This is a genomic window from Brevundimonas sp. GW821-FHT10E09, assembly GCF_058809375.1.
Genome location: NZ_JBXASO010000010.1, coordinates 1 through 108,763 on the forward strand (window position 1 = coordinate 1; position 108,763 = coordinate 108,763).

At 68.0% G+C, this 108,763-nt stretch carries 114 protein-coding genes and 2 tRNA genes (1 of these 116 cut by a window edge); 74 read left to right on the top strand and 42 right to left on the bottom strand.

What is annotated here, in order from left to right:
- Positions 1 to 126: 126 nt before the first annotated feature.
- Positions 127 to 993: a pirin family protein gene (locus AC1RSI_RS10475; RefSeq protein WP_492322586.1), complete on the bottom strand. Its 867-nt coding sequence runs from the start codon at positions 991 to 993 to the stop codon at positions 127 to 129.
- Between the two features lie 285 nt (positions 994 to 1,278).
- On the opposite strand from AC1RSI_RS10475, the gene sdhC reads away from it, so the two are divergent.
- From sdhC to AC1RSI_RS10550, 15 genes are all read left to right on the top strand, one after another.
- The gene (sdhC, locus tag AC1RSI_RS10480) at positions 1,279 to 1,743 is read left to right on the top strand and encodes a succinate dehydrogenase, cytochrome b556 subunit (RefSeq protein WP_081836258.1); all 465 of its coding nucleotides are present in this window, start codon (positions 1,279 to 1,281) and stop codon (positions 1,741 to 1,743) included.
- A complete protein-coding gene (gene sdhD, locus AC1RSI_RS10485) occupies positions 1,740 to 2,159 on the top strand; it encodes a succinate dehydrogenase, hydrophobic membrane anchor protein (RefSeq protein WP_035310655.1) in 420 nt (139 codons plus the stop codon). The genes sdhC and sdhD overlap by 4 nt, the downstream gene beginning before the upstream one ends.
- Before the next feature lie 7 nt (positions 2,160 to 2,166).
- Positions 2,167 to 3,966: a succinate dehydrogenase flavoprotein subunit gene (gene sdhA / locus AC1RSI_RS10490; RefSeq protein ID WP_492322587.1), complete on the top strand. Its 1,800-nt coding sequence runs from the start codon at positions 2,167 to 2,169 to the stop codon at positions 3,964 to 3,966.
- A gap of 12 nt (positions 3,967 to 3,978) precedes the next feature.
- Positions 3,979 to 4,776 (top strand): succinate dehydrogenase iron-sulfur subunit, encoded by a 798-nt coding sequence (locus tag AC1RSI_RS10495; RefSeq protein WP_035310651.1) that lies wholly within the window; start codon positions 3,979 to 3,981, stop codon positions 4,774 to 4,776.
- A 244-nt stretch (positions 4,777 to 5,020) separates the two neighbouring features.
- Positions 5,021 to 6,046 (top strand): DNA cytosine methyltransferase, encoded by a 1,026-nt coding sequence (locus AC1RSI_RS10500; RefSeq protein WP_492322588.1) that lies wholly within the window; start codon positions 5,021 to 5,023, stop codon positions 6,044 to 6,046.
- Between the two features lie 71 nt (positions 6,047 to 6,117).
- Complete coding sequence (locus AC1RSI_RS10505) at positions 6,118 to 7,212, top strand: DUF262 domain-containing protein (RefSeq protein WP_492322589.1); 1,095 nt, start codon at positions 6,118 to 6,120, stop codon at positions 7,210 to 7,212.
- Entirely contained in the window at positions 7,209 to 7,925 is a 717-nt protein-coding gene (locus AC1RSI_RS10510; RefSeq protein WP_492322590.1) for an MAE_28990/MAE_18760 family HEPN-like nuclease, read from the top strand. The genes AC1RSI_RS10505 and AC1RSI_RS10510 overlap by 4 nt, the downstream gene beginning before the upstream one ends.
- A 348-nt stretch (positions 7,926 to 8,273) precedes the next feature.
- Positions 8,274 to 8,594, top strand: coding sequence for a 2Fe-2S iron-sulfur cluster-binding protein (locus AC1RSI_RS10515; RefSeq protein WP_008259676.1), 321 nt, complete (start codon positions 8,274 to 8,276; stop codon positions 8,592 to 8,594).
- Between the two features lie 275 nt (positions 8,595 to 8,869).
- Positions 8,870 to 9,775 carry a tetratricopeptide repeat protein gene (locus tag AC1RSI_RS10520; RefSeq protein ID WP_492322591.1) on the top strand — a complete coding sequence of 302 codons (906 nt, stop codon included), beginning with the start codon at positions 8,870 to 8,872 and terminating at the stop codon, positions 9,773 to 9,775.
- 53 nt (positions 9,776 to 9,828) lie between these two features.
- Positions 9,829 to 10,485 carry an LON peptidase substrate-binding domain-containing protein gene (locus AC1RSI_RS10525; protein WP_369733966.1) on the top strand — a complete coding sequence of 219 codons (657 nt, stop codon included), beginning with the start codon at positions 9,829 to 9,831 and terminating at the stop codon, positions 10,483 to 10,485.
- Between the two features lie 76 nt (positions 10,486 to 10,561).
- On the top strand, positions 10,562 to 10,756 hold the full coding sequence (locus AC1RSI_RS10530) for a Trm112 family protein (RefSeq protein ID WP_008261770.1): 195 nt from the start codon (positions 10,562 to 10,564) through the stop codon (positions 10,754 to 10,756).
- Positions 10,757 to 10,840: 84 nt separating this feature from the next.
- Positions 10,841 to 11,797, top strand: a complete 957-nt coding sequence (gshB, locus tag AC1RSI_RS10535) for a glutathione synthase (RefSeq protein ID WP_492322592.1) — start codon at positions 10,841 to 10,843, stop codon at positions 11,795 to 11,797.
- A 62-nt stretch (positions 11,798 to 11,859) separates the two neighbouring features.
- Positions 11,860 to 13,476 carry a YifB family Mg chelatase-like AAA ATPase gene (locus tag AC1RSI_RS10540; RefSeq protein ID WP_426025834.1) on the top strand — a complete coding sequence of 539 codons (1,617 nt, stop codon included), beginning with the start codon at positions 11,860 to 11,862 and terminating at the stop codon, positions 13,474 to 13,476.
- A 54-nt stretch (positions 13,477 to 13,530) separates the two neighbouring features.
- Positions 13,531 to 15,081: a response regulator gene (locus AC1RSI_RS10545; RefSeq protein ID WP_492322593.1), complete on the top strand. Its 1,551-nt coding sequence runs from the start codon at positions 13,531 to 13,533 to the stop codon at positions 15,079 to 15,081.
- A gap of 41 nt (positions 15,082 to 15,122) precedes the next feature.
- Positions 15,123 to 16,811, top strand: coding sequence for an AmpG family muropeptide MFS transporter (locus AC1RSI_RS10550; RefSeq protein WP_492322594.1), 1,689 nt, complete (start codon positions 15,123 to 15,125; stop codon positions 16,809 to 16,811).
- Between the two features lie 91 nt (positions 16,812 to 16,902).
- On the opposite strand, the gene AC1RSI_RS10555 is transcribed toward AC1RSI_RS10550, so the two are convergent.
- Positions 16,903 to 17,040, bottom strand: coding sequence for an entericidin A/B family lipoprotein (locus tag AC1RSI_RS10555; RefSeq protein WP_008261150.1), 138 nt, complete (start codon positions 17,038 to 17,040; stop codon positions 16,903 to 16,905).
- A 188-nt stretch (positions 17,041 to 17,228) separates the two neighbouring features.
- Here AC1RSI_RS10555 and AC1RSI_RS10560 point away from each other — a divergent pair, with 188 nt between their 5' ends.
- The 3 genes from AC1RSI_RS10560 (at position 17,229) to rplS (ending at position 20,458) form a co-directional block, all read left to right on the top strand.
- Entirely contained in the window at positions 17,229 to 19,076 is a 1,848-nt protein-coding gene (locus tag AC1RSI_RS10560) for a DUF885 domain-containing protein (RefSeq protein ID WP_492322595.1), read from the top strand.
- A gap of 217 nt (positions 19,077 to 19,293) precedes the next feature.
- On the top strand, positions 19,294 to 20,034 hold the full coding sequence (gene trmD / locus AC1RSI_RS10565) for a tRNA (guanosine(37)-N1)-methyltransferase TrmD (RefSeq protein WP_490334308.1): 741 nt from the start codon (positions 19,294 to 19,296) through the stop codon (positions 20,032 to 20,034).
- Position 20,035: 1 nt separating this feature from the next.
- The gene (gene rplS / locus AC1RSI_RS10570; RefSeq protein WP_008262119.1) at positions 20,036 to 20,458 is read left to right on the top strand and encodes a 50S ribosomal protein L19; all 423 of its coding nucleotides are present in this window, start codon (positions 20,036 to 20,038) and stop codon (positions 20,456 to 20,458) included.
- 97 nt (positions 20,459 to 20,555) lie between these two features.
- Here rplS and AC1RSI_RS10575 read toward each other — a convergent pair whose 3' ends face one another.
- The 6 genes from AC1RSI_RS10575 to AC1RSI_RS10600 all read right to left on the bottom strand — a co-directional run bounded on the left by AC1RSI_RS10575 (position 20,556) and on the right by AC1RSI_RS10600 (position 25,649).
- A complete protein-coding gene (locus AC1RSI_RS10575; RefSeq protein WP_008261194.1) occupies positions 20,556 to 21,041 on the bottom strand; it encodes a PA2169 family four-helix-bundle protein in 486 nt (161 codons plus the stop codon).
- Between the two features lie 73 nt (positions 21,042 to 21,114).
- Positions 21,115 to 21,912, bottom strand: coding sequence for a tryptophan 2,3-dioxygenase (locus AC1RSI_RS10580; RefSeq protein WP_035309276.1), 798 nt, complete (start codon positions 21,910 to 21,912; stop codon positions 21,115 to 21,117).
- A gap of 40 nt (positions 21,913 to 21,952) precedes the next feature.
- A complete protein-coding gene (locus AC1RSI_RS10585) occupies positions 21,953 to 22,483 on the bottom strand; it encodes a CHAP domain-containing protein (protein WP_008259345.1) in 531 nt (176 codons plus the stop codon).
- Positions 22,484 to 22,531: 48 nt separating this feature from the next.
- The gene (locus AC1RSI_RS10590; RefSeq protein WP_035309279.1) at positions 22,532 to 23,659 is read right to left on the bottom strand and encodes an acyltransferase family protein; all 1,128 of its coding nucleotides are present in this window, start codon (positions 23,657 to 23,659) and stop codon (positions 22,532 to 22,534) included.
- Positions 23,660 to 23,725: 66 nt separating this feature from the next.
- Positions 23,726 to 25,198, bottom strand: coding sequence for a carotenoid oxygenase family protein (locus tag AC1RSI_RS10595; RefSeq protein ID WP_008264272.1), 1,473 nt, complete (start codon positions 25,196 to 25,198; stop codon positions 23,726 to 23,728).
- A 25-nt stretch (positions 25,199 to 25,223) separates the two neighbouring features.
- Positions 25,224 to 25,649 carry a DUF2141 domain-containing protein gene (locus AC1RSI_RS10600; RefSeq protein WP_008259716.1) on the bottom strand — a complete coding sequence of 142 codons (426 nt, stop codon included), beginning with the start codon at positions 25,647 to 25,649 and terminating at the stop codon, positions 25,224 to 25,226.
- Positions 25,650 to 25,905: 256 nt separating this feature from the next.
- Between AC1RSI_RS10600 and AC1RSI_RS10605 the strand changes: the two genes are divergently transcribed.
- Positions 25,906 to 25,982, top strand: a tRNA-Ala gene (locus AC1RSI_RS10605).
- A gap of 14 nt (positions 25,983 to 25,996) precedes the next feature.
- On the opposite strand, the gene AC1RSI_RS10610 is transcribed toward AC1RSI_RS10605, so the two are convergent.
- Entirely contained in the window at positions 25,997 to 28,159 is a 2,163-nt protein-coding gene (locus AC1RSI_RS10610; protein WP_008258863.1) for a primosomal protein N', read from the bottom strand.
- A 30-nt stretch (positions 28,160 to 28,189) separates the two neighbouring features.
- Here AC1RSI_RS10610 and fsa point away from each other — a divergent pair, with 30 nt between their 5' ends.
- From fsa to AC1RSI_RS10625, 3 genes are read left to right on the top strand one after another with little or no spacing between them, the layout of a single operon-like run.
- Positions 28,190 to 28,843, top strand: a complete 654-nt coding sequence (gene fsa / locus AC1RSI_RS10615) for a fructose-6-phosphate aldolase (RefSeq protein ID WP_035309286.1) — start codon at positions 28,190 to 28,192, stop codon at positions 28,841 to 28,843.
- Between the two features lie 36 nt (positions 28,844 to 28,879).
- Positions 28,880 to 29,593 carry a DUF484 family protein gene (locus AC1RSI_RS10620; protein WP_008263507.1) on the top strand — a complete coding sequence of 238 codons (714 nt, stop codon included), beginning with the start codon at positions 28,880 to 28,882 and terminating at the stop codon, positions 29,591 to 29,593.
- Positions 29,575 to 30,504: a tyrosine recombinase XerC gene (locus AC1RSI_RS10625; RefSeq protein ID WP_035309281.1), complete on the top strand. Its 930-nt coding sequence runs from the start codon at positions 29,575 to 29,577 to the stop codon at positions 30,502 to 30,504. Before AC1RSI_RS10620 ends, AC1RSI_RS10625 begins: the two co-directional genes overlap by 19 nt.
- A gap of 25 nt (positions 30,505 to 30,529) precedes the next feature.
- Here the strand turns inward: AC1RSI_RS10625 and AC1RSI_RS10630 are convergent, their stop codons facing one another.
- Both AC1RSI_RS10630 and AC1RSI_RS10635 read right to left on the bottom strand, forming a co-directional pair.
- Positions 30,530 to 30,901: a hypothetical protein gene (locus tag AC1RSI_RS10630; protein WP_008263403.1), complete on the bottom strand. Its 372-nt coding sequence runs from the start codon at positions 30,899 to 30,901 to the stop codon at positions 30,530 to 30,532.
- Positions 30,902 to 30,951: 50 nt separating this feature from the next.
- Positions 30,952 to 31,743, bottom strand: coding sequence for an SDR family oxidoreductase (locus AC1RSI_RS10635; protein WP_008261776.1), 792 nt, complete (start codon positions 31,741 to 31,743; stop codon positions 30,952 to 30,954).
- A gap of 139 nt (positions 31,744 to 31,882) precedes the next feature.
- On the opposite strand from AC1RSI_RS10635, the gene AC1RSI_RS10640 reads away from it, so the two are divergent.
- Together AC1RSI_RS10640 and AC1RSI_RS10645 are read left to right on the top strand one after the other, a co-directional pair.
- Complete coding sequence (locus tag AC1RSI_RS10640; protein WP_035309283.1) at positions 31,883 to 32,260, top strand: hypothetical protein; 378 nt, start codon at positions 31,883 to 31,885, stop codon at positions 32,258 to 32,260.
- A 63-nt stretch (positions 32,261 to 32,323) separates the two neighbouring features.
- The gene (locus tag AC1RSI_RS10645; RefSeq protein ID WP_008259211.1) at positions 32,324 to 32,881 is read left to right on the top strand and encodes a lipocalin family protein; all 558 of its coding nucleotides are present in this window, start codon (positions 32,324 to 32,326) and stop codon (positions 32,879 to 32,881) included.
- 39 nt (positions 32,882 to 32,920) lie between these two features.
- On the opposite strand, the gene AC1RSI_RS10650 is transcribed toward AC1RSI_RS10645, so the two are convergent.
- Positions 32,921 to 32,996: transfer RNA gene (locus AC1RSI_RS10650), tRNA-Ala, on the bottom strand.
- 166 nt (positions 32,997 to 33,162) lie between these two features.
- On the opposite strand from AC1RSI_RS10650, the gene AC1RSI_RS10655 reads away from it, so the two are divergent.
- The 6 genes from AC1RSI_RS10655 (at position 33,163) to AC1RSI_RS10680 (ending at position 39,223) form a co-directional block, all read left to right on the top strand.
- Positions 33,163 to 33,468 carry a YggT family protein gene (locus tag AC1RSI_RS10655; protein WP_008262663.1) on the top strand — a complete coding sequence of 102 codons (306 nt, stop codon included), beginning with the start codon at positions 33,163 to 33,165 and terminating at the stop codon, positions 33,466 to 33,468.
- A 122-nt stretch (positions 33,469 to 33,590) separates the two neighbouring features.
- Positions 33,591 to 34,472 carry a 3-hydroxybutyryl-CoA dehydrogenase gene (locus tag AC1RSI_RS10660; protein WP_008262496.1) on the top strand — a complete coding sequence of 294 codons (882 nt, stop codon included), beginning with the start codon at positions 33,591 to 33,593 and terminating at the stop codon, positions 34,470 to 34,472.
- A complete protein-coding gene (locus AC1RSI_RS10665) occupies positions 34,469 to 35,026 on the top strand; it encodes a hypothetical protein (RefSeq protein ID WP_008259089.1) in 558 nt (185 codons plus the stop codon). Before AC1RSI_RS10660 ends, AC1RSI_RS10665 begins: the two co-directional genes overlap by 4 nt.
- A 38-nt stretch (positions 35,027 to 35,064) precedes the next feature.
- Positions 35,065 to 36,318, top strand: coding sequence for a DUF418 domain-containing protein (locus tag AC1RSI_RS10670; protein ID WP_008264205.1), 1,254 nt, complete (start codon positions 35,065 to 35,067; stop codon positions 36,316 to 36,318).
- A 41-nt stretch (positions 36,319 to 36,359) separates the two neighbouring features.
- Positions 36,360 to 38,243, top strand: a complete 1,884-nt coding sequence (cobT, locus tag AC1RSI_RS10675; protein WP_008259293.1) for a cobaltochelatase subunit CobT — start codon at positions 36,360 to 36,362, stop codon at positions 38,241 to 38,243.
- On the top strand, positions 38,240 to 39,223 hold the full coding sequence (locus AC1RSI_RS10680; protein WP_008262545.1) for an esterase-like activity of phytase family protein: 984 nt from the start codon (positions 38,240 to 38,242) through the stop codon (positions 39,221 to 39,223). Before cobT ends, AC1RSI_RS10680 begins: the two co-directional genes overlap by 4 nt.
- Positions 39,224 to 39,229: 6 nt before the next feature.
- Here the strand turns inward: AC1RSI_RS10680 and AC1RSI_RS10685 are convergent, their stop codons facing one another.
- From AC1RSI_RS10685 to otsB, 3 genes are read right to left on the bottom strand one after another with little or no spacing between them, the layout of a single operon-like run.
- Positions 39,230 to 40,642, bottom strand: coding sequence for an alpha,alpha-trehalose-phosphate synthase (UDP-forming) (locus tag AC1RSI_RS10685; protein WP_008264209.1), 1,413 nt, complete (start codon positions 40,640 to 40,642; stop codon positions 39,230 to 39,232).
- Between the two features lie 54 nt (positions 40,643 to 40,696).
- Complete coding sequence (locus tag AC1RSI_RS10690; RefSeq protein WP_008263767.1) at positions 40,697 to 42,481, bottom strand: glycoside hydrolase family 15 protein; 1,785 nt, start codon at positions 42,479 to 42,481, stop codon at positions 40,697 to 40,699.
- Between the two features lie 4 nt (positions 42,482 to 42,485).
- Entirely contained in the window at positions 42,486 to 43,214 is a 729-nt protein-coding gene (gene otsB, locus AC1RSI_RS10695) for a trehalose-phosphatase (protein ID WP_492322603.1), read from the bottom strand.
- A 198-nt stretch (positions 43,215 to 43,412) separates the two neighbouring features.
- On the opposite strand from otsB, the gene AC1RSI_RS10700 reads away from it, so the two are divergent.
- The 9 genes from AC1RSI_RS10700 to truA are packed head-to-tail and all read left to right on the top strand — an operon-like array spanning position 43,413 to position 50,518.
- Complete coding sequence (locus tag AC1RSI_RS10700) at positions 43,413 to 44,405, top strand: KpsF/GutQ family sugar-phosphate isomerase (protein ID WP_008263429.1); 993 nt, start codon at positions 43,413 to 43,415, stop codon at positions 44,403 to 44,405.
- A gap of 10 nt (positions 44,406 to 44,415) precedes the next feature.
- On the top strand, positions 44,416 to 45,699 hold the full coding sequence (locus AC1RSI_RS10705) for a glycosyltransferase family 4 protein (protein ID WP_008259324.1): 1,284 nt from the start codon (positions 44,416 to 44,418) through the stop codon (positions 45,697 to 45,699).
- Positions 45,700 to 45,729: 30 nt separating this feature from the next.
- Complete coding sequence (locus AC1RSI_RS10710; protein ID WP_008264281.1) at positions 45,730 to 46,902, top strand: polysaccharide biosynthesis/export family protein; 1,173 nt, start codon at positions 45,730 to 45,732, stop codon at positions 46,900 to 46,902.
- Position 46,903: 1 nt separating this feature from the next.
- Positions 46,904 to 47,524 carry a hypothetical protein gene (locus tag AC1RSI_RS10715; protein ID WP_008264269.1) on the top strand — a complete coding sequence of 207 codons (621 nt, stop codon included), beginning with the start codon at positions 46,904 to 46,906 and terminating at the stop codon, positions 47,522 to 47,524.
- 33 nt (positions 47,525 to 47,557) lie between these two features.
- The gene (locus AC1RSI_RS10720) at positions 47,558 to 47,959 is read left to right on the top strand and encodes an acyl-CoA thioesterase (RefSeq protein WP_008260913.1); all 402 of its coding nucleotides are present in this window, start codon (positions 47,558 to 47,560) and stop codon (positions 47,957 to 47,959) included.
- A 44-nt stretch (positions 47,960 to 48,003) separates the two neighbouring features.
- On the top strand, positions 48,004 to 48,582 hold the full coding sequence (def, locus tag AC1RSI_RS10725) for a peptide deformylase (protein ID WP_008262368.1): 579 nt from the start codon (positions 48,004 to 48,006) through the stop codon (positions 48,580 to 48,582).
- Complete coding sequence (locus tag AC1RSI_RS10730; RefSeq protein ID WP_008262062.1) at positions 48,582 to 48,824, top strand: hypothetical protein; 243 nt, start codon at positions 48,582 to 48,584, stop codon at positions 48,822 to 48,824. Before def ends, AC1RSI_RS10730 begins: the two co-directional genes overlap by 1 nt.
- Before the next feature lie 27 nt (positions 48,825 to 48,851).
- On the top strand, positions 48,852 to 49,775 hold the full coding sequence (fmt, locus tag AC1RSI_RS10735) for a methionyl-tRNA formyltransferase (protein ID WP_008264402.1): 924 nt from the start codon (positions 48,852 to 48,854) through the stop codon (positions 49,773 to 49,775).
- On the top strand, positions 49,775 to 50,518 hold the full coding sequence (truA, locus tag AC1RSI_RS10740) for a tRNA pseudouridine(38-40) synthase TruA (RefSeq protein ID WP_008259305.1): 744 nt from the start codon (positions 49,775 to 49,777) through the stop codon (positions 50,516 to 50,518). The genes fmt and truA overlap by 1 nt, the downstream gene beginning before the upstream one ends.
- A gap of 18 nt (positions 50,519 to 50,536) precedes the next feature.
- Here truA and AC1RSI_RS10745 read toward each other — a convergent pair whose 3' ends face one another.
- From AC1RSI_RS10745 to AC1RSI_RS10760, 4 genes are all read right to left on the bottom strand, one after another.
- Entirely contained in the window at positions 50,537 to 51,580 is a 1,044-nt protein-coding gene (locus AC1RSI_RS10745; protein ID WP_008262198.1) for an aspartate-semialdehyde dehydrogenase, read from the bottom strand.
- 340 nt (positions 51,581 to 51,920) lie between these two features.
- Positions 51,921 to 53,138, bottom strand: a complete 1,218-nt coding sequence (fabB, locus tag AC1RSI_RS10750; protein WP_008262961.1) for a beta-ketoacyl-ACP synthase I — start codon at positions 53,136 to 53,138, stop codon at positions 51,921 to 51,923.
- Positions 53,139 to 53,215: 77 nt separating this feature from the next.
- The gene (gene fabA, locus AC1RSI_RS10755; RefSeq protein WP_008263519.1) at positions 53,216 to 53,752 is read right to left on the bottom strand and encodes a 3-hydroxyacyl-[acyl-carrier-protein] dehydratase FabA; all 537 of its coding nucleotides are present in this window, start codon (positions 53,750 to 53,752) and stop codon (positions 53,216 to 53,218) included.
- Between the two features lie 77 nt (positions 53,753 to 53,829).
- On the bottom strand, positions 53,830 to 54,402 hold the full coding sequence (locus AC1RSI_RS10760; protein WP_008262295.1) for an SH3 domain-containing protein: 573 nt from the start codon (positions 54,400 to 54,402) through the stop codon (positions 53,830 to 53,832).
- A 66-nt stretch (positions 54,403 to 54,468) separates the two neighbouring features.
- On the opposite strand from AC1RSI_RS10760, the gene AC1RSI_RS10765 reads away from it, so the two are divergent.
- Complete coding sequence (locus AC1RSI_RS10765; protein WP_008262236.1) at positions 54,469 to 55,455, top strand: 2-hydroxyacid dehydrogenase; 987 nt, start codon at positions 54,469 to 54,471, stop codon at positions 55,453 to 55,455.
- On the opposite strand, the gene AC1RSI_RS10770 is transcribed toward AC1RSI_RS10765, so the two are convergent.
- Entirely contained in the window at positions 55,452 to 56,657 is a 1,206-nt protein-coding gene (locus tag AC1RSI_RS10770; protein WP_035308597.1) for a DUF6880 family protein, read from the bottom strand. The two genes, AC1RSI_RS10765 and AC1RSI_RS10770, sit on opposite strands and share 4 nt — an antisense overlap.
- Before the next feature lie 119 nt (positions 56,658 to 56,776).
- On the opposite strand from AC1RSI_RS10770, the gene AC1RSI_RS10775 reads away from it, so the two are divergent.
- Positions 56,777 to 57,028, top strand: coding sequence for a hypothetical protein (locus AC1RSI_RS10775; RefSeq protein WP_008262988.1), 252 nt, complete (start codon positions 56,777 to 56,779; stop codon positions 57,026 to 57,028).
- A gap of 3 nt (positions 57,029 to 57,031) precedes the next feature.
- On the opposite strand, the gene AC1RSI_RS10780 is transcribed toward AC1RSI_RS10775, so the two are convergent.
- The 3 genes from AC1RSI_RS10780 to AC1RSI_RS10790 form a co-directional block, all read right to left on the bottom strand.
- On the bottom strand, positions 57,032 to 57,769 hold the full coding sequence (locus AC1RSI_RS10780) for a HesA/MoeB/ThiF family protein (RefSeq protein ID WP_008259649.1): 738 nt from the start codon (positions 57,767 to 57,769) through the stop codon (positions 57,032 to 57,034).
- Between the two features lie 38 nt (positions 57,770 to 57,807).
- The gene (locus AC1RSI_RS10785; protein WP_008261602.1) at positions 57,808 to 58,218 is read right to left on the bottom strand and encodes a BLUF domain-containing protein; all 411 of its coding nucleotides are present in this window, start codon (positions 58,216 to 58,218) and stop codon (positions 57,808 to 57,810) included.
- Between the two features lie 82 nt (positions 58,219 to 58,300).
- On the bottom strand, positions 58,301 to 58,711 hold the full coding sequence (locus AC1RSI_RS10790) for a BLUF domain-containing protein (protein WP_155988159.1): 411 nt from the start codon (positions 58,709 to 58,711) through the stop codon (positions 58,301 to 58,303).
- A gap of 132 nt (positions 58,712 to 58,843) precedes the next feature.
- Here AC1RSI_RS10790 and hslV point away from each other — a divergent pair, with 132 nt between their 5' ends.
- Positions 58,844 to 59,398, top strand: a complete 555-nt coding sequence (gene hslV / locus AC1RSI_RS10795; protein WP_008259677.1) for an ATP-dependent protease subunit HslV — start codon at positions 58,844 to 58,846, stop codon at positions 59,396 to 59,398.
- 21 nt (positions 59,399 to 59,419) lie between these two features.
- Here hslV and AC1RSI_RS10800 read toward each other — a convergent pair whose 3' ends face one another.
- Positions 59,420 to 59,653 (bottom strand): hypothetical protein, encoded by a 234-nt coding sequence (locus tag AC1RSI_RS10800; RefSeq protein ID WP_035310016.1) that lies wholly within the window; start codon positions 59,651 to 59,653, stop codon positions 59,420 to 59,422.
- A 156-nt stretch (positions 59,654 to 59,809) separates the two neighbouring features.
- On the opposite strand from AC1RSI_RS10800, the gene hisS reads away from it, so the two are divergent.
- Positions 59,810 to 61,300, top strand: a complete 1,491-nt coding sequence (gene hisS, locus AC1RSI_RS10805) for a histidine--tRNA ligase (RefSeq protein WP_154725819.1) — start codon at positions 59,810 to 59,812, stop codon at positions 61,298 to 61,300.
- Between the two features lie 372 nt (positions 61,301 to 61,672).
- Here the strand turns inward: hisS and AC1RSI_RS10810 are convergent, their stop codons facing one another.
- Positions 61,673 to 63,793, bottom strand: a complete 2,121-nt coding sequence (locus AC1RSI_RS10810; protein ID WP_035310012.1) for a M13 family metallopeptidase — start codon at positions 63,791 to 63,793, stop codon at positions 61,673 to 61,675.
- Positions 63,794 to 63,948: 155 nt separating this feature from the next.
- Here AC1RSI_RS10810 and AC1RSI_RS10815 point away from each other — a divergent pair, with 155 nt between their 5' ends.
- On the top strand, positions 63,949 to 65,784 hold the full coding sequence (locus AC1RSI_RS10815; protein ID WP_035310010.1) for a cation:proton antiporter domain-containing protein: 1,836 nt from the start codon (positions 63,949 to 63,951) through the stop codon (positions 65,782 to 65,784).
- A 200-nt stretch (positions 65,785 to 65,984) separates the two neighbouring features.
- Entirely contained in the window at positions 65,985 to 66,626 is a 642-nt protein-coding gene (locus AC1RSI_RS10820; RefSeq protein ID WP_008261977.1) for a TetR/AcrR family transcriptional regulator, read from the top strand.
- A 71-nt stretch (positions 66,627 to 66,697) separates the two neighbouring features.
- Here the strand turns inward: AC1RSI_RS10820 and AC1RSI_RS10825 are convergent, their stop codons facing one another.
- From AC1RSI_RS10825 to AC1RSI_RS10835, 3 genes are read right to left on the bottom strand one after another with little or no spacing between them, the layout of a single operon-like run.
- Positions 66,698 to 67,297, bottom strand: a complete 600-nt coding sequence (locus tag AC1RSI_RS10825; RefSeq protein WP_008262312.1) for a Smr/MutS family protein — start codon at positions 67,295 to 67,297, stop codon at positions 66,698 to 66,700.
- The gene (locus AC1RSI_RS10830) at positions 67,294 to 67,533 is read right to left on the bottom strand and encodes a helix-turn-helix domain-containing protein (RefSeq protein ID WP_008258757.1); all 240 of its coding nucleotides are present in this window, start codon (positions 67,531 to 67,533) and stop codon (positions 67,294 to 67,296) included. Before AC1RSI_RS10830 ends, AC1RSI_RS10825 begins: the two co-directional genes overlap by 4 nt.
- 23 nt (positions 67,534 to 67,556) lie before the next feature.
- Entirely contained in the window at positions 67,557 to 68,213 is a 657-nt protein-coding gene (locus AC1RSI_RS10835; protein ID WP_052005146.1) for a DUF2975 domain-containing protein, read from the bottom strand.
- Between the two features lie 460 nt (positions 68,214 to 68,673).
- Between AC1RSI_RS10835 and rdgB the strand changes: the two genes are divergently transcribed.
- Positions 68,674 to 69,276, top strand: a complete 603-nt coding sequence (rdgB, locus tag AC1RSI_RS10840) for an RdgB/HAM1 family non-canonical purine NTP pyrophosphatase (RefSeq protein WP_035310481.1) — start codon at positions 68,674 to 68,676, stop codon at positions 69,274 to 69,276.
- The gene (gene hemW / locus AC1RSI_RS10845; RefSeq protein WP_154725818.1) at positions 69,269 to 70,429 is read left to right on the top strand and encodes a radical SAM family heme chaperone HemW; all 1,161 of its coding nucleotides are present in this window, start codon (positions 69,269 to 69,271) and stop codon (positions 70,427 to 70,429) included. Before rdgB ends, hemW begins: the two co-directional genes overlap by 8 nt.
- Positions 70,430 to 70,488: 59 nt before the next feature.
- Here hemW and secA read toward each other — a convergent pair whose 3' ends face one another.
- Positions 70,489 to 73,338, bottom strand: coding sequence for a preprotein translocase subunit SecA (gene secA / locus AC1RSI_RS10850; RefSeq protein ID WP_035310485.1), 2,850 nt, complete (start codon positions 73,336 to 73,338; stop codon positions 70,489 to 70,491).
- Positions 73,339 to 73,619: 281 nt separating this feature from the next.
- On the opposite strand from secA, the gene AC1RSI_RS10855 reads away from it, so the two are divergent.
- The 4 genes from AC1RSI_RS10855 to AC1RSI_RS10870 are packed head-to-tail and all read left to right on the top strand — an operon-like array spanning position 73,620 to position 76,562.
- Complete coding sequence (locus AC1RSI_RS10855; protein ID WP_492322604.1) at positions 73,620 to 74,552, top strand: peptidylprolyl isomerase; 933 nt, start codon at positions 73,620 to 73,622, stop codon at positions 74,550 to 74,552.
- A 1-nt stretch (position 74,553) separates the two neighbouring features.
- Entirely contained in the window at positions 74,554 to 75,948 is a 1,395-nt protein-coding gene (gene argJ / locus AC1RSI_RS10860) for a bifunctional glutamate N-acetyltransferase/amino-acid acetyltransferase ArgJ (protein ID WP_008260229.1), read from the top strand.
- Positions 75,945 to 76,358: a (deoxy)nucleoside triphosphate pyrophosphohydrolase gene (locus AC1RSI_RS10865; protein WP_008263280.1), complete on the top strand. Its 414-nt coding sequence runs from the start codon at positions 75,945 to 75,947 to the stop codon at positions 76,356 to 76,358. The genes argJ and AC1RSI_RS10865 overlap by 4 nt, the downstream gene beginning before the upstream one ends.
- A 24-nt stretch (positions 76,359 to 76,382) precedes the next feature.
- Complete coding sequence (locus AC1RSI_RS10870; RefSeq protein ID WP_008263592.1) at positions 76,383 to 76,562, top strand: Flp family type IVb pilin; 180 nt, start codon at positions 76,383 to 76,385, stop codon at positions 76,560 to 76,562.
- Positions 76,563 to 76,582: 20 nt separating this feature from the next.
- Here AC1RSI_RS10870 and AC1RSI_RS10875 read toward each other — a convergent pair whose 3' ends face one another.
- Positions 76,583 to 77,497 (bottom strand): methyltransferase domain-containing protein, encoded by a 915-nt coding sequence (locus AC1RSI_RS10875; protein WP_052004987.1) that lies wholly within the window; start codon positions 77,495 to 77,497, stop codon positions 76,583 to 76,585.
- Between AC1RSI_RS10875 and AC1RSI_RS10880 the strand changes: the two genes are divergently transcribed.
- The 5 genes from AC1RSI_RS10880 (at position 77,496) to AC1RSI_RS10900 (ending at position 80,382) form a co-directional block, all read left to right on the top strand.
- Complete coding sequence (locus AC1RSI_RS10880) at positions 77,496 to 78,290, top strand: ComFC family protein (RefSeq protein ID WP_154726345.1); 795 nt, start codon at positions 77,496 to 77,498, stop codon at positions 78,288 to 78,290. The genes AC1RSI_RS10875 and AC1RSI_RS10880 overlap by 2 nt on opposite strands.
- 62 nt (positions 78,291 to 78,352) lie before the next feature.
- Positions 78,353 to 78,610: a glutaredoxin 3 gene (gene grxC, locus AC1RSI_RS10885; RefSeq protein ID WP_008262738.1), complete on the top strand. Its 258-nt coding sequence runs from the start codon at positions 78,353 to 78,355 to the stop codon at positions 78,608 to 78,610.
- Positions 78,611 to 78,614: 4 nt separating this feature from the next.
- Positions 78,615 to 79,454: a carbon-nitrogen hydrolase family protein gene (locus AC1RSI_RS10890; RefSeq protein ID WP_492322596.1), complete on the top strand. Its 840-nt coding sequence runs from the start codon at positions 78,615 to 78,617 to the stop codon at positions 79,452 to 79,454.
- Positions 79,451 to 79,885 carry a DUF1178 family protein gene (locus AC1RSI_RS10895; RefSeq protein ID WP_154726347.1) on the top strand — a complete coding sequence of 145 codons (435 nt, stop codon included), beginning with the start codon at positions 79,451 to 79,453 and terminating at the stop codon, positions 79,883 to 79,885. Before AC1RSI_RS10890 ends, AC1RSI_RS10895 begins: the two co-directional genes overlap by 4 nt.
- Positions 79,885 to 80,382 (top strand): GNAT family N-acetyltransferase, encoded by a 498-nt coding sequence (locus AC1RSI_RS10900; protein ID WP_035308030.1) that lies wholly within the window; start codon positions 79,885 to 79,887, stop codon positions 80,380 to 80,382. The genes AC1RSI_RS10895 and AC1RSI_RS10900 overlap by 1 nt, the downstream gene beginning before the upstream one ends.
- Here AC1RSI_RS10900 and AC1RSI_RS10905 read toward each other — a convergent pair.
- Complete coding sequence (locus AC1RSI_RS10905) at positions 80,379 to 80,684, bottom strand: hypothetical protein (protein WP_154726348.1); 306 nt, start codon at positions 80,682 to 80,684, stop codon at positions 80,379 to 80,381. The genes AC1RSI_RS10900 and AC1RSI_RS10905 overlap by 4 nt on opposite strands.
- Positions 80,685 to 80,909: 225 nt before the next feature.
- Between AC1RSI_RS10905 and typA the strand changes: the two genes are divergently transcribed.
- The 6 genes from typA to AC1RSI_RS10935 all read left to right on the top strand — a co-directional run bounded on the left by typA (position 80,910) and on the right by AC1RSI_RS10935 (position 89,562).
- The gene (gene typA, locus AC1RSI_RS10910; protein ID WP_008260875.1) at positions 80,910 to 82,742 is read left to right on the top strand and encodes a translational GTPase TypA; all 1,833 of its coding nucleotides are present in this window, start codon (positions 80,910 to 80,912) and stop codon (positions 82,740 to 82,742) included.
- 46 nt (positions 82,743 to 82,788) lie between these two features.
- Entirely contained in the window at positions 82,789 to 85,491 is a 2,703-nt protein-coding gene (gene glnD, locus AC1RSI_RS10915) for a [protein-PII] uridylyltransferase (RefSeq protein WP_008258990.1), read from the top strand.
- A gap of 36 nt (positions 85,492 to 85,527) precedes the next feature.
- Positions 85,528 to 87,123 (top strand): murein biosynthesis integral membrane protein MurJ, encoded by a 1,596-nt coding sequence (murJ, locus tag AC1RSI_RS10920; RefSeq protein ID WP_035308038.1) that lies wholly within the window; start codon positions 85,528 to 85,530, stop codon positions 87,121 to 87,123.
- A gap of 136 nt (positions 87,124 to 87,259) precedes the next feature.
- Positions 87,260 to 88,300 carry a tryptophan--tRNA ligase gene (trpS, locus tag AC1RSI_RS10925; RefSeq protein WP_035308040.1) on the top strand — a complete coding sequence of 347 codons (1,041 nt, stop codon included), beginning with the start codon at positions 87,260 to 87,262 and terminating at the stop codon, positions 88,298 to 88,300.
- A gap of 75 nt (positions 88,301 to 88,375) precedes the next feature.
- The gene (locus tag AC1RSI_RS10930) at positions 88,376 to 89,083 is read left to right on the top strand and encodes a GNAT family N-acetyltransferase (RefSeq protein ID WP_035308042.1); all 708 of its coding nucleotides are present in this window, start codon (positions 88,376 to 88,378) and stop codon (positions 89,081 to 89,083) included.
- Positions 89,084 to 89,097: 14 nt separating this feature from the next.
- On the top strand, positions 89,098 to 89,562 hold the full coding sequence (locus AC1RSI_RS10935) for an OsmC family protein (protein WP_035308044.1): 465 nt from the start codon (positions 89,098 to 89,100) through the stop codon (positions 89,560 to 89,562).
- On the opposite strand, the gene AC1RSI_RS10940 is transcribed toward AC1RSI_RS10935, so the two are convergent.
- The 3 genes from AC1RSI_RS10940 to AC1RSI_RS10950 are packed head-to-tail and all read right to left on the bottom strand — an operon-like array spanning position 89,559 to position 91,769.
- Positions 89,559 to 90,470, bottom strand: coding sequence for an NAD(P)/FAD-dependent oxidoreductase (locus AC1RSI_RS10940; protein WP_008261558.1), 912 nt, complete (start codon positions 90,468 to 90,470; stop codon positions 89,559 to 89,561). The genes AC1RSI_RS10935 and AC1RSI_RS10940 overlap by 4 nt on opposite strands.
- Before the next feature lie 4 nt (positions 90,471 to 90,474).
- Positions 90,475 to 90,963 carry an Rrf2 family transcriptional regulator gene (locus AC1RSI_RS10945; RefSeq protein ID WP_008264260.1) on the bottom strand — a complete coding sequence of 163 codons (489 nt, stop codon included), beginning with the start codon at positions 90,961 to 90,963 and terminating at the stop codon, positions 90,475 to 90,477.
- A 56-nt stretch (positions 90,964 to 91,019) separates the two neighbouring features.
- Positions 91,020 to 91,769 (bottom strand): dienelactone hydrolase family protein, encoded by a 750-nt coding sequence (locus AC1RSI_RS10950; protein ID WP_008262482.1) that lies wholly within the window; start codon positions 91,767 to 91,769, stop codon positions 91,020 to 91,022.
- Between the two features lie 108 nt (positions 91,770 to 91,877).
- Here AC1RSI_RS10950 and AC1RSI_RS10955 point away from each other — a divergent pair, with 108 nt between their 5' ends.
- Entirely contained in the window at positions 91,878 to 92,531 is a 654-nt protein-coding gene (locus tag AC1RSI_RS10955) for a PadR family transcriptional regulator (RefSeq protein WP_154726349.1), read from the top strand.
- Positions 92,528 to 93,337 carry a siderophore-interacting protein gene (locus AC1RSI_RS10960; RefSeq protein WP_291754104.1) on the top strand — a complete coding sequence of 270 codons (810 nt, stop codon included), beginning with the start codon at positions 92,528 to 92,530 and terminating at the stop codon, positions 93,335 to 93,337. Before AC1RSI_RS10955 ends, AC1RSI_RS10960 begins: the two co-directional genes overlap by 4 nt.
- Here the strand turns inward: AC1RSI_RS10960 and AC1RSI_RS10965 are convergent.
- Positions 93,324 to 93,953 carry an alpha-ketoglutarate-dependent dioxygenase AlkB gene (locus tag AC1RSI_RS10965; protein ID WP_154726351.1) on the bottom strand — a complete coding sequence of 210 codons (630 nt, stop codon included), beginning with the start codon at positions 93,951 to 93,953 and terminating at the stop codon, positions 93,324 to 93,326. The two genes, AC1RSI_RS10960 and AC1RSI_RS10965, sit on opposite strands and share 14 nt — an antisense overlap.
- A 221-nt stretch (positions 93,954 to 94,174) precedes the next feature.
- On the opposite strand from AC1RSI_RS10965, the gene dnaK reads away from it, so the two are divergent.
- The 3 genes from dnaK (at position 94,175) to dapB (ending at position 98,198) form a co-directional block, all read left to right on the top strand.
- Positions 94,175 to 96,076: a molecular chaperone DnaK gene (gene dnaK, locus AC1RSI_RS10970; RefSeq protein WP_035308051.1), complete on the top strand. Its 1,902-nt coding sequence runs from the start codon at positions 94,175 to 94,177 to the stop codon at positions 96,074 to 96,076.
- Positions 96,077 to 96,249: 173 nt separating this feature from the next.
- Positions 96,250 to 97,452: a molecular chaperone DnaJ gene (gene dnaJ / locus AC1RSI_RS10975; protein ID WP_154726352.1), complete on the top strand. Its 1,203-nt coding sequence runs from the start codon at positions 96,250 to 96,252 to the stop codon at positions 97,450 to 97,452.
- Positions 97,449 to 98,198, top strand: a complete 750-nt coding sequence (gene dapB, locus AC1RSI_RS10980; RefSeq protein WP_008261299.1) for a 4-hydroxy-tetrahydrodipicolinate reductase — start codon at positions 97,449 to 97,451, stop codon at positions 98,196 to 98,198. The genes dnaJ and dapB overlap by 4 nt, the downstream gene beginning before the upstream one ends.
- 158 nt (positions 98,199 to 98,356) lie before the next feature.
- Here dapB and AC1RSI_RS10985 read toward each other — a convergent pair whose 3' ends face one another.
- Positions 98,357 to 98,725 (bottom strand): hypothetical protein, encoded by a 369-nt coding sequence (locus AC1RSI_RS10985; RefSeq protein ID WP_154726353.1) that lies wholly within the window; start codon positions 98,723 to 98,725, stop codon positions 98,357 to 98,359.
- Between the two features lie 152 nt (positions 98,726 to 98,877).
- On the opposite strand from AC1RSI_RS10985, the gene AC1RSI_RS10990 reads away from it, so the two are divergent.
- Positions 98,878 to 99,813: a DMT family transporter gene (locus tag AC1RSI_RS10990; protein ID WP_008263122.1), complete on the top strand. Its 936-nt coding sequence runs from the start codon at positions 98,878 to 98,880 to the stop codon at positions 99,811 to 99,813.
- Positions 99,814 to 99,823: 10 nt separating this feature from the next.
- Here AC1RSI_RS10990 and dut read toward each other — a convergent pair whose 3' ends face one another.
- On the bottom strand, positions 99,824 to 100,282 hold the full coding sequence (dut, locus tag AC1RSI_RS10995) for a dUTP diphosphatase (protein ID WP_291754112.1): 459 nt from the start codon (positions 100,280 to 100,282) through the stop codon (positions 99,824 to 99,826).
- Positions 100,279 to 101,508, bottom strand: coding sequence for a bifunctional phosphopantothenoylcysteine decarboxylase/phosphopantothenate--cysteine ligase CoaBC (coaBC, locus tag AC1RSI_RS11000; RefSeq protein WP_035308059.1), 1,230 nt, complete (start codon positions 101,506 to 101,508; stop codon positions 100,279 to 100,281). The genes dut and coaBC overlap by 4 nt, the downstream gene beginning before the upstream one ends.
- Before the next feature lie 115 nt (positions 101,509 to 101,623).
- On the opposite strand from coaBC, the gene AC1RSI_RS11005 reads away from it, so the two are divergent.
- Positions 101,624 to 102,163 (top strand): S-type pyocin family protein, encoded by a 540-nt coding sequence (locus AC1RSI_RS11005; protein ID WP_492322598.1) that lies wholly within the window; start codon positions 101,624 to 101,626, stop codon positions 102,161 to 102,163.
- Between the two features lie 41 nt (positions 102,164 to 102,204).
- Positions 102,205 to 103,068: an HAD family hydrolase gene (locus AC1RSI_RS11010; protein ID WP_035310513.1), complete on the top strand. Its 864-nt coding sequence runs from the start codon at positions 102,205 to 102,207 to the stop codon at positions 103,066 to 103,068.
- A 6-nt stretch (positions 103,069 to 103,074) separates the two neighbouring features.
- On the opposite strand, the gene AC1RSI_RS11015 is transcribed toward AC1RSI_RS11010, so the two are convergent.
- Entirely contained in the window at positions 103,075 to 103,422 is a 348-nt protein-coding gene (locus AC1RSI_RS11015) for a PilZ domain-containing protein (protein ID WP_052005148.1), read from the bottom strand.
- Positions 103,423 to 103,553: 131 nt separating this feature from the next.
- Positions 103,554 to 104,081, bottom strand: coding sequence for a prolyl-tRNA synthetase associated domain-containing protein (locus AC1RSI_RS11020; RefSeq protein ID WP_052005147.1), 528 nt, complete (start codon positions 104,079 to 104,081; stop codon positions 103,554 to 103,556).
- Between the two features lie 38 nt (positions 104,082 to 104,119).
- Between AC1RSI_RS11020 and AC1RSI_RS11025 the strand changes: the two genes are divergently transcribed.
- Positions 104,120 to 104,887 (top strand): DUF6065 family protein, encoded by a 768-nt coding sequence (locus AC1RSI_RS11025; protein ID WP_008263111.1) that lies wholly within the window; start codon positions 104,120 to 104,122, stop codon positions 104,885 to 104,887.
- Positions 104,888 to 104,904: 17 nt separating this feature from the next.
- On the opposite strand, the gene AC1RSI_RS11030 is transcribed toward AC1RSI_RS11025, so the two are convergent.
- The gene (locus AC1RSI_RS11030; RefSeq protein ID WP_008259905.1) at positions 104,905 to 105,306 is read right to left on the bottom strand and encodes a Tat pathway signal sequence domain protein; all 402 of its coding nucleotides are present in this window, start codon (positions 105,304 to 105,306) and stop codon (positions 104,905 to 104,907) included.
- A gap of 146 nt (positions 105,307 to 105,452) precedes the next feature.
- On the opposite strand from AC1RSI_RS11030, the gene ahcY reads away from it, so the two are divergent.
- From ahcY to AC1RSI_RS11045, 3 genes are all read left to right on the top strand, one after another.
- Positions 105,453 to 106,844: an adenosylhomocysteinase gene (gene ahcY / locus AC1RSI_RS11035; RefSeq protein ID WP_035310511.1), complete on the top strand. Its 1,392-nt coding sequence runs from the start codon at positions 105,453 to 105,455 to the stop codon at positions 106,842 to 106,844.
- 33 nt (positions 106,845 to 106,877) lie between these two features.
- The gene (locus AC1RSI_RS11040; RefSeq protein WP_492322599.1) at positions 106,878 to 108,086 is read left to right on the top strand and encodes a BaiN/RdsA family NAD(P)/FAD-dependent oxidoreductase; all 1,209 of its coding nucleotides are present in this window, start codon (positions 106,878 to 106,880) and stop codon (positions 108,084 to 108,086) included.
- Positions 108,087 to 108,320: 234 nt separating this feature from the next.
- Positions 108,321 to 108,683: a TFIIB-type zinc ribbon-containing protein gene (locus tag AC1RSI_RS11045; protein WP_040349855.1), complete on the top strand. Its 363-nt coding sequence runs from the start codon at positions 108,321 to 108,323 to the stop codon at positions 108,681 to 108,683.
- Positions 108,684 to 108,686: 3 nt separating this feature from the next.
- Here AC1RSI_RS11045 and AC1RSI_RS11050 read toward each other — a convergent pair whose 3' ends face one another.
- Positions 108,687 to 108,763: the 3' end of a hypothetical protein gene (locus AC1RSI_RS11050; RefSeq protein WP_008261656.1), read on the bottom strand. Its footprint extends 1,642 nt past the window's final position; only the last 77 of its 1,719 coding nucleotides appear in the window; the start codon falls outside the window, past its right edge — the gene reads right to left on this strand; its stop codon occupies positions 108,687 to 108,689.

Genomic DNA, 108,763 nt, shown 5'->3' on the forward strand with positions numbered 1-108,763 from the left:
CCTCCTTCGAGTGCTGTTCAACACCTCACTCTGGCACATAGATGCCGTCGGGGGGCGTCCACCCCATCACCCCGAACGGCCCTTCGCAATGTCTGCGTTCTGCGGGCGACGAGGCCAATGGCCGCCTCATACCTTCGGCGGCGGGCCGAACTTGCCGGATTGGTAGTCCTCGATCGCCTGGATGATTTCCTCGCGGGTGGTCATGACGAAGGGGCCGTGGCTGAAGACCGGCTCGTTGATCGGTTCGGCGTGGCCCAGCAGGACGATGGCGTCGCTCTGGGCCGTGATCTCGACCGTGTCGCCCTCGCCCAGGGCGGCGAGGTTCCATTCGGGCACGGGGGTTCCGGCGACGGAGACCTGGCCCTTGATCGCATAGAAGAAGACATTGCGGCCGGCGGCGACCGGGGCCTGGAACCGGGCGCCGGCAGGCAGGCGGACGACGGCCAGATGGATGTCGATCAGCGACTGGATCGGCGCCTTGACCCCCAGCCATTCGCCGGACACCGGCTCGACCGTGACGCCGCCCTCGGTGGTGAAGGTCGGGATGTCGGCGGCCTGAAGCCCCACATAGTCGGGCTTGGTCATCTTCAGCCGGGAAGGCAGGTTCACCCACAGCTGCAGGATCTCCATCGGCCCGCCGTTCCGCTTGAAGTCGGCCGGCGACAGTTCGGCGTGGATCAGGCCCGAGCCGGCGGTCATCCACTGGATCCCGCCCGCCTTGATGATGCTCTCGCCCCCGCCGGAGTCGTTATGGGCCAGTTCGCCGTCCAGGATGAAGGTGACGGTCTCGAACCCCCGGTGTGGGTGCGGGCCGAACGGCAGGCCGGCGTTGCCCGGCGCATAGGTCTGGGGCCCGTGGTGGTTCAGGAACAGGAAGGGATCGACCTGGTCCAGGCCCGGACCGGGCACCGGGCGGCGCGTAGTCAGGTCGCCGATGTCGTCGCGATGGGCGGGATGCAGGCGAAGGACGGGGCGGGGCGTGATCTCGGTCATTCGTCACATATAGGGTGGCGGATTGGACATGGCGAGATCGGAGACGGGCTTGAAGCGCCGCCAGATCGGAAAAATCCAATTCCCGGCCGCCCGCGTAAATCCTCTATCCGAGACAGAGCGTGGATCGATCATGTGCAAATCCGACGGCCACGACACGGAACAGGCCACAGGCGGCAAGAATTCGCGATGTTGGTCACGGTCCGTTGACACCGTCGTTCTAGAGACACAAAAGCCTTCGCAACCGCACACGGCGATTGAATTCATTCGCTTTTGAGAACCATTCGCATGACCCAGCCCAGCCCGACCTCGGGTGGCGCCTCTAGCGACCGGACCGGTCGTTTCGTCACCCAGCCCAACGGTCACGTCACACCGCTTTCGCCCCACATCGGCATCTGGCGCTGGCACGTCACCATGGCGGCCTCCATCCTGTTCCGGGCCACCATCATCGCCGCCACGGTCGGCGCGCTGATCGTCGTCGCCTGGCTGGGGGCCCTGGCCTTCGGACCGGACGCCTATGCGGCCGCCCTGGCCCTGGCCGGGTCCCCGCTGGGCCTGTTCGTCGGCTTCGGCCTGACGGTCGTGCTGTTCTCCTTCATCCTGAACGGGACGCGTCACACGATCAACGACACCGGCAATGGCCTGACCATCAAGTCGTCCACGATCTTGTCGCGCATCGCGGTCTGGGCGCCGGTTCCGCTGGCGATCCTGTTCTGGGTCGTCCTGTTCGCCGTCGGGAGGGTTTCGCTGTGAGCGGTCAAGTCAAAGGGAACGGGGCCAGGTTCAAGAACAACGTCAAGATTTCCGAGCGCCACGGCGCCGGCGAATGGCTGGCCGAGCGGGTGTTGCTGGTCGTCGTGCTGCCGCTGGGCCTGTGGGTCGCCTCGACCGCCTTCACCCTGACGGGCGCCGGCTATGACGCCGTGCAGGACTGGTTCGCCAACCGGCTGAACGCCGGCCTGCTGGCGCTGACGGCCGTGGTCTTCTTCGGCTACGTCAGCGTGGCCTGGAAGGTGATCCTTGAGGACTATGTGCCCCAGCCGGGAACGCGCAAGGCGCTCGTGGCGCTGCTGAACCTGGTCTTCCTCGTGCTGGCGGCCGCCAGCGTCTTCTTCATCGTGCGGATGGCGCTGGGTTCGGCGCCCCTGCCCGCTGGTTTCGGAGCCTGATTAGCTGATGGCCGCTTACGAACTGATCGATCACGAATACGACGTCGTCGTCGTCGGCGCCGGGGGCTCCGGCCTTCGCGCCGCCCTCGGCGCCGCCCAGCAGGGACTGAAGGTCGCCTGCGTCACCAAGGTCTTCCCGACCCGCAGCCACACGGTCGCGGCCCAGGGCGGCATCTCCGCCTCGCTGGGCAATATGGGCGAGGACAGCTGGCAGTGGCACATGTACGACACCGTCAAGGGGTCGGACTGGCTGGGCGACCAGGACTCGATCGAATATCTGGTCCGTAACGCGCCCAAGGCCGTGTACGAGCTGGAACACTGGGGCGTGCCCTTCAGCCGCACCGACGAAGGCAAGATCTATCAGCGCGCCTTCGGCGGCATGACCCGCAACTTCGGCGAAGGCCCGGTGCAGCGCACCTGCGCCGCCGCCGACCGCACCGGTCACGCCATCCTCCACACCCTGTACGGCCAGTCGGTGCGTCGGGAAGTGAAGTTCTTCGTCGAATATTTCGCGCTCGACCTGATCATGCAGGCCCAGTCTGATGGAACTCAGGCCTGCACCGGGGTGACGGCGCTTCAGCTCGACAACGGCCAGCTTCACCAGTTCCGCGCCAAGATGGTGGTTCTGGCCACCGGCGGCTACGGCCGCGCCTATTTCAGCGCCACCAGCGCCCACACCTGCACCGGCGACGGCAACGCCATGGTGCTGCGCGCCGGCCTGCCGCTGCAGGACATGGAGTTCGTCCAGTTCCACCCGACCGGCATCTATGGCGCCGGCTGCCTGATCACCGAGGGCGCGCGCGGCGAGGGCGGATACCTGACCAACTCGGAAGGCGAGCGCTTCATGGAGCGCTATGCCCCGACCGTGAAGGACCTGGCCCCGCGCGACATGGTCAGCCGCTCCATGACCATCGAAATCCGCGAAGGCCGCGGCGTGGGCCCGAACAAGGACCACATCTTCCTGCACCTGGATCACCTGGATCCCAAGATCCTGCACCAGCGCCTGCCGGGCATTTCCGAAAGCGCCAAGATCTTCGCCGGCGTCGACGTGACCAAGGCGCCGATCCCGGTCCTGCCGACCGTCCACTATAATATGGGCGGCATACCGACCAACTATCACGGCGAAGTCCTGACGCTGCGCGACGGCAACCCCGACAGCGTGGTGCCCGGCCTGATGGCCGTGGGCGAGGCGGCCTGCGTCTCGGTTCACGGCGCCAACCGCCTGGGCTCCAACTCCCTGACCGACCTGGTGGTGTTCGGCCGCGCCGTCGGCCTGCGCTGCGGCGAGGTAGTGGACAAGGCCTCGGCCGTGCCGTCCGCCTCCAAGACCCAGACCGACGCCCACCTGGCCCGCCTGGACCGCTTCCGCTTCGCCGACGGCTCGACCCCGACCGCCGAGCTGCGCCTGTCGATGCAGAAGGCCATGCAGGCCGACGCGGCGGTGTTCCGCACCGGCGAGACCCTGCAACAGGGCACCGACAAGCTGCGGGCCATCGACGCCGCCGGCGCCGACATCAAGACCACGGATCGCGGCCTGATCTGGAACACCGATCTGATGGAGACGCTGGAGTACGACAACCTGATCGCCCAGGCCGTCGTCACCATCGAGAGCGGCCTGAACCGCACGGAATCGCGCGGCGCCCACGCCCGCGAGGACTATCCCGACCGGGACGACGCCAACTGGATGAAACACACCCTGGCCTGGAAGCGTCCGGGCGAGCAGGTCCAGATCGACTACCGTCCCGTGCACAATTACACGATGTCCGACGACATCGCGTACATCGAGCCCAAGGCTCGGGTTTACTGAGGTCGAACGCAGATGGTTCAACTCTCCCTCCCCCGCGGCTCCAAGCCGACCAAGGGCAAGGTCCACAAGGCCGCGCCCGGCTCCAAGGACGTCCGTACCTACAAGGTCTATCGCTACGACCCCGAGGTCGATGCGGACCCGCGCTGGGACGTCTATGAGGTTCCGACCGGCGACCACGGCCCCATGCTGCTGGACGCCCTGATCCACATCAAGAACACCATCGACCCGACCCTGTCGTTCCGGCGCTCGTGCCGCGAGGGCATCTGCGGGTCCTGCTCGATGAACATCGACGGGCGCAACACCCTGGCCTGCACCAAGGGCTGGGACGAGTGCGAGTCGCACAACATCACCATCGCCCCCCTGCCGCACCAGCCGGTGGTCAAGGACCTGGTGACGGACCTGAGCCTGTTCTACGCCCAGTACGACTCGATCCAGCCCTATCTCCAGTCGGACGAGCCCGACCCCGAGAAGGAACGGCTCCAGACCCCGGCCGAGCGCGAGAAGCTGGACGGCCTGTACGAGTGCATCCTGTGCGCCTGCTGCTCGACCTCCTGCCCCAGCTACTGGTGGAACCAGGAAGAATACCTCGGCCCGGCGGCCCTGCTGCAGTCCTATCGCTGGATCTCCGACAGCCGCGACGACGCCACGCAGAAGCGTCTGGACGACCTGGAAGACCCGTTCAAACTGTACCGCTGCCACACCATCATGAACTGCGCCCAGGTCTGCCCCAAGGGCCTGAACCCGGCCAAGGCCATCGCCGAAACCAAGAAGCTGATGGTTTCGCCCAGCCGGAAGAGACAGGCGGCGTGAGTTCGAACGCCGCCTGGACGGGAACGTCCGGGCGGCATTATTGCGATCCCCTTGGGAGCGAGTGGTTTGCCGGTTGCGGGGCTAACCTGCCTACGTCCGAATCTGTCGAGTCTCTCTGGCAACAGATCGAGGTCAATGCGCTCGCGACGCGGTGATCCAAGTCAACAGAACAACGGGACGTGCTAGTTTAACCATTATGTCACAGCAGCCTAACCCAGCAGCCGATCGCGTCCCTGTCGTTAAGGTGGTCGATCTGTTCTGTGGCGCGGGCGGGCTGGCCTATGGGCTCAAAGCGGCTGGCCTAGAAATCGCAGCGGGCGTGGACCTCGATCCGACTTGCCGCCATCCCTTTGAATCGAACACGGCTGGTCATTTCGAGAAAGCCAGCGTGTCCGACCTAAAGTGTGAGACTGTCGCGCGGTGGTTCGAAGGGGCTGACGTGCGTGTGTTGGCAGGATGTGCGCCATGCCAACCCTTTTCTACCTATTCGCAGAAGCGCAAGACCCCGGACGCCCGTTGGTCCCTTCTGAGGTCGTTCCTTGCACTTGCGGTCGATCTCAGGCCCGAGATCGTGACCATGGAGAACGTGCGAGGGCTCGCAGCCAAGCCGATCTGGGCAGAGTTTGTTTTGGGCCTGAAGGCGGCGGGCTACCACGTCGTCTGGGACGAAGTGAGTTGCGAAGACTTCGGCGTTCCGCAAACACGTCGTCGTCTGGTGCTTATCGCATCTATTCTCGGCCCGATCGAAATGCCCAAGAGGGCCGTGGGAGCAGTTCCGGTCACGGTGCGCCAAGCCATCTCGGCACTTCCCAAGCTTAAAGCCGGCCAAACGGATCCAGATGACCCGTTGCACACAGCTAGCAAACTGAGCGACGTGAACATGCGTCGTATGAAGGCGTCTAAGCCTGGAGGCACATGGCGCGACTGGCCCGAGGCCCTCCGCGCCGCGTGTCATCTGAAGAAATCTGGCGAAACCTATCCGTCCGTTTATGGACGAATGGAATGGGATGCAGCCGCCCCCACGATGACCACCCAATGTTTCGGGTTCGGCAACGGGCGGTTTGGTCATCCCGAGCAGGACAGGGCCATCAGTCTCCGGGAAGCAGCTATTATCCAGTCTTTCCCCGCAGGATATTCCTTCGTTGAGCCGAAGGGGCGATTGACCTTCGCCAAGGTTGGAATGTTGATCGGCAACGCCGTCCCCCCCAAGCTAGGACAGGCCATCGGCGAAGTTATCAAGTCGCACGTCTCAAGCGCTCAAACGTGCTGAAGGCCTGACTTCCCATTTCCTGCAACTCCAGCTAGTTCAGGATCGCGCAGGGCTAGGGGGCGGGGAATTGGATGGCGAAGAAAAAGGAACGGGATCCAGCTGAGATTGCCTCCGCAGAGGCCGCCATCTCAGCCGTGTCGCGACAAGTTAAGTTCACAGTTTCTGAGTATCCGATCTCGATCTACGTTTCTCGGTTCGAGGATGATGTGACCGGCCGGTTCTTCGTGCCAGAATACCAGCGCAACCTTGCTTGGAATGCGGGGCAGCAATCATCTTTTATCGAATCGCTGCTGGTTGGTCTGCCTATCCCCTTTCTATTTTTCTATCAGACACCTGATGGCCGAATGGAAATTGTGGACGGGTCCCAAAGAATGCGCGCCATGCGTGCATTTTTGAAGGAAGGGCTGCGCCTTTCGGATCTCGTGCTGCTTCCAGAATTGAACGGCTTTGCCTTTGAAGATCTCCCTCAGGATCGTCAAAACAAGCTTGAGGACGTCACGGTCAGGACCATAGTTCTGGATACGAGCACCGACCCATCTACGCGCGCGGAGATGTTCGCCCGCATCAACAAGTCCGGCACGACTGCTAACGAAGCGGAAATCCGACGAGGTTCCCTGCCGGGGCCTGTCACCGATCTTATCCGCGAGCTCGCAGAGAGCTCTCAGTTAGCTGAAGCCACCCCGATGACACAAAAGGTCGTGGACCAGCGCGAACGCGAGGAGCTGGTCACTCGATTCTTCGCCTATCTTGAAGGTTGGGAAACGCCCGAAGGACGTTTCCCTGGATATAGGGACCGCCCGAAGAAGTACCTCTACGACTTCCTGAGAGGCGCGAACGAAGCTGCTGGCGAAGACCCCTCCCTTCTTGAGCGGATGCGGAGCGAATTTTTCCGTATGCTGCAATTTGTCCAGGCGAATTTCCCTGACGGGTTCCGAAAGAACGCTAGCCACAACAGTGTCCCGCGAGTGAGGTTCGAAGCCATCGCGATCGGAACGGCGCTAGCGCTGAGAGAAAACGACAACTTGGCGCTGACCGCGGACCAGATTGCTAGTCGAATGAAGGCTCAATCGTTCGATCAGGTCGTAGTTTCAGGAAGTGCTAACGTCAGGAGTAAGCTGGAGGGGCGCATTGAGATCGTGCGCTCGCTTCTGCTGGCCGCAGGATGACTACGCTCATTACATCATTGGCGGTGAGGAGAGAGGAATTCGATAACCACTATGGGCTGGCGAGGGCGCTGGAGGATCGAATGATGCTCGAGGCCGATTCGTCATTAGGTGGCGTAAGCCTGTCCGCTCGCCATATCAACACCGTCAAGTCCGGTCTCGTCATTCATCTCTACAACATTGAAGAGGCGCTGATGACGGAATCGCTGCAGATGCTGGGAAACGCACTCGGCGAAGCGGAACCGCGCCAATGGACTGAACACTCGTTGCGGGAATGGTTGCGTGAGGCCGTAGTGAGTCGGATTTCCGAAGGAGGCGAGGATGGGCGCCTCGACACAGTCGTCGCATCCTCAACCCAGCTTCTGACAATTGCGGCGCTTGGTCCGCAAAAATTGAAAAAGCCTTCGGGAACTTGGGATGACAAGGCTATCGCGACCTTTATGAGACGCGTCAGCATGGACATCGACATGCCCGGCGAGATGTGGCGACGCCTCACCCCGCAACCGCACTATGCCGACGCGACGCCACTTCAGTTCTTGGCGGGACGGCGCAACGCAATTGCTCACGGACGGCGATCTTTTGAAGAAGGAGCGAATGACCTTCAGTTGAGCGATATCCGGGTTCTTGCTGACATCGTATTGGACTACCTCGACTACGTTGCGCGGGCTTTCCATGCACACATCGACACTAGAGCCCACCTCGTCGCGGCGGCCTGATTGAGCCGAGCGTGATCTTAGATTTCCCCACAAAATCGGGCGATCTGGCCAGTTAAATCAGGCTACGCGCCATCCCGTCGCAGGGCGTCCAGATCTAGGTCCAATGGTGCGCTGCCTTCTAAGGCCAGCAGGCAGCGGCACCAGTTTGAATGGGCCGGGGTTTTCAGCCCGTGGTGCTGGGTTTCCGTCACGCCTTGGCCGGTCGCGTCCGGGGACGCCGCCGAAGGGCGCGCGGGCGGGGCGGCGGGGATCTTGCGCCTGTCGGTCATGGGGGGGAGAATGCCACGGAGCGGCTGCGCCGTCGATCAGCGCCCTTGCACCATCCCCCCGGCTTGATATGAGCGGCGCATGGCCAGCATCACCTATATCGAGCATGACGGAACCGAGCACGTCGTTGACGTGAAACCGGGGCTTTCCGTCATGGAGGGCGCGATCCGGAACAATGTGCCGGGGATCGATGCGGATTGCGGCGGGGCCTGCGCCTGCGCCACCTGCCATGTCTATGTCGACGAGGCCTGGCGCGAGGCGACGGGCAAACCCTCGGCCATGGAGGAGTCGATGCTGGACTTCGCCGAAGAGGTCGAGCCCAACAGCCGGCTGTCGTGCCAGATCCGCGTGTCCGACGCCCTGGACGGCCTGGTCGTGCGCCTGCCGGAAAACCAGCACTAGGACCGCCCGGCCGGCGCGGGCGATGACGGCTTTGGCCGCTTGAACCGTGCGCCCGGCGCCCCATCTGGATGCAGCGGCGCGGCGAGGCCGGGCGTGAGGCGGGGGATTTCAGACGATTCAGACGATTCAGACTGTGTTTTTCCGCAGGCCGAGTCTGAATTCCGCGCGGCGGGGCGCCGCCCCGGGTCACAGCGGGTCAATTCGCCGCTTGATGCCGGCGCATCCCGTCGCCATCTGAGCCGTTACGATCCTTCGACCCAGCACGGACCCCCGACATGACCTTCGCTGACCCCACCCTGGACCCCAATCTCTCGGGCGACCTGATCAAGGAGGGCACGGACGCCTCCTTCATGACCGACGTCATCGAGGCGTCGAAGCATCAGCCGGTCATCGTCGATTTCTGGGCCACCTGGTGCGGGCCGTGCCGGACCCTGGGTCCGGCGCTGGAGAAGGGCGTGCGCGCCGCCAAGGGGGCGGTGAAGATGGTCAAGATCGATGTGGACGCCAACCCGGCCTATGCAGGCCAGCTGCGGGTGCAGTCGATCCCCACCGTCTACGCCTTCGTCAACGGCCAGCCGGTGGACGGCTTCCAGGGCGCGATCCCCGACAGCCAGATCAAGGCCTTCATCGACAAGCTGACCGGCGGCGCCGGCGGCTCGACCGAGACGGCGCAACTGCTGGAGCTGGGCGAGGAGTCGCTGGGCCTGAACGACTTCGGCGGCGCGGCCCAGGCCTTCGCCCACGTCCTGTCGATCGAGCCCGAAAACGAGAAGGCCATCGCCGGCATGGCGCGGGTCTATCTGGCGAGCGGCGATGCCGAACAGGCCGCCCAGACCATCGCCATGGCCCCCCAGGACTCCAAGGAGCCGGCGGTCCAGAGCGTGCGCGCGCAACTGGCCCTGGCGGCCAAGGCGCCGACCGGGGCTTCCGCCGAGCTTGAGGCCAAGGTCGCGGCCGACCCCGACGACCACCAGGCCCGGTTCGACCTGGCCGAGGCCCAAAGCGCGGCCGGCGACTTCAAGGGCGCAGTCGATAATCTGCTGCACATCATCCAGGCCGATCGCGAGTGGAACGACCAGGCGGCCCGCAAGCAGTTGCTGGTCATCTTCGACGCGGCCGGCGTCAGTTCCGACGTCGCCAAGGACGGGCGTCGCCGCCTGTCCTCCATTCTTTTCTCGTAGGCGCCAAAACACCGGCCTCAAAAGCCCAAAGGGCGACAGGCCAAGGAGACATGATGCCTCAAGGCTATGTTCGAGCCCTCGATCTGCCGCAGGTGATCCCGGTGTTCCCGCTGGAGGGGGCCATACTGTTGCCGCGCGGCCAGCTGCCGCTGAACATCTTCGAGCCGCGTTATCTCAACATGGTGGACGACGCCATGGCCGGGGACCGGATCATCGGCCTGGTCCAGCCCAAGGGCGGGACTCCGGCCCTGCCTGGCCTGTCGCCGGTCGGTTGCGCCGGGCGGATCACCGGTTTTGCGGAAACCTCGGACGGTCGGTATCTGATCACCCTGACCGGGGTGTCGCGGTTCCGCATCGCCGCCGAACTGCCGTCCAAGGCGCCCTATCGCCAGGTGCGCGCGGCCTTCGACGCCTATGAGGACGATCTGGCGCCCCCGCCGGAAGAGCCGGACTTCGACCGCCACGCCTTCCTCGACGCCCTGCGCGCCTACATGACCCACCGGCTGCTGGACATCGACTGGGACACCGCCGAGAGCGCGCCGATGGAGGCCTTGATCAACAGCCTGTCGATGGCCCTGCCGTTCGAACCGGCCGAGAAACAGGCCCTTCTGGAGGCCATGGGCCTGCTGCCCCGCGCCGAGGCCCTGACCGCCCTGCTCCGCATCGACGCCGCCGACGCCGGTGACGACGCGGCGCCGTCCATGCAATGACGGGCTCAAGTAGCGCGAAGCGCGGTAGCCCCCTAAAGAACCCTCAAGTAGCGCAAAGCGCGACAGGCCCAGAACAATGAGTGACGCCTTCAACACGCCCGTCTCCGTCGATCCCCGCCTGCTCGAGGTGCTGGTCTGCCCGGTCACGCGCGGCAAGCTGACCTACGACCGCGACGCGGGCGAGCTGATCTCCGTCGGCGCCAAACTGGCCTATCCGATCCGCGAAGGCGTGCCGATCATGCTGGCCGAGGAAGCCCGTCAGTTGGACTGAGCCCCAGCAGGCGACGACCCTTCACTGGCCCTGAGCGCGGCGCGCCAAACGGGCCTCAAGCAGCGCGAAGCGATAGGCCCAAGCATGACACTCAAAGTCGCCATCCAGATGGACCCGATCGAGGCCGTCGACATCGCCGGGGACACCAGCTTCCTGATGGCCGAGACGGCCCAGGCGCGCGGGCACCAGCTGTGGGTCTATGATTTCCGCACCCTGGCGCTGGAGGAGGGCCGCCTCTACTGCCGCGCCCGGCCGATCACCGTGCGACGCGAGGTCGGCAACCACGTCGACTTCGGCGACTGGGTGAAGCTGGACCTGGCCGAGGACGTGGACGTCATCCTGATGCGGCAGGATCCGCCGTTCGACATGGCCTATGTCACCGCCACCTATCTGCTGGAGACGGTCCATCCGAAGACCTTGGTCGTCAACGACCCGGCCCAGGTGCGTTCGGCGCCCGAGAAACTGCTGGTCACCGCCTTCCCCGGACTTCAGCCGCCGACCCTGATCTCGGCCGATCCCGTCGCTCTGGACGCCTTCCACAAAAAGCACGGCGAGGTGGTGCTGAAGCCGCTGCACGGCAACGGGGGCTCGGGCGTGGTCAAGCTGCGCGCCGACGACCCCAATCTGGACGCCCTGATCGAGATCCACGCCGTGGGCAGCCGCGATCCGCTGGTGATCCAGAAATTCATCCCCGCCGTGTCCAAGGGCGACAAGCGCATCCTGCTGATCGACGGCGAGCCGGTGGGCGCGATCAACCGCGTGCCGGCGGCCGGCGCCGTCCGCTCCAACCTGCACGTCGGCGGCACGGCCATGCCGGTCGAGCTGACGCCGCGCGACCTGGAGATCTGCGCCGCCATCGGCCCGACCCTGAGAGAGCGCGGCCTGATCTTCGTCGGCATCGACGTGATCGGCGACTATCTCACCGAGATCAACGTCACCTCCCCCACCGGCGCCCAGCAGCTGAAGACCTTCACCGGCGTCGACGCCACCGCCCTGATGTGGGACGTGATCGAGAAGAAGTGCGCCGCACAGGTTGTGTGATCGCCACTTGAATTAGATTTCAGTTCATGGTTCGTTCCTTCTCCGGATGGGGGGAGGACGTCATGGTCGCGCGGGTTGTCACGGTCGCCTTCGACGGGGTCGAGGCCCGGCGCGTGGATGTCGAGGTCCAGCTGGTCGGCCAGGATCAGCAGACGGTGTTCAACATCGTCGGCCTGCCGGACAAGGCGGTGGCCGAAAGCCGCGAACGGGTGCGGGGCGCCTTTGCGGGCATCGGCCTGGCGCTTCCGGCCAAGCGGATCATCGCCAATCTGGCCCCGGCCGACCTGCCCAAGGAGGGCAGTCATTTCGACCTGCCGCTGGCCCTGGCCCTGATGGCGGCCATGGGGGTGATCGCGCCGGACGCCCTGGACGGCTGGGCGGCCATCGGCGAACTGGGGCTGGACGGCCAGATCGCGCGGGTCGGCGGCGCCCTGCCGGCCGCCGTCGCCGCCGACGCCATGGGCCTGGGCCTGATCTGCCCAGAGGCGACGGGGCCCGAGGCGGCCTGGGCCGGCGGGGCCCGCATCCTGGCGCCGCGATCCCTGATCGCCCTGGTCAATCACTTCAAGGGAACCCAGGTCCTGCGCGCGCCGGAGCCCGGCCCGCTGGCGACCGGCGGCGTCGCGCCCGACCTGCGCGAGGTCAAGGGCCAGGAGGGGGCCAAGCGGGCGCTGGAGATCGCCGCGGCGGGAGGGCACAATCTGCTGTTCGTCGGCCCGCCGGGATCGGGCAAGTCGATGATGGCGCAACGCCTGCCGGGCCTGTTGCCGCCCCTGACCTCGCAGGAACTGCTGGAGACCTCGATGGTCTGGTCGGTCGCCGGCCTGATCGAGCGCGGCGCCCTGACCCGGGATCGGCCCTTCAGAAGCCCGCACCATTCAGCCTCGATGGCGGCCCTGACGGGCGGAGGTCTGCGCGCCAAGCCGGGCGAGGCTTCGTTGGCGCACAACGGAATCCTGTTCCTCGACGAACTGCCGGAATACAGCGCCCAGGCCCTGGATTCCCTGCGCGCACCGCTGGAGACGGGCGAGATCGTGGTGGCCCGCGCCAACGCCCATATCCGCTATCCGGCTCGGTTCCAGCTGGTGGCGGCGATGAACCCCTGTCGGTGCGGCATGGGCGGGGCCGGGCGCGGCGCCTGCGGCAAGGCTCCCCGCTGCCAGCGCGACTACCAGAACCGCATCTCCGGCCCCATGTTCGACCGCATCGACCTGACGGTGGAGACCCCGCCCGTCACCGCCGCCGACATGACCCTGCCCCCGCCGGCCGAGGGGACGGCCGAGGCCAGGGCCCGCGTCGCCGCCGCCCGCGCCATGCAGGAGGACCGGGTGCGCGACGCGGGGCTGGATCCGGCCCAGGGGCTGAACGCCCGCGCCTCGGGCGACACTCTGGATCGGTTCGCCACGCCTGACGAGGCGGGCCGGATGCTGCTGATGCGGGCGGGCGAGGCCGGGGGGCTGACCGCACGGGGCTGGACCCGCACCCTGCGCCTGGCCCGCACCATCGCCGACCTGGACGGCTGCACCGGCGTGCTGCGGCGCCACATCGCCGAGGCCCTGATCTATCGCCGCACCACCGTGGGGGCCGAGGCCGACTTCGACCGACGCCAGGCCCAGCGGGGCGAGGGGTCCGAGATCCGGGAAGCGACGGCGGAACAGGCGCCCTTCCTCTATTCGTGAGAGGGACAATCCTTAACCCGCCGCCCCTATATTGCGCGGCCTACGGAGACGGTGATGGCGCGACGGGCGGCGACGAAACGGATCGAGACGCAGGCGACGCAGGCCGTGGATCCGGCCCAGCAGTTCCTGCGGCTGATGAGCCACGAGATGCGCACGCCGCTGAACGGCGTGCTGGGCATGATCAACCTCCTGCAACGCACCCGGCTGGACGGCGCCCAGCGCGCCTATGCCGAGAATGCGCGCCAGTCGGCTGAACATCTGCTGGGCCTGGTCAATGACCTGCTGGACTACGCCCGGCTGGAGGCGGGGTCGCTGGAGTTCGACCTGGCGCCGGTCGATCTGGAAGGCCTGGTGCGCGGCGTCGCCGAACTGCTGAGCCCGCGCGCCCACGACAAGGGGCTGGAGATCGTCTGGTCGGTCGCCGCCGACGCCCCCGACATCCTGGCCGACGAGGGCCGGCTGCGACAGGTGCTGTTCAATCTGGCCGGCAATGCGGTCAAGTTCACCGAGACCGGCGGCGTGCGTCTGTCGGTCGAACGCGTCACCCCGGATCCCACCGACATGGACGACGGGCGCGTCCGCCTGGCCTTCATCATCGACGACACCGGCCCCGGCGTGCCGGCCGAAGCCCGCGCCCGCATCTTCGAGGAGTTCGGCCACGCCGATTCCTCCGACGCCGTGCGCCATGACGGCGCGGGCCTGGGCCTGGCGGTGGTGCGCAAACTGGCGACGGCGATGGGGGGGACGGCTCGGGTCGAGGATCGACCGCACGGCGCCGACGCGGATGCTCGCGGCGGAGCCCGTTTCCGCTTCGAGGCCGGTTTCCTGCCCGTCGCCGGCCCGCGCGACACCCCGCTGCACGGCCAGACGGTCTGCATCGACTCGCCCGATTCCTTCGTCCGCGCCGCCGCCGCCGATCAGATCAAGGCGTCCGGAGGCAGGGTCGCCGCCAAGGCGCCGGTGACCCTGGTCGACCATGCGGGCGCCCCCGCCGGCGACCTGGCGCCTCTTCCGCCCGCAGGGCGGGGCGTCGTGCTGCTGAAACCGTCCGAACGGGACCTGATCCCCCGCTATCGGGCCGCCGGCTTCCACGGCTATCTGATCAAGCCCCTGCGCCGGGCCTCCCTGGCCGAACGGGTTCTGGCCGCCGTGGGTGCGGACCCCGCCGCCCCGACCGCCGTCGCCGCGCCCGAAGACGACCGCGTGGTCCCCGCCCGGTTCGCCGGCGTCCGCGTGCTGCTGGCCGAGGACAATCCGGTCGGCGCCCTTCTGGCCCGCACCCTGCTGCGGCGCGAAGGCTGCACCGTCGAGACCGCCGCCACGGGCCATGAGGCCGTCGCCGCCCTGGCGCGCGCCCGCTATGACCTGGTCTTCATGGACATGCGGATGCCGGGCATGGACGGTCCCGCGGCCGCCCGCGCCATCCGCGCTGCGGGCGACGCCACCCCCATACTGGCCCTGACCGCCAACGCCTTCGCCGAGGACCGGCGCCTGTGCCTGGAGGCCGGAATGAACGACCATCTCGTCAAGCCGCTGGACGCCGAGGCCTTGCGCGCCGCCCTGGCCTGCTGGACGAAACGCGACATCCGCGCCAAGGTCGGCTGAGTTACAGGCGCCCGCGATTCCGGCCGCCGCCGGAGCCGTGCATGACCGATCAAGCCACCCCCGCCGAAGAAGTCGCAGCCCTGCGGCCTCAGCCCAAGGGATTTGGCGTCATCAAGGCCGCCTTCCGCGAACGTCGGACCTTGGCCATGCTTTTGCTTGGGTTTTCGGCCGGTCTTCCGTTCGCCATGCTGTTCGGCACCCTGAACGCCTGGCTTTCGGAGGTCGATGTCTCGGTCGCGACCATCGGCATCCTCTCCTGGGTGGGTCTTTTCGGCGCCTTCAAGTTCCTTTGGTCTCCTGCGGTGGGGCTTCGGCTGCCGCTGGTCGCACGAATGGGCCGGCGCCGGTCCTGGCTGGTCGTTTGTCAGTCGGTCCTCGCCCTGGTCTTCATCGTCATCGCCGCATCGCATCCGACAGGCGGCGCGATCGGTGTCCTGGCCATGGCTGCAGCCGTCGGCGCCTTCGCCTCCGCCACCCAGGACATCGTCATAGATACCTGGCGGATCGAGGCGGCCGATGACGGCCTGCCTGTCGATCTTCTGTCATCGGTCTATCAACTGGGATTCCGCACGGCGGCCCTGGTCGGCGGAGCCGGCGCCCTGGTCCTGGCCGATACGGCCGGCTGGCCGGCGACATTTGTGGCGGCGGCTGTCCTGATGGGGCTTGGCCTGGCCGGAAGCTTGATCGCGCCGGAACCGGCCGTCGTGGCCGATCAGGCCGTGGCGCGCGAGCGGGTCGGCTCGCCTCGGCTTCGCCGGGCCGCCCTGCTGGTCACCCTGGCGGCCTGGGCCTGGGCGGCCTTCATGTTGATCCGTTTCATGATCACCGCCCTGACGACCGTGCCCGCGCCGAGCGCGGGTCAGTTCATCCAGTCCTGGGGACCCGGCATTGTGGCGGCGGCGGTTCTGCTTCCGGCCGCTCTCGCCGGCGCCTTGGTCTGGCGCGGCCGGTCAGCGGTCTCGACGGGTCAGGAGTCGATGGGTGTCGGGGATCGATTCTATGATGCGATCCTCGCGCCCCTCGTCGAATTGATGGGTCGGCTCGGCTGGGGCGCCTTGATCGTCCTGGGCCTGGTGCTCAGCTATCGGATCACCGACGGCGTCTGGGGGCCGTTCGCCTATCCCTTCTATCTTGGTACGGAGGGCGGCGGCCTGGGGCGGACGATGACGGAAGTTGCTTTGGCGTCCAAGACTTTCGGCGTCGTCATGACCATCCTGGGCATCGGCCTGGGAGGTTGGGCTCTGGTCGTCGTCGGCCGCATGCCCTGTCTTCTGATCGGCGCAGTCCTCAGCGCCGCCACCAACCTACTGATGATGGACCTTGCGATGGGCGCGCCCGTCATCGACCCCTTCATGAGGGCGACGGGCCTCTACGGCCTGTTCGGCGCATTCGGAGTCGGAGAACCGTTGGCGCGTCTGATGGCCGCAATCGCCGGCGAGAATATCGCGGGCGGCTTCGCGGGCGCGGCTTTCGTCGCCTATCTGTCCGCCCTGTCCAACAGATTGTTCGGCGCGGTGCAGTTCGCCGTCTTTGCGTCCTTGGCCCTGCTTATCGGAACACTGGGGCGCGCGCCGTTGGGAGAACTGGTTGACCGCGAAGGCTTCGCGCCCATGTTCCAGTTCGCAGCCCTTATCGGGCTGGTCGCCGTCGCCTTCTGCCTACTGGAATGGGTTCGCCTTACGTTCGAACGCCGCAAATTGGAGCGTGCGACCGTCGGCGCCGCCGACTAGTCCGCTTCTGGTCGGATTACGAGACGGACGACGCCCAAGAAAAGGCCCGCCGGACGCCGGCGGGCCTTCTTCGTTCCAGCGTTGGCCGGTCCTAGTGCTTGGCGTTTTCGGCGCCCTGGCTGACCGCCGAACCGGCTGCGGAGACATCGCGGCCGACGCCCGAGATGGTGTTGCAGGCCGACACGGCCAGGGCGGCGGCGACGATGGAGAGGGCGATGATCTTGCGCATGGTGAAAACCCGGATGTTATGGTCAAGCTGTCCCCCAACGCCGCGCCTGGGCATAGGTTGCATCAAGCGGCGCCATATCGCGATTTCGACCGATCCCTGTTGGATCGTCGTGACGCTGCCGTGCTGACACGCTTGCGTCGGACGGGCGACGCCCCGAAGGTGGACGCCTGTTCTTCGAGGGGTTGTCCATGCGTCGTCTTCTGATCTCGTCCGTCGCCGGCCTGGCGCTGCTGTCCGGCGTTCCGGCCCTGGCCCAGACGCCAAACGTAGCGCCGACCGCCGCGCCGTCGCCCCAGGCCCAGAGCGAGGACGCGCGGCTGAACACCTTCTTCGAAGAGGCTTTCCAGGCCCGCATCGCCCTTAGCCCGCAACAGATGACCTCGCTGGGCATCAAGACCGACTATGACAGGCTGGACGACGTCTCGGACGCCGCCGCAGACCGCGCCCTGGCCCTGTCCGAAAGCCAGCTGGCCCGGTTGAAGACCGAGTTCGATCCCGAGAAACTGGGGCCTCAGGCGCGGCTGTCGTGGCGGATGTTCGAGTATGGCGTCCAGCAGGCGCGACTGTCGAACCAGTGGCGCGACTGGGGCTTTCAGTTCGCCGCCAACGGCAATCCGACCACCAGTCTGCCCGTCTTCCTGATCAACAATCACCGCGTCTCCAGCGTCGCCGACGCCGAGGCCTATGTCGCCCGGCTGCGCGCCGCCCAGGTCCGGATGGGCCAGGTCGCCGACGAACTGCGCCAACGCGCGGCGGCCGGCGTGGTGTCGCCCCGCTTCGTCTTTGCACCCTCCATCGCCAATACCCGCAACGTCATTTCCGGCGCCCCGTTCGACGATGGGCCGGACAATCCGGTCTGGGCCGACTTCAACAAGAAGGTCGCGGCGCTGGAGGCCGACCAGGCGACCAAGGACCGGTTGCTGTCCGAGGGACGCGCCGCCCTGACCGGCCCCTACAAGGCCGGGTTCGACACCGTGCTGGCGGCCCTGGCCGAGGTTCAGCCTCTGGCCGACAGCGACGCCGGCGTATGGCGCCTGCCGCAGGGCGAGGCCTATTACAACGCCCGGCTCCAGCTCTCGACGACGACCGACCTGACCGCCGACCAGATCCATCAGATCGGCCTGGACGAGGTGGCCCGCATCCAGGCCGAGATGGAAGTCATCAAGGCCCAGGTCGGCTTCACCGGCACGCTGCAGGACTTCTTCGTCTTCCTGAAGACCGATCCGCGCTTCCAGTATCCGAACACGCCGGAAGGCAAGGAACAGTATCTGACAGACGCGCGCGGCTTCATCGCCCAGGTGATGGCGGCGGCCCCTCAGTGGTTCTCGACCCTGCCCAAGGCGGCGCTGGAGGTGCGGGCGGTCGAACCGTTCCGCGAGGCGACGGCCTCTATCGCCTTCTATAATTCGCCGGCGCCGGACGGGTCGCGGCCGGGCATCTATTACGTCAACCTGTCGGACATGACCCAGGTGCTGAAGCCCCAGATCGAGGGCATCAGCTATCATGAGGGCGCGCCCGGCCACCATTTCCAGATCGCCTATGCGCAAGAGATCGAGGGCCTGCCCCGCTTCCGCCGCTTCGGCGGCTACGGCGCCTACGCGGAAGGGTGGGGGCTGTACGCCGAACAGCTGGGCAAGGACATGGGCTTCTATCAGGACCCCTATTCCGATTTCGGCCGGCTCTCGACCGAGCTGTGGCGGGCGGTGCGGCTGGTGACGGACACGGGCCTGCACGCCAAGCGCTGGAGCCGGGAACAGGCGATGGACTATTTCCGCCAGAACTCCCTGCTGTCGGAACGCGACATCGAAAAGGAAGTCGAGCGCTACATCACCAACCCCGGCCAGGCGACCAGCTACAAGATCGGCGAGTTGAAGATCGAGGAACTGCGCGACCGGGCCAAGGCGGCGCTGGGTGATCGGTTCGACATCAAGGACTTCCACGCCGTGGTCCTGGGCTCCGGCTCGGTGCCGTTGGACGTGCTGGAAGACCAGGTCGATGGCTGGATCGCGGCGGGCGGCGGGGCGCCGACGACCTAGACACGCCTTTCTCCCTCCCCCTCGGGGGAGGGGGGTCGTGGAGCGACCGGGTGGGAGCGGCCCGGCAGGGACGCACTTGAATGATGTCGGAAAAATTGCCGAGGACGGCGCTTTGCCGCCCCCACCCGACCTCGCTTCGCTCGGTCACCCTCCCCGGAGCGGGGAGGGAAAGGTCTGGAGTCGGATTTTTCCGACTTTATGTGTATGAGCCGCCGCCATGCCCTTTACCGCAACCGTTCTGACCATGTTTCCCGAGGCCTTTCCCGGCCCGCTCGGCGTGTCGCTGATCGGCACGGCCTGGCGCGAGAAAGGCTTGTGGAGCCTGGATACGGTTGACATTCGCGCCTTTTCCACAGATACGCGCGGCTTCCTGGACGACACCCCTGCGGGTGGCGGCCCGGGAGCCGTGCTTAAGGCGGACGTGGTGGCTCGGGCGGTCGATAGCCTGCCGGGACCGAAACGGCCGCTTTTGTACATGAGCGCCCGGGGTCGGCCCCTGACCCAGGCGCGCGTCAAGGAATGGGTCTCGCCTGAAAAGGGTGGGGCCGACGGAATCGTCGTGCTGTGCGGCCGTTTCGAGGGGGTGGATCAGCGGGTGCTGGACGCACGCGGGTTCGAGGAGGTCTCGGTCGGAGACGCGGTGCTCGCCGGCGGCGAGGCGGCGGCCATGGTCGTGATCGAGGCGTGCGTAAGACTGATCCCCGGCGTACTCGGCGCGGCAGACAGCCTGTCGTCCGAAAGCTTCGAGGATGGGCTTCTGGAACACCCGCAGTACACGCGACCGCGGACGTTCGAGGGGCTTGAGATACCCGAGGTGCTGCTGTCGGGCGACCACAAGAAGGTCGCCAAATGGCGCGAGGCGCAGCGGGAAGAGACCACGCGGGAGCGACGACCAGACCTCTGGGAAGCGCATCTCGCCAAATCACAGGCAAAGAGCGCAAAGCTCGAGGAGAAATGACATGAACATCGTTCAACAGCTGGACGCCGAAGAAAAAGCCCGCGTCCTGGGCGAACGCACCATCCCGGTCTTCCAGCCCGGCGACACCCTGCGCGTCAACGTGAAGATCAAGGAAGGCGAGCGCGAGCGCGTCCAGGCCTTCGAAGGCGTCTGCATCGCCCGTGACGGCGGCGGCATCAGCGAGACCTTCACCGTCCGCAAGATCTCGTTCGGCGAAGGCGTCGAGCGCAAATTCCCCATTCTGTCGCCGAACATCGAGTCGATCGAAGTGAAGCGCCGCGGCGTCGTGCGTCGCGCCAAGCTCTATTATCTGCGTGATCGTCGCGGCAAGTCGGCCCGGATCGCCGAACGCCAGACCGTCCGTCCCGCCAAGGGCGTCGTGGTTCCGGAAACCGGTTCGGCCGCCAAGGGCGACGAAGCCTGATTTGACATTGTCGCGCGCGGCTTGAGCGCGGATCGTGCTGAAATGACGAAGGCCCCGGCGACAGCGCCGGGGCCTTTTTCATGCGCGATGACTGACCCTACTGCGGGTACAGGGGATTGGACGCGTCCCTCTGGCCTTCCAGGCTGCGATTCAGGTCGTGAACCTCGTCATGATCGGCCTTCACCAAGGCGTAGGCCCGACGGATGGTCTCGCGGGTCGTGGCCGAAATGCTGGCGTCTTCCAGCGCCCTTTCGAACTTGGCGGCGATGAAGCCTTCGCCGCTGTCGATGGAGCCGACGACCGTGTCGTCGTTGCGCAGCAGGGCGTGTTTGACGTCGAGAAAGGCGCGGTGGGCCTTGGCCAGGATCGAGCCCTTGGATTCCGGGTCGCCGCCCAGGCCCCGCACGGCCTCGGACAGGTCGTCCGCTACCTGCTGGCGTTCGATGCTGCGGCGCTCGAACAGGCTGGTGTAATCGGGATCGCGGGATTCCACGGCGGCTTCGCCATAGCCGTCGGCGCTGTCCAGGGTCGTCTCGATCAGGCTGTTCAGAACCTTGATGTCGTGGGCGTTGGGATTGGTCATGTCTTGCGTTCCTCCGCGATTGCGGTCGAACGGCGGAATGGCTGGGCGAGGCCTTGGTTGCCGCCCCGCGACATCAAAGTTTGGTGCGCAGGGACCACAGTTCCGGGAAGCAGCGCTTGGTCAGGGTCGAGGCCAGATAGGCCGCACCCTCGGTGCCGCCGGTGCCGCGCCGCCGGCCGATGATCCGCTCGACCGTGACGACGTGCTTGTGCCGCCAGGTCAGCAGGGCGTCGTCCAGATCGACCAGCTTCTCGGCCAGCTGATACAGGGCCCACCAGCGCTCGGTGTCGCGATAGACCTCCAGCCAGGCCGCCTCCACCGCTTCGGACGGCTCATAAGGCTGGGTCACGTCGCGGTTCAGCACCTCGGCCGGGATAGGCAGCCCCGCCTGGGCCATCTGGGCCAGGGCGTCGTCGTACAGGCTGGGGGCCGCGATGGCGGCTTCCAGCGCGGCCAGGGCCTCTGGCCGGTCCGCGTGGAACTTCAGGAAGCTGGCGTCCTTCAGGCCCAGCATGGCCTCGAACCGGCGGAACTGGTCGCTCTGAAAGCCCGAGGAGGAGCCCAGCGAACCCCGGAACCGCAGATAGTCCGACGGGGTCATGGTCGAAAGAATGTCCCAGCTGTGGGTCATCACCGCCTGGATGCGCGAAACCCGGGCCAGGCTCTTGTAGGCCGGGACCAGGTCGCCGGCGCGAACCAGCTGCTGGGCCAGGGCTGTCTCGTGCAGGATCTGCTTCAGCCACAGCTCCTTGGTCTGGTGGATGACGACGAACAGCATTTCGTCATGCTGATCCGACAGCGGATGCTGGGCCGAGAGCAGGTCGTCCAACGCCAGATAGCCGGCGTAGGTGATGTCGCTGGATTGGGTCATGCGCCGCTATCGCCCGCGGGGGGCGGATGCGCAAGCCGGCCTAGTGCTGGCCCTGGCTCGAAGCGTTCGACGCGATCTGACGACCGGCGTCGAAGGCGTCACGGGCGCCTTTGTAGATGAAGCCGTAGGTCGGATAGACGGTCGTGCCCAGGCCGTTGATCGGATTGTACCAGACCTTGACCTGAGACCAGTCGTTGGACGGCGAGACGTCCACGACGGTGACGTTTTCCTCGACCTTGCCGCGGCTGCCGCCCCAGTTGGCGTGGGTCACGCGCACGACCCGGTCGGTCAGGATGTCGGAGACGACGGCGACATGGCCCCGGCTCATCCGGCCTTCGGGACGGAAGACCAGGACCGAACCCGTTTCGGGCGCGTCGCCGGTGCGGAACTTCTCGGTGGCCTGACGCCACCAGGTCCAGGCGTCGCCGAAGATGTTGATGCCCGAGAACATGCGGGCGAAGGTCACGCACTGCCAGTACGGCTCATCGGCCTTTGCGGAAACGGGGGTGACGCCCAGCGCAAAAAAACCGAGGGTCGCCGCAACCGCGGCGGCTTTGAGCCGTTTCATCATGCTGAGGTCTCGTCCCGACTGCCGATGGTCTTTTTAGACCATAGGAAATTAGGATTGAAAAACCCTTTTCGGCGTATCGCCGTCCTGCGGTTTGTCGCTTGACGCTGTTTTGCGTCCTTGCGCCATCCCTCTCAAAGCCTTGCGAGCCGGGTGTTCCACGAGGTGGTAGGACAGGGCCGCCACGACCGGCAGAAGCGCCAGAATCGCCAACCACACGAAAAGTTGAAGCTGCTTGTCCGGGGCGTCGGTCAGCTTGGCCGCGAGGTTAACGGCCAGAAGTTTCCAAGGCACGCAGACCATATAGACCGAATAGCTGATCTCCCCCAGATAGACCGCCGGCCTGGACGCCAGCCATCCGGCCCGCTCGTTCGGCAGTGAGGCCAAGGACAGGATCAGGGCGCCGGCCAGCAGAACGGTGATCCCGTCCCATAGGCCGAGCGCCGCGCTCAACACCATCAGACCGAACGACACGGCCGAGGCGGTCCAGGGCGCCTTCAGCGGCGCCTTGCGATAAACCAGGTACAGGGCGCAGCCCAGGGCGAAACAGGGCACGATCCGCAAGGCGCCCCAGCGGATGGTCGCCTCGGTCAACGAAAAGCCCGCGACGCGCTCGAACCCGTAATACAGCACCGTCAAGAAGGCGGCCGTACCGACCACGGCCGCTACCGGCTTCTCACGCGCACGCCAGAAGACGAAGGCGAACAGGGGGAAACAGAGATAGGCGAACCATTCCGCCGAGATCGACCAGGACGGATGGTTCCAACCGGCGACGGGGGCCAGGCCCCAGGCGTGGACCATCAGCAGATTGGCCGGAAGCGAGACCCACGACAGCACATTGCCGTCCACGCTCATCCCGGCGACCAGGGCGACGGCGGCCAGCAACCCCACCCCGACCAGGGTCGCCACATGCAGGGGATAGACCCGCGCCACCCGCGCCCACAGGAAGCCGCGATACGAAAACCGCTTCTCGCCGGCCGACTGAAGATAGACGTGGCTGAGGATGAAGCCGGACAGGACGAAGAACAGTTCGACCCCCAGATAGCCCTTGTCGACAAGGCCGGACGACCCGGCGCCGGCCAGGTTTTCCCAGTAGGTATAGACGGCCACCCAGATCGCCGCGCCGAAACGCAGGGCGGTGATGGGGCGCAGGTCGGCGGGCGTCTGGACGGGGGTCATGGTCTCACCTTGGCACGTCGGGCTTTGCGAACCGTGAAGGCCCGCAAGCGCCGTGCCTTGGCCACCCTATCCCACCCAGGTTCCGTGGAAGCCTGCGGGGAGGGCCGTGTCCGCCTGCCAGGTCGCCACCGGCCCGTCCTCGACATGGGCCGCGTCGAAGACGTGCAGTTCGGTGCGCCCGGCCTTCAGATTGACCGACGGTCCGACCAGCCAGGCGTCGGTCTCGGCCGTGGCGCCGGGCTTGGGCACGAAGACCGTCTCCTCAACGATCTGATGGAGGCCGAAGGTGAAGCCGTGCGACCGGCCGCTGTCCCAGTCCTGAACCGCCAGGCCCGTGGGCAGGGGGCGCCCGGGCGTCTCGCCGCTGGTGTGGACGGTCAGGCTGCGTTTCAGCCCCAGACGACGGGGGTCGGCCTTTGGAAACTCGCCGACGGCGTCGGTCGTCAGCATGTCAGCCTTGCCGTCGGGGCGCAGGGTGACCAGGGCCAGTTTCGCTGGGTCGCCCGGCACGACGCCATGGCCTTCGACCAGCACCCGCGCGCCGGCGACGGCGAAGCGCGGATCGCCGCTGGCGGCGACGTCGAAACGGATCGTACCGTCGCGTTCGGCCCAGGCGTCGCCCAGATGGAAATGGAAGAAGCCCGGCAGCTCATAGAGGCGTGACTGCGTGAGGTCGTCCTTGTCCAGCACCATGACCTGTGTCCCGGTCTCCGGACGCCACACCAGGCCATTGATGACGGGCATGGCCTGGCGTTCCTGGATCCAGGGCTGAAGCACCAGGATCAGGTGCCGGTCGGTGGCGGTGAAGTCGTGCATATAGCTGGCGCGCGGCAGGCGGACGATCTCGGCCCGGTTCAGTCCGCCGTCGGCGTTCAGCCGCCAGATCACGGCTTGGGCGCCGGCCGTGCCCACGTTCCAGATCGAGCCGTCGGGCGCGCGCCGAGGGTGGGCCTGGAACGGCATGCCTTTCAGATCGTCCCGCAGGGTGACGAAGCCCTGGGTCGACAGGTCGGACGCATCCATCGCCAGGGGCGAACCGCCTTCCCACAAGGCCCAGATCTGGTTTCCCACCGCCAGGACGGCCGTGTTGGCGGCGCTGGCGTCGTCGTTCGAGTTGACCCGCGCGCGTGGGTCGCCGCCGGTCCCGAAGCCCGGGGTCACGACGGCGTCCAGTTCGGTCTCGACCCGGCGCTTGGGCGTATCGGCGAACCGGGCCTCCAGCGTGGCCTGGCCGTCATGGATGCGGAAGGCCCGCATCAGGCCGTCGCCGTCGAACCAGTGGGTGACGGACCCGCCCGGCCGTCGGAACCGACCGGGTCCGTTGCGGAACAAGGCGCCCTCCAGCCCCGCCGGCGCCCGGCCGTGGATCAGGCGCATCGTCTGACGCGGCAGATCGCCCTCGACGTCGCGGGTGGCCAGGGCCCAGTCCGCCTGGGCGGCGGCGTCGAGGGCGGCGGCGGCGCGGACCATCTCGGGCGTGGCGACGGCGGCTGAAAGCGCGGCGGCGCCCATCAGGAAGGAACGGCGTGAAGGGGTCATGGTCCGGCTCCGGGCTTAGGTCTGGTTACTTCAGGCTGATGGTCTGGGCGACGGCGCCGGTCGCCGCGAACTTCGCGCGCTCCCACGAGGCCGGCCCCATGTTTCCGACGGCGTTGTTGGAGAAGGCGAAGGGCTCGATCGGCATGCCGAATGGGTTGGTGTTCATCTTCCCGTCGCCATCGATGTCGTGAAAGGCGCGCATGGCGTAGTCGCCGTCCGGCAGGTCCTCGAACCGGACCTGTTTGGAAGCGGCTGCTGCGTCCACCATGGCGTAACGAACCGGCTGGCCCTCGCCGCCGTAGTTGGCCTCGCTGTTGAAAAGGGCGACCATGATCCGCCCGGTCGGCGCAGCGACGTCGAAGTCGAAGGTGATGTCTGCGGCCAAGGCGGAGGTCGACGCCAGGGCGGTTGCAAGAGCGGCGGAAGCGCAAAGGGCGGAAAGGGTCTTCATGCGGGCGTCCTGTTCATGCCGGGCCGCCGACCGGCCCTCGATGACTGGACCCTGAAGACGAGGGCACGCCTTCGCCATCGGACATGCGGGAGCGACCACCCGGCCTTCGTGAATGACCGTCTCCGCCGCCGACGATGCGCGTGTCGCCGCCCGCTCAAGGCGTTTTTGCGCCCCATCTCGCCGCTACAGCGCGTTACATGTCGAAACGCGCGCGACATCAGTCCCAGCCGGGCCTGTGGCAGTCTGTACGCGTTACGGCCTGGTGGCGGAGTGGCTACGCGGCGGGCTTGCAAGCCCGAAAACCCTCCGTTCGACTCGGAGGCCAGGCCTCCATCCTCTCCTTGCAGTCAGAGGAAGGAGTAGGGATCGACGTCCACCGTCAGTCGGACCGAGGCGGGGACCTTCACCCGCGCCAGCCAGGCGCGCAGAAACGCCTGAAGATTCACGTCGCGGTCCGCCCGCACCAGCAACCGCTTGCGGCGCCGTCCGCGCACCAGGGCCAGGGGGGCGTCGGCGGGGCCATAGACCTCCAGCCGTTCGGCGTTGGGAATGGCCTGGGCCAGGTCGGCGGCGACCTTCTCCACCGCGGCCGCATTCTCGCTGGACAGGATGATCGCCGCCAACCGGCCGAAGGGGGGCAGGGCGGCGGCTTCCCGCTCGGCCATCTCCGCCTCGACGAAGGCGTCGCGGTCGCCGGCCGCCAGGGCCATCAACACCGGATGTTCGGGGGTCCAGGTCTGCAAAATGGCCCGCCCCGGCCGGTCGGCGCGACCCGCCCGTCCCGTCGCCTGGGCCAGCAGTTGATAGGTCCGTTCGGCCGCCCGCAGGTCGCCGCCCCGCAAACCCAGATCTGCATCCACCACCCCGACCAGGGTCAGACGGGGGAAGTTGTGCCCCTTGGCGGCGGCCTGGGTGGCGACCAGGATGTCGATCTCGCCGTCGGTCATCCGCTGGATCAAGGCCCGCGCAGACTTGGCGTCGGGCGCGGTGTCGGAGCTGAACACCGCCGTCCGCGCCTCGGGGAACAGCTGGCGCACCTCCTCCTCGACCCGTTCGACGCCGGGGCCGACCGAGACCAGCGAGTCCTCCGCTCCACATGACGGGCACAGTTTGGGCCGGGCCATGGAAAAGCCGGTCAGGTGACAGACCAGACGGCCGGTGTACCGGTGCTCGACCAGCCAGCTGTCGGTGTCCGGCGCCGTCAGCCGGTGCCCACAGACGCGGCACAGGACGACGGGCGCATAGCCGCGTCGGTTCAGGAACAACAGGGTCTGCTCGCCCCGCGCCAGGGTCTCGGCCACCGCCGTACGCAGGGGCTGGGACAACCAGGTCTGGGGATCAGGCGTGTGCTGGCGCAGGTCCAGCAGTTCGATATCGGGCATGACCGCCACCCCGTGCCGGGCGCCCAGCTTCAGCCAGTCGTAACGCCCGGCCTGGGCGTTCCACAGTGTCTCCAGCGACGGCGTCGCCGAGGCCAGGACCACCGCCGCCCCCTCGATCCGCGCCCGCGCCACCGCCAGATCCCGTCCGTGATAGACCAGACCCTCTTCCTGTTTGAACGAACTGTCGTGCTCCTCGTCCACCACGATCAGCCGCAGATCGACGAAGGGCAGGAACAGGGCCGAGCGGGCGCCGACCACGATGTTGCACCGGCCGGCGACCACCGCCTCCCACACCTGGCGGCGACGGGGCGGGGCGACGCCGGAATGCCATTCGGCCGGGGCGGCGCCGAACCGGGCCGTGATCCGCTCGATCAGGGCCTGGGTCAGGGCGATCTCGGGCAGAAGGATCAGGATCTGCGCCGCCGGATCGGACCGCAGCACCCGCGCGATCGCCTCCAGATAGGCCTCGGTCTTGCCCGACCCCGTGACCCCGTCCAGCAGGAAGGGCCGGAACCCGCCGCCCGTCACCCCGGCCGCCAGGGCCGAAGCCGCCGCCGCCTGGTCGCCGTTCAGGGTCGCCGGCGCATGGTCGGGATCGGGCCGTTCGAACGCCGCCTCGGCCGCGATTTCGATGATCTCCAGCACCCCCTCGTCGATCAGGCCCTTGACCAGGCCGGACGACACGCCGGCGGCGCGCGCCAGATCGGCGCCCGCCATGGCGCGCTCGCCAAGGGCTTCCAGCACCCCCGTCCGGGCCGGGGTGGCGCGCGCCGGCTGGCGGTCGCCGACCCGCCGCACGCGGCGTTCCGGCTTGGGGCGTGGCGCGCGCAGCCCCTTCAGTGCGGTCGCCGCCATCTCGCCGGGCGGCGACAGGGTCCAGCGCCCGGCCCATTCGACGAAGTCCATCACCCCGGCCGGTAGCGCAGGGTCGTCCAGTCTCGACTCGACCGATTTCAGCCGCCGGTTGGAGCCGGTGGTCTCGAACACCTCGGCCACCACGCCTCGGATCAGACGCGGCCCCAGGGGCACTGCCACCTGATCGCCGCGCGCCAGCGTCATGCCTTCGGGCGCCTCGTAATCGAAGGCTTCCGGCACGGGCAGGGGAATGAGGACCGAGGCGACTTTCACCGAACTTCGCCCTCGGCTATGAAGCCGTCCATGAAACTCTTTCTCGATACCGCCGACGTCGCCGTCATCAAGGACATGGTCCCCACCGGAATGGTGGACGGCGTCACCACCAATCCGTCGCTGATCGCCAAGTCGGGTCGGAACATCGCCGAGGTCATCGCCGAAATCTGCGCCCTGGTCGAGGGGCCGATTTCCGCCGAGGCCGTCTCGCTCGATTTCGAGACCATGGTCAAGGAGGGCGACAAGCTGGCCGCCATCGCCCCGAACGTGGTCGTGAAGCTGCCCCTGACCTGGGACGGCCTGCGCGCCTGCCGCGTCTTCACCGACAAGGGGATCAAGACCAACGTCACCCTGTGCTTCTCGGCGGCCCAGGCGCTGCTGGCGGCCAAGGCCGGCGCCACCTTCGTCTCGCCCTTCGTCGGCCGGCTGGAAGACAATGGCGCCGACGGCATCGCCCTGCTGGAGGAAATCCGCGTCCTGTATGACGTGCACGGTTTCGAGACCCAGATCCTGGCCGCCTCGCTGCGCAACGTCGCCCATGTGGCCGCCGCCGCCGTGGCCGGATCGGACGCCGCCACCTTCGGCGCCGACACATTCAAGGCCCTGGTAAAGCACCCGTTAACCGACAAAGGTCTTGATGCCTTCGTGGCGGACTGGGCCAAGACCGGTCAGTCCATCCTGTAAATCGCGCGTCACGGAGAGGTCTGTTTGAGCGGCTCATTGGACCTTTTCGAAACCTCCGAGGCGGAGCCGGTCCCCCACCTGGGCGACGGCCTGCACTGGCCCGAGGTGCGCGGCTGGCTGCAGACGCATGCCCAGACCCTGCTGGACGATCGCTCCCTGCTGGAGGAGATCGGCCTGCGTCCGCACGGTCGCAATGTGGTCGAGTTTGGCGCCGCCGCCCTGACCCGGCTCGAGGCGGTGGTCGAACGCGAGACCGGCGCCCGGCGCGAGGTCGAGATGATCGCCCGGGCCAATTTCGCCGCCCAGACCCAGACCCACGTCGCCGCACTGGACCTTATGGAGGCCCGCAACCATTCCGACCTGGCGCGCCGTCTGGATGCCGCGGCCCAGGGCCGGTTCGGTCTGGCCGGCGCCGCCATCGCCATGGAAAAGCCGGGCGGCGTGCCCTTCGGCTGGCGTGCGCTGGAGACCGGCGCGGTGGACAATCTGTTGGGCGAACACGGCCTGACCTGGCTGGGCCCGATGTTCGAGGGGCTGGACCTGTTCGGCGCGGCCGGAGACCAGGTGAAGTCGGTCGCCCTGATCCGCATGGCCCCGCATCTGACGCCGGGCGAACCGCCCCGGTCCTGCCTGTGCGCCTTCGGCTCGCCCGAGGAAGCGGGTTTCACCCCGACCATGGGCTGCGAACTGGCGGCCTTCCTGGCCCGGGTGGTGGAGCGGATGGCCGAGCGATGGCCGGTGTTGAACTGACCGCCGCCGACGCCCTGCTCGCCTGGCTCGAGCATCTGGCGCACGAGCGGCGGCTGTCGCCGCGCACCCTCGAGGCCTACGGCCATATCGGTCGGCTGTATGTCGCCTTCCTCGAACGCCATCGCGGCGAGGCCCTGTCGCTGAAAGGCCTGGGAACCGTCACCGCCGCCGAGGTCCGCGCCCATATGGCGGAGCGCCGATCAGGCGATCATCCCCTGGCGGCCCGGTCCCTCAGCCAGAGCCTGTCGGCCATTCGCGGCTTTCACGCCTTTCTCGACCGGCGGCTGGACACGCCCGCCCCCCAGCTGGCCCTGGTGCGCGGCCCCCGGATCAAGCCGTCCCTGCCCCGGCCCGTGACGGAGGATCAGGCGCGCGGCCTGTTGGCCGAACCCGACGCCGACCCGGACGCCGAACCCTGGGAGGCCGCGCGCGACCGCGCCGTCCTGACCCTGCTCTACGGCTGCGGCCTGCGGATTTCCGAGGGCCTGTCCCTGACCCGGGCCGATGCTCCGTTGTGTGAGACGTTGCGTGTTCTCGGCAAGGGATCAAAGACCCGGATCGTCCCGGTCCTGCCCGCCGTCCGCGCGGCGGTGGACGCCTATCTGGCGCTTCAGCCCTTTCCGCTTCAACCGTCCGACGCCCTGTTCCGCGCCCGGCGCGGCGGTCCGCTCAGCCCGCGCCACGTCCAGGCCTCGGTCCAGCGGCTGCGCGGCCGGCTGGGCCTGCCTGAACGCACCACCCCCCACGCCCTGCGCCACAGTTTCGCGACCCATCTGCTGGGCGCCGGCGCCGACCTGCGGTCGATCCAGGAACTGCTGGGCCACGCCAGTCTCTCGACGACCCAGAAATACACCGGCGTCGATGCGGAACGCCTGCTGAACGCCTATGCGGCGGCCCATCCCCGCGCCTAGAGGGACGCCGGTTCGGTTTTAAAGACTACAGACCTGGGCGGGCGGGACGTTCCGAACGGTTCGGCTCGACCGTCCGGTACGGGCCGAACTCGCGTCCCAAGGCGCGCGGCTGATTCGGTACGTCATAGCTGATGGGGGCCGGACAGTTGTTCTGGTCGCGCCGGTCCAAAAGCAGGTAACGCCTCACCTGCCCATCATCTCGCGAGCGATCCAGCAAAGGCGCAACAGCCCCCGCCGATGACGGCGAAGCGGTCTGTGTCTGAACAAGAGGGTCGCCACACCGGATCATGGCCTGATCCACCACCGGCACGACCCGCACCATGGGCTGATCGACCGGCGGCGCCGGATGAACGATCACCGCCCCGTTCGACAGGGCCAGAATCAGCAAACTCAGCATCGGAGTCCTCCGGTTTCTGGCCCCATCCTAAACCTGCAACTGCGGATTGACTAGATCGCCCTCACCGCGCCACCGTCCAGCCGGATCAGCGAGCCGGTGACATAGGCGGCCAGGGGGCTGGCCAGGAAGGCGGCGGTGGCGCCGAACTCCTCGGTCGCGCCGATCCGGCCGACGGGGATGGATTTCACGGATTCGGCGCGGGCCTCCTGCGGCGTCACGCCGGTGCGTTCGGCCGTCGCCTGGTCCAGGCGGGCGATGCGCGGGGTGTCGATCCGGCCCGGCAGCAGGGTGTTGACCGTGACCCCGTCCGGCCCGACCTCGTTGGCCAGGGTCTTGGCCCAGGCGGCGACCGAAGCCCGCAAAGTGTTGGACACCCCCAGGGCGGCCGACGGCTCGACCACGGTGATCGAGGCGACGTTCAGGATCCGGCCCCAGCCGGCGGCCCGCATCCGCGGCAGCACCCGGTCGGTCAGGCGGAAGACCGACAGCACCATGGATTCGAAATGATCGCGCCAGACCGACGGCTCCAGCCCCGACACGCCCGACGGCGGCGGCCCGCCGGTGTTGTTCAGCAGGATCTCGATATGGCCGCCCAGCAGCTCCTCGGCCAGGTCGGCGGCCCTCATCAGGGCCTCGTGATCGGCCAGATCGGCCGTGACCACGGCCGCCTTGCCGGGGCCCATGGCGTTCAGTTCGTCGGCCACGGCCTGAAGCCTGGCCGCGTCGCGCGACAACAGGGCCACATGGGCGCCTTCGGCCACCAGGGCCGTGGCCACGGCCCGGCCCAGGCCGGACGAACCGCCGCAGATCAGGGCGCGTTTGCGCGTGAGTTTCAGGTCCATGTCGGCTCCATGCTTTGGCTCAGGCGGCGGATATCGGGTTTCCGTAGCGTCAGCGCAACGCGGCGTTAACCGACGCAGCGCACCTTCGTCTTCATGTGGCCGCCAGCAACCGTCTGGATCGGCCGTGGAGGGCCGGCCCATGTCGACCAAAATAACCTCGAGCGTGCGTCGCCACAGCGACCATTTCGAGCCGCAGGACACCGATCCGCACGAGCAGCGCCGCCTGCGCGGCCAGCTGGAGCAGATCGACTACGCCGCCTATGTCGCCAACAAGGAGCTGATCGGCCAGGCCCTGACCGGGCTGGACGCCGCCTCCCTGCAGAAACTGGCCGTCCTGACCGCCGGCGCCCGCGCCAAATGGGGCGCCGAGGCCCTGCGCCTGGCCCACTCGGGCTCGCCGGTCACCGCCGACCAGGTCGCCCGCCTGACCGCCGCCCGCACCGCCTTCGACGAACTCGCCGAAGTCTACGAGGCCCTGCGCCGGATGGTGGAGCGCGGGTATGCGGTGTTGAAGTAAGGAGACCGAGGGGTCGCCATCTCTCCCAGGAACCGCGGGGGGTGTCGTTCCGTTTGTATCGCCATGTCCCTTAGACGCACTCTTCCAATCCTTGCTCTGGCGGGCGCCGCCGTCGCCCTGACCGCCTGCGCCACCTTCCAGCGCGGTCCTGTCGGCAACACCGCCGTTCCCCAACCCGCCCAGGCCGTCGACCTGAACCGCTACGCCGGTCTCTGGTACGAGATCGGCCGCTACGAGAACGGGTTCGAGCGCGACTGCGAGGGCGTCACCGCGCGATACGCCGTGCGGGACGACGGCCTCGTGGGTATACTGAACTCATGCCGCCAGGGCGGCCTGACCGGCGAGGAGAAGACCGTCGAGGGCAAGGCCAAGATCGTCGAGGGAAGCCGGAACGCCAAGCTGAAGGTCTCCTTCTTCGGCCCCTTCTACGTAGGCGACTATTGGGTGCTCGCCCGCGCTGAAGACTATTCCTGGTCTATCGTAGGTGAGCCTTCCGGCCGCTATCTTTGGCTTCTGAGCCGCACGCCCCACCCATCTCGCGACGTCCGCGACGCCATCCTGCGCCGGACCCGAGAACTGGGCTACGACCTGTCCATGGTGCGGGAAACCCGGCAGCCTTAAGCCGCAGCCCCAAAGCCCAAGTCATTGAAGTATAACGCCTGGTGGAGCCGAGGGGAGTCGAACCCCTGACCTCGTCATTGCGAACGACGCGCTCTACCAACTGAGCTACGGCCCCGTTTCCAGTGCTGGATCGGGCCTCCAGGCGAGGCCGGGACATAGAAGGCGGGCGGGCGTGGTGTCAACGGGCTTGTGCGCGCAATCGAAGCAGGGTCGCGAGGGGCGTTGTCGGAAGGGGGCGGGACAGGCTAAAAGCGCCGCTCGCTCAAGCAGGAGAAGCGTCCATGGGTTTCGCCATCGTCTGGCTGGTCAACGCCGTCATCAGTCTGATGATCTGGTTCATCATCGCCCAGGCGATCCTGAGCTGGCTGGTCGCGTTCGACGTGATCAACTACCGTAACCGTTTCGTCTATTCGGTCGGCACCTTCCTGGACCGGATCACCGCGCCCCTGCTGGAGCCGTTCCGCCGCATCATCCCGAACCTGGGCGGAATCGACATCTCGCCCATCGTGGTGATCCTGCTGCTTCAGTTCGCCAGCGTCCTGTTCAACCGCGCCGCCGCCCCCGCCCTGATCGGGCTTCTGGGCTGAGGCCGGGCGTCGGTCCGGGCGGACACGGTGCGCAGGATTCTCATGTGCAGGGACAAATCCACCCTTGCGCCGCGCCGCCACCTTCCTAAAGGTGCCCGCCCGACCATTATAGACCACGGTTCATGAGCACGATCACCACAGTCGCCGTCCTGGGCGCCGGACAGATGGGCGCAGGCATCGCCCACGCGGTGGCCCTGGGCGGTTATTCGGTCCGGCTTTATGACGTGGCCGCCGCCCGACTGCCGCTGGCTCAGGGCGAGATCGCCGCCAGCCTGTCGCGCCATGTCGCGCGCGGCCTGATCGGCCAGGCCGACGCCGACGCAGCCCTGGCCCGCATCACCGTCACCGAGGTCATCGCCGACGCCGTGACCGGCGCCGACCTGGTGATCGAGGCCGCGCTGGAGGACGAGGCGGTCAAGAAGGCAGTCTACGCCCAGGTCGCGCCCCATCTGGGGCCGCACACCCTGCTGGCCTCCAACACCTCCTCCATTTCGATCACCCGCCTGGCCTCGGCCTCGGACCGGCCCGACCGGTTCATCGGCCTGCACTTCATGAAGCCGGCGCCGGTGATGAAACTGGTCGAGATCGTGCGCGGCATCGCCACCTCGGCCGAGACCCATTCGGCCGCTGTCGCCTTCGCCGAGAGCCTGGGCAAGACCACCACCGACGCCGAGGACTTCCCGGCCTTCATCGTCAACCGCATCCTGGTGCCGATGATGAACGAGGCGATCTTCGCCCTGTACGAAGGGGTCGGCAATGTCGCCTCCATCGACAAGGCCCTGCGTCTGGGGGCCAATCACCCGATGGGGCCGCTGGAACTGGCGGACTTCATGGGTCTGGACGTGGTCCTGGCCATCATGAACGTGCTGTACGACGGCCTCGCCGACAGCAAATACCGGCCCTGCCCCCTGCTGGTGAAATATGTCGAGGCCGGCTGGCTGGGCCGCAAGAGCGGGCGCGGCTTCTATGACTATTCCGGCGACACGCCGGCGCCGACGCGATGAGCCGGTTCGAGAGCTACAGCGACCTGCCGGGGCAGGCGACGATCCATTCGCGCCCCGCGCCCCTGTATCCGATCCTGGCGTCCGTCGCCGGCGCCGCCTGGCCGCCGCTGCTGCTGACCCTGCCGCTGTGGCCGCCCCACGCCGTCGCGCTCGGCCGTGATCTGGACTGGCGTCTCATGGTGCTGCTGATCGGACTGGTGGTGGTCCCCCTGGGTCTGTGGCGCATCATCGTCGAGCGTCGTGACAGCGGCCGGCCGGGATCACGCCTGGGCGTGGTGTGGCGGTTCATGCTGTACGGCGGACTGGCCGCGGCGGGCTTGCAGGTGGCGGTGGCCCTGGGGATGGTGATCTCGGGCTGGTTCGAGGCCGGCGACGTGATGCAGGCTCTGGGCGCGACCGAGACGACCCTGCTGATCTACGGCGTCGGGGGCCTGCCCATCGCCATGATCGTGGGCGTCAGCTACGCCCTGTGGGCCGGACTGTGCGCCGCCTTCATCGCCTTCGAGGCCAAGCCGGCGGTCAAGGACCGGCTGGGCTTGATGCCGAGGGGCTGAGGCCCGCGGCCCTTTCGGCCGCGGGATTGGGGAATCCGATGTCGATGGAAGATCAGGGGAATGACCGCGCCGTGGTCGGCGACGCCGTCCTGGCGCCGGTCGAGGCGGGCGCGCGGATCATCAGCCTCGACGTCATGCGCGGCCTGGCGGTGCTGGGCATATTGGCCGTCAATGTCGCCTCGTTCGGCCTGCCCTTCATGGTCTATGGCGACGCGGACCTCAGCCCCTTTCCCGTGACCGGCGCCAACGCCGTGGCGCGCTGGGCGGTGGATGTCTTCTTCCACCAGAAATTCATCACCCTGTTCTCGATGCTGTTCGGCGCCTCGATCTTCCTGGTCGGGGGCGAGCGGGGCGATGCGGCGCGCGGGCGTCTGCTGCGGCGGCGGCTGTTCTGGCTGGCGGTCATCGCCCTGATCCACGGCCTGGCCTTCTGGTACGGCGACGTCCTGCTGCTGTACGCCTGGTCCGGCCTGTTCGTGATGCTGATGCGGTCATTCTCCGCCCGGCTGCTGATCGGGATCGGCCTGGCCGTGACCCTGGCGCTGGGCGCGATGCAGGCGGGCGCCGCCTGGCTGATGGTCGCCGGCCCGCCGGTGGTCGTCGACGCCATGAACGAGGGCGGCCCGCAGTATTCGCTCGACGCCGTCAACGCCGCCATCGCCGCCTATCGCAGCGGCTGGGCCGGGGCCATGGGTCAGAACCTGACGGCCTGGCTTTTCCTTCAGGGCGCCAGTCTGAGCATGTTCGTCTTTTCGACCGTGGCCCTGATGATGACGGGCATGGGCCTGTTCAAGGCGGGTTTCCTCAGCGGCCGGGCGCCGACGAGGCTCTATCTGGCGGTCATCGCGGTCGGCGGCGCGGTTCTGGCCCTGCTGGGCGTTCTGGAATGGGCCGAGGTCATGGCGCCCCGGGGGAGCCACCCGACGCGCGGCCTGTCGGAGGTCGTCGCCTCCTTCCCGATCTTCATCACCCTGGCCTATGTCAGCCTGATCGTCCTGATCACCCGGCACGGGGCGTCGTGGCTGGCGCCCCTGCGGCCGGTGGGCCAGATGGCCTTCACCAACTATCTGACCCAGACCCTGATCATGACCAGCCTGTTCTACATGCCCTGGGGTCCGCGCCTGTTCGGCCAGGTGGACTATGTCGGCATGTGGGGCCTGGTGGCGGCCGTCTGGGCGGTTCAACTGGTCTGGTCGTCGCTATGGCTGGCGGCCTTCCGCATGGGGCCGCTTGAGTGGGTCTGGCGCTGTCTGACCTACGGCCGCTGGACGCCGATCCGAAAAGCGGGCTGATCGCGCTTTTATCGCAGGCGCGAAGGGATTAACTGGGGGCCATGGCCGCCCCGGATACTCCCGCCGAAACCTTCAAGCGCGCGCTGGGCCATGCCGCCCGCGCCCTGGCCGAACAGCCCGAGCTGGAGGTGGTGTTCGGTTCGGACGGACCGAAGCTGGCCGGCGGGGTCCTGACCCTGCCGCATCCGCCGCGCGATCCGTCGGGACCCGAGAGCGCGTCCCTGCGGGGCCAGGCCGACCGGCTGGCGCTGCGCCTCGCCAATCACGACACGGCGATCAACGCCCGGATGCGGCCCCTCGACACCAAGGCGGCCGAGGTGTTCGACGCGGTCGAACAGGCGCGGGTCGAGGCGGTGGGCTCCGAATATCTGGCCGGGGTGCGCGACAACATGGGCGCCGCCCTGGTCACCCGGCTGGAAAAGACCGGCGCCCTGCGCATCGCCGACGCCGACCGCGTGCCGGTGGCCGAGGCGGTGGCCCTGCTGGTGCGCGAACGCCTGACCGGCCGCCCGTCGCCCGACGGCGCCAAGTCCATGCTGGACCTGGTCCGCGCCGGCATCGAGGCCAAGGCCGGTGACAAGCTGGACGCCCTGGCGGCGACCGCCGGCGACCAGGCGGGCTTCGCCGAGAAGATGCGCGAGGTGCTGCGCGCCCTCGACCTGGATCCCGGCGACGGCCGGGGCGAAGACTCCTCCGAGGATCCCGGCCAGGACGAGCCCGATCCCCAGGACCCCGAAGCCAGCGACGAGCCGGACGAGGACGAGGACGAACAGGGCGGCGAAGGCTCCCAGTCGATGGAGGGGGACGCCGACGATCAGTCGTCGGAGGACGAACGCGACAGCCGACCCGAGGGCGCGCCCGGCGACCCGCAAGGCGACGCATCCGAGGACGGGCCGGAACTGAACGAGGGCCAGCAGCCCAATCGCCAGCAGACCGCCGACGACGGTCGGGCCGTGGATTTCTATCGCGTCTTCACCACCGCCTATGACGAGGTGGTGGACGCCGCCGACCTGTGCGACCCGATGGAGCTGGAGCGGCTGCGCAACCTGCTGGACCAGCAGCTGACCATCCTGTCCAGCGTCGTCTCGCGCCTGGCCAACAAGCTGCAGCGCCGCCTGCTGGCGCAGCAGAACCGCTCCTGGACCTTCGATCTGGAAGAGGGGATGCTGGATACGGCCCGCCTGACGCGGATCGTCACCGACCCCACCGCCCCCCTGTCGTTCAAGGCCGAGAGCGAAAGCCCGTTCCGCGACACGGTCGTGACCCTGCTGCTGGACAATTCCGGTTCGATGCGCGGGCGGCCGATCATGGTGGCGGCGGTGTGCGCCGACATCCTGGCGCGGACCCTGGAGCGGTGCGGGGTCAAGGTCGAGATCCTGGGCTTCACCACCCGGGCATGGAAGGGCGGACAGAGCCGCGAAGCCTGGATCAGCGCCGGCAAGCCCGCCAATCCGGGGCGCCTGAACGACCTGCGCCACATCATCTACAAAGCCGCCGACGCCCCCTGGCGCCGGGCCAAGAAGAACCTGGGCCTGATGATGCGCGAAGGCCTGCTGAAGGAGAATATCGACGGCGAGGCCCTGCAATGGGCCCACAACCGCCTGCTGGCCCGGACCGAGCAGCGGCGCATCCTGATGGTCATTTCCGACGGGTCTCCGGTCGACGACTCGACCCAGTCGGCCAACGCCGCCCTCTATCTGGACAAACACCTGCGCCAGGTGATCGCCGAGATCGAGGACCGGTCGCCGGTCGAGCTGCTGGCCATCGGCATCGGCCATGACGTGACCCGCTGGTACCGCAAGGCCCTGACCATCGTCGATGTCGAACAGCTGGCCGGGGCCATGACCGAGAAACTGGCCGAACTGTTCGAGGCCGAGGGGGCAGCCGGCCCCACGCGCCGGACGCGGAAGAAACTGGCCGCATGACCCGTTTACGCCGTCTGGCCGCCGTCTGGGCCGCCCTGTCGCTGACGGCCTGCGCCACCGCGCTCAGCGCGCCCCAGCCGGACCTGGCGGGGATGGACGGCTGGACCTACGCCCCGGCCCAGCTGAAGCCTGTCGGCCTCGGCCTGCCCGGCGCGGTCCTGGCGCCGGGTGTTCATTTCGCGGGCGGGGTGGAGATCGTGGCCGGCCTGGGTTCGCCGCTGCACGGTCTGTCGGACCTGAAACTGACCGGCGACGGCGGCTTCGTGGCCGTGTCGGACGCCGGAGACCTGGTGCGCGGCGAGCTGCGGCTGGACGCCCGCGGGCGGCTGATCGGCGTCGATCGTCTGGCCACGCGTCGGCTGACGCTGGAAGACGGCGGACCGATCATAGACAAGGTCGACGGCGACGCCGAGGGTCTGGCCCTGACCCGCTCGGGCGACCTGTTGATCAGTTTCGAACGCCGTCATCGCATCTGGAACTATGGCCCCCTGTCGGCCCTGAAGACGCCGACGCCCGCAGCCTCGCCTGACGCCGCCTTCCCCGACAATGAAGGTCTGGAAGGTCTGGCCGCCGCCCTTCCGGGAGACCGTCAGGACGGTTGGCGCGCGGCGGGCGAGACGGGCGGCGTCTGGGATTGCACGTCCGCCGGATGCCGCCTCGTCGCCTCGCAACCGACCGAAGCGCCCCAGGGCGCCGATTATCGCAACACCGGCCTGGATCGCGACCCGTCCGGCGACGGCTGGTTCATGGTCCAGCGCCGCTACAGCCCGCCGTTCGACATGCGGGGCCGTCTGCGTCGTCTGTCGTCAGACGGAACGCGGGGGCCGGTGCTGATCGAGCTGAAACTGCCCGGCACGACGGATAATTTCGAGGGGGTGGCGGCCGAGCGGCGCGGCCGGGCGACGCGGCTTTATCTGCTGTCAGACGACAACGCCAACCCCGCCCAGCGCACCCTTCTGCTGGCTTTCGACCTGCGCTGAGGCTGCTCAGGCCGCCCCCGCCCACTGGGTTGATTCAGGCTCGCTCGCCACAGACCGCAGCGCCTTGACGAAGTCGTCGCGCCAGATGCCGACATCGGTGTCGCGCACCACCTGCATCAGGGCCTCCCATTTCCGGATTCTTTCGGACAGGGGCATGGTCAGGGCCTTCTGGATGGCGTCCGACAGTTCCTCGCGGCTGTAGGGATTGACCAGCAGGGCCTCGCCCATCTGTTCCGCCGCCCCGGCGAACCGCGACAGGATCAGAACGCCGGGATCGTCGGGGTTCTGGGCCGCGACATATTCCTTGGCCACCAGGTTCATGCCGTCGCGCAACGGCGTCACCAGCCCGACCTTGGCCGCCCGATAGATGCCCGCCAGCTGATCGCGGCGATAGGTGCGGTTCAGATAGCGGATCGGCTGCCAGTCCATGTCGCCGAAAGCGCCGTTGACCCGTCCCGCCAGGGAATCCAGACGCGCCCGCAGATCCTGATACGAGTCCACGTCGTCGCGCGAGATGGGCGTCACCTGCAGCAGGAAGACCTCGCCCCGCATCGAGGCGTTGTCGTGCAGGAACTGCTCATAGCCCAGCAGCCGTTCCTCCAGCCCCTTGGAATAGTCCAGCCGGTCCACGCCGACGATCATGGACCGGAAGGCCGCCGACGCCGCCATCCGGTCATAGGTCCGGGCGCCCAGCGTCGAGTTCCGCGCCGCCAGGAAGCCGTCCACGTCGATGCCGATGGGGAAGACGCCGGTCTGAACCCGTCGCCCGAAACACTCCAGCCCGCCGTGGCCGAACAGTTCGCCCTGGGCTTCGCTGACCACATAGTCGGTGAACAGGTCGCTCCATTCCTGGGTGTGGAAGCCGATCAGGTCGAAATCGAACATCGACTCCACCAGTCGCCGGTGGTGGGGCAAGGTGACCAGCAGCTGACGCGCCGGCCAGGGCGTGTGCAGGAAAAAGCCGATCCGGTTGCGGATCCCCAGGCGGCGCAGGTCCCGCGCCATCGGGATCATGTGATAGTCGTGAATCCAGATGACGTCGTCCGGCTGGATCACCGGCGCCAGAACCTCGGCGAACCGTCGATTCACCCGCTCATAGCCCTCGCCGTAGGACCTTTCGTACTGAGCCAGATCGATGCGGTGATGGAACAGCGGCCACAGGGTCTTGTTGGCGTAGCCGTTGTAGTATTCGTCGACGTCCTGCGGCTCCAGATCGACCAGGCCGACCGTGACCCCGGCCCGGTCCTCCACCTTCATTTCGCCGGTGAAGGTCTCGATCGTCTCGCCTGACCAACCGAACCACAGCCCCTCGTATTTTCTCAAGGCGGCGGACAAGGCCATGGCCAGCCCGCCGGCCGAGCCGGCGGCAGGATCGGTGGGGGCCGAAACCCGGTTGGATACGACGATAAGACGGCTCATGATTTCACTTCGGCAACGACCCCAGCCCCGGGGTCAGACACGGCGTTCGGCGGTTTAACGCACGTCGGTCCAAGAACGGCTCAACATCACGGCGCAATTGATGATGCCGACCAGAGAATAGGTCTGGGGATAGTTGCCCCACAGTTCGCCGTCCTCGACCGAAATATCTTCGCTCAGCAAGCCCGCCTCGGTGCGACGGCTCAGCATTTCCTGGAAAATTTCCCGGGCTTCTTCGACCCGGCCGTTCTGGTGCAGGGCTTCGATGAACCAGAAGGTGCAGAAGTTGAACGCCGTCTCCGGTTCGCCGAAATCGTCCGGTTCGACATAGCGGAACAGGAAGGCGCCCTTCTTCAGATCGCGTTCGATGGCGTCGAAGGTGGCGACCTGACGCGGGTCGTGGGCGTCGAGGAAACCCAGATCCGTCAGCTGCAACAACGAGGCGTCCAGTTCGCGACCGCCGAAACTGGCGGCGAACCGCCCCTCGTCCGGCAGGAAGGTCTCGCTCTCGACCCGCTCGCGGATGATCGTGGCCCGTTCACGCCAGACTTCGCCCCGCGCGCTGAGGCCCAGATGGTCCGCCGCCTTGGCCAGACGGTCGCACGCCGCCCAGCACATGACCGACGAATAGGTGTGGACGCGGGCGATGGTGCGGAACTCCCACAGGCCGGCGTCGGTCTGGTCATGCATGGCGAAGGCCCGCTCGCCGACCTTCTCCAGGGCGTGGAAATCCTCGACCGTGCCGGGACGCAGCAGACGCTGGTCATAGAAGGCCTGGACCAGAGGCAGGACGATCTGTCCGTACACGTCGTGTTGCAGATGCTCGTGCGCCTGATTGCCGATCCGCACCGGCTTCATGCCGCGATAGCCCTCGACCGTATCGACGATGCTCTCGCCGATGCCGGGCTCCAGACCCACCCCATACACCGGCTGCACATGGCCGCCCGCAGCGTCATCGACCAGATTGCGCAGATAGCCGAGATAGTTTTCCAGGATGTCGACCGCGCCCAGCCGGTTCAGCGCCCGCACCGTATAGTAGGCGTCGCGGATCCAGCAGTAGCGATAGTCCCAGTTGCGGCCGCTCTCCTTGAACTCGGGCACCGAGGTGGTCATGGCGGCGACGATGGCCCCCGTCTCCTCATAGGCGCACAGTTTCAGGGTGATGGCCGCGCGGATGACCGCCTCCTGATAATCCAGCGGCAGATACAGTTTGCGCACCCAGTCCTGCCAATAGGCCACGGTGCGATCCAGCGCCGCCTGAACCCCGGGACCGACGTCCTGATCATAGCCCTCGTCCGGCCCCATGAAGAAGGCGTGCGGCCTTTCCAGGCGGAACACCCGCTCTTCCAGCACATGCGACACCGGACAGTCGGTGGTCAGGCGGAAGGTCACGTCGGGACACATGAAGCGGATATGGTTCGAACCGGACGTGCAAGGCGCCGGCCGGGCGCCCCAGTCGGCGGACGGCCGCAGCCGGATGCGAATGCGCGGCGTGCCTTTCAGCGGCCGCACGATCCGTCCGAAGGCCAGGGGCCGATAGGTGCGTGAGTGTTTCGGATGGCGCGGGGCGAAGTCGATGATCTCGACCGCAGCGCCGTCTTCCGCCGTCAACACCGTGCGCAGCACCGGCGTGTTGCGGATATAGGCTTGGCTGACGTGCTCCAGCCCCTCCAGTTCGACGGACCAGTAGCCGTGCGCCGGATCCTCGCCGTTCATCAGGGACGAGAAGACCGGATCGCCGTCCACGCGCGGCGCACAGGCCCAGACGAACCGGCCCTGACGATCGATCAGGGCGCTGATGGCGCAGTTGCCGATGGGGAAGAGATCAAGATTGGGTTTCATCGGTTCAGGCCTTCGCCACGGCTTCGAGCCAGGTCAGGACGGCGTCTACGTCGTCCAGTCGATAGCGGGCGGCCGTCTCGCGTTGCGGCCCCACCAGCACGCCATATCCACCCAGAGCCGCCGCAGCCTCGAACCCGTGTTCGTCGGTCAGGTCGTCGCCCAGCATGACAGGGATAGCGTCCTTGAACGGGGCGTCCTGCATGAAATCGGTCACGGCCGTGCCCTTGTCGGCGCCGGGCGTCTTGAGTTCCAGCACCATATGGCCGGGTTGCAGGCTCAGGCCTGTTTCGGCCTGCAAGCGTTTGACCAAGGCCTTGGCCGCGTCCGTCTGATCCGGCGCCTGGCGATAGTGCAGCCCGGCCGAGACACCCTTGTCCTCGACGATGACGCCCGGTCGATCTGCGGCGAAGGCCTTGAAGCCGGCCAGGGCCACGGCGACGCCGGCGTCAGGCGCGCCGCGGCGGATGGACTTGTCTTTCAGACGACGCTCCAGCCCATGCACGCCGGAAGCCGAGGTCAGGGCGTGATCGGAAATCCGGTCGATCTCGGCTATTGTCCGGCCACTGATGATAGCGACACGGCCCGTCAGTCGCGCTTCGACCGCCTTCAGCGCGGCCGTTCGACGCGCGACCGGTCCAACGCCGTCCGGCGTCGGCGCCATGGGCGCCAGAACGCCGTCCATATCCAGGAACAGGGCGATCCCGTCCGCGACGACAGGCGGCGGCGGCAGCAATAGAGCTTCTGCTCCGGCGTGAGACGGCATGTGGCGTGCACTCATTTTGACTTCCCCAGCACCTCGTAACGCGCCACTCCGGCAAAGGTTGACCCGAAAGCGACAAAGTCGTCTGAAAGGACACGTTGCGCGCGGCCTTGGGATGGGGCAGATCGCGCGCCTCGCACCAAGGAGAGCCCACAAGGGGCCTGACAGACCATGACCGAGATCGCCCACTCGTCTCCCGATGACATCGCCGCCATGACCGATCGCGCCCGCGACGTGATGCGGCTGAACATCGAGGCGCTGGAGGCCTTGGAGCGGTCGATCGACGTTTCGATGGCTCGCGCCGTCGATGTCATCATGAGCCGGCCGGGCTATGTGATCGTCACCGGCATGGGCAAGTCGGGCCATATCGGCGGAAAGATCGCCGCCACCCTGGCCTCGACCGGCACCAGCGCCTTCTTCGTCCATCCCGCCGAAATGAGCCATGGCGACCTGGGCATGTTGCGCCCGGACGTTACCGTCCTGGCCATTTCAAACTCGGGCGAGAGCCGCGAACTGCGTGATCCGCTGATATTTTGCCATCGCAACGGCATACCGGTCATCGCCATCACCCAGCGGCCCGCCAGTTTCCTGGGCCGCAACGCCGCCGTCTGCCTGACCATGCCCAAGGTGGCCGAGGCCTGCCCCAACGGCCTGGCGCCGACGACTTCGACCCTGATGACCCTGGCCCTCGGCGACGCCCTGGCCATGGTGCTGATGGACCGCCGCGCCTTCAGCGCCATGGACTTCGGCCTGCACCACCCCGGCGGCGCCCTGGGCATGAGCCTGCAAAGCGTGCGCGAATGGATGGGAGACAATGCAGCGGCCCCGGCCAGCGTGCCCCTGAACGCCAACTTCAGTGAAGTCGTTTCAGCCATAACCGAGGGACGAAAGGGCGCCGTCGCCGTGCTTGACCTGGACGGGACGCTGGCGGGGATCGTCACCGACGGCGACCTCCGCCGCGCCTTCCAGCGCGACACCACCAATCTGACGGCGGCCGACATCATGGGTCCCAATCCCATCACCGTCGATCCGGACGCGCGGATGAGCGACGTCGTCGATCTGCTGACCGCGAACAAGATCGCCAACCTGTTTGTCGTCGAGGAAGGCCGGCCGACCGCCATCGTCCACATCGCCGAACTGATGCAGGCCGGCTACGTCGCCTGACGCCTCGAACATGCGAATCCTCTACGACGCCAGCCGGCTGATGAGCCGGGCCGACCGTTCAGCCCCCACGGGAGTCGATCGGGTCTGTCTGGCCTATGCCGAATGGCTGCTGTCCCGCCCCGACGTCGTCACCATACCGGTGAGGGGCCGCAAGAACCGACTGGTGGCGGTCGATACCGAGTGGTTCCGCCGGTTCGTCGGCGAACTACGGGCGCGGTGGAATGGGGCTGCCGATGCGTCGGGCGATCCGGCGCACGAGGCGCGGCTGCTGGCCGCGCTGACCGCATCGGTTCGCCCGAACCTGTCGGTGATCAGCCCGCCGCCCGCGCCGTCGCTCAAAAAGCCGGCGGACAGAAGCCGGGTGCTCAAACAGTTTTTCCGCTCGCGCCATGTCGTCGCGCCGCCGGCCGCCGATCTCTATCTCAACGTGGGCCACACCACGCTGCACGAGCCGACGGCCTTGATTGAGCTGGAGGCGGCGGGTGTGGAACGGGTTGTTCTGCTCCACGACCTGATTCCGATCACCCATCCGGAATTCTGCCGTGCCGGCGACGGCGCCAAACATCACGCCCGGGTCGCCAACACCCTGCGATACGCCAGCCGCGTCATCGTCAACTCGGCCTCCACAGGCGACGAGCTGCGCGCCTTCGCCTCTCGCGAAGGCCTGCCTCAACCGCCCGTCCATGTCGCGCACCTTGGGTTGGAGCCCGTCTTCATCGACGGCGACATCGTAGAGACGACCCGACCGTATTTCGTTCATGTCGGCACGATCGAGGCCCGCAAGAATCTGGCGCTTCTACTGACCGTCTGGCGGCGGCTGGAAGAACGGCTGGGCGAGAGGACGCCGTCCCTTGTGCTGGTCGGGCGCTACGGTTGGGAGAATGAGGCGGTGCTGGATCATCTGGAACGGTCGCCGAACCTGCAAGGCGTCGTGCACCAGGCGTCCAACCTCTCCGACGTCCTGCTGGCGCGGTTGATGCGGGGGGCGCGGGCGGTTCTGGCGCCGTCTTCGGTCGAAGGCTTCGACCTCCCGGCGGTCGAGGCCCGCGCCATGGGGCTGTCCCTGTTCGCTTCGGACATTCCGGCCCACCGCGAACTCACGCCCAATGCGGTGCTGATCGATCCGCTGGATGGGCTCGGCTGGCTGGCGGCGGTCGAACGCGCCGCCCAGGAAAGACCCGCGCCGCCGACGCCTCAGTCGGCGCCGTCCTGGGCGGGACATTTCGACATCGTCGCCGAGGCCATCGGTCTAACGCCGGCTTCGCCTCTGGCGGGCGTCTCCAAAGACTTGTAATCAGTCCGCGAACAAGGGCCGTCCTGCTTCATGACTCGCACCATCCTCCCCCTCGCCATCGTCGCCATTCTGGGCGGGTGCTCCACCCTGCCGCGTGACGGACCTTCAGGCGCCTCGATCAACGCCGGCGCCACGACGCCCCAGGGTCTGGGCAGCTACGCTCTGGTGCCCCTCACCTATGAAGCCACCGAACGGATGAAGGCGGTGCCGCCCCAGTTCTTCGGCACCCTGGTCGCCGCCTCCAGCGAGCAGCCGGCCGATGTGATCGGCATTGGCGACACCCTGGCCATCTCGATCTACGATCCCTCGGGCTCCCTGTTCGGCGGCGCGCTCGGCAGCGGCTCCAGCGCCAATCGCTCTCTGTCGACCCTGTCCGGCGGGTCCCAGGCCCTGCCGGGCGTGACCGTCGACCGCAGCGGCTCGGTCGCCGTGCCCTTCGCCGGCCAGGTCCGCGTCCAGGGTCTGACGGCGCCCCAGGCGGCGGCGGCCGTTCGGCGCGCCCTGGTCGGCAAGGTCGCCAATCCCCAGGTTCTGGTCGGCATCGCCGACAACGCCTCCAATACGGTCAATGTCTTCGGCGACGTGCGCCGGCCCGGTCGCGCGCCGCTGGGCGTCAACAGCGACCGGATTCTGGACGTGATCGCCGCCGCCGGCGGCTCCGCGCGTGAGACCGACGACCTGACCATCAGCGTCCAACGCGGCGGCCAGACCTATACGGCCCCCATGACCGCCGTGACGACGGAGTTCGGCGAGAACGTCCGCCTGCAACGCGGCGACGTGATCAATGTCCAGTACAAGCCGCGCCGCTTCTCGACCTTCGGCGCCCTGAATGCGGTGACGCAGGTCGACATGCCCGCCGGGGTCATGACCCTGACCGGCGCCATGTCGAAGGTCGGCGGACTGAACACCAATACAGCCAACGCCCGTCGCGTGATGGTCTTCCGCTTCGAGCGTCCGGAAGTGGCGCAAGCCCTGGGGATCAACCAGCCCGCTACCCCGCGGGGCGTGCCCGTGGTCTATGAGCTGAACTTCAACGAGGCGGCCAACGTCTTCGCCGCCACCAATATGCAGATCATGCCGGAAGACGTGATCTATGTGCCCCTGGCCGGCGCCGCCGAGGCGCGGAAATTCTTCGAGTTCGTTCAGACTGTCACTCGCGTGGTCTATGACGTGTCGGTGACCAGCGCCGTCAACATCGACTGAGGTGCTGGGGCGCTGGCGGATCCTGCTGTCCCAACTGAGCGGCCCCGCCGCGTCCGGTCGCCTTCGAAGGACAGACGACGACAGCGCGGCGGCGGCTCCCTTCGACCGTCCGTCCGATCTCGAGCCGTCTGCGCCAGACCCTCTGGAGATCGCGCTCGTCGAGATCGAGACCGGCGCGCTGGAAGTCTATGCCCGCGCCGGACTCCCGACTAAGCCGGGCCATTACCGCAAGGCGCCGGGCACGGAGGCCTGGACCTTCATCGCCGCCACGCTGTCGCCAGAGGCGCGCTTCGCCCTGACGCTGGACCACCCCTCAGAGATGGGTTGGCGCTTCGCCCGCCTGCAGGACCTGGGCGCGAGGTCCGGCCGGGCGGACCTTCGCGCGGCGTCCCGTCTGCTGAACGAGATCGCTGATCTGCGGGCCGCCCGTCGCGGAGTTCTCAAAGAAGATCATCTGTTGATCGCGCTGGAATTGGGCGGCGCCTGGCGCGCGCTCAGGGACTCAAAGGCCGTAACCGCGTCGCGCCTGACCCGGACGCCTCCCCGATCCGAACCGCCCAAGGCCGCTAAGACGCCCCGGAAACCCCGTGCGAAGCGCGACAAGTCGTCCGAGGCGCGCTAGGAACGCCGCCTTCCCGAACGCCAGAGTCTGCCCATGTCCGACGCGCCCGAATATCCGCCCGAGACCCGTCCGGTCGGACGCATCATCGCCATGCCGGCGGACACCAACCCCGAAGGCGACATCTTCGGCGGCTGGCTGCTGGCCCAGATGGACGTCGCGGGCGCCACCCCGGCCTTCGAACTGGCCCAGGGCCGCTGCGCCACAGTGGCCCTGGACGGCATGGTGTTCCACCAGCCGGTCGCCGTCGGCGACGAGGTCAGCATCTACGCCGACGTCATCAGCACCGGCCGCACCTCGATCCGCATCCATGTCGAGGCCTGGAAACGCGCGCGCGGTCAGCCCCTGGCGACCTCGGTCCGCGTGACCCAGGGCGTCTTCACCTATGTGGCCATCGACGAGAACCGCAAGCCGCGCCCGCTGCCGGGCAAGGAATAGGCGCAAATCTTGACCTGACGCCGGGGCGCGCCTACGTCCCGGCCATGGCCATCCGACGTATCCTCACCATCGACATCCCCGCCGACCTGGCGATTCTGAAACAGGTCTCCAAGCCCGTCGCCGCCGTGGACGACGCCGTGCGTGCGCTGATGGATGACATGCTGGAGACCATGTACGCAGCGCCGGGCATCGGTCTGGCCGCCGTTCAGGTCGGGGCGCTGGACCGGGTCATCGTCATGGACCTGGGCGATCGCGACGGCACGATCTGCGAAACCGAGGAAGAAGACACGCCGGAAGCGGCCGAGGCGCGCAAGAACCCGCGCTTCTTCGCCAATCCGGAAATCCTGTGGACCTCGGACGAGCTCTACACCTACGAAGAGGGCTGCCTGTCGATCCCCGAGTATTTCGACAAGGTGGAACGCCCCGCCCGCGTCCGCATTCGCTATCTGAACCGTGACGGTCAGTCGGTGGAGGAAGAGGCCGAAGGCCTCTACGCCGTCTGCATCCAGCACGAGATGGACCACCTTAACGGCGTGCTCTTCATCGACCATCTGTCGCGGCTCAAGCGGGATCGCGCCGTGACCAAGGTCAAGAAGGCCGCCCGCGACAGGATCGCCGCCTGATGACCAAACGCACCTCACGCCTGCCCCGCCGCGGCCAGTCCCTGGTCATCGACACCCAAGGCCGCCGTCGCCTGACCCGCAGCCAGAAGATCGGCGTCGCCGGGGTCGCGACCCTGGCCGGCGTCGCCCTGCTGGGCGTGGTGGCGGGCCTGCTGCTGGACCGGCTGCTGGACTTCGACGACGCCCTGGACGCCGGCGGCGAGTGGGATGAGGGCGGCGGCGTCTTCACCCGCTGGCAGTAGGCGACCTAAAGTTCTAAAGGCGTGCCCATGCGCCTTGCCTTCATGGGAACTCCCGATTTCGCCGTGCCGTCTCTGGCCGAGCTTCTCGCCTCGGGCCACGAGATCGTCGCCGTCTATTCGCAGCCGCCGCGCCCCAGGGGCCGGGGCCAGAAGCTGACGCCGTCGCCGGTTCACGCCTTCGCCGAGACCATGGGTCTGCCGGTCTTCACGCCCGACAGCATGAAGGCCCCCGAGGCCGTCGCCGACTTCCAGAGCCTGGACCTCGACGCCGCCTGCGTCGTCGCCTACGGCCAGATCCTGAACGCCGAGGTGCTGGCCGCGCCCCGGCTGGGCTGTCTGAACCTGCACGGCTCGCTGCTGCCCCGCTGGCGCGGCGCGGCGCCGATCCAGAGGGCGATCATGGCCGGCGACGCCGAGACCGGGGTCCAGATCATGCAGATGAGCCTGGGCCTGGACGAAGGACCGATCCTGCTGGGCGAGGTGATGGACATCCGGCCCGACGACACGGCCGCCAGCCTGTCCGAACGCATGGCCCATGTCGGCGCCGGCCTGTGGCCCCGCGCCCTGGCCGCCATAGATCGCGGCGGCGTCACCCCCACCGAACAGGTCGGCGAGCCGACCTATGCCCGCAAGATCACCCCCGCCGAGGCCCGCATCGACTGGACCCGTCCGGCGGCCGAGGTGGACGCCCATATCCGCGGCCTGTCGCCCTTCCCCGGCGCCTGGTTCGAAGCCCCGTCAGAAGCGGGGCCGGTTCGGATCAAGGCCCTGCTGTCGGCCCTGGCCGACGGATCCGGCGCGCCCGGCGCGGTGCTGGACGACGCCCTGACTGTCGCCTGCGGAACCGGCGCCGTGCGCCTGATCCGGGTTCAGCGCGAGGGCAAGGCGGCGCAATCGGCCGAGGAGATGCTGCGCGGCTTCGCCCTGCCGGCCGGGACCGTGCTCGGCTGATGCCGCGCTACAAGCTGACCCTCGAATACGACGGCACGGCCTATAACGGCTTTCAGGCCCAGGCGGACCAGCCGACGGTTCAGGGCGCGGTCGAGGCCGCCATACTGGCCTTTTCAGGCGAGCGTATCCGCATCGCCGCTGCGGGCCGCACCGACACCGGCGTCCATGCGACGGCCCAGGTGATCCATGCCGATCTGGAGCGCGACTGGCCGGTGGACACCGTCCTGAACGCCGTCAACGCCCATCTGATCAAACAGGACGTCTGCGTCCTGTCGGCCGAATACGCGCCCGATCCCGACTGGCACGCCCGCTTCTCCGCCACCGGCCGGGGCTATCTGTACCGGATCCTGAACCGCCGCCCCCAGCCGGTGCTGGAGCGCGACCGGGTCTGGCACGTCAAGAAGAGCCTGGACGCCGAGGCCATGCACCAGGCGGCCCAGGTCCTGGTCGGCCTGCACGACTTCACCACCTTCCGCGACGTGGGCTGCCAGTCCAAGTCGCCGGTCAAGACCCTGGACGTGGCCCGCGTCAGCCGGTTCGGCGAGGAGGTGCATCTGGTCTTCCAGGCGCGCAGCTTCCTGCACCGCCAGGTCCGGTCGATGGCCGGCACCCTGGTCGAGGTGGGTCTGGGCCGCTGGACCGCCCATGACGTCAAGGCGGCGCTGGAGGCGAAGGACCGCGCCCGGTGCGGCCCCGTCGCCCCCTCGGCGGGGCTCTATCTCAGCGGCGTGCGCTACGACTGAACCCCGCCTGGGGCCGGGTCAACCGCGCTGCTGAACCAGAACCTCGGCGATCTGCACCGCGTTCAGGGCCGCGCCCTTCCTCAGATTGTCGTTCGAGACGAACAGGGCCAGGCCGTGCTCGACCGTCGGATCGGAGCGCACCCGGCCGACGAAGACCGGGTCCTGGCCCGCCGCCTCCAGCGGGTTCGGCACGGCGGTGACGACCACGCCCGGCGCCTGGGCCAGCAGCTCCAGCGCTTGGGCCGCCGACAGCGCCCGATCGAACTCGACATTGATCGACAGGGAGTGGCCGGTGAAGACCGGCACCCGCACACAGGTGCCCGAGACCGGCAGGCCGGGGATCTCCAGGATCTTGCGGCTCTCGTCGCGCAGCTTCAGCTCCTCGTCGGTATAGCCGTCCTCGCCGAGCGTATAGTTCAGGGCCACGACGTTCGCGGCGATCGGCACGACCCACTTCTCGGGCGCGCCGAAGTCCACTGCCCCGCCGTCGCGGGCCAGGGCCGCGCCCTGCCCCACGGCCGCGCGCGCCTGGTCCTCCAGTACGCGAATTCCCTCGACCCCGCCGCCCGAGACGGCCTGATAGGTCGAGACCGTCAGACGCTTCAGCCCCGCCGCATCGTGCAGGGGCTTCAGCACCGGCATGGCGGCCATGGTGGTGCAGTTGGGGTTGGCGATGATCCCCTTGGGCAGGTGCGCCAGGGCGTGGGGGTTCACCTCGGCGACGACCAGCGGCACCTCGGGGTCGCTGCGCCAGGCGGAGGAGTTGTCGATCACCACCGCCCCGGCGGCGGCCACCTTGGGCGCCAGGGCCTTGGAGGTATCGCCGCCGGCCGAGAAGAAGACGATGTCCAACCCGGCGTAGTCGGCGCTCGCCGCGTCCTCGACCACGATCTCGGTCTCGCCGAAGTGGATGGTCTTGCCTGCCGACCGGGCCGAGGCGAACAGGCGCAGCGAGGCCAGCGGGAAGTTCCGCTCGGCCAGAAGGCCGCGCATCATCTCGCCGACGAGGCCGGTGGCGCCGACGATGCCGACGTGAGGAGGATTGGACGGGGAAAAGGACATTCAGGCGTCTCCTGGAAGGATGGAGGCGCGGGGTTCAGCCGGATCGACCGCCCCGCGCATCGGCGGGGCTTGGGATCGGGGTTCGGCGCTTCAGACCTCGCGCACACCCGAAACCGCCCCGCCGAAGCCGGTGGTTTTCGAGGTAATCGCATTGGTCAGGGCGCGGGTCACGGCGACGCTCTCTAAGGGCGAGACTTGTCACTGTAAACTGGCTAACGCGAAAAAAAAATGGCGTGAAGGCGGGCGTCAGTGGCTCGTGCACGCAATAAAGCATCGGCCCCTGCCGTTCTCACGTCATCCTCGAGTCAAGCCCGAGGATGACGTGGCTGGGCGTCGCGGCTCAGACCTTGGACAGGATCAGCGTGCCGTTGGTGCCGCCGAAGCCGAAGCTGTTGGACATGACGTGGGTCAGTTCGCCCTCGTGGCGTTGACGCAGGATGGGCATGCCCTCGAAGGCCGGATCCAGGGTCTCGATATGGGCGCTCTCGGCCGCAAAACCGTTCTGCATCATCAGCAGGCAGTAGATGGCCTCTTGAGCGCCCGCCGCGCCGAGCGAGTGGCCCGTCAGCGACTTGGTCGAGGAGATCATCGGCATCTGGTCGCCGAAGATGGCGCGGACGGCCTCCATTTCCTTGGAGTCGCCGACCGGGGTCGAGGTGCCGTGCGGGTTCAGATAGTCGATCTTCGGATTGCCGGCCTGTTCCAGCGCGATCTTCATGCAGCGCTGGGCGCCCTCGCCTGAGGGGGCGACCATGTCGTAGCCGTCGGAATTGGCGCCATAGCCGGTGACTTCGGCATAGATGGTCGCGCCGCGCGCCTTGGCCCGCTCGTATTCTTCCAGCACCACGACGCCGGCGCCGCCGGCGATGACGAAGCCGTCGCGGTTGACGTCATAGGCCCGCGAGGCGACGGACGGGGTCTCGTTGAAGTCGGATGACATGGCGCCCATGGCGTCGAACATGTTCGACATGGACCAGTCGATGTCCTCGCAGCCGCCGGCGAAGACCACGTCCTGCTTGCCCCACTGGATCTGTTCGACCCCGGCGCCGATGCAGTGGGCGGAGGTCGCGCAGGCAGAGCTGATCGAATAGTTGACGCCGCGCATCTGGAACCAGGTGGACAGGACGGCCGAGGGGCCGGACGCCATGGCTTTCGGCACGGCGAACGGGCCGATCCGCTTGGGCGAGGTCTTCTCGATGGTGGTCGCCGCCGCCTGGAGGATCACCTGGGTCGAGGGGCCGCCCTCGCCGACGATCAGGCCGATGCGGTCGTCGCGAATCTCTTCGGCCGTCATGCCCGACGACTTCAGCGCCTCTTCAAAGGCGATGTGGGCCCAGGCCGTGCCGTTGGCCAGGAAGCGGGCGGCGCGGCGGTCGATCAGTTCTTCCCACGGGCCGATCTTGGGCGGGGCCCAGACTTGGCTGCGGAAGCCGTATTTGGCGTGATCGGGCGCATGGACTACGCCCGAACGGGCTTCGCGCAGGGACTGGGTCACCTCTTCGGCGCCGTGGCCGATGGAAGAGACGATGCCCAGGCCGGTGACGACGACACGACGCATGGTGTTTCCTTCTTAAGCTTCTCGACCCGAGCTTCTCGAGCGGGGGCCTTCCGCGCTGTCCGCGGTTATATAGGCGTTTAGGCGCCCGCTTGCTCATCCTTGGCGGCGCCAAAGAGTCCCACCCGCATGTCATTGCAGGTGTAGATCACCTCGCCGTCGGCCTCCAGCACGCCATCGGCGATGCCCATGACCAGTTTGCGATTGATGACCCGCTTCAGGTTGATCTTGTAGACCACCTTCTTGATGTCCGGGGTGACCTGGCCCGTGAACTTGACCTCGCCGACGCCCAGGGCGCGGCCGCGGCCCGGGCCGCCGATCCAGCCCAGATAGAAGCCGACCAGTTGCCACATGGCGTCCAGGCCCAGGCAGCCCGGCATGACCGGGTCGCCGATGAAGTGGCACTGGAAGAACCAGAGCTCGGGATTGATGTCGAGTTCGGCCTCGACATAGCCCTTGCCGTGCGCGCCGCCGTCAGCCGAGATCTGGGTGATCCGGTCGAACATCAGCATCGGCGGGGCGGGCAGTTGCGCATTGCCGGGACCGAACAGTTCGCCGCGCCCGGAGGCGAGCAGGGCCTCGTGATCGAAGGACGAGGGATATTGGGACTGGGTCAAGGCGGTTCCGTTACGTCTGCTGTTGCTGGCGGGTTACACGACCGCGCGACTTCGCTCAACACCAAGGGTTACGGCGGTCAGTCCCGACCGGTCCCGGCGGGGCGGTTGGCGTTGCACAGCGCCCTCTGCTGGGTTCCGAACACCGCCCGTTCCTGGACCCAGCCGCGCAGGCGGCGCGCCCGAACCTGGCACCAGCCGTCCTCGCACTCGTCCAGCGACACCAGCGAACGGGGCGACAGGCGCGCCCGCACGGCCGAGGCCTGGGACTTGCCGGCGTGGATCATCACTTCTTCGGGCGAGGTGTTGAAGACGGACCGGCGGCCCGACGACACCGTGCGGTGGATCCAGGCCACGGCCCCGTCCGGGTCGCAGATCTTGCGCCATTCCGTCGTCTCGGCGACCACCTGCACCGGCAGGCCGGCGGCGCGGTATTCCCACAGGATCGGATAGTCCAGCCCCGGTCCCTGACGCGCGCGCACGTGCGACGACTTCAGCGAGATCCAGCGCGGCACCTCCAGCCCCGTCGGCGTGGGCCGGCCGTCGGGCATGGTCGCGCCCGCGCCGGCCATGAGGCCCACGCCCAGAATGGCCAGGGCGAGGGCGCTGCGGCGTCGCAGGCTTTGGAAGATGGCGGAGGCTTTGCTAGACACTGGATGGAACGACCCGTCGCGCGGGCTTTCGATCCTGAAATCGCCGCCCGCTAACCAAGGCCCGCAATGTCCGTCCGCAAGCTTAAGGTCGTATTAACCAGACGCCTGCCCGACGCGGTCGAGACGCGGATGCGCGAGCTTTTCGACGCCGAGCTGAACCTGAAGGACCAGCCGATGGACCGGGCGGCGCTTCAGGCGGCGGTTCAGCGCGCCGAGGTTCTGGTCCCCACCATCACCGACGTCATCGACGCCGACCTGATCAACGGCGCCGGCGACCAGCTGAAGATGATCGCCAACTTCGGCGCCGGGGTGGACCATATCGACATCGACGCGGCCGTGGCGCGCGGGATCATCGTCACCAACACCCCCGGCGTCCTGACCGAGGACACCGCCGACCTGGCCATGAGCCTGATCCTGGCCGTCAGCCGCCGCATCGTCGAAGGCGCCCAGGTGGTGGCCGAGGGGCGGTTCGAGGGCTGGACCCCGACCTGGATGTGCGGCCGCAAACTGTGGGGCAAGCGGCTGGGGATCGTCGGCATGGGCCGGATCGGCCAGGCCCTGGCTCGTCGCGCCAGGGCCTTCGGCCTGCAGGTCCATTACCACAACAGGAAGCCCGTCTCCGCCCTGATCGAGGAGGAACTGGGCGCCACCTACTGGGACGATCTGGACCAGATGCTGGCGCGGATGGACATCGTCTCGCTGAACTGCCCGGCGACGAAAGACACGCATCATCTGCTGTCCGCCGAACGCCTGGCCCGGCTTCAGCCCCACGCCATATTGATCAACACCGCGCGGGGCGATCTGATCGACGAGGCGGCCCTGTCCCAGGCCGTGGCGACCCGGTCCCTGTCCGGCGTCGGCCTGGACGTGTTCGAGAACGAGCCGGCCATCCACCCCGGCCTGCTGGGCCAGCCCAATGTCGTGCTGCTGCCCCATCTGGGCTCGGCGACGCTGGAGGCGCGCCAGGACATGGGCGACCGGGTCATCGCCAATGTCATGACCTACCAGAACGGCCACCGCCCGCCGGACCGGGTGATTCCAGCCATGCTTTAGGGCGCGGCCAGCAGTCGTTCGGCCGCATCCGGATATTTCTGCGCCAGCCGCGCCGCCCAGTCGGCCTTCATCGCCAAGGGCGACCGGACCTCGCGGACGCGGCGTTCGACCAGGGCGGCGGCCTCGCGGTGGGCGGGCCAGTCCATCAGGAAGCCCAGGGCGGTCTCGAAGTCCGCATAGGTCGCGGCATGGGCCAGGGCGCGGTCCAGGGCCTCGACATCGTCGAAGTCGGGCAGACGGGCGAGATAGTCACGCAATGCCGGCGCCGACAGGTCGCGTTCGAACAGGACCCAGCGCAGGTCCTGGGCCTCGGCCTTGCGCCCCTCTGCCTCCAGCAGGTCGATGGAGGCCGCCTCCCAGGCCGGGGTCAGGGGCGGCGGACCCGCCGCGGGCGACCGGCCGAAGGTGAAGCGCCGGTTCGCGGCCGACGGCTTCAACGCCGCCTCCAGGGCCTGCCGCGCCTCGACCACCCGGCCCGCCGTCAGCAACCGCCGCGCCGCCGCCGCCGCGAAATCCGGCGAGCCCTGTTCATCGGGCGTGACCAACCACAGCCACAGATCCAGATCCTCAGCCCGGTCCGCCAGTCGCCGGATCGCCGTGCGCGCGCCGCGGACGCCCGAACTGGTGTCCAGCCCCGCCAGCACGGCCCGCGCCAGTTCCGGCGTCAGGGCCTCGCCCGCCGCGCCGATCCAGCGGGCGTAGTCGAGCGGATGGCGTTCGATGGCGGCGGCCAGACGTTCCATAGCGGCCTGATCCATCAGCGCCGTCTGAGCGACGGTCCAGAGATCGGGAGCCGCCGCCTCGAACGCCGCCGTCATCTCGCCGCGCGGATCCTTGACCCGCAAGGTCAGCCCACGAAACAGGTCGAACCAGGCAATCAACCGATCCAGCCCGGCGACGGGCGCCGTCGGGGCCAGATCCTCCACCACCGCGCGGCGCAGCATGTCGAGGTCGCGCAGCAGGTCCGGCCGTTTGCGCCAGGACACCCGCGCCCGTGCAGACGCCAGGGCCGTCAGCCGCTTGTCCAGCTCGACCGTCAGGGGCTCGACCCCCGCCTCGGCCGCCAGCACCAGCCGCAGACGCCGCTTCAACAAGGCGTCGCCGTCCGCCGCCTGCATCAAAAGCTCGCCCAGCCGCTCCGCCCCCAGGGACGCCAGGCTGGCGGCGTTCAGACGTTTGGGCGAGGCGGGGCGTCGGGCCATCAGGTCTCCTTTTCACAAGTCTGTCGGACCGGACTCACACGGCTGTCGAAAACCACGGGCAGGGGAGGAACCGCCGCGAGCGAGCTTCGTTTCCGGCGACCTGTCTGAGGAAGCGTGCGTTGGACTCCTACTATTGTATCGTCAACCTGCCGGGCGTTCCGGTGCGTGACATCTGTGTTCTGGGCGCGACCGACGACTCGGCGGCGAATCAGGCTCTGGCCGAGCTCGCCCGGACCTGGGTCGGGTTCGAGACCCTCTATCTGTACTGCGGCGAGCGGCTGGTGACGGTGCTCAGCAACCCCGCCCTGGGCTTCGCCCCGCCCATCCCGGATCTGGATCTGGCCGACGTCCGTTTCGCCACGGCCGCCTGAGGTTCAGCCGCCGCAAACCGGGCACTGGGGGTCGGCTGTCACCCGCACCGTCCGCGCCGTCGCCGCCAGACCGTCGTACAGCATCAGCCGCCCGGCCAGAGCCTCGCCCGCCCCGGTGATCAGCTTGATCGTCTCCAGCGCCGCCATCGACCCGACCACGCCCGCCAGGGCGCCGACCACGCCGACACGGGCGCAGGTCTCGGCGTCCGGCGGAACCTCGGGCACTAGGCACTGGTAACAGGGCCGACCGGCGAATACCCCCACCTGGCCGCTCCATCTCCCCAGGGCGCCCGAGACCAGAGGCTTGTCGGCCGCCACACAGGCGGCGTTGACGATCAGCCGGGTCTCGAAATCATCGGTCCCGTCCAGCACGATGTCGAAACCGCCGATCCGATCGGCGGCGTTGTCCGGCGTCAGCCGTTCGGCGAAGGTCTGGATCGTCACATGCGGGTTCAGCCCGCCCAGGCGTTCGGCGGCCGCTTCGACCTTGGGCCGGCCCACCTCGGGCGTGGAAAAGGCGATCTGGCGCTGCAGGTTCGACAAACCCACCACGTCGTCGTCGATCAGACCCAACGTCCCGACGCCGGCTGCGGCCAGATAGAGGGCCGCCGGTGCGCCCACGCCGCCGGCCCCGACGATCAGCACCCGCGCGCGCTTCAGGGCCTGCTGGCCCGGCCCCCCGATCTCGGACAGGACCAGATGCCGGGCGTAGCGTTCGACTTCGTCTTCAGAGAAAACCATGCCCTTCTCTAGCGAGCGGCAGGCTTGGGCGCGAGGCCTCAGGAGACGGCGGCCAGGCTCCGGCTCGCCTCCGACACGATCCTGTCGGCGCTCGCGCTCACGCTCGTATGATCCAGCCCCTCGGCCAGCAGGCGCTCCAGCCCCGGCGACGCGTCCGTCTGGGCCATGGCCCACCCCGGGAACAGGCGCTGATCGATCACAAGCTCGGCGAGGATGCGGATATTGGTGTGGCGTCGATCGGCGCGCAGCCGGCCCATCAACCGATCCAGGTCGACCCGCGCGCCCTCAATGGCCTGAAAGAACCGGCCGTCGTGGCGCATCAGCACCCCGGTCACATGATCCCGGCGATTGTTCCGGTCCGACGCGCCGATGATGTCGATCAGGGGCAGCAGGCCCACGCCCGCGTCGCCCACGGCGTCGCTGACATAGACAATACGGAACAAACTCATTGATTACTCTTACGCTTTTACAATTTACAGCCACAAGGACCGAAGTAAGGCCATAGAGTTAACGAAACACGCAGCAAAGGCGTCAGACCGCACAGCTCGAGACACGCAATCCGTCGCAGGACAACAGCCGCTCCAGCACCGAGGCGGCGAGCTGGTCCAGTCGGCGACCGCCCAGATATTCGCCCGCCTGATGAGGCGACATGGCGTTGAGCTTGACCGGCTCGGCCACACGACGGTGCACGATGGGGCGATCCTCGACGATCTTGAGATTTCGGTGACGACCGTCCGAAAGAAGGCGCGCGATCAACCGATCGAGGTCCGCGCGCATGCCTTCCAGCATCATGGCGGCCTGACCCTCATGAAACATCATGGCGCTGCCGATCATGTCGCGACGGTTGTTGCGTTCAGACGCGCCGAGAATGTCAGCCAGCATCAAGGGCGAGCGTTCAACCGCCGCGACTGTTTCACTCACGAGAAGCACGCGATAGAGCAATTTTCGATCTCCCATGTCGGATCTTCCGGTCAAGGATGGCGCGTTATAAGAGAAACATGGGTATAAATATGACGACGTTATCCGGCGTCGCGCGCTCTTGATCGACGAGGCCCGTCGCGCCATCTGCGGATCATGACTCAATCGAATTTTCCCGACTGGCACGGCACCACCATTCTGGCGGTGCGCAAGAACGGCCGCACCGTCATCGCGGGCGACGGTCAGGTCTCCATGGGGCCCACCATCGTCAAGGGCGCGGCGCGCAAGGTGCGGACCCTGGCGGGCGGCAAGGTGCTGGCCGGCTTCGCGGGCGCCACAGCCGACGCCTTCACCCTGATCGAACGGCTGGAGGCCAAGCTGGAGCAGTATCCGGACCAGTTGGCGCGGGCCTGCGTCGACCTGGCCAAGGACTGGCGCACCGACCGCTATCTGCGCCGGCTGGAGGCCATGCTTCTGGTCGCCGACAAGTCGTCGATCTTCACCGTCACCGGCGTCGGCGACGTGCTGGAGCCTGAACACGGGGTCGCCGCCGTCGGCTCGGGCGGCAACTACGCCCTGTCGGCCGCCCGCGCCCTGATCGAGGAGACCGACCTCGACGCAGAGGCCGTCGCCCGCAAGGCCATGAAGATCGCCGCCGAGATCTGCGTCTATACGAACGGCAATCTGACGGTGGAGACGCTGGAGCCCTGATCGGCCCGCGACGGGCTCAGATCACGTCGGCGACGGGACCCAAGGCCTTGACGTCCGCCCCCCGGGCAAAGACGCCTCCTCGACCGGATAGCCCTGGGACGACGCCCAGGATCGAGCTTCGCCGATGGAGAAGAAGGCCTGTTCGCGGATGCGTCGGGCGCCGTCCTCATCGACCAATTCGCATTCCCACCACCGGATGGTCCGGTGATCGGAGGTGATGCAGGTCTTGGAGACGAGGACGGCGTGTGGGGTCATGGCGCGAAACAACGGACAGCGTTTCGCCTTTGTTCCTTCGCGGTCCGGTTTTTCTTTGCAGGAACAACAGGCTGCCTGCAATTCACAGGCGTATGCGCCCTGCATGGCCGCCGGCGATACGTTGCGATCATCTCCCCCTTGGCTTAAGCGCGCGCCATGACCGATGACGCCCCCCTTCGACCCCTCGCCCGCAATCCGCGCGGCTTCGCCGACAAGCGCGGCCGCGACCTGACCGCCGAACGCCGCATCGTGGCGCGCGTGTCGGAGGTCTATGAGCGCTGGGGCTTCGAGCCGCTGGAGACCCCGGCCTTCGAATACGCCGACGCCCTGGGCAAATTCCTGCCCGACGCCGACCGGCCCAATGAAGGCGTGTTCGCGCTCCAGGACGATGCGGGTTCGGACGAGCCGGGCGAGTGGATGGCCCTGCGCTACGACCACACCGCCCCTCTGGCCCGGTTCGCGGCCCAGACCTGGGAGACCCTGCCCAAGCCGTTCCGCCGCTACGCCTATGGGCCGGTGTGGCGCAACGAGAAGCCAGGGCCGGGCCGGTTCCGCGAGTTCTGGCAGTGCGACGCCGACACCGTGGGTTCGGACCGGCCCGAGGCCGACGCCGAGATCATCGCCATGGCCTGCGAGGGTCTGGGCGCCGCCGGCCTTGATGCGGGCCAGGCCCAGATCCGCGTCTCGAACCGCAAGCTGTTCGACGGTCTGTTCGACGCCGGCGGCGTGACCGAGGCGGGCCAGCGGCTGACGGCCCTGCGCGCCATCGACAAGTTCGACCGGCTGGGCTGGGACGGCGTCGTCCAACTGCTGGGCGAAGGCCGGCTGGACGACTCCGGCGACTACACCAAGGGCGCAAGCCTGCCGGCCAGGGTGACGGCCGCCATCGAGGCCTTCCTGGCCTCGGCCAATACGCCGGGCCTGTCACGAGCCGAGACCCTGGAGGCCGTCGCCCGTTCGGGCGACCTGGGCGCGGCGGGCGAGGCGGCGCTGAACGAACTGGCCGCCATCGACCGGGCGCTGGGCGCCATGCGGGTCGGCCAGGAGGCGGTGAAGTTCGATCCCACCATCGTGCGTGGGCTGGAATATTACACCGGCGCGGTGTTCGAGGCCGAACTGTTGCTGGACACCGTTGACGACAAGGGCCGTCCGGTCCGGTTCGGCTCCATCGGCGGCGGCGGGCGGTATGACGATCTGGTCGCCCGCTTCACCGGCCAGAGCGTGCCCGCCACCGGCTTCTCCTTCGGCGTCTCGCGCCTGGCCTCGGCCCTGCGCGCCGCCGGCCGCGGGGCGGAAGACGCCGTGCGCGGCCCCGTCGTCGTCATCGTCTTTTCCGACAACGACATGGCTCATTATCTGGCCGCGGTCGCCGAACTGCGCGCCGCCGGTATCGCCGCCGAGCTCTATCTGGGCCGTGCGGGCATGAAGGCCCAGATGAAATACGCCGACCGTCGCGGTTCTCCGGCCGTCGTCATCCTGGGCGGCGATGAGATTGCGGCGGGCGAAGTCACCATCAAGGACCTGGACGCCGGCCGCGCCGCGGCCGCCGCCATCACCGACAACGACGCCTGGAAGGCCGAGCGTCCGGGCCAGATGAAGATCCCTCGGGAGGGCCTGATCGCTGCGATCAAGGCTATTATCGAATAAGCTTCGAGAATAACTTGCGCGAAATATGACTTATCAATGATAAGTCGAAGAAAGTTCGACTCCGCCCGATACGTGCGTTGACGCCGCAGGGTCCGATAGGCCAAATGAACTCACTCGAGGGCAAGCGTTGCTCAAGCGCGCAGCACTCGAAGGCGTTTCGGGGAGGAAACGTCCGCTCTTCAAAGAGCGCGAAAGCCCGCTGCGATGTATCCCCCGCAGCGGGCTTTTTCGCGCCTGGAGCCGCCCGCGCCATGGACAATATGTAGACTATTTCGATGTGGTCTCGAGGTTTCCGGGGCGATTTGTCGAGGCGTCCGCCATGAAAAAGGCCGGGGCGAACCCCGGCCTTTTCCGTTCTCGAATGGGCGCCGCCTACCAGATGCGGACGCGCTCTTCCGGCGTCAGATAGTATTTGGTCCCCGGCTCGACGTCGAAGGCGTCGTACCAGGCGTCGACGTTGCGCAGCGGGCCGATGACCCGGAACTGGGCGGCCGAGTGCGGATCGGTGGCGACCTGCTGCTTCAGGGCCTCGTCGCGATATTTCGACTGCCAGACCTGGGCCCAGCCGTAGAAGAAGCGCTGGTCGCCGGTCGTTCCATCCAGCACCGGGGCGGGCTTTCCGGCCAGCGACAGATGATAGGCCTCAAGACCCACGGCCACGCCCGAGGCGTCGCCGATGTTCTCGCCCATCGTCAGACCGGGGTTGATGGTGTAGCCGGCGATCGGTTCGTAGGTAGCGTATTGCGCGCCCAGACGGGCGGTCAGGGCCTCGAAATTGGCCTTGTCCGCAGGCGTCCACCAGTTGCGAAGCACGCCGTCGCCGTCGGACTTGGAGCCCTGGTCGTCGAAGCCGTGGCCGATCTCGTGGCCGATCACGCCGCCGATGCCGCCGTAGTTGACCGCCGGGTCGCCGTTCGGATCGAAGAAGGGCGGTTGCAGGATGGCGGCCGGGAAGACGATCTCGTTATTGGCCGAGTTGTAGTAGGCGTTCACCGTCTGCGGCGTCATGCCCCATTCGGTCTTGTCGACCGGGTCGTTCAGACGGGCGAGGTCGTAGTTCCACTCGAACAGACCGCGCCGCTCGGCGTTGCCGACCAGGTCGTCTGCACGGATATCAAGGCCGGAATAGTCGCGCCACTTGTCCGGATAGCCGATCTTGACGGTGAATTTCCGCAGCTTCTCCTGGGCCGCCGCCTTGGTCTCGTCGCCCATCCAGCTGAGGTTGTCGATGCGGTGCGACAGGGCGGTGCGCAGATTGGCGACCAGGTCTTCCATCTTGGCCTTGGACTCGGCCGGGAAATACTGGGCGACATAGAGCCGGCCCGTCGCCTCGCCCAGCGAACCCTCGGCGAAGGAGATGGCGCGCTTCTCGCGGGTGCGCTGTTCCGGCTGGCCCGACAGGTCACGCGAGCGGAAGCCCCACTGGGCGTCCGAGAACCGTTGCGACAGCAGGGGGGCCATGTCGTCGGCGGTGTGGAAGGCTTCCCACGCCTGGAGCAGTTCGATCGGCGTCTCGGCGTAGAGGGCCGCGATCTTGGGCATGGCCGTGTCCTGACGCACGATCAGGCGGGGCACGCCGCCCAGTTCGGCCGCATCATAATAGGCCTGCCAATCGAAGCCGGGCGCATCCTGGGTCAGTTTTGCGATGGTGACCTCGTTATAGGTCTTGTCGCGGTTGCGGTTCTCGACCGGCGTCCAGTGCGCCCCGGCGATCTTGGTCTCCAGAGCGACGATCTGGGCGGCGGTCTCGACCGGGTTCGCCCAGCCGATCATGCCCAGCATGTCGGCGACATAGGCCTGATACTTCTCTTTCTTGTCGGCGTAGCGGGCGTCCAGATAATAGTCGCGGTTGGGCAGGCCGATGCCCGACTGACCGGTCGAGACAACGTAGCGGGTCGGTTGTTTCGCGTCGATGGTGATGCCGGTGCCGAAGAAGGAGCCGCCGAAACGGCCGACCGTCTGGCCCATGTAGACGGCCATCTTATCATGGCTGTCGGCGGCGCGGATGGCGGCCAGATAGGGCTGCAGCGGCTGGGCGTCCAGCTGATCGATGCGCGCCTGGTCGATATAGGACCGATAGGCGTCGGCCACCTTGGCCTCATCCGAGCCGGGCGTCAGGTCGGTGCGTGCGGCCAGACCCGTGACCAGTTCCTTCATCCGGTTATCCGACAGTTCGCGCAGCAGGGCGAAGGAGCCGTAGCTGGTGCGGTCCGAGGGGATGACCAGCTTGTCGAAGGCCGCGCCGTTGGCGTAGCGGAAGAAGTCGTCGCCCGGGTTCACCGAGGTGTCGCGGCCGTTCAGATCGAAGCCCCAGGTTCCGTAGCGGGGGGCGTCCACGCCCTGCCAGCCGGCTGCGGTCTCCTCGCCCGAGAACAGCGAGACGATCGAGCAGGTCTCGTCGATACAGGCGTGGTCGTGGTCGATGTCCTGGGCGAAGGCGGCGGCAGGCGCCAAAAGGGCGCCGACAGCGGCGCCGATAAGCAGTCTTTTCATCACTGTATCCTAGGTTCCACCCCTGAAGCGGGCAGGTTGGAGCGGACCCTAGACCCGAGGTTGGGGCTGTCGCCTTAAAAAAAGTTCATGAAACGGTCGCGACGTCTCGCCAGGGACGGCGGTTCCGGGTCACATGCCGGGGATACGGAGGGCGAATGCAGGGGCACGGCGCAGACTACAAGGATCTGGTGGTCTTCCTGGCGGCGGCGGGGGTGATCGTACCCCTGGTCAACCGACTGAAGATCAGTCCGGTTCTGGGCTTTCTGGCCGCCGGGGTGGTGTTGGGCCCCAGCGGGCTGGCGCGGTTTTCGGACACGCTTCCCTGGCTCTCCTATTTCACCATCAGCGATCCGGTTCAGCTGGCGCAGTTGTCGGAACTGGGCGTCGCCTTCCTGCTGTTCATGATCGGGCTGGAGCTGTCGTGGGAGCGGCTGCGCGCCATGCGGCGGCTCGTCTTCGGCCTGGGGCTGATGCAGGTCGTCGTCTGCACCCTCGTGCTGGCGGGCCTGTTCGTGCTGCTGGGCCAGAGCCTGGTCAGCGCCGCGGTGCTGGGCATGGGCCTGGCCCTGTCCTCGACGGCGGTCGTCATGCCGGTCCTGGCCGAAAGCGGGCGGCTGAAGGGTACGGTCGGTCGGTCGACCTTCGCCATTCTGCTGGCCCAGGATCTGTCGGTCGCGCCCATCCTGATCACCGTCAGCGTGATGGCTGCGGTCGCCCAGGCGGGCGGGTCGCTGGATCCGGCGGTTCTGGGACGGTCGCTGTTCACCCTGGTGCCGGCCGCCATCGGCCTGGGCCTGCTGGTTCTTATGGGTCGTGTGGTGCTGCGGCCGATGTTCCGCTCGGTGGCCCAGGCGCGCAAGTCGGCGCAGGGCGGCGAGCTGTTCGTCGCCGCCAGCCTGCTGGTCGTGGTGGTCGCCGGACTGGCGGCCCAGGCCAGCGGCCTGTCGATGAGCATCGGCGCCCTGGTCGCCGGGGTGCTTCTGGCCGAGACCGAGTTCAGGCGCGAGGTCGAGGTCTCCATCGAACCGTTCAAGGGTCTTTTGCTGGGGGTCTTCTTCGTCGGGGTCGGCCTGGGCCTGGACCTGGGCGCGGTCGCGGCCAATCCGGTCCTGCTGTTCGGCCTGGCCCTGGCCATCACCGTGGTCAAGACCGGCGTCATCTTCGGCCTGGCGCGCCTGTGGGGCCTGGGCGCGCGCCCGGCGCTGGAGACCGCCCTGGTCCTGGCGCCGGCGGGCGAGTTCGCCTTCGTGGTCTTCGCCACCGGCATGGTCGAGGGGATCGCCCCGCCGGCCCTGACCAGCACCGTGGCCCTGTCGGCGACCCTGAGCATCTTCTCCATTCCCCTCCTGGCCCTGCTGGGCCAGAGGCTGTCGCGCGAAAAGGCGCCGGCCCTGCCGACCACGCCCGAGGGCGCAGCCCCGCCGGAACAGGCCGACGGCGCCGTCATCATCGTCGGCTTCGGCCGGGTTGGACGACTGATCGGGGAGCTGCTGAAGGAACACGACCAGGCCTTCATCGCCCTGGACACCGACGCCGCCGCCGTGGCGGCGGGACGTCGCGACGGATTCGACGTCTTCTACGGCGACGCGGGTCGCGCCGAGATGCTGGCGCATTGCGGCGTCCTGTCCACCCGCGCCCTGATCGTCACCATGGACGCCCCGACCAAGGTGGACGAGGTGGTGACCACGGCTCGCGCCTTGCGCGACGACCTGATCATCATCGCCCGCGCCCGCGACGACCAACATGCGGCGCGCCTCTATGCCTTGGGCGTCACCGACGCGGTGCCCGAAACGACCGAGGCCAGCCTGCAGCTGGCGGAGAACACCCTGGTCGATCTGGGCGTGCCCATGGGCCTGGTGCTGGCCTCGATCCACGAGAAGCGGGATCAGTTTCGCCGGACCTTCCAGGCCGCCATACCCGCCGGAGGACGCAGTAGAACCACCCGCGCGTTGAGAATGCCTCAGATGGGGACAGGTAACCATAACAGTTAAGCTTAGAAATCGGGCCGTTAACCGCGACATTAGCTTTTGCGACCCATTTTCGTCATGGTTCCGTGATGCAAGCCCTGCTTCAGCATCGCGCGGTTGGCGGGCGAAGCAACATAACGTCTCGCCTCGCGGTCTAAGCGACTGACCCAGTCAACTTCGGGCCGTCAGGGCTTCCGAAATGCGTAGAGTAAAAGCCTGATTTCATGACCGATACCGTTCTCTCGACCGAAGCCGCTCCCCGCCTGAACCGCCGTCAGGCCGCCAAGGTCCGGACTCGCCAGAAGGTTCTGGACGCCGCCCGCTCCCTGTTCGCCGAGCGCGGCTATGAGCCGGCCACGATCCGCGACATCGCCAAGGGCGCCGGCATGTCCACCGGGGCGGTCTTCGCCAACTTCCAGGACAAGGCCGAACTGTTCGAAGCCGTCCTGACCGAGGACATGACCCGCCTGGCCGAGGTGGTCGAGGCGGGCGCGCCCCAGGGCGAACCCGTTCGCCAGCGACTGCTAGGCGCCCTCAGCGCCGGCTATCACTCCTCGCTGGACCAGTTGCCCTTGTTCCAGGCCATCGTCGCCCGGTCGTGGTTCCAGCCCCTGGCCGCCGAGATGCGCGCCCGCGCCGCGACCAAGAACCTGCTGCTGGCGATCGGCGGCATCCTCCAGGAAGCCGTCGCCAAGGGCGAGGTGAACAAGGACGCCGACATCCGCCTGCTGGTCGAGCTGATCTGGGACGCCTATCTGTCGAACTACCGCCGCGCCGCCTATGACGAATGGGACGCTCAAGCCCTGTCCGACCATATGGGCAAGCAGATCGACGTGATCCTGGCCGGCGCGCTGTCCGCCAAATAATCCAATAGAAGCGCCTGAAAAGGTCGGGGCCGCCGCGCGGTCCCGGCCTTTTCATGCACGGCGTTCCGCGTTCAGGCCTTACGCTTCAGGGTGACGTAGAAGGCGCCGTTGCCGCCGTGCCTCTGATGGGCGACGGTGAAGCCGGACACGACGCCGCGCAGGCCCGGCGACTGCATCCATTCCCCGAACGAGGCGCGGATCACTCCGCCGCCCAGCCGTCCCTGGCCGGTGATGACCAGGACCGCCCGCATGCCCCGCGCCTGGCACGACGTCAGAAAGGCCTGCAGCTGATCCTCGGCCTCGAACCGGCCGAAGCCGTGCAGGTCGATGCGCGCCTCGATGGGGTCCCGCTCGCGCGACAGCCGGTGTTTGCGGCGCGGCTCCAGATCCTCGGGCGCGGAGCGGACACGCGAGGCGGCGGCGCGGGACGCCGGGGGGCGAGAGTCGACCGGCGGGGCGGTCGGGAGGTTGCGTTGCGGCGAGACCTTGGGCAGGCGGCGCGGATGCTCCGGCGGGGCGACCACGACATGGGCCGGAGCCTCGGCGCCGGGGGTGACGCGGGCGGCCTTGCGGCTGCGTGGGGCGGCGACCGTGCCGGTGATGCGGCTCCAGATGCGACGGTCCTCGGGCGTCAGCCCGTTCTCGTCACGGCCGGGGCCCTTGCGCTTCATGCCTCGGCGTCGTCGTCGAAGGCGTCGCCCGGACCGGGTTCGTGAACCAGCAGATCGCCGGGCTGACAGTCCAGTTCGCGACACAGGGCGTCGAGGGTCGAGAACCGCACGGCGCGCGCCTTGCCCGTCTTCAGGATCGACAGATTCGCCACCGTCACCCCGACCCGGTCGGCGAGTTCGGTCAGCGACATGCGGCGTTCGACGAGGACGCGATCAAGCTGGACGCGGATGGCCATGGGGAAGTCCTACTGGAAACGGCTCAGATCGTCAGTTCGGATTCGCGGCGCAGGCGCGCCCCCTCGCGGAAAACCTCCGCCAGGACGAAGACGATCAGGACGGAGAAGATCGGGGTCAGCAGTTCACCCAGCCCCTGGGGATCCATGACGCCCGGCGCCAGGCGCGCGGCCACGAAGCCCTGGGCCAGCCAGACGCCGCCGGTCACGACCGCCAGGGTCAGGCCGATCTGGCGCAGACGGCGGACATTGTCGGGATGGAAGGGATCGCCCATGGTCAGGGTGCGGAAGATCCGACGCAGGCTGCGCAGGATCAGCATGAAGCCGCCGAAATAGGCGGTGGCCGCCCCCAGGCCGAACAGCAGAAGCATACGGGTCAGCGGCAGCTGTCGCCCGCCGGACTCGCCGCTGACGGTGATGTTCACATTGTCCAGGGGAATGAAGACGGCGGCGACCAGCAGCAACAACAGCAGGCCGGTGATGAGCCAGAGCAGGATATAGGCGACGTCCAGCGCCACCTTCAGCACGCTGGAGACCGAACCCGGGCCCAGGGCGCGGAACGGGGCCTTCAGCGGCGCGGTAATGGCGCGCAGCCAGCGAGGGGCGGGCCATTTCGGGGTCAGCCATTTTGGACTCAGCGCCTCGCCTCGCTTCAGCGGATGTCGCGGCGGGAGCAGGCGCATGGTCGGTCTCAGGCCGGAGGGAAGGGCGCGACGGCTGCGCGGGGTCCGGCGAACCCGCGCGCAGCTCTATACATCGCGGTCTTCGTCAAGGTCGTCAAAGCTCTCGTGATCGATACAGGGCTGGACTTGGGCGCGATCAGAGGGCTTGAACCAGAATGGCGACCAGGGCGGTCGGCAGGGCGGCGATCAGGACCGTGTTGACGAAAGCGGCGCAGACCTTGTCCAGCCAGAGCGACATGTTCATCGTATGCATCAGGGTTCTCCGTTGTTCCTGTTTGGGTGATAATCACCCGCTTGGTTTATTATCCGCATGATCGTTCCGGATTTTCCGGAAGTCCTGAACGGTGCGGCCCCGTTCCTGACGATCAATAGATAGGCCGTGCGCTGCTAAAAAGCACGTTACATATCGTTTAACGATATTAAACTTTGGCAATAGACTGTTTCAGGGCCGTGACAATCGATGACTCTCAAGCTTTTCAAAGGGATGCGGATCGTCGCCGCCACCCACAACCCCGGCAAGGTTCCGGAGATCGCCGCCCTGCTGGGTGAAGATTACGAGATCCTCACCGCCGGCCAGTTGAATCTGCCCGAGCCGGACGAGACCGAGACCACCTTCGCCGGCAACGCCATGCTGAAGGCTCGTCATGCGGCCGCCTTGTCAGGCGAGGTCGCCCTGGCCGACGACTCGGGAATGTCGGTGGCGGCCCTGGACGGGGCGCCGGGCATATTCTCCGCCCGCTGGGCCGGACCGGGCAAGGATTTCGCCGTGGCGATGAAGAAGGTCGAAGACCGGCTGGAGGAGATCGGGGCGATGGACCGCGCCGCCTGGTTCACCTCGGCCCTGGCCGTGGCCTGGCCGGACGGGCCGTGCGTGGTGGTGGAGGGCGAGGTGCACGGCCGTCTGACCTTCCCGCCGCGCGGCGACCGGGGCTTCGGCTATGATCCCATCTTCATTCCCGAGGGCGGCGCGCTGACCTTCGGCGAGATGGAGCCGGCGGCCAAGGAGGCGATCAGCCACCGCACCCGCGCCTTCGCCAAGCTGCGGGCCGCGTTGATTGACTGATTTCCTCGCCCCAGGAACGGACGTCGGCCTCTATGTCCACTGGCCCTATTGTTCGCGCATCTGCCCCTATTGCGACTTCAACGTCGTGCGCGACCGGGGGCGGGTCGAGGAACAGGCGGCGCTGGTCGAGGCGATCCTGGCCGACATGCGGGCGCAGCGGGCCCTGACGGGGTCGCGCCGGCTGGCCTCGATCTTCTTCGGCGGGGGCACGCCGTCGCTGATGGCGCCCGAGGCCGCAGCCCGGATCATCGCCCAGGCGTACGATCTGTTCCCCCCGGCGGGTGCGATCGAGATTTCGCTGGAGGCCAATCCGACCGACGCCGAGGCGGCCCGGTTCGCCGCCCTGGCGGGGGCGGGGGTCAACCGGCTGTCGATGGGGGTGCAGGCGCTGGACGACGCCGCGCTGCGGTTCCTGGGGCGGGATCATTCGGCGGCCGAGGCGCGGCGCGCGGTCGATCTGGCCGGGCGGGCCTTTTCGCGCCTGTCCATCGACCTGATCTACGCCCGGCCGGGCCAGACCCCGGCCGACTGGGCGACGGAGCTGGGCGCGGCCCTGGACATGGGGTTTGAGCACGTCTCGCCCTATCAGCTGACCCTGGAGCCGACGACGGCGTTCGGACGGGCCCTGGCGCGCGGAACCCTGATCCCGCCCGATGAAGACCAGGCCGCAGCCCTGTACGAGACCACCCAGACCGTGCTGGAGGCCGCCGGGTTCGACGCCTATGAGGTGTCCAATCATGCGCGGGGCGTGTCGGCGCGCTCGGCGCACAATCTGCACGTCTGGCGCGGCGGCGACTATCTGGGCCTGGGCCCCGGCGCCCACGGGCGGCTGACGCTGGACGGGACCCGCACCGCCACTGTCGCCCATCGCCGGATCGCCGACTATGTGGCCGGGGTCGGGGCGGGATCACCCTGGATGGAGACGGAACGGCTGGACGCCGCCGGGGCGGCCGAAGAAAAGCTGCTGCTGGGCCTGCGCACAGTCGAGGGCGCGCCGGTCGGGCTGCTGGCGGACCTGGGGTTGGACGCGGACGCGGCGCCGACAGCCGACCTGATCACCGACGGATTTCTGAGGCTCAGCGCCGGCCGACTGGTGGCGACGCCGCGCGGTCGGCCGGTGCTGGACGGGGTGCTGAAGGCTTTGCTGACCTAAACAAAACGGCCCCGGATCGAAATCCGGGGCCGCTCTGGCGTCACATCGGGACGGTGCGCTTAGACCAGCGCCCCGTGGCAGTGTTTGAACTTGCGGCCCGAGCCGCAGGGGCAGGGGGAGTTACGGCCGGTCATTTCCCAGCCGGGCGGCAGGGCCTCGACCGGAAGCTTGGAGCGGTCGTCGCCGATCAACTGGCCTTCCGGATTTTGCGCGGCCGGATTGACCATCTCGTTCTCGCCGGTGCCGGGGTTCAGGTGGATTTCCTGGAACTCGGGCATTTCCGGCGGCGCCTGGAAGCGGAACTCGACCGTCATCAGCCAGCGGGTGACGTTGTGGCGCAGGTCGTACAGCAGGTTCTCGAACAAGGCGAAGGCCTCGGTCTTGTATTCGTTCAGCGGATCGCGCTGGCCGTAGCCGCGCAGGCCGATCACGCCGCGCAGATGATCCAGATGGACCAGGTGTTCGCGCCACTGCATGTCGATCATCTGCAGCATGAACTGCTTCTCCAGACCGCGCGTCTGGTCGGCGCCGATCTGTTCCAGCCGTTCGGCGGCGCGGGCGTCGGCGGCGGCCAGAAGCCGCTCCTCGATCTCCTCGTTCGACACGCCTTCCTCGGCCGCCCAGTCGTGCAGCGGCAGCTCCAGGCCCAGGGTCGTGCGGACCTTTTCGTCCAGACCGTCGATGTCCCACTGTTCGGCATAGGCCTTGGGCGGCATGTAGCGTTCGACCAGGTCGGAGACCACGTCGCGGCGGAAGTCGCCGACCAGTTCAGACAGGTCCTCGGAGTCCATGAACTCCTGGCGCTGCTCGAACACGGCCTTGCGCTGGTCGTTCACGACGTCGTCGTATTTCAGCAGATTCTTGCGGATGTCGTAGTTGCGGGTCTCGACCCGCTTCTGGGCGGTCTCGATGGCGCGGTTCAGCCAGGGGTGGGTGATGGCCTCGCCCTCGGCCACGCCAAAGGTCTTCATGATCGAGTCCAGACGGTCGCCGGCGAAGATGCGCAGCAGGTCGTCCTCGCAGGACAGATAGAATTTCGAGGTGCCGGGGTCGCCCTGACGGCCGGTGCGGCCGCGCAGCTGGTTGTCGATCCGGCGGCTCTCGTGGCGTTCGGTGCCCAGGACGAACAGACCGCCGGCGGCGAGCGCGATCTCGCGCTGGACGGCGATGTCGGCCTTGTACTGGGCCTCCTGGGCCTTCTCCATCTCGGGCGTGACCTCGACGGCCATGTTGCGCTGTTCCAGCAGCCACTTCTGCATCTTCATCTCGAGGTTGCCCCCGAGCTGGATGTCGGTGCCGCGGCCCGCCATGTTGGTGGCGATGGTCACCACGCCCGGCAGACCGGCGTCGGCGACGATATAGGCCTCCTGCTCGTGCTGGCGCGCGTTCAGGACGGAGTGCGGGATGCCGCGCAGCTTGGTCTCGTAGGTGATGTCATAGGCGGCGTCGCCGATCTTCTCGGCTTCCTTGGCCTTGCCCTCGTACTGGGGCTTCAGCTTGCGCGAGACCTCGACCTTGTATTCGAACTTGCTCAGCAGATCCGACAGCTGTTCCGAACGCTCGATCGATACGGTGCCGACCAGGATGGGCTGACCCGCCAGGTGGCATTCGGCGATCTGTTTGGCGATGGCCTGGTTCTTCTCGGCGTGGGTCCGATAGACCTCGTCGTCATAGTCCTTGCGCTGGATCGGCCGGTTGGTCGGCACCTCCAGCACGTCCATCTTGTAGATGTCGCCGAACTCCTGGGCCTCGGTCGCGGCGGTGCCGGTCATGCCCGACAGCTTCTGGTACAGGCGGAAATAGTTCTGGATCGTGACCGAGGCCAGGGTCTGGTTCTCGGGCTGGATCTTGACGTCTTCCTTGGCCTCGATGGCCTGGTGGAGGCCTTCCGACAGGCGGCGGCCGGTCATCATCCGGCCGGTGAATTCGTCGATCAGGACGATCTCGCCGCCCTTGATGATATAGTCCTTGTCGCGCTGATACAGGGTGTTGGCGCGCAGGGCCTGGTTGGTGTGGTGGACCAGGCTGATGTTGGCGGCGTCGTACAGGCCGGTGGTGTCTGCGGCGAAGTGGCCGCCGCTTTCCAGCGCCTCTTCCATCCGCTCCGAGCCCAGTTCGGTCAGCAGGACCTGTTTCTGCTTCTCGTCGAGCTCGAAGGTGTCCTTGTCCTTGATCAGCTCCTTCACCAGGCCGTCGAGGATCTTGTACAGGTCCGAACGGTCCTCGGTCGGGCCCGAGATGATCAGAGGCGTGCGCGCTTCGTCGATCAGGATGGAATCGACTTCATCGACAATGGCGAAATTGTGCGGGCGCTGCACCATCTCGCGCCGGTCATAGACCAGGTTGTCGCGCAGATAGTCGAAGCCGAACTCGTTGTTGGTGCCGTAGGTGACGTCGGCGGCGTAGGCCGCCTGGCGCTGGCCCTGGCTCAGGCCGTTGACGATGACCCCGACCTCAAGACCCAGGAAGCGATAGACCTTGCCCATGGTCTCGGCGTCGCGGCGGGCCAGGTAGTCGTTGACGGTGATGACGTGGACGCCCTTGCCCGGCAGGGCGTTCAGATAGACGGGCGCCACGGCGACCAGGGTCTTGCCCTCGCCGGTCCGCATCTCGGCGATGCCGCCTTCGTGCAGGATCATGCCGCCGGCCAGCTGGACGTCGTACTGACGCTGGCCCAGCACCCGCTTGGACGCCTCGCGCACCACGGCGAAGGCCTCGGGCAGGATCTTGTCCAGGGTCTCGCCATTGGCCAGGCGGTCCCGGAAGGCGTCGGTCATCATCCGCAGCTCGTCGTCGGACAGGGCGGCGAACTTGGGCTCCAGCGCATTGATGCGCTGGGCGTGGTCCTGGAAGGCCTTGACCTTGCGGTCGTTGGAAGAGCCGAAAAGTTTCTTGGCGAAGCCGAGCATATTGGATCCGGTAAGCGGTCGAGCGTCTGCGAGCTGAGCGGCTCTGGAAATCCCGTGAGGGGCGGCGATACGGACGCCGCGAGAGGGGCCCGAACCGGTGGCGACCCCGATGCGCCGGAACTGGCGCGCGCGAAGGGCCGCGCAGACGATCAAAACCCCTCGACTTGGGCGCAGGCGGGACTTAAGCACCGGCCTAACCCCTGTCAACGCGAGGGGCTTTCGGCCGCCTTCTACGGAGCGCCCTCTTGACCCCATTTCGGCGACCTTTCGGCCTGTTTTCCATGGCGCTTCTGGCTGCGGTCCTGACGGTCGCCGCCTGTTCGCGCGGCGGCGGGGACGACAAGGCCCCGGAGCCGGGCGACCGGCCGGTGGCCCGGGTCCAGGACGAGACCGTCTGGGCCTCGGACGTCAAGCGCGAGGCGGTGGCCCAAGGGCTGGTGGGCGAGGGCGAGCCGCTGGACGTGACCTCGGACCTGTTCCGGCGCGTGCTGGACGAGGTGATCGATCAGAAACTGCTCGCCAGGGAGGCCGAGCGCCGTCGCCTGGACGCCTCGCCCCTGGCCCAGCGTCGCCTCGAGGCGACCCGCGAACGAATCCTGGGCGACATGCTGGTGGAGAGCGTGGTCAACGGCGCCATTTCCGACCAGGCGGTCCAGACCCTGTACAATGAGCAATTGCGGCTGGCGAAGACATCGGAGGAGATCCGCGTCCGCCTGATCCTGTCGCGCACCAAGCCGGAGGCCGAGGCGGTCATCGGCATCCTGGGCCAGGGCGCCAGTTTCGAGGCCGTGGCCATGGAGCGGTCGGTGGACGAGGCGACGCGCTTTTCAGGCGGCGACCTGGGCTATTCGACCCTGGACGTCATGCCCCAGGCCTATGCCGGCGCCCTGCGCGACAAACCGGCAGGGTCCACCGTCGGTCCGTTCCAGACCGAAGGCGGCTGGGCCGTGCTGCGGGTCGAGGACCGGCGCAAGGAAAGCCCGCCGACCCTGGAGCAGGCCCGGCCCCAGATCGTCCGCTACCTGACCTATGAGGGCGTGCGGCAGTTGCTGGAGCAGTTGCGCGGCAAGGCCAAGGTCGACGTCCTGCTGGCGGGCGAAACCGCCGGGCGAAACGAGGAGCCGGCCTCCGCCCCGCCGCCCGCCGCTCCCAGCGCTCCTCCGCCCGCCGACGCCGCCCCCTCCCCGACTTCCGCCCCCGCCCCGGCCGCCTGACATGAACAAGCCCCCCTCGACCACCGGCCAGAAGATCGAACAGGCGTTCGAAAAAGCCCTGGATCCGTTCGCCACGGCCCTGAAACGCGCCACCCGCCCGGCCGAGCCCGCCTCAGCCCCCGCGCCCGCCGCCGGAAAGCCGGGTCTGGCCGTGTCGCCCCTGGCCGTGCCCTTCCCCACCATCCCGCCCATCGGCGGGGTCGAGATCGCCACCGCCCGAGCCGGCTTCTACAAGCATGAACGCGACGACCTGGTGGTGTTCCGGTTCGCGCGGGGCACCAGCTGCGCCGGCGTCTTCACCCGCCACAAGATCGGCTCGGCCCCGGTCGACTGGTGCAAGAAGGCGCTGGGCGGGGCGGACGGCGGCAAGGACGTGCGCGCCCTGGTGGTCAACGCCGGTTGCGCCAACGCCTTCACCGGCAAGGCCGGCGCCGACGCCGCCCGCCGCACCGCCTCGGAGGTCGCCAAACGGTTCGGCTGTCGCCAGCGCGACGTCATGCTGGCCTCGACCGGGGTCATCGGCGTGGTGCTGGACGAAAAGAAGATCGTCTCCAAACTGCCCGACATCGAAAGCCGCCTGGATGCCGACATCCACCCGTCCGAACAATGGGCCAGGGCCGGACGCGGCGTCATGACCACCGACACCTTCCCCAAGGGCTCCTACGCCGAGGCCGAGATCGAAGGTTACAAGGTCAGGATCGCGGGGATCGCCAAGGGGTCGGGCATGATCGCGCCGGACATGGCGACCATGCTGGCCTTCATCGTCACCGACGCCGACATCCATCCGAACGTGCTTCAGGCCCTGCTGGGCCTGCATGTCCGCACCACCTTCAACAGCGTGACGGTGGACGGCGACACCTCGACCAACGACACCGCCCTGCTGTTCGCCACCGGAACCTCGGGCGCGCCGCGCATCGGGCGGGTCGGGGATCGTCGGCTGAAGAGCTTCTCGGTCGCCCTGGACAAGGTGATGCTGGACCTGGCGCACCAGCTGGTGCGCGACGGCGAGGGAGCGACCAAGTTCGTCAAGGTAACGGTGGACGGCGCCGCCAGCCCCGCATCAGCCAGAAAATTGGCCAAGTCCATCGCCGACAGCCCCCTGGTCAAGACCGCCATCGCCGGTCAGGACGCCAACTGGGGCCGGGTGGTCATGGCCGTGGGCAAGACCGAGGAGCCGGTGGACCGCGACCGGCTGGGCATCCGGTTCGGACCCAATGTCGCCGCCGTCGACGGCGCCCCGTCCCCGACCTACGACGAGGCCAAAATGACCGCCTACATGAAGAACCCCGAGATCGACATCACCGTCGACGTGGGCGCGGGCCGGGCCTCGGCCACGGTTTGGACCTGCGACCTGACCAAGGGCTATATCGAGATCAACGGCGATTATCGTTCGTGACTGATACGCCTCTCCCTACCGTCCTCGTCGTCGCCGTCGCCCTGATCGATGTCGATGGGCGGGTGCTGATCGCCAAACGGCCGCAGGGCAAGTCCCTTGCGGGGCTGTGGGAGTTTCCCGGCGGCAAGGTCGAGCCGGGCGAGCGGCCCGAGGCGGCCCTGATCCGCGAGCTGCGCGAGGAGTTGGGCATAGAGGTCAGCGAATCCTGCCTGGCGCCCTTCGTCTTCGCCAGCCACGCTTACGATTCCTTTCACCTGTTGATGCCACTGTATCTGTGCCGCCGCTGGGACGGCGTGGTCGCCGCGCGCGAACACGACGCCCTGGCCTGGGTGAAGCCGGACAAGCTGTCGGCCTATCCCATGCCGCCGGCGGACGAACCCCTGGTCGCCTGGTTGCGCGACCTGCTCTGATCACCGCCGACCAGGAGGCCGGCCATGCGACGTTTCACCGCCCGGTTCCTGAATGACGACAGGGGCGCGACCGCCATCGAATACGGCCTCATCTGCGGCCTGATCTTCGTCGCCATTCTCGGCGGGCTGAATGCGCTGGGCGCATCGAACGGCGGTCTCTATAATCAGACCATGCAAAAGATCGCGGACGCCCTGAACCGCTGAAGCAAACCCGGAGACGTTCGTCAGTCGATCTCGTCGCCGGTCATCTCCTTCACGCCCAGCGCATCCGCCAGCCGGACCTTGGCGGAGCCGCGCGCCAGCGGCTTCTGCTGGCTCTCGTGGGGCTTCCAGCCGGCCAGATGGATGATCTCGAAGGTGGCGGGGATGCGGCCGTCGGCGTCGCCGTGGCGTTCGGCGTACAGGGACGCGGCGCGGGCGATCACGGCGCGGTTGAGCGGGCGGATCGGCCCGTCCAGCACATTGGTCTCGCCCATGGCCCGCAGGTCGCGGACCAGGGCGAACAGGTCGGGATAGCGGACGGTGAACCGATCCACGTCCGAGACCGGCAGGGCGAAGCCGGCGCGCTGCAACAGGGCGGCGCCGTCATAGCCGTCGGCGAAGGGCGAGACCCGCGCCTGGGCCCCGCCGCGCTCGGCCAGCTCCGCCTCGGTCAGGACAGACCGCAACTCCTTCAGCGTGCCGGCTCCGAACAGGGTGCCGATGAACAGGCCGTCCGGCTTCAGGGCCTTGCGGATCTGGGCCAGGGCGCCGGGCAGGTCGTTGGCCCAGTGCAGGCTGAGCAGGGAGACGATCAGATCGGTCGATCCGTCGTCCAGCGGCAGGGCGGCGGCGCCCGGCGCGGCCCGCTCGGCGCGCGACGTGGGGCTGGCGACGACGCCCACCCGGCCGGCGGCGTCGCTGGCGGCGAGGGCCTGGGCGAACGGGCCGGAATGGGCCGAGAGATCGACGGCGACCGGAAAGTCGCGCAGGATGGCCTCCAGGCTGCCCGCCGCATTCTCGGCCGCCCGGACGTGCAGGAAGTCGGCCTGGCCCAGTCGATGGGCCGCACGGGCCAGACGGGCCTCGCGTCGCCGGGCGTCGAAGATGCGGGGCGGGGCGCTGGAGGATGCGGACGTTGCTTCGGGGGAGGCGGTCATGATGATGCAGGATGGGGGCTGGCGCCGCGCCTGGGAAGGGGCGGGGCGTCAGTTGCGCGACGTGGGACGTGGTTTGGCGGATATCGTCCTGCCGCCCCTGGCTCACGACAGCCGCGAGGCGACGGCGGCGGCCGGTCTGACGCCCGACGCCTGGAGCCGGATCCAATTCCTCGAGGCGCCGGTGTGCGACGGCTGCGGCGCGGCCTTTGAGTTCGACGGCGGCGCCTTCGCCGAAACCCGCTGCGCCGCCTGCATCGCCCAGCCCTATGTCTTCGCGCGGGCCAGGGCGGCCTGTGTCTATGACGACCATTCGCGGGGTCTGATCCTGCGCTACAAACACGGCGACCAGCAGCAGTTCGCCCCCCTGTTCGCGCGCTGGATCGGCCGGGCGGCCGCCGATCTGATCCAGGAGGCTGACGCCGTCATGCCCGTGCCGCTGCACCGGTTTCGCCTGTTGTCGCGGCGGTTCAACCAGGCGGCGGAGATCGCCAGGCCTCTGGCCGGCCACGCCCGGCTCGACTATCTGCCCGACGCCCTGACGCGCAGGACCCACACGACCAGCCAGGGCGGCAAGAGCCGGCGCGGGCGGCGGCTGAACGTCAAGAAGGCCTTCATCGTCAGCGAGATCGGTCGGCGGCGGATCAAGGGCCGGCGCATCCTTCTGATCGACGACGTGTTGACCACGGGCGCGACCGGAGAGGCCTGCGCCCGCGCCCTGATCGACGCCGGGGCCAGGGCGGTGGATCTCGCCGTCATCGCCCGGGTGCGAAACGCCCGTGAACTGACTATGTAGACATCAAATACGGGCGGCGCGGCCGCCCGACGCCCCTTGGCGCATCATTCTGGAGATCCGAATTGGCCGACGTCGTCATCTACACCAAACCCGGTTGCCCCTATTGCTACAGCGCCATGGCGCTGCTGAAGAAGAAGGGCGCTGACTATACCGAGATCGTCGCCTCGAACGACCCGGCCAAGAAGGCCGAGATGGTCGAGAAGTCCGGCGGCCGCATGACCTTCCCGCAGATCTTCATCGCCGGGAACCACGTCGGCGGATCCGACGACATCCACGCCCTGGACCGCGAGGGCAAGCTCGACCCGCTTCTGGCGGCCTGATCCCATGAGCCGCGGGCTCGACATCGCCCTGATCCAGACCCGCACGCCGGCGACGGCGCCCGCGGCCCTGGCCCATGTCGAGCCCCTGGTCCGCGAGGCGGCGGCCGGCGGGGCGAAATTCATCCTGACGCCCGAAGGGACCAATGTCCTGGAGCAGCGCCGCGACCGCCGCGACGCCGTCGTCACGGACGAGGACGCCGACCTCGTCGTCCTAGGCCTGCGTCGTCTGGCGGCGGAGCTGGGCGTCTGGCTGCTGATCGGCTCGGCCATCGTCCGCTCCGGCCATGTCGGCGACAGCCGCGCCGGCAACCGGTCGCTGCTGATCGACGCGGCCGGCGGGATCGTCGCCCGCTATGACAAGCTGCATGTCTTCGACGTCGATCTGCCGAACGGCGAGCGCTACCGCGAAAGCGCGACGGTGCGGCCCGGCGATGCGGCGGCGGTCGCCGACACCCCCTGGGGTCGGCTGGGCCTGAGCATCTGCTATGATATCCGCTTTCCTTACCTGTATCGTCACCTGGCCAAGGCCGGAGCGGCGATGATCGCAGTCCCGGCCGCCTTCACGGCGCCGACGGGCCAGACGCACTGGGAGACCCTGTTGCGCGCCCGGGCCATCGAGACCGGCGCCTTCGTCCTGGCCCCGGCCCAGGGCGGCCTGCATGAGGACGGGCGTCGCACCTGGGGCCGGTCGACCGTGGTCGGACCCTGGGGCGAGATCCTGGCCCGGGCGGATCACGACCACCCTTGCATACTGGCGGCGAAACTGGACATGGAGGCGGTGGCCAAGGCCCGCGCGGCGGTGCCCGCCCTGACCCATGACCGCGACTTCCAGCCCGCCCAATGATCCGATACGCCCTGAAATGCGACCAGACCCATGGGTTCGAGGCCTGGTTCGGCTCTTCGGCCGACTATGACGACCAGGCCGCGCGCGGCCTGGTGGAATGCCCGTTCTGCGGCTCCAACAGGGTGGAGAAGGCCGTGATGGCCCCCGCCGTCGGCGGCGCACGCCGGGCCGATCCGGCCTCGGACATGGCCGTCAGGATGCAGACCGTCATGATGGCCGCCGCCCGGGAAGTCCGCGCCCACGTCGAGGCCAACTTCGACTATGTCGGCGACGCCTTCGCCCGCGAAGCCCGCGACATCCATGAAGGCCGGTCCGAGAAGCGCGAAATCTACGGCGAGGCCACCCCCGCCGAGGTCAAGAAGCTGAAGGAGGACGGCGTGCCCGTCTCGGCCCTGCCTGACGCCCCCCCGGATCCGTCCAAGGTGAACTGATGACCCTGCAATGGCGGCCCATGCGGCCGGCCGACATCGACGCCGTGGTCGAGGTCGCCCGCCTGTCCTTCCCGGACCATTTCGAAGACCGGGCCTGTTTCCAGAACCGGCTGGCGCTTTATCCGCGCGGCTGTTTCGTGCTGGCGGACGGCGAGGCTGCGGCGAAAGGCTATCTGATCGCCTATCCGTGGCGGGCCGACAATGCGCCGCCGCTGAATACGGTGATCGAGGGCCTGCCGGCGGAACCGGCCCTGATCTATCTGCACGACCTGGCCCTGCACCCCCAGGCGCGCGGCGGCGGGGTTACCGGGGCCATCGTCGAGCGGCTGGCGGAACAGGCGGCCGGGGACGGCTGGCCCGCCATAGCCCTGGTCGCCGTCAACGACGCCGTGAATTTCTGGCGTCGCCACGGGTTTGCAGAACACGCGGCGCCGGGCATGGCGGCCAAGCTGGCCAGCTATGGCGCCGACGCCCGCTACATGATCCGCCGCCTCTAGGGCCGGTTCAGGGTTCGCCGTCCCCCTGCCTGTACGAAGAGACGACGCTGGGCCCGGGGCAGCTGATAGAAGGCGCGACGCTTCATCTCATGCTCGCAGACGCTGGGCATGCCCACGTCGTTCGGCGTCAGAAGGCTGCGATAGCGGGCGCACCAGCTTCGGCTCGCCGCCTGAATACGCTCAGCCAGGACCGCAGCGTCGCCCGGGCGGGCCATGGCGAGATCGCCGGCGTCCACCCGCATATCCGGCGCAATCCCTGTCGCCAGCAGACCCGCCATCATCATTCCCATCAAGGCCGACATCGTCTTCTCCATTCCCGAACGGTCATGCCGTCACGGGAGTAGAGGGGGCCGCCACCCCCTGCGGATGCGGCGGCGGGAATGAAATATCGGTAAGGCGGCGACGGGCGTCTGAACGCCTGCTCTGGTCTTTCCGTCCACATGCCTGTAAGAGGCGCGCGCTCCCTGCATGCCTTTTCATGACCAGCGGCCGCCTGCATCCCGGCCGCGCCTTTTCGCGATTATCAAATGAACCTGCGCAACGTCGCCATCATCGCCCACGTCGACCACGGGAAGACGACCCTGGTGGACCAACTGCTGGCCCAGTCCGGCGTCTTCCGAGCCAATGAGGCGACGACAGAGCGCGCCATGGACTCGAACGACCAGGAAAAGGAACGCGGCATCACCATCCTGGCCAAGTGCACCTCGGTGCTCTGGAACGGCAAGGCCGGCGAAACCCGCATCAACATCATCGACACCCCCGGCCACGCCGACTTCGGCGGCGAGGTCGAGCGCATCCTCGGCATGGTGGACGGCTGCGTCATCCTGGTTGACGCCGAAGAGGGCGTCATGCCCCAGACCAAGTTCGTCCTGACCAAGGCCCTGAAGATGGGCCTGCGTCCGATCCTGTGCATCAACAAGGTCGACCGCGCCCACGCCGATCCGGACCGCGTCCACAACGAGACCTTCGACCTGTTCGCCGCCATCGGCGCGACGGACGAGCAGCTGGACTTCCCGCACATCTACGCCTCGGGCCGTAACGGCTGGGCGACGATGGATCTGAACCAGCCCAACGACAACCTGGCCCCGCTGTTCGACCTGATCGTCGACCACGTTCCGCCGCCGAAGGTTCAGGAGAACAAGGACAAGCCGTTCCAGATGCTGAACGTGCTGATCGAGTCCGACCCCTTCCTGGGCCGGATCCTGACCGGCCGCATCGAGAGCGGCAAGGCGATCCCCGGCATGGCGATCCACGCCCTGGACCGCGAAGGCAAGGAAATCGAACGCGGCCGCATCACCAAGGTCCTGGCCTTCCGCGGCCTGAAGCGTCAGGCTCTGGACGAGGGTTCGGAAGCGGGCGACATCGTCGCCATCGCCGGCATGTCCAAGGCGACCGTGGCCGACACCCTGTGCGCCATGGAAGTCGTCGACGCGCTTCCCGCTCAACCCATCGATCCGCCGACCATCTCCATGACCGTCTCGGTCAACGACAGCCCGCTGGCCGGCCGCGAAGGCGACAAGGTTCAGTCGCGCGTCATCCGCGACCGTCTGCTGAAGGAAGCCGAAGCCAACGTCGCCATCCGCGTCACCACCACCGAAGGCGGCGACGCCTATGAAGTGGCCGGCCGTGGCGAACTCCAGCTGGGCGTTCTGATCGAAAACATGCGTCGCGAAGGCTTCGAGGTCTCGATCTCGCGTCCGCGCGTGGTCTTCCAGGAAGGCCCCAACGGCGAGAAGATGGAGCCCATCGAAGACGTCATGATCGACGTGGACGACGAGTTTTCGGGCATCGTCATCGAGAAGCTGTCGGCCCGTAAGGCCGAAATGACCGACATGGGTCCGTCGGGCGCCGGCAAGACCCGCATCAGCCTGAAATGCCCGTCGCGCTCGCTGATCGGCTATCAGGGCGAGTTCCTGACCGACACGCGCGGTTCGGGCGTGCTGAACCGGGTCTTCAGCCACTACGAAGAATACAAGGGCGCGATCGCCGGCCGTCTGAAGGGCGTGCTGATCTCGAACTCGGACGGCGACACGGCGGCCTTCGCCCTGTGGAACCTGGAAGATCGCGGCGTCATGTTCGTCGGCGCCGGCGAAAAGACCTATCAGGGCATGATCATCGGCGAGAACGCGCGCTGGGACGACCTGGACGTCAACCCGATCAAGGGCAAGCAACTGACCAACGTCCGCGCCTCCGGCAAGGACGAGGCCGTGCGCCTGACCCCGCCGCGCCAGATGTCGCTGGAACAGGCCATCGCCTATATCGACGACGACGAACTGGTCGAGGTGACGCCGAAGTCCATCCGCCTGCGCAAGCAGACGCTGAACCCGTCGTTCCGCAAGAAGCGCGTTCGCCCGGAGTAATATCCTCCACTGACGCGAGGGGGGATGCGGCCTATAGGTGGCTGACATGACCGCTTCGCCCAGTCTGGATGACCGCCTTGACGAGGCCGCCCGCGCGGGAGATCCGCGCGCGGCGGTCGCGTCCGTTCTGAGGGACAGTTACGACGCCGCCCGCGCCCGCGCCGAACGCAAGCTGGACGGGGGGCTGAACGGGCGCGAGGTCGCCCGCCTGTACGCCACGGCCGCCGACGACATGCTGGCGGCCCTGTGGCGGGTGGCGACCCAGACCCTTCATCCCGTATCGCCCGTGGAATGCGAACGCCTGTCGCTGGTGGCGGTGGGCGGTTACGGCCGCGGCGTCCTGGCGCCCTATTCCGACCTGGACCTGCTGTTCCTGCGGCCCGGCAAGCCGACGCCGCGCGGCGAGCGGGTGATCGAGTTCATCCTCTATGTCCTGTGGGATCTGGGGGCGAAGGTGGGGCCTTCGGTGCGGTCGGTCGAAGACTGTCTGGCCCTGTCGCGCACCGACATGACGGTGCGCACCGCCTTGCTGGAGGCCCGGCCGCTGGCCGGGGACGCCCGGCTTTCGGACCTGATGATCGGCCGTTTCCGCGACATGGTGGCCAAGTCCGACCCCCGCCCCTTCATCGCCGCAAAACTGGAGGAGCGCGCCCTCCGTCACCAGAAGGCGGGCGTGACCCGCTACAAGGTCGAGCCCAACGTCAAGGACGGCAAGGGGGGGCTGCGCGACCTGAACACCCTGTACTGGATCGCCCGCTCCCTGGCGCCGGAAAGCCGGCTGGGCGCGACGGTGATGGACGAGATGTTCACCCCGCGCGAACGCCGCACCTCGGACGAGGCCTTCGATTTTCTGTGGCGGGTGCGGATCCATCTGCATCTGGTCGCGGGGCGGGCCGAGGAGAAGCTGACCTTCGACATGCAGCCCGAGGTGGCCCGGCGGATGGGGTGGCGCGGGCGTGGCGACGAGCCGGCGGTGGAACGGTTCATGCGCCGCTATTTCCTGGTCGCCCGCGACGTCGGAGCCCTGACCCGCGCCATGTCGGCCAAGCTGGAGGCCCGCCACCAGAAGCCCACCCAGGGCCTGTCGCGCCTGATGACCCCGTTCCGGCCCAACCGCCGCAAGCTGGAGGTCGAGGGCTTCTGGGTCGATCAGGGGCGTCTATCGGTCGAGGGCCCCGAGGTCTTCACCGCCGATCCGGTCAAGCTGCTGACCCTGTTCGTCTGCGCCGACCGCCACGACCTGGACCTGCACCCCGACGCCTTCTCGGCCGTCAGCCGGTCCCTGTCGCTGGTGACACCCAGGCTGCGTCGCGATCCGGAGGCGACGCGCGCCTTCCTGAACGTCCTGACGCACGGACAGCGGCCCTATCGCACCCTGACCATCATGAACGAGACGGGCCTGCTGGGCCGGTTCCTGCCCGAATGGGGGCGGATCGTCGGCCAGACCCAGTTCAACATGTACCACGCCTATACGGTGGATGAGCACACGCTCCAGGCCATCGGCATCATCAACGACATCGCCCGCGGCAAGCTGAAGGCCGACCATCCGATGGCGACCGAGATCGTGCATCTGATCTCGGACATGGAGGCCCTGATGCTGGGCATGCTGCTGCACGACGTCGGCAAGGGCGGCGAGCGGGGCCAGCTGGAGGACGGGGCCATCGCCGCGCGCCGGGCCTGCGAACGCCTGGGCGTCGATCCGCGCCGCATCGAACTGGTGGTCTGGCTGGTGCGCAGCCACCTGGCCCTGTCGGACTACGCCCAGAAGCGCGACCTGTCCGATCCGGCCACCATCCGCGCCTTCGCCGAACTGGTCGGCGACCCCGAACGGCTGCGGATGCTGCTGGTCCTGACCGTGGCCGACATCCGCGCCGTGGGGCCGGGCGTCTGGAACGGCTGGAAGGGGCAGCTGATGCGCACCCTCTATGATCAGGTCGCCGCCCTGTTCCGCGGCGAGGACGTGGCGCGCGAGGATCCGCTGGCGGCCCATCCGGCCCTGGTGCAGCGGGCCCGCCAGACCGGCGCCGCCGCCCAGGCCGCGCCCCTGACCCCGGTCGAGGGCCTGCCGGTCCAGGCCACGGAGATCTCCATCGCCGCCGCCGACCGGCCCGGCCTGTTCGCCGACCTGGCCCAGACCATGGCCGCCCTGGGCGCCGACGTCACCGACGCCCGGGTGGCGACGACCAGCGAGGGCGTGGTCCTGGACGTCTTCCGGGTTCAGGACGGGGCGGGCCTGCCTTACGGCCAGGCTGAACCGCGCCGGCTCAAGGCCCTGGTGGACGCCCTGGAGAAGGCGGCGCGCGGCGAGGGCCGCATCAGCAAGGCGCCCGCCCCCGCCGGCAACGCCAGAAAGGCCGCCTTCGAGGTCCGGCCCGTGGTCATGGTCGATCACCACGCCAGCGAGACGGCCACGGTGGTCGAGGTTTCGGGGGCCGACCGTCCGGGCCTGCTGGCGGCGCTTTCGCGGGTCTTCAGCGACGAGGGACTGAACATCCGCTCGGCCCATGTCGCCAGCTATGGCGAACGGGCGGTGGACAGCTTCTATGTGGTCGATGGCAAGGGGCGCAAGATCACGTCCGAACAGCGGATCGCCGAGCTGCGCACCGCCCTGGAGGCCGTGCTGGACAGCCGCGCCCCGGCCCCCGAGGGCCGCAAGGTCGCCTCGGCCAGGGCCAGCGCGCGCGACGTCTCGGACCTGGGCCGCCGGACCCGCGCCAAGCCCGTATCGCCGCCGTCGGAAGCGCGCTAAGCGAAGACCATCCGTCGCTCCTCGCCGAATGTCCGCATGAGTCTCGCCCGCAACACCCTGGTGCAAGCCACCTTGACCCTGGGAAGCCGCATACTGGGTTTCGCCCGCGACCTGTTCCTGTCGGCGCGGTTCGGTCAGGGCCCGATGATGGACGCCTTCACCACCGCGCTGATGCTGCCCAACATGTTCCGCCGCCTGTTCGCCGAGGGCGCCTTCGCCCAGGCCTTCGTGCCGATCTACGGCGGCGTGCGGGCGCGCGAAGGGGAGGCGGCGGCGGCCGTCACGGCGTCAGAGGCGCTGAGCTTCATCTTCGCCGTGGTGGCGGCCTTCTGCATCCTGTTGCAGGTCGCCATGCCGTGGATCATGCCGTGGCTGCTGTCGGCCTGGCGCGACGACGACGCGGTGATGCACGCCGCAGTGACGGCGGCGCAGCTGACCATGCCGTATCTGGCCTGCATGACCATAGCGTCGCTGCTGTCGGGCGTGCTGAACACCGGGGGCCGGTTCGCCCTGTCGGCGGGCGTGCCGGTGTTCCTGAACCTGTGCACCCTGGTCCCGCTGATGGCCCCCAGCGTCGTGCCGATGGCCCAGCCCCAGATCCTGATCGCCGTCAGCGCGGCGGTGACCGTGTCCGGGGTTATCCAGGCGGCGCTGCTGTGGTGGGGCGTGCGACGTCTCGGGGTGGGGATCAGCCTGTCGTGGCCGCGCCTGACGACCGGGGTCAGAAAGACGCTGGCCCTGGCCATTCCCGGCGTGCTGGCCGGGGGCGCCTTCCAGATCAACTCCCTGGTCAGCCAGTTTCTGGCCGGATCGAACGAAGGGGCGCGGTCGGTGCTGTACAACGCCGACCGGCTGTACCAGCTGCCGCTGGGCCTGGTCGGGGTGGCGTTGGGCCTCGCTCTGGTGCCCCGCCTGACGCGCGCCTTCGTCTCGGGCGACCACGAGGGCGGACGGCGGACGATGGACGATGGACTGGGCCTCGCCCTGGCCTTCGCCCTGCCGGCGGGCGTGGCTCTGTTCGTCATTCCCTTCTTCATCATCGACGCCACGGTGACGCGCGCCGCCTTCACCTCGGCCGATGCGGCGCGGACCGCCGACGTGCTGCGCCAATTCGCCTGGGGCGTGCCGGCCTTCGTTCTGGTCAAGGTCCTGACCCCGCCGTTCTTTGCGCGTCAGGATACGCGAAGGCCGATGATCTTCGCCGTGACCTCGGTGATCCTGACCGTGGTGCTGGGATCGGCCCTGTTCTTCTGGTTCGGGTCGCAGGGCTGGGACGGGGTGCTGGGCCTGGCCATCGCCACCAGCATTTCCGCCTGGGTGAACGTCGCGCTTCTGGCCGGGACGCTGATCCGCGAGGACAGCTGGCGGCCGTCTGCGGCCTTCCTGTCGCGCCTGTCGCGCATCTTCGCCGCCAGCCTGATCATGGCGGGCCTGCTGTTCGCCGCCAGCCTCGGCTATCCGGTTCTCAGCCGCCTGTTCCTGGCCAAGGAGGCGGCGGTGCTGATCGTCTGCGCGGCCGGCGCGGCGGCCTACGGCGTCTGTCTTCTGCTGTTCCGCGCCGTCACCCTATCGGAGCTCAAGGGGACGTTGCGGCGCGAGCCGGGCGCGGGACCCGTATCCGGCCTGGATTGAGGTCTGGACGGCTGGACCGCGAGGCGATAAGCGCGGGGCCATGATCCTTTCGGGCCTGATCTCCACCTGGCGATGGCGCGGCTGAACCGCCGCACCCTTCGCCACGCCTGACCCTGCCTTTTCGAGACCCGAATCCATGACCGACCAAACTCCCCCGGCCCTCTACACCGGCCCGCGCCGCATCCTGTCCGGCATCCAGGCCTCCGGCGCGCTTCACCTGGGCAACTATCTCGGCGCCCTGAAGCGGTTCGTCGAACTGCAGGACCAGGGCGCGCCGGTCTTCGTCTTCGTCGCCGACATGCACGCCATCACCGTCTGGCAGGAGCCCGAGAAGCTGGCCGCCCAGACGCGCGAGATCGCCGCCGCCTATCTGGCCTCGGGCCTGGACCCGAAGAAGTCGATCATCTTCCCGCAATCGGCCGTGCGCGCCCACGCCGAACTGGCCTGGATCTTCAACTGCGTCGCCCGCCTGGGCTGGCTGGACCGGATGACCCAGTTCAAGGAGAAGTCGGGCAAGCACAAGGAGCGGGCCTCGGTCGGCCTCTACACCTATCCCGTGCTCCAGGCCGCCGACATCCTGCTGTACAAGGCGACCGAGGTGCCGGTCGGCGAGGACCAGAAACAGCATCTGGAGCTGACCCGCGACATCGCCGCCAAGTTCAACAACGACTTCGGCGTTCCCGGCTATTTCCCGGTGCCCGAGCCGATCATCCAGGGGCCGGCGACGCGCGTCATGTCCCTGCGCGACGGGGCGGCCAAGATGTCCAAGTCGGACCCGTCCGACAACAGCCGCATCAATCTGACCGACGACGCCGACACGATCGCGTCCAAGATCCGCAAGGCCAAAACCGATCCCGAACCCCTGCCGGAAACCCTGGACGGGCTGAACGACCGGCCCGAGGCCAAGAACCTGGTGGCCATCTACGCCGCCCTGGCCGGCCTGACGCGTGAACAGGTGATCGCACAGTTCGGCGGCCAGGGCTTCGGCGCCTTCAAACCGGCCCTGGCCGACTTGGCGGTGGCCTCCCTGGCCCCCGTCACGGCCGAAATGCGCCGCCTGATGGACGACCCGGCCGAGATCGACCGCGTGCTGAAGGACGGCGCCGACCGCGCCGCCGAGGTCGCCGATCCGGTGGTGGACGAGGTCAAGACGATCGTCGGCTTTTGGCGGGGGTAGGTCGCTGGCGGTTTCCGGACGCGGCGTCGCGGCGACCGGTTCCACCGCAGCGCCGCCGGGGCTAGAAGCGCGACCATGAACCATCCCCTCGACCGCGCCGTCTGGAACGCCCTGACCACCCGCCTGTCATCCTTCACGACGCCGGAGTCCGACGCCCACGCCGTGCGCATCGACCCCGAGATCGGGGTCTTCCTGTCGGCCGCCGACGCCTCGCCCCAGAGCCGCGCCCGCCTGACCGCGCTGGCGCGTCTCCATCCAGGCGCGGGAATGGTCGAGCATTCCGACGGCCCGATGGCCGACGTCCTGCCGGACGGGGTCCCCGTGGATCGCCGCATCGCCCTGGTGCAGATGACCTGCGCCGCCCTGACTCCGGCCAGGACCTCGGCCAGGGCGCCCGACATCGCCTTCGAGACCCTGACCGAGGCCGACGCCCCGGCCATGCTGGCTCTGGCGACCCTGACCCGGCCCGGCCCCTTCCGCTCGAGAACGCGCGAACTCGGCCCCTTCGTCGGGATCAAGCACGACGGCGAACTGGTCGCCATGGCCGGGCGGCGGCTGCGGGTCGACGGTTTCACCGAGCTTAGCGGGGTCTGCACCCACCCCGACCACCGGGGAAAGGGCTATGCCGCCGCCCTTTCGCGGGCGGTGGTCGGCGAAATTCACGCCTCGGGCGAGGCCGCCTTCCTGCACGCCTTCGCCGATCATGAGGCGACCATCGCCTTTTACCGGTCCCTGGGCTTCGAGGTTCGGGCGCCGATGGTCTATACGATCCTGGCCGACTGACAGGGAGACGGGCCATGAGCGCGCACGGGGCGACCATCGAGTGGATGCGGGGCGATCAGCCCTTCACCGACAAGCGCTACAGCCGCGCCCACAGCTGGACCTTCGACGGCGGGGCGGTGGTCCCCGGGTCGTCGTCGCCCGCCGGCGTGCCCGTGCCCCTGTCGGACGCCTCGGCGGTGGATCCGGAGGAGGCGATGGTCGCCTCCCTGTCCAGCTGCCACATGCTGTGGTTCCTGGCCTTCGCCGCCAACGCCGGTCTGGTGGTCGATTCCTATCGCGACGCGGCCTCCGGCGAACTGGACAAGAACGCGGCGGGCCAAAGATACCTGGCCCGCGTCGCCCTTCGCCCGGTCACCGCCTTCTCCGGCCGCAAGCCGGACCAGGCCGAGCTGGACGCCCTGCACCATTCCGCCCACGAACACTGCGAAATGGCCCATTCGGTCCGCGCCGAAATCACCATCGAGGCGACCATCGGCTAGGCGGGGGCCGTCTCCTCCTCGACCAGCGAGCGGAACAGGCCGTGGGCGGCGATCATGCCGTCCGAGGTGGCCAGGGTGATGTTGGACGCGGCTCGCGCCAGGTCGCCGGCGGCGAACACGCCCGGCTGGGTCGTCGCCTGCATGGCGTCCACCTTGATCACCCGCCCCATCGGCGTGTCGGTCATCTCGCAGCCCAGCCGCTCGGCGAAGGGGCTGGCGACGCGGACGCTGGCGCCGACGAAGATGGCCTTCAGGTCCACGAAACGGCCGTCGGTCAGTCGTGCGCCGGTCAAGGTCGGCGCCTCGCCCTCCAGCCGGGCGATGGGCGTCGTCTCGATGGTAACACCGCGCCGGTACAGCAGATGGGCGTCCTCCGGCGACAGGCCGACGTCCAACCCCATGAACAGGGTGACCTGGCCCCACTCCGCCACCGTGGCGGCGTACTGGACCGCATGGTCGCCCCGCCCCAGCACCCCGATCGGACCGCCGCCGATCTCATAGCCGTGGCACCAGGGACAGTGCAGGGCCGTGCGGCCCCAGCGTTCCTTGACGCCCGGAATATCGGGCAGCACATCCTCGACCCCGTGCGACAGCAGAAGGCGGCGCCCCCGCGTCCGCGTGCCGTCGGCGAAGGCGACCGAGAAGCCGCCGTCGATCCGCTCGATCGTGATCGCCTCGGCCATGCGGAAGGCGGCGGTGGGATAGGCGGCGACCTGAGACCGGGCCGTCGCCGCGATCTCGGCTCCCGGTCGGCCGTCGTTGGTCAGAAAGCCGTGGGCGCGGGCGGCGAACCGGTTGCGGGGGCGTCCGTCGTCGATGACCAGCACCCTGCGCCGGGCGCGAACCAACTGCTGGGCGGCGGACAGGCCGGCGTAGGAGCCGCCGATGATCAGGGCGTCGTGCGGCATGGGTTCACTCGGGGCGATGGGCGTTGAGACGGGCATTCAGCAGATCCCTTTTCGGATGTTCGGCCATCCGGCGCGCGAAGTCCGCCGCCAGATCGGCCAGGGTGATCTCGTTCAGCCGCGCGACCAGCAGGGCGCGGGCGGCGGCATAGGTTCCGGCCAGGGCGTCGTTGACCGCCGCCTCGACCAGACAGCCGTCGGCCTCGACCGGCGGGGCTTCGGGAAACAGGCCGGGCTCGCCCAGAGCCGTGTTGACCTGGCCCAGGGTCACCTGGTCCAGCGGCCGGGCCAGCCGCCAGCCGCCGCCATGCCCCTTTTCCGAAGCCACCAGCCCCTGTTCGCGCAGGCCCGCCATGGTCCGGCGCACCACGACCGGATTTGTCGACAGGCAGACGGCCAGCTGGTCCGAGGTCATGGGCGCGCCGGTTCGCGCCTCATGCTCTGCCATGTGCAGCAGGGCGTGAAGGATGTTCGAGAGGCGGGAGTCTCTTTTCATGTAACTTCAATTGTTACGTGATGAGCCCGACGTCAAGACGGGGGCTGGGATTCATTTCAGACGTGGGGCGCGACGTCCGTCAGGAAGGCCCTGAACCGCCGCAGGGAGTCCTCGGTCAGGTCCGGGTCGTGGCGCATCGGGCCGTTATTGGTCGGTTCGTCGAAGGCGTGGGTGCCGGCGGCGACCCAGCTTTCGACCTCGGCGCCGCAGTCGCGGATCATGGCGTTGATCATTTCGGCGTTGCGCACCGTGGTCAGGTGGTCGCGCCTGCAGGTCACGGCCAGCACCTTGGGACAGTGCCGCCAGGGCTTCATCCGGTTGAATGCGAACGGGCCGATATAGGGATAGGCCAGCCAGACGGCCCGAACGCCCGACAGGTCGGCCGCACCGGGATCGGCTACGCCCAGGGTGTTGGGCGCGGGATCGGCGCTCATCATCTCCATGATCGACCAGCCGCCGTGGCTCCATCCGGCCAGGGTCAGCCGGGTCGCGTCCACATCGGACCGGGCCGAAATCCCCTTGATGGCCGCCAGGACGTCGCCGCCCCGCTCGTATCCCCGAAAGGCCAGGCCGGTGCAGACCGCCGTCAGGGTGAAGGCCCGGCCCCAGCCGCGCGGGCCGTAGGAATCGACGATGAAGGCGCGCCAGCCCGCCGCCTTCGCCGCCTCGGCGTACCGGGGCAGGTGATCGCGCAGACCGCCGCAGCCGTGGAACAGCAGCACCGCCGGCCGGGGCCGGTCGTCGTCGGGCCCGACAATGGTGAGATGGGGTTCGAGGCGGGCCCAGCGGCGCTTCAGATCGTCCATCCGTGATCTACGCCGCAGCTTTCGCCCGAACGCCAGCCCCTCTTGCGCATTTCGTCATTCAGATATATCTAACTGCCCGAGAATAGATATATCGAAAAGGAATCAATCATGAGATCCAAGGGGATTTTCCAAGGCCGCAGCAACGGATGCGGCGAGAAACACGGTCGTCCCGGCGGCTTCGGCTTCGGGCATGGTTTCGGCCACGCCTTCGGGCGCGGGATGCGCGGCGGACGCGGCGCGGACTTCGGTCCTGGCTGGGACGGCGGCGAGGCGCGCGGACGTGGTCACGGCCATGGCCGGCGCGGCGGCGGCCGACTGTTCGACCACGGCACCTTGCGCTGGGTCCTGCTGTCGCTGATCGCTGAGAAGCCCAGCCACGGCTACGAGCTGATCAAGGCGGTCGAGACCCGGCTGGGCGGCGCCTATTCGCCCAGCCCCGGCGTCATCTACCCCAGCCTGACCCTGCTTGAGGAGATGGGCGCGCTGGAGTCCCAGACCGAAGGCGGCAAGAAACTGTATTCGATCACAGAGGCCGGCCGCGCCCTGCTGGCCGAGAACGAGGCGATCCTGCGCGCCGCCGAGGCGACGATGGACAAGTTCGCCGCCCGCGCCCTGCGGCCGACCGCCATCCAGGACGCCATCGGCCGCCTGCGTCACACGATCCACGACCGTCTGACGGGCGAGACCGCCCTGACCGAGGCCCAGGTCCAGGCCATCGCCGCCATCCTGGCCGAGGCCGCCGACAAGGTGGAACAGGCATGACCGGCCTCCTGCGCATTCCCCGGCGCGTGCGGCACGAGCTGAAGTTCCGCACCCTGACCGTGACCTCGGTCCAGGACCTGACGCCGGCCTATCGCCGCATCGTTCTGGAAGGCGCGGACCTGGAGGGCTTCGTCTCCCTGGGCTTCGACGACCATGTGAAGATCTTCCCGGTCGCCGAGGGCCAGGCGCCGGTCATGCCGACGCTGGGGCCGGAGGGTCCGGTCTTCCCAGCTCCCCGCCCCGTGGCGCGCGACTACACGCCCCGCGCCTATGACGCCGCCGCGCGTCGGCTGACGCTGGATTTCATCACCGGCCACGGCGGTCCGGCGACCGAATGGGCCATGGCGGCCAAGGTGGGCTCGGTCCTGGGCGTCGGGGGTCCGCGCGGGTCGTTCATCGTCCCCACGGCCTTCGCCGACCATGTGCTGATCGGCGACGAGACCGCCCTGCCGGCCATCGCCCGTCGTCTGGAGGAACTGCCCGCCCGCGTCCGCGCCCATGTGTTGGTCGAGGTCGCGGACCTGGATTCGACATGGACCTTCGACAGCGCCGCCGAGGTCGCCGTCACCTGGGCCGTCCGCGACGGCGCCCCGCGTGGCGGGGCCGAGACCCTGCTGACGGCGCTCGACACGGCCCTGACCGGGGTCAGCCCGAAAGACGCCTATGTCTGGATCGCCGCCGAATCCGCCGTGGCCAAGGCCCTGCGGACAAAGACGCTAGGACTTGGCTTCTCGCCCAAGGCGATGAAAGCCGCCGGCTACTGGCGCCTCGGCGACCCGGGCGCCCACGAGGTCATCGAAGGCTGACCCCCGCTGCGCGCAGCGTCAGGTTCAGCCGCCCGCCGCCGGGGATCAGGCGCGACGACCCCTCCAGCACGCGGTCGATCCCGTGCCGGGCCAGTCGCGCCGGGCCCGTCAGGGCGCAGACGTCGCCGCTGTCCAGCCGCAGCGTCGTGGTGCGCCCGCCCTCGGCGGCGCCGATGCGGAACATGGCCGCATCGCCCAGCGACACCGACAGGACGGGCGCGCCCAGGTCGGCCTCGTCCTTATCCTGGTGCAGGCCCATCTTGGCCCCCTCGCGATACAGGTTGACCAGACAGGCGTCCGGCCGCCGGGGCCCGCCGACCGTCGCCTCCCACAGGTCCAGCAGCACCGGCGGAATATCCGGCCAGGCCCGCCCCGTCTCCGGGTGGGTCGCCTGATAGCGATAGCCGCCCCGGTCCGAGACCCAGCCCAGCGGCCCGAAATTGCTCATCCGCACCGAGAACGGCCGTCCGCCTGGCGTCTGCGGCCGGTACAGGGGCGCTGCTTCCAGCCGCGTGAACACCGCATCGACCAGATCGGCCTGGGCCGATGCGTCCAGGACCCCCGGCCACAGGCGAAAGCCTTCAACGGCGGTTTTGACCTCTAAAATCGCGGACATGGCCTCATCCTGCGCGAAAACCGGTTCCGCCGCATCGCTGAATCGCAGAACGCCCTTGCAGCCGTATGGGACTTTCCCATATCGGGGCCAGCTTCGGAGAAACCCCGCGAAGTTTGGGGCTATCCGACACCAACCACGCCAACCCACAGGGGGCGGTCACGCGCGGCGCTTCGTCGAAGGCCGCCGCATCGCCCGCCGATACGGAGAGAAATAGAACGCCCATGGCCAAGATCATCGGCATCGACCTCGGCACCACCAACTCGTGCGTGGCCGTCATGGACGGCAAGAACCCCAAGGTCATCGAAAACGCCGAAGGCGCCCGCACCACCCCGTCGGTGGTCGCCCTTCAGGACGGCGGCGAGACCCTGGTGGGTCAGCCCGCCAAGCGTCAGGCCGTCACCAACCCCGCCAACACCTTCTTCGCCATCAAGCGCCTGATCGGCCGCAACTTCGACGATCCCGTCGTGGCGAAGGACAAGGGCATGGTGCCCTATGAGATCGTCAAGGGCCCGAACGGCGACGCCTGGGTCCGCGCCCACGGCAAGGATTATTCGCCCCAACAGATCTCGGCCTTCACCCTCATCAAGATGAAGGAGGCCGCCGAGGCCTATCTGGGCGAGAAGGTGACGCAGGCCGTCATCACCGTCCCGGCCTATTTCAACGACAGCCAGCGTCAGGCCACCAAGGACGCCGGCAAGATCGCCGGGCTGGAAGTCCTGCGCATCATCAACGAGCCGACCGCGGCCGCCCTCGCCTATGGCCTGGAAAAGAACGACGGCCAGAAGATCGCCGTCTATGACCTGGGCGGCGGCACCTTCGACGTCTCGATCCTGGAGATCGGCGACGGCGTCTTCGAGGTGAAGTCGACCAACGGCGACACCTTCCTGGGCGGCGAGGACTTCGACGTGCGCCTGGCCGACTATCTGGCCGACGAGTTCAAGAAGGAACAGGGCGTCGACCTGCGCCAGGACAAGCTGGCCCTGCAGCGCCTGCGCGAAGAAGCCGAAAAGGCCAAGAAGGAGCTCAGCTCCACGACCCAGTACGAGGTCAATCTGCCGTTCATCACCATGAACGCCTCGGGCCCGCTGCACCTGAACATCAAACTGTCGCGCGCCAAGCTGGAAGCCCTGGTCGACGACCTGGTCGCCCGCACGATCGAGCCGTGCAAGAAGGCCCTGGCCGACGCCGGCCTGAAGGCCTCGGACATCGACGAAGTCGTCCTGGTCGGCGGCATGACCCGCATGCCCAAGGTGCAGGAGGCCGTGAAGGCCTTCTTCGGCAAGGAGCCGCACAAGGGCGTCAACCCTGACGAAGTCGTGGCCCTGGGCGCCGCCGTTCAGGCCGGCGTGCTGCAAGGCGACGTCAAGGACGTGCTGCTGCTGGACGTGACGCCCCTGACCCTGGGCATCGAGACCCTGGGCGGCGTCTTCACGCCCCTGATCGAGCGCAACACGACCATCCCGACCAAGAAGAGCCAGACCTTCTCGACCGCCGACGACAACCAGTCGGCCGTGACGATCCGGGTCTTCCAGGGCGAGCGTCCGATGGCGTCGGACAACAAGATGCTGGGTCAGTTCGACCTGATGGGCATCCCGCCGGCGCCGCGCGGCATGCCGCAGATCGAGGTCGCCTTCGACATCGACGCCAACGGCATCGTCAACGTCTCGGCCAAGGACAAGGCGACCAACAAGGAACAGTCGATCCGCATCCAGGCGAACGGCGGCCTGTCGGACGCCGACATCGACAAGATGGTCAAGGAAGCCGAGGCCAACGCCGCCGCCGACAAGGTCCGCAAGGATCTGGTCGAGGCCCAGAACGCCGCCGACAGCCTGATCAACTCGACCGAGAAGGCTCTGGCCGAACACGGCGACAAGGTCGAGGCCGACGTCAAGACGGCGATCGAGACCGGTCTGGCCGAGTTGAAGACCGCCCGTGAAGGCACGGACGCCGAGGACATCCGCACCAAGACCAACAGCCTGGTCCAGGCCTCGATGAAGCTGGGCGAGGCCATGTACGCCCAGCAGCAGGGCGCCGGCGAGGGCGATGCGGCCCCGGCCGACGACGGCGTGGTCGACGCCGAGTTCGAGGACGTCTCGGACACGGACGAGAAGAAGAGCGCCTGATCGGCAACAGGTCGGCGAAATGATAAGGCCCCGCTTGTCTTGCGATAGGCGGGGCCTTTTCATGAAACTTGCATCAGTCGTTCCGGCCCCCATGTCAGCCGGGACACCACAGCTTCGCTGACGCCCGCAGAGGCGTGACGGAGCCGCAGGGGAAGTATGAGGACCAACGCCCTATGGCGCGTGACTATTATGAGGTTTTGGGCGTCGAACGGACAATCGACGCACCCGGTCTGAAATCGGCCTATCGCAAGCTGGCCATGATCCATCACCCGGATCGCAACAGCGGCTCGGAAGAGTCGATGGCCCAGTTCAAGGAAATTTCCGAGGCCTATACGGTCCTGTCGGACGATCAGAAGCGTGCGGCCTACGACCGGTTCGGCCACGCCGGCGTGAACGGCGGCGGGGGCGGCGGCTTCGGCCAGGGCCAGCAGGGCTTCTCCGACATCAACGACATCTTCTCCCAGGTCTTCGGCGACGCCTTCGGGGACGCCTTCGGCGGTCGCCAGGCGGGCCGGGGCCAGCAGGGCGGACCGCGTCGCGGCTCGGACCTGCGCTATGATCTCGAGATCAGCCTGGAACAGGCCTACAAGGGCGCCGAGGTCGAGATCGACATCCCCGCCACCCTGACCTGCGAGACCTGCGAAGGCTCGGGGGCCAAGCCCGGCACCAAGCCCGTCACCTGCACCACCTGCAACGGCGCCGGCCGGGTGCGCCAGGCCAACGGCTTCTTCCAGGTCGAGCGGACCTGCCCCCGCTGCCACGGCGCCGGCCAGATGATCGCCGACCCCTGCACGACCTGTCACGGCCACGGCCAGGTGCGCAAGACCCGCACCCTGAACCTGAAGATCCCCGCCGGCGTCGACGACGGCTCGCGCATCCGCCTGTCGGGCGAGGGCGACGCCGGTCAGCGCGGCGGCCCGCGCGGCGACCTGTACGTCTTCCTGTCGGTGACGCCGCACGACCTGTTCGAGCGCGACAACCTGGACCTGCTGGTCACGGTGCCGGTTCCCATGACCGTTGCGGCCCTGGGCGGCGAGATCGACGCCCCCTGCCTGGTGTCCGACGCCTGCGACGGCAAGTGCAAGGCCGCCGTCGCCGTGCCGGCCGGGGCCCAGACCGGCAAGACCGTCCGGATCAAGGGCAAGGGCATGCCCCATCTGAACGGTCGCGCCCGCGGCGACCTGGTGGTCGAACTGTTCGTCGAGACCCCCACCGACCTGACCGCCCGTCAGAAGGAACTGCTGCAAGAGCTTGCCCTGTCGTTCGGAGAGGGGCAGAACCCCCGCAACTCCAGCTTCGCGGGCAAGGCGAAGCGTTTCTGGGCTGACATCCTGGGCAATCAGGATGCGGACGGGTCGAAAGAAAACGTGGTTTGAGCGCAATCTTCCACGCCGGCATTTCCGGCTATCGCGGCCGGATGGGTCGCGCGGTGTCCCAGGTTCTCGATGCACGCGAGGACGTGGTCGTCGCCGCCCGGTTCGACTGGGGCGAAACCGCCGACATCTCCCTGTGCGACGTGATCATCGATTTTTCGACTCCGGACGCCTCGGTCGCCCTGGCGCAGAGTGCGGCCGAGCGCGGCGGCCCCAGCCTGGTCATCGGCTCCACCGGCTTCACGCCGGAGCAGGAGGCCGAACTGATGAAGGCCGCCGAGAAGATCGCCATCGTCAAGAGCGGCAACTTCTCCCTGGGCGTGAACATCCTGATCGGCCTGGTCCAGCACGCGGCCCAGCGGCTGGACGCCCAGGACTGGGACATCGAGATCACCGAGGCCCATCACCGCCGCAAGGTGGATTCCCCGTCCGGCACCGCCCTGATGCTGGGCGAGGCCGCGGCCGAGGGCCGGTTCACCGACCTGGCCGAGATCCGCTCCAAACCCTATGACGGGGTCCAGGGCGAGCGCGAGAGCGGCAAGATCGGCTTCTCCTCGATCCGCGCCGGCGGCATCATCGGCGAACATACGGTCCTGTTCGCCTCGGAAGACGAGGTCCTGACCCTCAGCCACTCGGCCATCGACCGGTCCCTGTTCGCCAAGGGCGCCGTCGCCGCCGCCGCCTGGGTCCGCACCCGCGGACCCGGCCTGTACGACATGCAGGACGTGCTTGGCTTTCGCCAAGCCTGACGTCTAGGGCGCTTCGCGCCGCGCTACGCTCGCGACGCGGTCGCTCACGGCTTGAGCGCGATTCCAATTTCCAATCCGTCACCCTCGGACTTGTCCCGAGGGTGACGGGTGGGAAGGTCGGCCCTCAAGTCGCGCGAAGCGCGGCAGGCCCGCCAAAATCAGTGCACCACCCTGCGCCGCCCACGGAACGCGGTCCCGGTCAGCAGGGTCTTGATGAAGAAAAAGATGGCGATGACGATGGCGTAGCCCAGGAACAGGGCCAGGGCCGTCATCCAGAAGCCGACGGTCAGAAGCGCCGGCAGGACGAATTCGCCGCCGTTCAGCACCGGCAGGACCGCCAGCACGATCAGATGCACCAGGGTCGCGCCCAGGGCGGTCGAGGCCAGCGACCGCCAGTCCACCATCAGCAGGGCGGCGATGATGGCGATGATCAGCCCCATCACCTGGTTGACGCCGTCGAAGCCGGTGCTGGCCAGACCCGCGATTCCACTCAGGAAATCGCCGATCTGATCGATCAGATTTTCCACGTCGTCTCTCCTGAAAGGTCAAAAACAATAAGGCGCCGGTCAAGCTTGGCCGGTTCGACACGGTTAACGCCGCTCGCGCGGAAAGGCTCCCTCGGGGGTGGGCGTGAAGGCGACGCGGGCCTATGAGTGCGCCGCAACATCGAAAGGACGTCATGACGGGACGGATCGGCGGCGAGGACATCGCCCGCGGCATCGCGCTCAGGATCGCGGCGGCAGGCGCCTTTTCCGTCATGTCGGCGGTGCTGAAACTGGCCTCTCTGGACGGCGTGGTCGCCCCCGAGATGCTGTTCTACCGCGCCTTCTTCGGCCTGCCCGTGGTCCTGGCCTGGGTGCTGACCCAGCCGGGCGGCCTCGCCGGTCTGACCACGCGCCGGCCGTGGGCCCATGCGGGACGCAGCGCCCTGGGCGTCGTCTCCATCCTGTGCCTCTTCCAGACCCTGACCCTGCTGCCCCTGGCCGACGCCACCACCCTCAGCTTCACCGCCCCCATCTTCGCCACCATCCTGTCCTTCTTCATCCTGAAGGAGGCGGTGGGGCCGCGCCGCTGGGCCGCCGTGGCGGTGGGCTTCATCGGCGTCGTCATCGTCATGCGTCCCCTTTCGTTCGTCTCGGGGGGCGGTCACGCCATGCCGCTCGAGGGCATAGGTTTCGGCCTGATGGCGGCCCTGCTGACGGCCAGCGTCACCATCACCCTTCGCCAGTTGCGCGACACCGAGCATGTCGCCGCCATCGTCTTCTGGTTCTTCGTCGGTTCATCCGGGGTGGGGGCGATCCTGCTGCCCTTCGTCGGTCATTGGCACTCGCCCCTGACCTTCGCCCTGCTGATCAGCTCAGGCGTCGCCGGCGGCCTGGCCCAATTGTTCATGACCGCCTCGCTGCAAAAGGCCCCGGTCGCCGTGGTCGCGCCCTTCGACTATCTCCAGATCGTCGGCGCTGTAATCTTCGGCTGGTGGCTGATGCACGCCACGCCCACCGCCAACACCCTGGCCGGCGGCGCCCTGATCGCCGCCAGCGGCCTCTACACCGCCTGGCGCGAACACGTCCGCCGCAAGGCCGCCCTGATCCAGACGACCGCGCCGCCGGTTTAGGCGCGTCTTTCTACCGCCCCGTCGAGCCGAACCCGCCGGCCCCGCGTACGGTCTCGTCCAGCGTCTCGACCTCGACCCAGTCCGCACGCTCATGCTTGGCGATCACCAGCTGGGCGATCCGCTCCCCGCGGCGAATTACGAAGGGCTCCGCGCCGATATTGGCCAGGATCACGCCGCACTCGCCGCGATAGTCGCTGTCGATCGTGCCCGGCGCATTGGGGCAGATGACGCCGTGTTTCAACGCCAGGCCCGAGCGCGCCCGCACCTGGGCCTCGAACCCCAGCGGCAGGGCGATCTTCAGTCCTGTGGGCACCAGGGCGCGCTGGCCGGGCGCCAGGGTCATCGGCTGGTCCTCGGGCACGGCGGCGCGCAGGTCCATCCCGGCCGATCCCGCCGTCTCATAGGCCGGCAGGGGCAGGCCCTCGGCATGGGGCAGGCGCAGGATCTGGACGGCGACGGGCTGGGTCATTGGACGCTCTTGAAATGGTCGGCGATACGGGCGGCGACCGCCCGGGCGATGGCGGATTTGGACTGGCGCGGCCAGGTTTCGGTCCTGTCGGCGGTGACCAGCAGCACGGCGTTGCCGTCCGAGCCGAAGACGTCGTCGGACACGTCGTTGCCGATGATCCAGTCACAGCCCTTGCGCGACAGCTTGGCGCGGGCGTTGGCCTCCAGGTCCGTGGTCTCGGCCGCGAAGCCGATCACCAGGGCCGGCCGGTTCGGACCCGGCGCGGCGATCCCGGCCAGGATGTCGGGGTTCTCGATCAGGGCCAGGGTCGGCGGGCCGCCCGGCCCCTTCTTGATCTTGCCCCCGGCGATGGTGTCCACGCGCCAGTCGGCCACGGCGGCCGACAGCACGGCGATGTCGGCGGGCAGGGCGTTTTGCGTCGCCGCCTGCATCTCCAGCGCGCTCTCCGCGTCGATCCGCGTCACCCCGACAGGGGCGCCCAGGGCGGTCGGGCCCGACACCAGGGTCACCTCCGCCCCCAGTTCGACCAGGGCGGCGGCGATGGCGTAGCCCTGTTTGCCGCTGGAGCGGTTGGTCAGACCCCGCACCGGATCGATCGGCTCGAAGGTCGGCCCGGCCGTGACCACCGCCTTGCGACCCGCAAGGGGCCGCCCGGCCGCGCCCGCCAGCAGGCCCTGGATCGCGTCCAGGATCGCCGCCGGCTCGGCCATCCGGCCGGGTCCGTATTCGCCGCAGGCCATCTCGCCGTCGTCCGGCCCCACCACGGCCACGCCGTGGAAGCCGGGGAAGGCCTTCAGCCGCTCCATATTGGCCTGGACCGCCGGATGCTCCCACATCCGCACATTCATCGCCGGGGCCAGCAGCACCCGCTTGTCCGTGGCGACCAATGTGGTCGAAGCCAGGTCGTCGGCGATCCCGTTGGCCGCCTTGGCGATCAGCCCCGCCGTCGCCGGCGCCACGACCACCAGATCGGCCCAGCGCGACAGCTCGATATGGCCCATGCTGGTCTCGTCGTCCGGATGGAACAGGCCCGATCGCACCGGATGGCCGCTCAGCGCCGCCAGCGACAGGGGCGTCACGAACTCGGCGCCGGATTCGGTCAGGATCACCCGCGTCTGGCCCCCCGCCTTTGCGATCAGCCGCACCAGCTCCAGCGCCTTGTAGGCCGCTATGCCGCCGCCGACGATCAGCAGGATTTTGCGATTTGCGAGAGGGCGGCTGTCCATGGCCTTCGTCTAGCCGCCCAAGGCGACGCCGTCGAGACGGCCGAAAAGAACATTGCAGGAACATGAAGGTTGTGCTTACCTCGCGGCAAGCGGGTGTCCGAAGGGGGAGGCGAGGATGACGTCTGACAAGCGACAGGGTGCGGCCACAGGACTGGGGCTGATGATGGTCGGTTTGGCGGTGATGGCGCTGGCGGGGTGCGACAACGCCTCGGCGGTGCAGACGCGCGACCGAACGGCCGAGGCGACGCCGCTGGCCCTGGCGGCGACCGGGACGGGCGGCGACGACGCCCCCGCCCCCGCCGCCGCCCAGCCCAAGCCGGTGCTGACGGCCAGCCGTCGCGAGACGGTGGATGACAAGATCGCCCGCCTGTACCAGCGCAACGGCGCCGACTTCGGCGCGGGATCGGCCGAGGACTATCTGGACAAGGTCACCGCCTTTACGGCCAAGCCCCCGCGCGACGCCGAGACGGTGAAACGGCCGAACGGCGACACCCTGATCTATCAGGCCTCGACCAACACCTTCGCCGTGGTGGCGCGCGACGGCACGCCGCGCACCATGTTCAAGCCGACCACGGGCGCCGACTACTGGGCCGAGCAGAAGACGGCGGCGCCCCGCTTCGGCCAGAGGCGACAATCGACGCCGACGGCGGGCTGATATAGAGGGCGGGGTCCGACCGACGCTCTGGAGTCCGCCCGATGTCCGACGCCCCTTCCGGCGACAAGCCCTTGCTGAAGACCGCCCTGATCTATGATTTCGACGGCACCCTGGCGCGCGGCAACATGCAGGAGGTCAGCTTCATCCCGTCCGTGGGCATGGGGATCGGCGCCTTCTGGGAAGAGGCCGAGCGCCTGACCAAGGAGGCCGACGGCGACGGCATCCTGATGTACATGCAGCTGATGCTGCATCATGCGCGCCAGAACGGTTCGCCGGTGACGCGCGAGACCCTGCGCCGGCACGGCGAGGCGGTGGCCCTGTTCGAAGGTCTGAAGGACCTCAGTTGGTTCGACCGGATGAACGCCTTCGGCGCGCGCTACGGGCTTGAGATCGAACACTATATCGTCTCGGCCGGCCTGGAGGAGATGATCGACGGCACGCCGATCCGCCCCGCCCTGACCCATGTCTTCGCCTCCCACTATGTCTATGACGACAAGGGCGAGGCGGCCTGGCCCGCGGTCGGCGTCAACTACACCACCAAGACCCAGTATCTGTTCCGCATCAACAAGGGGGTGAAGAACCACTGGGAGCACGAGCGGATCAACCACTTCATCCCCGACGACCAGCGGCCGGTGCCGTTCGAGCGGATGATCTTCATCGGCGACGGCGACACCGACGTGCCGACCATGAAGATGATGCACACCAAGGGCGGCTTCTCAATCGCCGTCTATGACCCCCGCTCGAACGAGAAGGACCAGAAGAAGGTCTATTCGCTGATCTCGGAAGACCGGGTCAATTTCGTCGCCGCCGCCGACTATAGCGAGGGTTCGGCCCTGGACCTGATCGTCAAGGGCCTGGTCGGCCGCATCGCCATCAACGCCGGCTCCATGCCGGCGGGTCTGTAGCGATCCTCAGCGCCCGCCGGCCCTGATCCAGGCGTCGCGGGCCCCGATCAGCCGCGCGGGGGCCAGGCCGCGCAGGGACTTGGCGCCGGTCTGCCTCAGCCCCGCCTCCTGCCCCTTCTGCCAGACCACCGTCGCCGGATAGGCCACCGCCTCCGCAATATCCACCACCACCACTTCGGGCGGCAGGGCCGCGCCCCGGTCGAGCCTGAGCTTCAGGCCGCCGTCCGACAGATCGACGATCACGCAGGCCGTCTCCACACCCGGCGCACAGACGACGCCCCGCGCATTGACCGCCCGACGGGGTTCGCCGCGTCGGTCCGGTTGAGAAACGGGCTTGGGTCCAAACATACGCATGCCTCAGGACGCACAGTATCGCCGTGCGATCCTCTGTGCCGGTAGCGGACTTCGAGCCGGTCAGGAAGAGAGACGGGTCATCGAACGTCGGTTCCCGCCTTTCGACGCACGCTCCGCCCCGGAACCGGGCTTCAACCCGCCAGGGCGCCGAAATCCACCACGATCGGCTCTCGCTCCCAGACCGCCAGCACCCGGCGGAAGGCCGCCTGTTCCAGAGACGTGGTCGCCGTATTGGTCAGGGGGTGGAAGTTGACGATGTCGGCGTCCCACAGCCGCCGGTCCAGGACGAAGGTCACGCGGCGCTCGACGTCGTTGATCAGACCCAGGGCCGTGACCGAACCCGGGCGGACGCCCAGCGTCTCCCACATCAGGGCCTCATTGCCGAACGACAGCCGGCCCGCCCCCATCGCGGCCGCGGCGCGCTTCAGGTCGATGACCGTGTCCTGGCGGGCCGAGATCAGCCAGAGCCGGCCTTTGTGATCCTTGAGAAACAGGTTCTTGGTGTGGGCGCCGGGCAGGTCGGCCTTGAGGTCCAGGCCTTCCTCGACGCGGAAGACGGCCGGGTGGTCGTGGGTCGTGTGGGCCACGCCGTGTTCGGCCAGCCAGGCGGTCAGGGTCTCGCGGTCGAAAGCGGGTTCAGGCGCAAGGTCTGGGGTCATGGTTGAGCAGTCGCGTTTGCGGCGTTAGGAACGGTTCCATGGTCGATACCGTGCAGACGCGCCCGCTGGAACTGGAATGCTATCCGATGACGGCCCGGCCGCCGGACCTGGTGCCCGGCCGCCAGTCGCGCAATTGGATGGACGCCTTCATCAGCCGCCACCCCTATCGCTGCCTGCCGCTGAACATGGCCAACACCACGGGGTGGGAGATCCTGTGCCCGTTCGGTTTCACGGCCGAGTGGAACGGCGGGCCGCGCCAGGAAGACATCGTCATCACCCCCGACCGGCCCCAGCACGACCTGGACCATTTCGTCACCTCGCACTTCTCGCGCGGGGTCCTGACCATGCATCCGCAATACCTGTTCCGCACGCCGCCGGGCTGGGGGATGATGTGTTCGGGGTCGCCCAATCACCTGAAGGACGGGATCCAGCCCCTGGTCGGCCTGATCGAGACCGACTGGCTGCCCTTCCCCTTCACCATGAACTGGATCTTCACGCGGCCGGGCCGGGTGAAGTTCGAGAAGGGCGAGCCCTTCTGCTTCATCAATCTGATCGAGCACAAGAAGGTGGAACAGTTCCAGCCGGTGATCCGGACGCTGGAATCCAATCCGGTCATGAAGGGCCAGTTCGAGGCCTGGAACCGCGCCCGCACCGACTTCAACCAGCGTCTGGCCGGCGGCGACCCCGACGCGGCCAAGGAGGCCTGGCAGCGCTACTATTTCAAGGGCGAGGTGCCCGAGGATCTGGGCGCGGCGCCGCCGACCCATTCGAACAAGCGCCGCCTGAAGTCGCCGCGCGTCGGCTGAGGCCGGTCAGCCGCGGCCTAGAGCGCCATCACCGTGCCGAGCAGGACCCGGGCCCCGGCGCGGCCCAGGGTGGCGTTGGTGGCGGCCTGCAGATCTGCGGCCAGCTGGTCGATGTTCGGCGCGGCGCCCGGACGCAGGCCGGTGGCGAATCGCTGGACGGCGGTGTTGTAGGCGGCGCGCAGACGCGGCGCCGACTGCTGGGCCCGGGTGCGCAGGGCCGCGTCGGGCACATCCACGCCGACTTCGACCGACAGGACGCCGCGCCGGCCGCCGGGACGCGGGATCGAGCCCGTGACCACCGGCAGGCGGAAATAGGTGTCGGCCGACGGAGCGGCGCCGCCGCTCGATGAGGCGCGGGCGGGGGTCGAGGCGGCGGCCGTCGCGACGAGGGCGAGACCGAGAAGGGCGCGGCGTTCCATTCCGCCCTGCCTAACGGGGATGGCTTAAGAAACTGCTGAGCCCGACATCGGTCATAGTGCATATAAGGATATCCTTATGTGTTTATTGCTCCTTCATGCTCCACAGGCTATGAGGGCTGGAAAATCCCCTGCGGCCAGGAGCCCCCATGACCGACTACATCATCCGCGACATTTCTCTGGCCGATTGGGGCAAGAAGGAAATCGCGATCGCCGAAACGGAAATGCCGGGCCTGATGGCCCTGCGCGAAGAGTTCGGCGCCAGCCAGCCGCTGAAGGGCGCCCGGATCGCCGGCAGCCTGCACATGACCATCCAGACGGCCGTTCTGATCCAGACGCTGGAAGCCCTGGGCGCCGAAGTCCGCTGGGCCTCGTGCAACATCTTCTCGACCCAGGACCACGCCGCCGCCGCCATCGCCGCCTCGGGCACGCCGGTGTTCGCCACCAAGGGCGAGACCCTGGAGGAATACTGGGACTACGCGCACAAGATCTTCGAATGGGCTGACGGCGGCTATCCGAACCTGATCCTCGACGACGGCGGCGACGCGACCCTGCTGTGCGTGCTCGGCCCCAAGGCCGAGAAGGACATCTCGGTCCTGGCCAATCCCCAGAACGAAGAGGAAGAAGCCCTCTTCAAGGTGATGAAACGCTACATCGCCAAGAAGCCCGGCTTCTACTCGGCCATCCGCGACGCCATCGGCGGCGTGTCGGAAGAGACGACCACGGGCGTTCACCGCCTGTATCAGATGGCCGAAAAGGGCGAGCTGCCCTTCCCCGCCATCAACGTCAACGACAGCGTCACCAAATCCAAGTTCGACAACCTGTACGGCTGCCGTGAATCCCTGGTCGACGCCATCCGTCGCGGCACCGACGTCATGCTGTCGGGCAAGGTCGCCGTGGTCTGCGGCTACGGCGACGTGGGCAAGGGCTCGGCCGCTTCGCTGCGCCAGGGCGGCGCCCGTGTGATCGTGACCGAGATCGACCCGATCTGCGCGCTTCAGGCCGCGATGGAAGGCTATGAGGTCCAGACCCTGGACGACAGCGCCGGCCGGGCCGACATCTATGTGACGACGACCGGCAACAAGGACGTCATCACGGTCGAACACATGCGGCAGATGAAGAACAACGCCATCGTCTGCAACATCGGCCACTTCGACTCGGAGATTCAGGTCGCCGGCCTGAAGAACTTCAAGTGGGACGAGATCAAGCCTCAGGTCCACCACATCGAATTCCCGGACGGCAAGAAGATCATCCTGCTGTCGGAAGGCCGTCTGGTGAACCTGGGCAACGCCACGGGCCACCCGTCCTTCGTGATGTCGGCCTCCTTCACCAACCAGACCCTGGCCCAGATCGAGCTGTGGACCAACGCCAAGTCCTATCAGAACCAGGTCTACACCCTGCCCAAGCACCTGGATGAAAAGGTCGCCCTGCTGCACCTGGCCAAGCTGGGCGCCAAGCTGACCGTCCTGACCCAGGACCAGGCCGACTATATCAACGTGCCGGTCGAAGGCCCGTTCAAGGCGGACCACTACCGTTACTAAGCTCTCCCCGAGGCCGGAACCGCGAGGTTCCAAGTGACGAGGGCGTCTTATGACGTCCTCGTCGTCGGGGCCGGCGCGGCCGGGATGACGGCCGCGATCGAGGCCGGACGTCGCGGACGTCGGGTGCTGGTGGTCGATCACGCCGCCAACCCCGGCGAAAAGATCCGCATCTCCGGCGGCGGTCGGTGCAACTTCACCAATCTGGGCTGCGGCCCGGCGAATTTCCTGGGTGAGAACCCCCGGTTCGCCACCTCGGCCCTGCGTCGCTACACCCAGCACGACTTCGTCAAGCGCGTGGACCGGGCCGGCATCGCCTGGCACGAGAAGACGCTGGGCCAGCTGTTCTGCGACGACAGCGCCAAACAGATCGTCCGCATGTTGACCGACGACATGGCGGCGGCGGGCGTGACCCTGAAGATGAAGACGGGCGTGGACCGCCTGGACCGGTCCGGCGACGGCTGGCGCGTCGTCCTGTCCGACGGAACCCTGGTCACGGCGACCGCCCTGGTCGTGGCGACGGGCGGTAAATCCATCCCCAAGATGGGCGCCACAGGCTGGGCCTACGAGGTCGCGCGCCAGTTCGACATTCGCGTCACCGAAACCCGACCGGCCCTGGTCCCCCTGACGTTCGAGGCCGGCCTGCTCGAAACCCTGATCCCGCTGGCGGGCGTGGCGGTGGACGCCACTGTGGCCTCGGCGCCCGAAGGGGCCAAGGCGCGCAAGGCCAGTTTCAGCGAGGCCATGCTGTTCACCCATCGCGGCCTCAGCGGCCCGGCCATCCTGCAGATCAGCTCCTACTGGCGCGAAGGCGAGGCCATCGTCGCGGCCATGGCGCCGGGACGCAATGTCTTCGACGAGCTGAAGACCGCCAAGGCCGCCAACGGCCGCCAGGCCGTGCACACGGCCCTGGGCCATATCGTGCCGCGGCGACTGGCGGAAAGCCTGTGCGAGCGGGAGGGCGCGGCGGGCAATCTGGCTGATCTGTCCGACGCGGCGCTGCGGCGGCTGGACCAGGCGGTCAACGCCTGGAGCGTAAAGCCGGTCGGGTCCGAAGGCTATCGCACCGCAGAAGTGACCCTCGGCGGGATCGACACCGCCGCCCTGGACCAGCAGACCCTGGCCGCCAAGGCGGTTTCCGGCCTCTATTTCATCGGCGAGGCGGTCGATGTCACCGGTTGGCTGGGCGGCTATAATTTCCAGTGGGCCTGGTCCTCCGGCTGGGCCGCCGGTCAGGTCTGCTGAGCGGGGAACGGCCTGTGGCGCCACGACGCATGGCGGCGAGCCGGCCGGGCGCCTAGCTTGGATCCTGCGGAACGGGCCCCTCTGGCGTCTTCGCGATCCGGCGTATCCCTTCGCCGCATCGTATCGACGCGATGTCGGACCGCACGGATGCGTCGGCGCGACAGGTCTGTCCCCCTCCCGGCCGGTCGCGCCGACGCCCGAACCGACCCGATTCCTGACTGATCTGGAGCCCCGATGCCTCTTCTGATGTGCCCGAACGACAATTCCGCCATGCAGACGCTGGATCGGGACGGCGTGCAGTTCGACATGTGCCCCGCCTGCCGGGGCGTCTGGCTGGACCGCGGCGAACTGGAGAAGCTGATGGCTTCGGCGGCCGAGGACGGTCGCGCCTCTGCGACGCCCGCCGCGCCCCCGTCCCAGTCCCCGTCCCAGCCCCAGCCCCATTCTCAGCCCCAGTCCCAACCCTGGGGCGGAGGGCGTCCCTATGCCGACGACCGGGGCTACAGGGACGACCGGCGCGGCGATGATCGCCATCGGGACGACGACTATCGCTACAAGAAGAAGAAGCGCGACAGCATCTTCGACATCTTCGACTGAGGCTCAGACCTTCAGCCGGGCCGCCTGCATCAGGCTCTGCAGCGCCGCAGACGCCTCGGTATCGGCGTCCGCCGCCTGGC

Bases quoted from the DNA above. Each gene is read 5' to 3' on its own strand.
- gshB (WP_492322592.1), top strand. From the start codon at position 10,841: ATGACACTCAAAGTCGCCATCCAGATGGACCCGATCGAGGCCGTCGAC.
- AC1RSI_RS11010 (WP_035310513.1), top strand. From the start codon at position 102,205: ATGTCCGACGCCCCTTCCGGCGACAAGCCCTTGCTGAAGACCGCCCTG.
- AC1RSI_RS10945 (WP_008264260.1), bottom strand. From the start codon at position 90,963: ATGAAAAGAGACTCCCGCCTCTCGAACATCCTTCACGCCCTGCTGCAC.
- dnaJ (WP_154726352.1), top strand. From the start codon at position 96,250: ATGGCGCGTGACTATTATGAGGTTTTGGGCGTCGAACGGACAATCGAC.
- AC1RSI_RS10520 (WP_492322591.1), top strand. From the start codon at position 8,870: ATGACCTTCGCTGACCCCACCCTGGACCCCAATCTCTCGGGCGACCTG.
- ahcY (WP_035310511.1), top strand. From the start codon at position 105,453: ATGACCGACTACATCATCCGCGACATTTCTCTGGCCGATTGGGGCAAG.
- coaBC (WP_035308059.1), bottom strand. From the start codon at position 101,508: ATGGACAGCCGCCCTCTCGCAAATCGCAAAATCCTGCTGATCGTCGGC.
- AC1RSI_RS10635 (WP_008261776.1), bottom strand. From the start codon at position 31,743: ATGGACCTGAAACTCACGCGCAAACGCGCCCTGATCTGCGGCGGTTCG.
- AC1RSI_RS10630 (WP_008263403.1), bottom strand. From the start codon at position 30,901: ATGCTGAGTTTGCTGATTCTGGCCCTGTCGAACGGGGCGGTGATCGTT.
- AC1RSI_RS10930 (WP_035308042.1), top strand. From the start codon at position 88,376: ATGAACCATCCCCTCGACCGCGCCGTCTGGAACGCCCTGACCACCCGC.
- AC1RSI_RS10645 (WP_008259211.1), top strand. From the start codon at position 32,324: ATGTCCCTTAGACGCACTCTTCCAATCCTTGCTCTGGCGGGCGCCGCC.
- AC1RSI_RS10505 (WP_492322589.1), top strand. From the start codon at position 6,118: ATGGCGAAGAAAAAGGAACGGGATCCAGCTGAGATTGCCTCCGCAGAG.
- AC1RSI_RS10830 (WP_008258757.1), bottom strand. From the start codon at position 67,533: ATGGCCATCCGCGTCCAGCTTGATCGCGTCCTCGTCGAACGCCGCATG.
- AC1RSI_RS10660 (WP_008262496.1), top strand. From the start codon at position 33,591: ATGAGCACGATCACCACAGTCGCCGTCCTGGGCGCCGGACAGATGGGC.
- trpS (WP_035308040.1), top strand. From the start codon at position 87,260: ATGACCGACCAAACTCCCCCGGCCCTCTACACCGGCCCGCGCCGCATC.
- AC1RSI_RS10765 (WP_008262236.1), top strand. From the start codon at position 54,469: ATGTCCGTCCGCAAGCTTAAGGTCGTATTAACCAGACGCCTGCCCGAC.
- AC1RSI_RS11030 (WP_008259905.1), bottom strand. From the start codon at position 105,306: ATGGAACGCCGCGCCCTTCTCGGTCTCGCCCTCGTCGCGACGGCCGCC.
- AC1RSI_RS10895 (WP_154726347.1), top strand. From the start codon at position 79,451: ATGATCCGATACGCCCTGAAATGCGACCAGACCCATGGGTTCGAGGCC.
- dnaK (WP_035308051.1), top strand. From the start codon at position 94,175: ATGGCCAAGATCATCGGCATCGACCTCGGCACCACCAACTCGTGCGTG.
- AC1RSI_RS10780 (WP_008259649.1), bottom strand. From the start codon at position 57,769: ATGGTTTTCTCTGAAGACGAAGTCGAACGCTACGCCCGGCATCTGGTC.
- AC1RSI_RS10495 (WP_035310651.1), top strand. From the start codon at position 3,979: ATGGTTCAACTCTCCCTCCCCCGCGGCTCCAAGCCGACCAAGGGCAAG.
- AC1RSI_RS10935 (WP_035308044.1), top strand. From the start codon at position 89,098: ATGAGCGCGCACGGGGCGACCATCGAGTGGATGCGGGGCGATCAGCCC.
- AC1RSI_RS10670 (WP_008264205.1), top strand. From the start codon at position 35,065: ATGTCGATGGAAGATCAGGGGAATGACCGCGCCGTGGTCGGCGACGCC.
- AC1RSI_RS11005 (WP_492322598.1), top strand. From the start codon at position 101,624: ATGACGTCTGACAAGCGACAGGGTGCGGCCACAGGACTGGGGCTGATG.
- rdgB (WP_035310481.1), top strand. From the start codon at position 68,674: ATGACTCTCAAGCTTTTCAAAGGGATGCGGATCGTCGCCGCCACCCAC.
- rplS (WP_008262119.1), top strand. From the start codon at position 20,036: ATGAACATCGTTCAACAGCTGGACGCCGAAGAAAAAGCCCGCGTCCTG.
- AC1RSI_RS10690 (WP_008263767.1), bottom strand. From the start codon at position 42,481: ATGAAACCCAATCTTGATCTCTTCCCCATCGGCAACTGCGCCATCAGC.
- AC1RSI_RS10575 (WP_008261194.1), bottom strand. From the start codon at position 21,041: ATGACCAATCCCAACGCCCACGACATCAAGGTTCTGAACAGCCTGATC.
- AC1RSI_RS10905 (WP_154726348.1), bottom strand. From the start codon at position 80,684: ATGTCGGCCTTGATGGGAATGATGATGGCGGGTCTGCTGGCGACAGGG.
- AC1RSI_RS10560 (WP_492322595.1), top strand. From the start codon at position 17,229: ATGCGTCGTCTTCTGATCTCGTCCGTCGCCGGCCTGGCGCTGCTGTCC.
- AC1RSI_RS10680 (WP_008262545.1), top strand. From the start codon at position 38,240: ATGACCCGTTTACGCCGTCTGGCCGCCGTCTGGGCCGCCCTGTCGCTG.
- AC1RSI_RS10580 (WP_035309276.1), bottom strand. From the start codon at position 21,912: ATGACCCAATCCAGCGACATCACCTACGCCGGCTATCTGGCGTTGGAC.
- cobT (WP_008259293.1), top strand. From the start codon at position 36,360: ATGGCCGCCCCGGATACTCCCGCCGAAACCTTCAAGCGCGCGCTGGGC.
- fabB (WP_008262961.1), bottom strand. From the start codon at position 53,138: ATGCGTCGTGTCGTCGTCACCGGCCTGGGCATCGTCTCTTCCATCGGC.
- AC1RSI_RS10720 (WP_008260913.1), top strand. From the start codon at position 47,558: ATGTCCGACGCGCCCGAATATCCGCCCGAGACCCGTCCGGTCGGACGC.
- AC1RSI_RS10835 (WP_052005146.1), bottom strand. From the start codon at position 68,213: ATGCGCCTGCTCCCGCCGCGACATCCGCTGAAGCGAGGCGAGGCGCTG.
- AC1RSI_RS10810 (WP_035310012.1), bottom strand. From the start codon at position 63,793: ATGAAAAGACTGCTTATCGGCGCCGCTGTCGGCGCCCTTTTGGCGCCT.
- AC1RSI_RS10820 (WP_008261977.1), top strand. From the start codon at position 65,985: ATGACCGATACCGTTCTCTCGACCGAAGCCGCTCCCCGCCTGAACCGC.
- AC1RSI_RS10510 (WP_492322590.1), top strand. From the start codon at position 7,209: ATGACTACGCTCATTACATCATTGGCGGTGAGGAGAGAGGAATTCGAT.
- AC1RSI_RS10515 (WP_008259676.1), top strand. From the start codon at position 8,274: ATGGCCAGCATCACCTATATCGAGCATGACGGAACCGAGCACGTCGTT.
- typA (WP_008260875.1), top strand. From the start codon at position 80,910: ATGAACCTGCGCAACGTCGCCATCATCGCCCACGTCGACCACGGGAAG.
- AC1RSI_RS10870 (WP_008263592.1), top strand. From the start codon at position 76,383: ATGCGACGTTTCACCGCCCGGTTCCTGAATGACGACAGGGGCGCGACC.
- AC1RSI_RS11015 (WP_052005148.1), bottom strand. From the start codon at position 103,422: ATGCGTATGTTTGGACCCAAGCCCGTTTCTCAACCGGACCGACGCGGC.
- AC1RSI_RS10595 (WP_008264272.1), bottom strand. From the start codon at position 25,198: ATGACCCCTTCACGCCGTTCCTTCCTGATGGGCGCCGCCGCGCTTTCA.
- glnD (WP_008258990.1), top strand. From the start codon at position 82,789: ATGACCGCTTCGCCCAGTCTGGATGACCGCCTTGACGAGGCCGCCCGC.
- AC1RSI_RS10800 (WP_035310016.1), bottom strand. From the start codon at position 59,653: ATGACCCCACACGCCGTCCTCGTCTCCAAGACCTGCATCACCTCCGAT.
- AC1RSI_RS10700 (WP_008263429.1), top strand. From the start codon at position 43,413: ATGACCGAGATCGCCCACTCGTCTCCCGATGACATCGCCGCCATGACC.
- AC1RSI_RS10960 (WP_291754104.1), top strand. From the start codon at position 92,528: ATGACCGGCCTCCTGCGCATTCCCCGGCGCGTGCGGCACGAGCTGAAG.
- AC1RSI_RS10890 (WP_492322596.1), top strand. From the start codon at position 78,615: ATGAGCCGCGGGCTCGACATCGCCCTGATCCAGACCCGCACGCCGGCG.
- AC1RSI_RS10530 (WP_008261770.1), top strand. From the start codon at position 10,562: ATGAGTGACGCCTTCAACACGCCCGTCTCCGTCGATCCCCGCCTGCTC.
- AC1RSI_RS10745 (WP_008262198.1), bottom strand. From the start codon at position 51,580: ATGTCCTTTTCCCCGTCCAATCCTCCTCACGTCGGCATCGTCGGCGCC.
- AC1RSI_RS10940 (WP_008261558.1), bottom strand. From the start codon at position 90,470: ATGCCGCACGACGCCCTGATCATCGGCGGCTCCTACGCCGGCCTGTCC.
- argJ (WP_008260229.1), top strand. From the start codon at position 74,554: ATGAACAAGCCCCCCTCGACCACCGGCCAGAAGATCGAACAGGCGTTC.
- AC1RSI_RS10815 (WP_035310010.1), top strand. From the start codon at position 63,949: ATGCAGGGGCACGGCGCAGACTACAAGGATCTGGTGGTCTTCCTGGCG.
- def (WP_008262368.1), top strand. From the start codon at position 48,004: ATGGCCATCCGACGTATCCTCACCATCGACATCCCCGCCGACCTGGCG.
- AC1RSI_RS10665 (WP_008259089.1), top strand. From the start codon at position 34,469: ATGAGCCGGTTCGAGAGCTACAGCGACCTGCCGGGGCAGGCGACGATC.
- AC1RSI_RS10640 (WP_035309283.1), top strand. From the start codon at position 31,883: ATGTCGACCAAAATAACCTCGAGCGTGCGTCGCCACAGCGACCATTTC.
- AC1RSI_RS10705 (WP_008259324.1), top strand. From the start codon at position 44,416: ATGCGAATCCTCTACGACGCCAGCCGGCTGATGAGCCGGGCCGACCGT.
- AC1RSI_RS10990 (WP_008263122.1), top strand. From the start codon at position 98,878: ATGACGGGACGGATCGGCGGCGAGGACATCGCCCGCGGCATCGCGCTC.
- AC1RSI_RS11020 (WP_052005147.1), bottom strand. From the start codon at position 104,081: ATGACCCCAGACCTTGCGCCTGAACCCGCTTTCGACCGCGAGACCCTG.
- AC1RSI_RS10965 (WP_154726351.1), bottom strand. From the start codon at position 93,953: ATGTCCGCGATTTTAGAGGTCAAAACCGCCGTTGAAGGCTTTCGCCTG.
- sdhC (WP_081836258.1), top strand. From the start codon at position 1,279: ATGACCCAGCCCAGCCCGACCTCGGGTGGCGCCTCTAGCGACCGGACC.
- AC1RSI_RS10880 (WP_154726345.1), top strand. From the start codon at position 77,496: ATGATGATGCAGGATGGGGGCTGGCGCCGCGCCTGGGAAGGGGCGGGG.
- AC1RSI_RS10655 (WP_008262663.1), top strand. From the start codon at position 33,163: ATGGGTTTCGCCATCGTCTGGCTGGTCAACGCCGTCATCAGTCTGATG.
- hslV (WP_008259677.1), top strand. From the start codon at position 58,844: ATGACTCAATCGAATTTTCCCGACTGGCACGGCACCACCATTCTGGCG.
- AC1RSI_RS10785 (WP_008261602.1), bottom strand. From the start codon at position 58,218: ATGAGTTTGTTCCGTATTGTCTATGTCAGCGACGCCGTGGGCGACGCG.
- secA (WP_035310485.1), bottom strand. From the start codon at position 73,338: ATGCTCGGCTTCGCCAAGAAACTTTTCGGCTCTTCCAACGACCGCAAG.
- AC1RSI_RS10730 (WP_008262062.1), top strand. From the start codon at position 48,582: ATGACCAAACGCACCTCACGCCTGCCCCGCCGCGGCCAGTCCCTGGTC.
- AC1RSI_RS11025 (WP_008263111.1), top strand. From the start codon at position 104,120: ATGGTCGATACCGTGCAGACGCGCCCGCTGGAACTGGAATGCTATCCG.
- AC1RSI_RS10855 (WP_492322604.1), top strand. From the start codon at position 73,620: ATGGCGCTTCTGGCTGCGGTCCTGACGGTCGCCGCCTGTTCGCGCGGC.
- AC1RSI_RS10475 (WP_492322586.1), bottom strand. From the start codon at position 993: ATGACCGAGATCACGCCCCGCCCCGTCCTTCGCCTGCATCCCGCCCAT.
- AC1RSI_RS10950 (WP_008262482.1), bottom strand. From the start codon at position 91,769: ATGGACGATCTGAAGCGCCGCTGGGCCCGCCTCGAACCCCATCTCACC.
- AC1RSI_RS10685 (WP_008264209.1), bottom strand. From the start codon at position 40,642: ATGAGCCGTCTTATCGTCGTATCCAACCGGGTTTCGGCCCCCACCGAT.
- AC1RSI_RS10955 (WP_154726349.1), top strand. From the start codon at position 91,878: ATGAGATCCAAGGGGATTTTCCAAGGCCGCAGCAACGGATGCGGCGAG.
- AC1RSI_RS11045 (WP_040349855.1), top strand. From the start codon at position 108,321: ATGCCTCTTCTGATGTGCCCGAACGACAATTCCGCCATGCAGACGCTG.
- hisS (WP_154725819.1), top strand. From the start codon at position 59,810: ATGACCGATGACGCCCCCCTTCGACCCCTCGCCCGCAATCCGCGCGGC.
- AC1RSI_RS10825 (WP_008262312.1), bottom strand. From the start codon at position 67,297: ATGAAGCGCAAGGGCCCCGGCCGTGACGAGAACGGGCTGACGCCCGAG.
- AC1RSI_RS10600 (WP_008259716.1), bottom strand. From the start codon at position 25,649: ATGAAGACCCTTTCCGCCCTTTGCGCTTCCGCCGCTCTTGCAACCGCC.
- murJ (WP_035308038.1), top strand. From the start codon at position 85,528: ATGAGTCTCGCCCGCAACACCCTGGTGCAAGCCACCTTGACCCTGGGA.
- AC1RSI_RS10540 (WP_426025834.1), top strand. From the start codon at position 11,860: ATGGTCGCGCGGGTTGTCACGGTCGCCTTCGACGGGGTCGAGGCCCGG.
- trmD (WP_490334308.1), top strand. From the start codon at position 19,294: ATGCCCTTTACCGCAACCGTTCTGACCATGTTTCCCGAGGCCTTTCCC.
- AC1RSI_RS10525 (WP_369733966.1), top strand. From the start codon at position 9,829: ATGCCTCAAGGCTATGTTCGAGCCCTCGATCTGCCGCAGGTGATCCCG.
- AC1RSI_RS10625 (WP_035309281.1), top strand. From the start codon at position 29,575: ATGGCCGGTGTTGAACTGACCGCCGCCGACGCCCTGCTCGCCTGGCTC.
- sdhA (WP_492322587.1), top strand. From the start codon at position 2,167: ATGGCCGCTTACGAACTGATCGATCACGAATACGACGTCGTCGTCGTC.
- AC1RSI_RS10710 (WP_008264281.1), top strand. From the start codon at position 45,730: ATGACTCGCACCATCCTCCCCCTCGCCATCGTCGCCATTCTGGGCGGG.
- AC1RSI_RS10770 (WP_035308597.1), bottom strand. From the start codon at position 56,657: ATGGCCCGACGCCCCGCCTCGCCCAAACGTCTGAACGCCGCCAGCCTG.
- fmt (WP_008264402.1), top strand. From the start codon at position 48,852: ATGCGCCTTGCCTTCATGGGAACTCCCGATTTCGCCGTGCCGTCTCTG.
- AC1RSI_RS10550 (WP_492322594.1), top strand. From the start codon at position 15,123: ATGACCGATCAAGCCACCCCCGCCGAAGAAGTCGCAGCCCTGCGGCCT.
- dut (WP_291754112.1), bottom strand. From the start codon at position 100,282: ATGACCCAGCCCGTCGCCGTCCAGATCCTGCGCCTGCCCCATGCCGAG.
- AC1RSI_RS10545 (WP_492322593.1), top strand. From the start codon at position 13,531: ATGGCGCGACGGGCGGCGACGAAACGGATCGAGACGCAGGCGACGCAG.
- AC1RSI_RS10590 (WP_035309279.1), bottom strand. From the start codon at position 23,659: ATGACCCCCGTCCAGACGCCCGCCGACCTGCGCCCCATCACCGCCCTG.
- AC1RSI_RS10875 (WP_052004987.1), bottom strand. From the start codon at position 77,497: ATGACCGCCTCCCCCGAAGCAACGTCCGCATCCTCCAGCGCCCCGCCC.
- truA (WP_008259305.1), top strand. From the start codon at position 49,775: ATGCCGCGCTACAAGCTGACCCTCGAATACGACGGCACGGCCTATAAC.
- AC1RSI_RS10585 (WP_008259345.1), bottom strand. From the start codon at position 22,483: ATGATGAAACGGCTCAAAGCCGCCGCGGTTGCGGCGACCCTCGGTTTT.
- fsa (WP_035309286.1), top strand. From the start codon at position 28,190: ATGAAACTCTTTCTCGATACCGCCGACGTCGCCGTCATCAAGGACATG.
- AC1RSI_RS10555 (WP_008261150.1), bottom strand. From the start codon at position 17,040: ATGCGCAAGATCATCGCCCTCTCCATCGTCGCCGCCGCCCTGGCCGTG.
- AC1RSI_RS10900 (WP_035308030.1), top strand. From the start codon at position 79,885: ATGACCCTGCAATGGCGGCCCATGCGGCCGGCCGACATCGACGCCGTG.